Origin of the sequence: Streptomyces sp. NPDC056580 (assembly GCF_042793175.1) — a bacterium.
Taxonomy (GTDB): domain Bacteria; phylum Actinomycetota; class Actinomycetes; order Streptomycetales; family Streptomycetaceae; genus Streptomyces.
Genome location: NZ_JBHTVE010000001.1, coordinates 583,010 through 689,807, shown reverse-complemented (window position 1 = coordinate 689,807; position 106,798 = coordinate 583,010). Strand labels below are relative to the sequence as shown.

Annotated in this window: 110 protein-coding genes, 3 pseudogenes and 2 riboswitches (2 of these 115 cut by a window edge); of the genes and pseudogenes, 44 read left to right on the top strand and 69 right to left on the bottom strand. The window is 74.1% G+C overall.

The window, feature by feature from the left end:
• The 3 genes from ACFQ9Z_RS03275 to ACFQ9Z_RS03265 all read right to left on the bottom strand — a co-directional run.
• On the bottom strand, window positions 1-841 hold the 5' portion of the coding sequence (locus ACFQ9Z_RS03275) for an ROK family transcriptional regulator (protein WP_383010090.1). The gene continues 317 nt to the left of window position 1, outside the view; the window shows 841 of its 1,158 coding nt (coding positions 1-841); the start codon lies at window positions 839-841; its stop codon lies off the left edge, out of view.
• A 90-nt stretch (window positions 842-931) separates the two neighbouring features.
• The gene (locus ACFQ9Z_RS03270) at window positions 932-1,585 is read right to left on the bottom strand and encodes a response regulator (RefSeq protein ID WP_383010088.1); all 654 of its coding nucleotides are present in this window, start codon (window positions 1,583-1,585) and stop codon (window positions 932-934) included.
• Window positions 1,586-1,599: 14 nt separating this feature from the next.
• Complete coding sequence (locus ACFQ9Z_RS03265; RefSeq protein ID WP_383010086.1) at window positions 1,600-2,754, bottom strand: sensor histidine kinase; 1,155 nt, start codon at window positions 2,752-2,754, stop codon at window positions 1,600-1,602.
• A 106-nt stretch (window positions 2,755-2,860) separates the two neighbouring features.
• Here ACFQ9Z_RS03265 and ACFQ9Z_RS03260 point away from each other — a divergent pair, with 106 nt between their 5' ends.
• Genes ACFQ9Z_RS03260 through ACFQ9Z_RS03250 form a run of 3 tightly spaced genes read left to right on the top strand, consistent with a single transcriptional unit; the run spans window position 2,861 to window position 4,976 of the window.
• The gene (locus ACFQ9Z_RS03260) at window positions 2,861-3,781 is read left to right on the top strand and encodes an ATP-binding cassette domain-containing protein (RefSeq protein ID WP_383010084.1); all 921 of its coding nucleotides are present in this window, start codon (window positions 2,861-2,863) and stop codon (window positions 3,779-3,781) included.
• 2 nt (window positions 3,782-3,783) lie between these two features.
• Entirely contained in the window at window positions 3,784-4,494 is a 711-nt protein-coding gene (locus ACFQ9Z_RS03255; RefSeq protein ID WP_383010082.1) for an ABC transporter permease, read from the top strand.
• A gap of 41 nt (window positions 4,495-4,535) precedes the next feature.
• Entirely contained in the window at window positions 4,536-4,976 is a 441-nt protein-coding gene (locus ACFQ9Z_RS03250) for a hypothetical protein (RefSeq protein ID WP_383010080.1), read from the top strand.
• Window positions 4,977-4,989: 13 nt separating this feature from the next.
• Here the strand turns inward: ACFQ9Z_RS03250 and mug are convergent, their stop codons facing one another.
• The 13 genes from mug to bioB form a co-directional block, all read right to left on the bottom strand.
• A complete protein-coding gene (gene mug, locus ACFQ9Z_RS03245) occupies window positions 4,990-5,535 on the bottom strand; it encodes a G/U mismatch-specific DNA glycosylase (RefSeq protein WP_383010316.1) in 546 nt (181 codons plus the stop codon).
• Window positions 5,532-6,974 (bottom strand): adenylosuccinate lyase, encoded by a 1,443-nt coding sequence (gene purB / locus ACFQ9Z_RS03240; RefSeq protein WP_383010078.1) that lies wholly within the window; start codon window positions 6,972-6,974, stop codon window positions 5,532-5,534. The genes mug and purB overlap by 4 nt, the downstream gene beginning before the upstream one ends.
• A 128-nt stretch (window positions 6,975-7,102) precedes the next feature.
• Window positions 7,103-7,891 carry an SGNH/GDSL hydrolase family protein gene (locus ACFQ9Z_RS03235; protein WP_383010076.1) on the bottom strand — a complete coding sequence of 263 codons (789 nt, stop codon included), beginning with the start codon at window positions 7,889-7,891 and terminating at the stop codon, window positions 7,103-7,105.
• Between the two features lie 171 nt (window positions 7,892-8,062).
• Entirely contained in the window at window positions 8,063-9,076 is a 1,014-nt protein-coding gene (locus ACFQ9Z_RS03230; RefSeq protein ID WP_383010074.1) for a hemolysin family protein, read from the bottom strand.
• Window positions 9,073-10,416 carry a hemolysin family protein gene (locus ACFQ9Z_RS03225; RefSeq protein WP_383010072.1) on the bottom strand — a complete coding sequence of 448 codons (1,344 nt, stop codon included), beginning with the start codon at window positions 10,414-10,416 and terminating at the stop codon, window positions 9,073-9,075. Before ACFQ9Z_RS03225 ends, ACFQ9Z_RS03230 begins: the two co-directional genes overlap by 4 nt.
• A 217-nt stretch (window positions 10,417-10,633) precedes the next feature.
• Window positions 10,634-11,059 carry a GNAT family N-acetyltransferase gene (locus ACFQ9Z_RS03220; protein WP_383010070.1) on the bottom strand — a complete coding sequence of 142 codons (426 nt, stop codon included), beginning with the start codon at window positions 11,057-11,059 and terminating at the stop codon, window positions 10,634-10,636.
• 44 nt (window positions 11,060-11,103) lie between these two features.
• Complete coding sequence (locus tag ACFQ9Z_RS03215) at window positions 11,104-11,991, bottom strand: LLM class F420-dependent oxidoreductase (RefSeq protein ID WP_383010067.1); 888 nt, start codon at window positions 11,989-11,991, stop codon at window positions 11,104-11,106.
• A 47-nt stretch (window positions 11,992-12,038) separates the two neighbouring features.
• A complete protein-coding gene (locus ACFQ9Z_RS03210) occupies window positions 12,039-12,275 on the bottom strand; it encodes a hypothetical protein (protein WP_383010065.1) in 237 nt (78 codons plus the stop codon).
• A gap of 4 nt (window positions 12,276-12,279) precedes the next feature.
• Window positions 12,280-13,089, bottom strand: coding sequence for an ABC transporter ATP-binding protein (locus tag ACFQ9Z_RS03205; protein ID WP_383010063.1), 810 nt, complete (start codon window positions 13,087-13,089; stop codon window positions 12,280-12,282).
• Window positions 13,090-13,294: 205 nt separating this feature from the next.
• Complete coding sequence (locus ACFQ9Z_RS03200; protein ID WP_383010061.1) at window positions 13,295-13,987, bottom strand: class I SAM-dependent methyltransferase; 693 nt, start codon at window positions 13,985-13,987, stop codon at window positions 13,295-13,297.
• 106 nt (window positions 13,988-14,093) lie between these two features.
• Window positions 14,094-14,810, bottom strand: a complete 717-nt coding sequence (bioD, locus tag ACFQ9Z_RS03195) for a dethiobiotin synthase (protein WP_383010059.1) — start codon at window positions 14,808-14,810, stop codon at window positions 14,094-14,096.
• Between the two features lies 1 nt (window position 14,811).
• A complete protein-coding gene (locus tag ACFQ9Z_RS03190) occupies window positions 14,812-16,101 on the bottom strand; it encodes an adenosylmethionine--8-amino-7-oxononanoate transaminase (RefSeq protein WP_383010057.1) in 1,290 nt (429 codons plus the stop codon).
• On the bottom strand, window positions 16,094-17,317 hold the full coding sequence (gene bioB, locus ACFQ9Z_RS03185; protein WP_383010055.1) for a biotin synthase BioB: 1,224 nt from the start codon (window positions 17,315-17,317) through the stop codon (window positions 16,094-16,096). The genes ACFQ9Z_RS03190 and bioB overlap by 8 nt, the downstream gene beginning before the upstream one ends.
• A gap of 146 nt (window positions 17,318-17,463) precedes the next feature.
• Here bioB and ACFQ9Z_RS03180 point away from each other — a divergent pair, with 146 nt between their 5' ends.
• A complete protein-coding gene (locus ACFQ9Z_RS03180; RefSeq protein ID WP_383010053.1) occupies window positions 17,464-18,591 on the top strand; it encodes an 8-amino-7-oxononanoate synthase in 1,128 nt (375 codons plus the stop codon).
• A 96-nt stretch (window positions 18,592-18,687) separates the two neighbouring features.
• Here the strand turns inward: ACFQ9Z_RS03180 and ACFQ9Z_RS03175 are convergent, their stop codons facing one another.
• Window positions 18,688-18,912, bottom strand: coding sequence for a DUF397 domain-containing protein (locus ACFQ9Z_RS03175; RefSeq protein ID WP_360668089.1), 225 nt, complete (start codon window positions 18,910-18,912; stop codon window positions 18,688-18,690).
• Between the two features lie 9 nt (window positions 18,913-18,921).
• The gene (locus ACFQ9Z_RS03170) at window positions 18,922-19,782 is read right to left on the bottom strand and encodes a helix-turn-helix domain-containing protein (protein ID WP_383010051.1); all 861 of its coding nucleotides are present in this window, start codon (window positions 19,780-19,782) and stop codon (window positions 18,922-18,924) included.
• A gap of 211 nt (window positions 19,783-19,993) precedes the next feature.
• On the opposite strand from ACFQ9Z_RS03170, the gene ACFQ9Z_RS03165 reads away from it, so the two are divergent.
• Window positions 19,994-20,464, top strand: a complete 471-nt coding sequence (locus tag ACFQ9Z_RS03165) for an ATP-binding protein (protein WP_383010049.1) — start codon at window positions 19,994-19,996, stop codon at window positions 20,462-20,464.
• 226 nt (window positions 20,465-20,690) lie between these two features.
• Here ACFQ9Z_RS03165 and ACFQ9Z_RS03160 read toward each other — a convergent pair whose 3' ends face one another.
• The 3 genes from ACFQ9Z_RS03160 to ACFQ9Z_RS03150 all read right to left on the bottom strand — a co-directional run bounded on the left by ACFQ9Z_RS03160 (window position 20,691) and on the right by ACFQ9Z_RS03150 (window position 22,686).
• Window positions 20,691-21,164: a C40 family peptidase gene (locus ACFQ9Z_RS03160; protein ID WP_383010047.1), complete on the bottom strand. Its 474-nt coding sequence runs from the start codon at window positions 21,162-21,164 to the stop codon at window positions 20,691-20,693.
• 2 nt (window positions 21,165-21,166) lie between these two features.
• A riboswitch (cyclic di-AMP (ydaO/yuaA leader) is annotated at window positions 21,167-21,297 on the bottom strand.
• A gap of 434 nt (window positions 21,298-21,731) precedes the next feature.
• Window positions 21,732-22,040 carry a hypothetical protein gene (locus ACFQ9Z_RS03155; protein WP_383010045.1) on the bottom strand — a complete coding sequence of 103 codons (309 nt, stop codon included), beginning with the start codon at window positions 22,038-22,040 and terminating at the stop codon, window positions 21,732-21,734.
• 7 nt (window positions 22,041-22,047) lie between these two features.
• Window positions 22,048-22,686: an ATP-dependent Clp protease proteolytic subunit gene (locus tag ACFQ9Z_RS03150; protein ID WP_383010043.1), complete on the bottom strand. Its 639-nt coding sequence runs from the start codon at window positions 22,684-22,686 to the stop codon at window positions 22,048-22,050.
• An 88-nt stretch (window positions 22,687-22,774) separates the two neighbouring features.
• Between ACFQ9Z_RS03150 and ACFQ9Z_RS03145 the strand changes: the two genes are divergently transcribed.
• From ACFQ9Z_RS03145 to ACFQ9Z_RS03110, 8 genes are all read left to right on the top strand, one after another.
• Complete coding sequence (locus tag ACFQ9Z_RS03145) at window positions 22,775-23,056, top strand: type II toxin-antitoxin system Phd/YefM family antitoxin (RefSeq protein ID WP_383010041.1); 282 nt, start codon at window positions 22,775-22,777, stop codon at window positions 23,054-23,056.
• Window positions 23,057-23,313: 257 nt separating this feature from the next.
• Window positions 23,314-23,616 carry an urease subunit gamma gene (locus ACFQ9Z_RS03140; protein ID WP_383010039.1) on the top strand — a complete coding sequence of 101 codons (303 nt, stop codon included), beginning with the start codon at window positions 23,314-23,316 and terminating at the stop codon, window positions 23,614-23,616.
• Between the two features lie 10 nt (window positions 23,617-23,626).
• Window positions 23,627-23,938, top strand: coding sequence for an urease subunit beta (locus ACFQ9Z_RS03135; RefSeq protein ID WP_383010037.1), 312 nt, complete (start codon window positions 23,627-23,629; stop codon window positions 23,936-23,938).
• Complete coding sequence (locus tag ACFQ9Z_RS03130) at window positions 23,931-25,652, top strand: urease subunit alpha (protein ID WP_383010035.1); 1,722 nt, start codon at window positions 23,931-23,933, stop codon at window positions 25,650-25,652. The genes ACFQ9Z_RS03135 and ACFQ9Z_RS03130 overlap by 8 nt, the downstream gene beginning before the upstream one ends.
• Window positions 25,652-26,326, top strand: a complete 675-nt coding sequence (locus tag ACFQ9Z_RS03125) for an urease accessory protein UreF (protein ID WP_383010033.1) — start codon at window positions 25,652-25,654, stop codon at window positions 26,324-26,326. The genes ACFQ9Z_RS03130 and ACFQ9Z_RS03125 overlap by 1 nt, the downstream gene beginning before the upstream one ends.
• A 102-nt stretch (window positions 26,327-26,428) precedes the next feature.
• On the top strand, window positions 26,429-27,106 hold the full coding sequence (ureG, locus tag ACFQ9Z_RS03120; protein ID WP_383010031.1) for an urease accessory protein UreG: 678 nt from the start codon (window positions 26,429-26,431) through the stop codon (window positions 27,104-27,106).
• Window positions 27,103-27,861 (top strand): urease accessory protein UreD, encoded by a 759-nt coding sequence (locus ACFQ9Z_RS03115; RefSeq protein WP_383010314.1) that lies wholly within the window; start codon window positions 27,103-27,105, stop codon window positions 27,859-27,861. Before ureG ends, ACFQ9Z_RS03115 begins: the two co-directional genes overlap by 4 nt.
• A gap of 121 nt (window positions 27,862-27,982) precedes the next feature.
• Window positions 27,983-29,590 (top strand): alpha/beta hydrolase, encoded by a 1,608-nt coding sequence (locus ACFQ9Z_RS03110; protein WP_383010029.1) that lies wholly within the window; start codon window positions 27,983-27,985, stop codon window positions 29,588-29,590.
• Window positions 29,591-29,662: 72 nt separating this feature from the next.
• On the opposite strand, the gene ACFQ9Z_RS03105 is transcribed toward ACFQ9Z_RS03110, so the two are convergent.
• The 4 genes from ACFQ9Z_RS03105 to ACFQ9Z_RS03090 all read right to left on the bottom strand — a co-directional run bounded on the left by ACFQ9Z_RS03105 (window position 29,663) and on the right by ACFQ9Z_RS03090 (window position 33,473).
• Window positions 29,663-30,688 carry an NAD-dependent epimerase/dehydratase family protein gene (locus ACFQ9Z_RS03105; RefSeq protein ID WP_383010027.1) on the bottom strand — a complete coding sequence of 342 codons (1,026 nt, stop codon included), beginning with the start codon at window positions 30,686-30,688 and terminating at the stop codon, window positions 29,663-29,665.
• Window positions 30,689-30,765: 77 nt separating this feature from the next.
• Window positions 30,766-31,485: a lysophospholipid acyltransferase family protein gene (locus tag ACFQ9Z_RS03100; protein WP_383010025.1), complete on the bottom strand. Its 720-nt coding sequence runs from the start codon at window positions 31,483-31,485 to the stop codon at window positions 30,766-30,768.
• Window positions 31,486-31,722: 237 nt separating this feature from the next.
• Complete coding sequence (locus tag ACFQ9Z_RS03095; RefSeq protein ID WP_383010023.1) at window positions 31,723-32,823, bottom strand: sensor histidine kinase; 1,101 nt, start codon at window positions 32,821-32,823, stop codon at window positions 31,723-31,725.
• Window positions 32,820-33,473, bottom strand: a complete 654-nt coding sequence (locus tag ACFQ9Z_RS03090) for a response regulator (RefSeq protein ID WP_383010021.1) — start codon at window positions 33,471-33,473, stop codon at window positions 32,820-32,822. The genes ACFQ9Z_RS03095 and ACFQ9Z_RS03090 overlap by 4 nt, the downstream gene beginning before the upstream one ends.
• A 315-nt stretch (window positions 33,474-33,788) precedes the next feature.
• Here ACFQ9Z_RS03090 and ACFQ9Z_RS03085 point away from each other — a divergent pair, with 315 nt between their 5' ends.
• From ACFQ9Z_RS03085 to ACFQ9Z_RS03075, 3 genes are all read left to right on the top strand, one after another.
• Complete coding sequence (locus ACFQ9Z_RS03085; RefSeq protein WP_383010019.1) at window positions 33,789-34,505, top strand: histidine phosphatase family protein; 717 nt, start codon at window positions 33,789-33,791, stop codon at window positions 34,503-34,505.
• A gap of 463 nt (window positions 34,506-34,968) precedes the next feature.
• A complete protein-coding gene (locus tag ACFQ9Z_RS03080) occupies window positions 34,969-35,367 on the top strand; it encodes a DUF6153 family protein (protein ID WP_383010017.1) in 399 nt (132 codons plus the stop codon).
• Window positions 35,368-35,446: 79 nt separating this feature from the next.
• Window positions 35,447-36,082, top strand: coding sequence for a DUF305 domain-containing protein (locus ACFQ9Z_RS03075; protein WP_383010015.1), 636 nt, complete (start codon window positions 35,447-35,449; stop codon window positions 36,080-36,082).
• Between the two features lie 40 nt (window positions 36,083-36,122).
• Here ACFQ9Z_RS03075 and rocD read toward each other — a convergent pair whose 3' ends face one another.
• The 8 genes from rocD to ACFQ9Z_RS03035 all read right to left on the bottom strand — a co-directional run bounded on the left by rocD (window position 36,123) and on the right by ACFQ9Z_RS03035 (window position 43,341).
• Window positions 36,123-37,340: an ornithine--oxo-acid transaminase gene (gene rocD, locus ACFQ9Z_RS03070; RefSeq protein ID WP_383010013.1), complete on the bottom strand. Its 1,218-nt coding sequence runs from the start codon at window positions 37,338-37,340 to the stop codon at window positions 36,123-36,125.
• Window positions 37,340-38,149: a dimethylargininase gene (gene ddaH / locus ACFQ9Z_RS03065; protein ID WP_383010011.1), complete on the bottom strand. Its 810-nt coding sequence runs from the start codon at window positions 38,147-38,149 to the stop codon at window positions 37,340-37,342. The genes rocD and ddaH overlap by 1 nt, the downstream gene beginning before the upstream one ends.
• Window positions 38,150-38,313: 164 nt before the next feature.
• Window positions 38,314-38,799 carry an Lrp/AsnC family transcriptional regulator gene (locus ACFQ9Z_RS03060; protein ID WP_383010009.1) on the bottom strand — a complete coding sequence of 162 codons (486 nt, stop codon included), beginning with the start codon at window positions 38,797-38,799 and terminating at the stop codon, window positions 38,314-38,316.
• Between the two features lie 35 nt (window positions 38,800-38,834).
• Window positions 38,835-39,002: a hypothetical protein gene (locus ACFQ9Z_RS03055; protein WP_143629123.1), complete on the bottom strand. Its 168-nt coding sequence runs from the start codon at window positions 39,000-39,002 to the stop codon at window positions 38,835-38,837.
• A 71-nt stretch (window positions 39,003-39,073) separates the two neighbouring features.
• A complete protein-coding gene (locus ACFQ9Z_RS03050; protein WP_383010006.1) occupies window positions 39,074-40,021 on the bottom strand; it encodes a cytochrome c oxidase assembly protein in 948 nt (315 codons plus the stop codon).
• Between the two features lie 104 nt (window positions 40,022-40,125).
• Window positions 40,126-41,151 carry a 6-phosphofructokinase gene (locus ACFQ9Z_RS03045; protein ID WP_383010004.1) on the bottom strand — a complete coding sequence of 342 codons (1,026 nt, stop codon included), beginning with the start codon at window positions 41,149-41,151 and terminating at the stop codon, window positions 40,126-40,128.
• Window positions 41,152-41,352: 201 nt separating this feature from the next.
• Complete coding sequence (locus tag ACFQ9Z_RS03040) at window positions 41,353-42,081, bottom strand: type 1 glutamine amidotransferase (RefSeq protein WP_143629117.1); 729 nt, start codon at window positions 42,079-42,081, stop codon at window positions 41,353-41,355.
• 21 nt (window positions 42,082-42,102) lie between these two features.
• Complete coding sequence (locus tag ACFQ9Z_RS03035) at window positions 42,103-43,341, bottom strand: MurT ligase domain-containing protein (protein WP_383010002.1); 1,239 nt, start codon at window positions 43,339-43,341, stop codon at window positions 42,103-42,105.
• Window positions 43,342-43,491: 150 nt separating this feature from the next.
• On the opposite strand from ACFQ9Z_RS03035, the gene def reads away from it, so the two are divergent.
• Window positions 43,492-44,052 carry a peptide deformylase gene (gene def, locus ACFQ9Z_RS03030; RefSeq protein WP_383010000.1) on the top strand — a complete coding sequence of 187 codons (561 nt, stop codon included), beginning with the start codon at window positions 43,492-43,494 and terminating at the stop codon, window positions 44,050-44,052.
• Between the two features lie 172 nt (window positions 44,053-44,224).
• Here def and ACFQ9Z_RS03025 read toward each other — a convergent pair whose 3' ends face one another.
• On the bottom strand, window positions 44,225-44,869 hold the full coding sequence (locus ACFQ9Z_RS03025) for a TetR family transcriptional regulator (RefSeq protein WP_383009998.1): 645 nt from the start codon (window positions 44,867-44,869) through the stop codon (window positions 44,225-44,227).
• 183 nt (window positions 44,870-45,052) lie between these two features.
• Between ACFQ9Z_RS03025 and ACFQ9Z_RS03020 the strand changes: the two genes are divergently transcribed.
• The gene (locus ACFQ9Z_RS03020) at window positions 45,053-46,279 is read left to right on the top strand and encodes an acyl-CoA dehydrogenase family protein (protein ID WP_383009996.1); all 1,227 of its coding nucleotides are present in this window, start codon (window positions 45,053-45,055) and stop codon (window positions 46,277-46,279) included.
• A 95-nt stretch (window positions 46,280-46,374) separates the two neighbouring features.
• Here ACFQ9Z_RS03020 and ACFQ9Z_RS03015 read toward each other — a convergent pair whose 3' ends face one another.
• The 8 genes from ACFQ9Z_RS03015 to ACFQ9Z_RS02980 form a co-directional block, all read right to left on the bottom strand.
• The gene (locus ACFQ9Z_RS03015; RefSeq protein ID WP_383009994.1) at window positions 46,375-46,965 is read right to left on the bottom strand and encodes a cupin domain-containing protein; all 591 of its coding nucleotides are present in this window, start codon (window positions 46,963-46,965) and stop codon (window positions 46,375-46,377) included.
• A gap of 7 nt (window positions 46,966-46,972) precedes the next feature.
• On the bottom strand, window positions 46,973-48,196 hold the full coding sequence (locus ACFQ9Z_RS03010) for a cytochrome P450 (protein WP_383009992.1): 1,224 nt from the start codon (window positions 48,194-48,196) through the stop codon (window positions 46,973-46,975).
• Entirely contained in the window at window positions 48,193-49,257 is a 1,065-nt protein-coding gene (locus ACFQ9Z_RS03005; protein ID WP_383009990.1) for a type III polyketide synthase, read from the bottom strand. The genes ACFQ9Z_RS03010 and ACFQ9Z_RS03005 overlap by 4 nt, the downstream gene beginning before the upstream one ends.
• A gap of 157 nt (window positions 49,258-49,414) precedes the next feature.
• Window positions 49,415-49,645, bottom strand: coding sequence for a DUF6213 family protein (locus ACFQ9Z_RS03000; RefSeq protein ID WP_043477773.1), 231 nt, complete (start codon window positions 49,643-49,645; stop codon window positions 49,415-49,417).
• A gap of 25 nt (window positions 49,646-49,670) precedes the next feature.
• Window positions 49,671-51,056, bottom strand: coding sequence for an NADP-dependent succinic semialdehyde dehydrogenase (locus ACFQ9Z_RS02995; RefSeq protein ID WP_383009988.1), 1,386 nt, complete (start codon window positions 51,054-51,056; stop codon window positions 49,671-49,673).
• A gap of 75 nt (window positions 51,057-51,131) precedes the next feature.
• A complete protein-coding gene (locus ACFQ9Z_RS02990) occupies window positions 51,132-51,605 on the bottom strand; it encodes an NUDIX domain-containing protein (protein WP_383009986.1) in 474 nt (157 codons plus the stop codon).
• Window positions 51,602-53,140, bottom strand: coding sequence for an ATP-dependent DNA ligase (locus tag ACFQ9Z_RS02985; protein WP_383009984.1), 1,539 nt, complete (start codon window positions 53,138-53,140; stop codon window positions 51,602-51,604). The genes ACFQ9Z_RS02990 and ACFQ9Z_RS02985 overlap by 4 nt, the downstream gene beginning before the upstream one ends.
• A 29-nt stretch (window positions 53,141-53,169) precedes the next feature.
• A complete protein-coding gene (locus ACFQ9Z_RS02980; RefSeq protein WP_383009982.1) occupies window positions 53,170-54,114 on the bottom strand; it encodes an NAD(P)/FAD-dependent oxidoreductase in 945 nt (314 codons plus the stop codon).
• A gap of 77 nt (window positions 54,115-54,191) precedes the next feature.
• Here ACFQ9Z_RS02980 and ACFQ9Z_RS02975 point away from each other — a divergent pair, with 77 nt between their 5' ends.
• The 5 genes from ACFQ9Z_RS02975 (at window position 54,192) to ACFQ9Z_RS02955 (ending at window position 58,564) form a co-directional block, all read left to right on the top strand.
• Window positions 54,192-54,809 carry a helix-turn-helix domain-containing protein gene (locus tag ACFQ9Z_RS02975; protein ID WP_383009980.1) on the top strand — a complete coding sequence of 206 codons (618 nt, stop codon included), beginning with the start codon at window positions 54,192-54,194 and terminating at the stop codon, window positions 54,807-54,809.
• A 107-nt stretch (window positions 54,810-54,916) separates the two neighbouring features.
• A complete protein-coding gene (locus ACFQ9Z_RS02970; RefSeq protein ID WP_383009978.1) occupies window positions 54,917-55,888 on the top strand; it encodes an NADPH:quinone oxidoreductase family protein in 972 nt (323 codons plus the stop codon).
• The gene (locus ACFQ9Z_RS02965; RefSeq protein WP_383009976.1) at window positions 55,885-57,066 is read left to right on the top strand and encodes an acyl-CoA dehydrogenase family protein; all 1,182 of its coding nucleotides are present in this window, start codon (window positions 55,885-55,887) and stop codon (window positions 57,064-57,066) included. Before ACFQ9Z_RS02970 ends, ACFQ9Z_RS02965 begins: the two co-directional genes overlap by 4 nt.
• Window positions 57,063-58,145 (top strand): acyl-CoA dehydrogenase family protein, encoded by a 1,083-nt coding sequence (locus ACFQ9Z_RS02960; protein ID WP_383009974.1) that lies wholly within the window; start codon window positions 57,063-57,065, stop codon window positions 58,143-58,145. Before ACFQ9Z_RS02965 ends, ACFQ9Z_RS02960 begins: the two co-directional genes overlap by 4 nt.
• Before the next feature lie 224 nt (window positions 58,146-58,369).
• Window positions 58,370-58,564 (top strand): hypothetical protein, encoded by a 195-nt coding sequence (locus ACFQ9Z_RS02955; RefSeq protein WP_199209621.1) that lies wholly within the window; start codon window positions 58,370-58,372, stop codon window positions 58,562-58,564.
• A 71-nt stretch (window positions 58,565-58,635) separates the two neighbouring features.
• On the opposite strand, the gene ACFQ9Z_RS02950 is transcribed toward ACFQ9Z_RS02955, so the two are convergent.
• The 3 genes from ACFQ9Z_RS02950 to ACFQ9Z_RS02940 all read right to left on the bottom strand — a co-directional run bounded on the left by ACFQ9Z_RS02950 (window position 58,636) and on the right by ACFQ9Z_RS02940 (window position 60,998).
• Window positions 58,636-59,841 (bottom strand): phosphodiester glycosidase family protein, encoded by a 1,206-nt coding sequence (locus tag ACFQ9Z_RS02950; protein ID WP_383009971.1) that lies wholly within the window; start codon window positions 59,839-59,841, stop codon window positions 58,636-58,638.
• A 114-nt stretch (window positions 59,842-59,955) separates the two neighbouring features.
• The gene (locus ACFQ9Z_RS02945; protein ID WP_383009969.1) at window positions 59,956-60,315 is read right to left on the bottom strand and encodes a DUF779 domain-containing protein; all 360 of its coding nucleotides are present in this window, start codon (window positions 60,313-60,315) and stop codon (window positions 59,956-59,958) included.
• A gap of 80 nt (window positions 60,316-60,395) precedes the next feature.
• Entirely contained in the window at window positions 60,396-60,998 is a 603-nt protein-coding gene (locus ACFQ9Z_RS02940) for a histidine phosphatase family protein (protein ID WP_383009967.1), read from the bottom strand.
• Window positions 60,999-61,104: 106 nt separating this feature from the next.
• Window positions 61,105-61,247: riboswitch (cobalamin riboswitch) on the top strand.
• Window positions 61,248-61,282: 35 nt separating this feature from the next.
• On the opposite strand from ACFQ9Z_RS02940, the gene ACFQ9Z_RS02935 reads away from it, so the two are divergent.
• Together ACFQ9Z_RS02935 and ACFQ9Z_RS02930 are read left to right on the top strand one after the other, a co-directional pair.
• Window positions 61,283-61,504 carry a CbtB-domain containing protein gene (locus ACFQ9Z_RS02935; RefSeq protein WP_383009965.1) on the top strand — a complete coding sequence of 74 codons (222 nt, stop codon included), beginning with the start codon at window positions 61,283-61,285 and terminating at the stop codon, window positions 61,502-61,504.
• Window positions 61,505-61,528: 24 nt separating this feature from the next.
• Window positions 61,529-62,293 (top strand): CbtA family protein, encoded by a 765-nt coding sequence (locus ACFQ9Z_RS02930; protein ID WP_383009963.1) that lies wholly within the window; start codon window positions 61,529-61,531, stop codon window positions 62,291-62,293.
• Between the two features lie 82 nt (window positions 62,294-62,375).
• On the opposite strand, the pseudogene ACFQ9Z_RS02925 reads toward ACFQ9Z_RS02930, so the two are convergent.
• Both ACFQ9Z_RS02925 and ACFQ9Z_RS02920 read right to left on the bottom strand, forming a co-directional pair.
• A pseudogene (locus ACFQ9Z_RS02925) lies at window positions 62,376-62,792 on the bottom strand (spore photoproduct lyase family protein); the annotation flags it as partial.
• A 27-nt stretch (window positions 62,793-62,819) separates the two neighbouring features.
• A complete protein-coding gene (locus ACFQ9Z_RS02920) occupies window positions 62,820-63,251 on the bottom strand; it encodes an SsgA family sporulation/cell division regulator (protein ID WP_383009960.1) in 432 nt (143 codons plus the stop codon).
• Between the two features lie 252 nt (window positions 63,252-63,503).
• On the opposite strand from ACFQ9Z_RS02920, the gene ACFQ9Z_RS02915 reads away from it, so the two are divergent.
• Window positions 63,504-64,079: a DUF4383 domain-containing protein gene (locus tag ACFQ9Z_RS02915; RefSeq protein WP_383009958.1), complete on the top strand. Its 576-nt coding sequence runs from the start codon at window positions 63,504-63,506 to the stop codon at window positions 64,077-64,079.
• 126 nt (window positions 64,080-64,205) lie between these two features.
• Here ACFQ9Z_RS02915 and ACFQ9Z_RS02910 read toward each other — a convergent pair whose 3' ends face one another.
• From ACFQ9Z_RS02910 to ACFQ9Z_RS02895, 4 genes are all read right to left on the bottom strand, one after another.
• Entirely contained in the window at window positions 64,206-64,385 is a 180-nt protein-coding gene (locus tag ACFQ9Z_RS02910; protein WP_143629070.1) for a DUF6480 family protein, read from the bottom strand.
• Window positions 64,386-64,581: 196 nt separating this feature from the next.
• Window positions 64,582-66,150 carry an FAD-dependent oxidoreductase gene (locus ACFQ9Z_RS02905; RefSeq protein WP_383009956.1) on the bottom strand — a complete coding sequence of 523 codons (1,569 nt, stop codon included), beginning with the start codon at window positions 66,148-66,150 and terminating at the stop codon, window positions 64,582-64,584.
• The gene (locus ACFQ9Z_RS02900; protein WP_383009954.1) at window positions 66,147-66,881 is read right to left on the bottom strand and encodes a methyltransferase domain-containing protein; all 735 of its coding nucleotides are present in this window, start codon (window positions 66,879-66,881) and stop codon (window positions 66,147-66,149) included. Before ACFQ9Z_RS02900 ends, ACFQ9Z_RS02905 begins: the two co-directional genes overlap by 4 nt.
• Before the next feature lie 114 nt (window positions 66,882-66,995).
• Window positions 66,996-68,225, bottom strand: a complete 1,230-nt coding sequence (locus ACFQ9Z_RS02895) for a lycopene cyclase family protein (protein WP_383009952.1) — start codon at window positions 68,223-68,225, stop codon at window positions 66,996-66,998.
• A gap of 281 nt (window positions 68,226-68,506) precedes the next feature.
• Here ACFQ9Z_RS02895 and ACFQ9Z_RS02890 point away from each other — a divergent pair, with 281 nt between their 5' ends.
• The 4 genes from ACFQ9Z_RS02890 to ACFQ9Z_RS02875 are packed head-to-tail and all read left to right on the top strand — an operon-like array spanning window position 68,507 to window position 73,336.
• A complete protein-coding gene (locus tag ACFQ9Z_RS02890) occupies window positions 68,507-69,775 on the top strand; it encodes a polyprenyl synthetase family protein (protein ID WP_383009950.1) in 1,269 nt (422 codons plus the stop codon).
• Window positions 69,772-71,313, top strand: a complete 1,542-nt coding sequence (crtI, locus tag ACFQ9Z_RS02885; protein ID WP_383009948.1) for a phytoene desaturase family protein — start codon at window positions 69,772-69,774, stop codon at window positions 71,311-71,313. The genes ACFQ9Z_RS02890 and crtI overlap by 4 nt, the downstream gene beginning before the upstream one ends.
• Complete coding sequence (locus tag ACFQ9Z_RS02880) at window positions 71,310-72,329, top strand: phytoene/squalene synthase family protein (RefSeq protein ID WP_383009946.1); 1,020 nt, start codon at window positions 71,310-71,312, stop codon at window positions 72,327-72,329. Before crtI ends, ACFQ9Z_RS02880 begins: the two co-directional genes overlap by 4 nt.
• Window positions 72,326-73,336, top strand: a complete 1,011-nt coding sequence (locus tag ACFQ9Z_RS02875) for a DUF5914 domain-containing protein (RefSeq protein ID WP_383009944.1) — start codon at window positions 72,326-72,328, stop codon at window positions 73,334-73,336. Before ACFQ9Z_RS02880 ends, ACFQ9Z_RS02875 begins: the two co-directional genes overlap by 4 nt.
• A gap of 618 nt (window positions 73,337-73,954) precedes the next feature.
• Here ACFQ9Z_RS02875 and ACFQ9Z_RS02870 read toward each other — a convergent pair.
• Window positions 73,955-75,022, bottom strand: coding sequence for a MerR family transcriptional regulator (locus ACFQ9Z_RS02870; protein WP_383009942.1), 1,068 nt, complete (start codon window positions 75,020-75,022; stop codon window positions 73,955-73,957).
• A gap of 237 nt (window positions 75,023-75,259) precedes the next feature.
• Here ACFQ9Z_RS02870 and ACFQ9Z_RS02865 point away from each other — a divergent pair, with 237 nt between their 5' ends.
• The 3 genes from ACFQ9Z_RS02865 (at window position 75,260) to ACFQ9Z_RS02855 (ending at window position 78,676) form a co-directional block, all read left to right on the top strand.
• Window positions 75,260-75,895, top strand: a complete 636-nt coding sequence (locus ACFQ9Z_RS02865) for an RNA polymerase sigma factor (RefSeq protein ID WP_383009940.1) — start codon at window positions 75,260-75,262, stop codon at window positions 75,893-75,895.
• A gap of 377 nt (window positions 75,896-76,272) precedes the next feature.
• Complete coding sequence (locus ACFQ9Z_RS02860) at window positions 76,273-76,896, top strand: lasso peptide biosynthesis B2 protein (RefSeq protein WP_383009938.1); 624 nt, start codon at window positions 76,273-76,275, stop codon at window positions 76,894-76,896.
• 1 nt (window position 76,897) lies between these two features.
• Complete coding sequence (locus ACFQ9Z_RS02855) at window positions 76,898-78,676, top strand: asparagine synthase-related protein (protein WP_383009936.1); 1,779 nt, start codon at window positions 76,898-76,900, stop codon at window positions 78,674-78,676.
• On the opposite strand, the gene ACFQ9Z_RS02850 is transcribed toward ACFQ9Z_RS02855, so the two are convergent.
• Window positions 78,660-79,913 carry a hypothetical protein gene (locus ACFQ9Z_RS02850; protein WP_383009934.1) on the bottom strand — a complete coding sequence of 418 codons (1,254 nt, stop codon included), beginning with the start codon at window positions 79,911-79,913 and terminating at the stop codon, window positions 78,660-78,662. The genes ACFQ9Z_RS02855 and ACFQ9Z_RS02850 overlap by 17 nt on opposite strands.
• A gap of 397 nt (window positions 79,914-80,310) precedes the next feature.
• Window positions 80,311-80,718, bottom strand: coding sequence for an STAS domain-containing protein (locus ACFQ9Z_RS02845; RefSeq protein WP_383009932.1), 408 nt, complete (start codon window positions 80,716-80,718; stop codon window positions 80,311-80,313).
• A gap of 470 nt (window positions 80,719-81,188) precedes the next feature.
• Here ACFQ9Z_RS02845 and ACFQ9Z_RS02840 point away from each other — a divergent pair, with 470 nt between their 5' ends.
• Window positions 81,189-81,980 (top strand): hypothetical protein, encoded by a 792-nt coding sequence (locus tag ACFQ9Z_RS02840; RefSeq protein WP_383009930.1) that lies wholly within the window; start codon window positions 81,189-81,191, stop codon window positions 81,978-81,980.
• Window positions 81,981-82,080: 100 nt separating this feature from the next.
• On the opposite strand, the gene adh is transcribed toward ACFQ9Z_RS02840, so the two are convergent.
• The 6 genes and pseudogenes from adh to xylB form a co-directional block, all read right to left on the bottom strand.
• Window positions 82,081-83,604 carry an aldehyde dehydrogenase gene (gene adh / locus ACFQ9Z_RS02835; protein WP_383009928.1) on the bottom strand — a complete coding sequence of 508 codons (1,524 nt, stop codon included), beginning with the start codon at window positions 83,602-83,604 and terminating at the stop codon, window positions 82,081-82,083.
• Window positions 83,605-83,660: 56 nt separating this feature from the next.
• On the bottom strand, window positions 83,661-84,983 hold the full coding sequence (locus ACFQ9Z_RS02830) for a GAF domain-containing protein (RefSeq protein ID WP_383009926.1): 1,323 nt from the start codon (window positions 84,981-84,983) through the stop codon (window positions 83,661-83,663).
• Between the two features lie 78 nt (window positions 84,984-85,061).
• The gene (locus ACFQ9Z_RS02825) at window positions 85,062-85,664 is read right to left on the bottom strand and encodes an N-acetylmuramoyl-L-alanine amidase (RefSeq protein ID WP_383009924.1); all 603 of its coding nucleotides are present in this window, start codon (window positions 85,662-85,664) and stop codon (window positions 85,062-85,064) included.
• Between the two features lie 121 nt (window positions 85,665-85,785).
• Window positions 85,786-85,950, bottom strand: a pseudogene (locus ACFQ9Z_RS02820) (acetamidase); the annotation flags it as partial.
• Between the two features lie 363 nt (window positions 85,951-86,313).
• On the bottom strand, window positions 86,314-87,537 hold the full coding sequence (locus tag ACFQ9Z_RS02815) for an ROK family protein (RefSeq protein ID WP_383009922.1): 1,224 nt from the start codon (window positions 87,535-87,537) through the stop codon (window positions 86,314-86,316).
• A gap of 64 nt (window positions 87,538-87,601) precedes the next feature.
• Window positions 87,602-89,047 carry a xylulokinase gene (xylB, locus tag ACFQ9Z_RS02810; RefSeq protein WP_383009920.1) on the bottom strand — a complete coding sequence of 482 codons (1,446 nt, stop codon included), beginning with the start codon at window positions 89,045-89,047 and terminating at the stop codon, window positions 87,602-87,604.
• A gap of 185 nt (window positions 89,048-89,232) precedes the next feature.
• Between xylB and xylA the strand changes: the two genes are divergently transcribed.
• Window positions 89,233-90,399 carry a xylose isomerase gene (gene xylA, locus ACFQ9Z_RS02805; protein WP_383009918.1) on the top strand — a complete coding sequence of 389 codons (1,167 nt, stop codon included), beginning with the start codon at window positions 89,233-89,235 and terminating at the stop codon, window positions 90,397-90,399.
• A 292-nt stretch (window positions 90,400-90,691) separates the two neighbouring features.
• Here xylA and ACFQ9Z_RS02800 read toward each other — a convergent pair whose 3' ends face one another.
• Together ACFQ9Z_RS02800 and ACFQ9Z_RS02795 are read right to left on the bottom strand one after the other, a co-directional pair.
• On the bottom strand, window positions 90,692-92,005 hold the full coding sequence (locus ACFQ9Z_RS02800; protein ID WP_383009916.1) for an SWF or SNF family helicase: 1,314 nt from the start codon (window positions 92,003-92,005) through the stop codon (window positions 90,692-90,694).
• Window positions 92,002-94,764 carry a DEAD/DEAH box helicase gene (locus ACFQ9Z_RS02795; protein WP_383010312.1) on the bottom strand — a complete coding sequence of 921 codons (2,763 nt, stop codon included), beginning with the start codon at window positions 94,762-94,764 and terminating at the stop codon, window positions 92,002-92,004. The genes ACFQ9Z_RS02800 and ACFQ9Z_RS02795 overlap by 4 nt, the downstream gene beginning before the upstream one ends.
• Window positions 94,765-95,160: 396 nt before the next feature.
• Between ACFQ9Z_RS02795 and ACFQ9Z_RS02790 the strand changes: the two genes are divergently transcribed.
• Window positions 95,161-95,343 carry a hypothetical protein gene (locus tag ACFQ9Z_RS02790; protein ID WP_143629017.1) on the top strand — a complete coding sequence of 61 codons (183 nt, stop codon included), beginning with the start codon at window positions 95,161-95,163 and terminating at the stop codon, window positions 95,341-95,343.
• Window positions 95,344-95,396: 53 nt separating this feature from the next.
• On the opposite strand, the gene ACFQ9Z_RS02785 is transcribed toward ACFQ9Z_RS02790, so the two are convergent.
• The gene (locus ACFQ9Z_RS02785) at window positions 95,397-96,236 is read right to left on the bottom strand and encodes a hypothetical protein (RefSeq protein ID WP_383009914.1); all 840 of its coding nucleotides are present in this window, start codon (window positions 96,234-96,236) and stop codon (window positions 95,397-95,399) included.
• A gap of 158 nt (window positions 96,237-96,394) precedes the next feature.
• Window positions 96,395-96,691 (bottom strand): hypothetical protein, encoded by a 297-nt coding sequence (locus ACFQ9Z_RS02780; protein WP_383009912.1) that lies wholly within the window; start codon window positions 96,689-96,691, stop codon window positions 96,395-96,397.
• A gap of 131 nt (window positions 96,692-96,822) precedes the next feature.
• Between ACFQ9Z_RS02780 and ACFQ9Z_RS02775 the strand changes: the two genes are divergently transcribed.
• A complete protein-coding gene (locus ACFQ9Z_RS02775) occupies window positions 96,823-97,692 on the top strand; it encodes an oxygenase MpaB family protein (RefSeq protein WP_383010310.1) in 870 nt (289 codons plus the stop codon).
• Here ACFQ9Z_RS02775 and ACFQ9Z_RS02770 read toward each other — a convergent pair.
• Window positions 97,669-98,040: pseudogene (locus tag ACFQ9Z_RS02770) on the bottom strand (PadR family transcriptional regulator); the annotation flags it as partial. The gene ACFQ9Z_RS02775 and the pseudogene ACFQ9Z_RS02770 overlap by 24 nt on opposite strands.
• A gap of 32 nt (window positions 98,041-98,072) precedes the next feature.
• A complete protein-coding gene (locus ACFQ9Z_RS02765; protein ID WP_383009910.1) occupies window positions 98,073-98,672 on the bottom strand; it encodes a class I SAM-dependent methyltransferase in 600 nt (199 codons plus the stop codon).
• 152 nt (window positions 98,673-98,824) lie between these two features.
• Between ACFQ9Z_RS02765 and ACFQ9Z_RS02760 the strand changes: the two genes are divergently transcribed.
• Genes ACFQ9Z_RS02760 through ACFQ9Z_RS02740 form a run of 5 tightly spaced genes read left to right on the top strand, consistent with a single transcriptional unit; the run spans window position 98,825 to window position 103,775 of the window.
• A complete protein-coding gene (locus ACFQ9Z_RS02760; RefSeq protein WP_383009908.1) occupies window positions 98,825-99,598 on the top strand; it encodes an MHYT domain-containing protein in 774 nt (257 codons plus the stop codon).
• 48 nt (window positions 99,599-99,646) lie between these two features.
• Window positions 99,647-102,262, top strand: coding sequence for a nitrate- and nitrite sensing domain-containing protein (locus tag ACFQ9Z_RS02755; RefSeq protein WP_383009906.1), 2,616 nt, complete (start codon window positions 99,647-99,649; stop codon window positions 102,260-102,262).
• Window positions 102,259-102,696, top strand: a complete 438-nt coding sequence (locus ACFQ9Z_RS02750) for a roadblock/LC7 domain-containing protein (protein ID WP_383009904.1) — start codon at window positions 102,259-102,261, stop codon at window positions 102,694-102,696. The genes ACFQ9Z_RS02755 and ACFQ9Z_RS02750 overlap by 4 nt, the downstream gene beginning before the upstream one ends.
• An 18-nt stretch (window positions 102,697-102,714) precedes the next feature.
• Complete coding sequence (locus ACFQ9Z_RS02745; RefSeq protein WP_383009902.1) at window positions 102,715-103,128, top strand: DUF742 domain-containing protein; 414 nt, start codon at window positions 102,715-102,717, stop codon at window positions 103,126-103,128.
• A gap of 44 nt (window positions 103,129-103,172) precedes the next feature.
• Complete coding sequence (locus tag ACFQ9Z_RS02740; RefSeq protein ID WP_383009900.1) at window positions 103,173-103,775, top strand: ATP/GTP-binding protein; 603 nt, start codon at window positions 103,173-103,175, stop codon at window positions 103,773-103,775.
• A gap of 9 nt (window positions 103,776-103,784) precedes the next feature.
• Here the strand turns inward: ACFQ9Z_RS02740 and ACFQ9Z_RS02735 are convergent, their stop codons facing one another.
• Window positions 103,785-104,213: a PPOX class F420-dependent oxidoreductase gene (locus ACFQ9Z_RS02735; protein ID WP_383009898.1), complete on the bottom strand. Its 429-nt coding sequence runs from the start codon at window positions 104,211-104,213 to the stop codon at window positions 103,785-103,787.
• A gap of 92 nt (window positions 104,214-104,305) precedes the next feature.
• Here ACFQ9Z_RS02735 and ACFQ9Z_RS02730 point away from each other — a divergent pair, with 92 nt between their 5' ends.
• Together ACFQ9Z_RS02730 and ACFQ9Z_RS02725 are read left to right on the top strand one after the other, a co-directional pair.
• Window positions 104,306-104,716 carry a roadblock/LC7 domain-containing protein gene (locus tag ACFQ9Z_RS02730; RefSeq protein ID WP_383009896.1) on the top strand — a complete coding sequence of 137 codons (411 nt, stop codon included), beginning with the start codon at window positions 104,306-104,308 and terminating at the stop codon, window positions 104,714-104,716.
• 125 nt (window positions 104,717-104,841) lie between these two features.
• Complete coding sequence (locus ACFQ9Z_RS02725) at window positions 104,842-105,945, top strand: DUF6397 family protein (protein ID WP_383009894.1); 1,104 nt, start codon at window positions 104,842-104,844, stop codon at window positions 105,943-105,945.
• Here ACFQ9Z_RS02725 and ACFQ9Z_RS02720 read toward each other — a convergent pair.
• Window positions 105,882-106,787 (bottom strand): acyl-CoA thioesterase, encoded by a 906-nt coding sequence (locus tag ACFQ9Z_RS02720; RefSeq protein WP_383009892.1) that lies wholly within the window; start codon window positions 106,785-106,787, stop codon window positions 105,882-105,884. The two genes, ACFQ9Z_RS02725 and ACFQ9Z_RS02720, sit on opposite strands and share 64 nt — an antisense overlap.
• Window positions 106,771-106,798 carry the 3' end of a DEAD/DEAH box helicase gene (locus ACFQ9Z_RS02715; RefSeq protein ID WP_383009890.1) on the bottom strand. The gene runs 2,486 nt beyond the window's last position, so only the last 28 of its 2,514 coding nucleotides appear in the window; the start codon falls outside the window, past its right edge; its stop codon occupies window positions 106,771-106,773. Before ACFQ9Z_RS02715 ends, ACFQ9Z_RS02720 begins: the two co-directional genes overlap by 17 nt.

The following is a 106,798-nucleotide window of genomic DNA, read 5'->3' as shown; positions in this document are numbered from 1 at the left end:
ACACCTGGGCGACCGCCTGCTCGTCCAGCGGGTGCAGCGGCTCGTCGGTGGTGGACAGCAGGGTCTCCGGGGTCACCTCCCGGCCCAGCAGGTGCAGCGCGCCGATCTCCCCGGCCGCCCCGCCGTACCCCCGGTGCAGCCGGCCGCCGATCAGCGCGCCGGCGCCCGGGCTGAGCCCGGCCAGGACGAACACCAGGTCGTCGGTCTCGGCCGCCGCGCCCTTCCAGTGCTCGGCCACGGCCGCCGCGTTGGCGTCGTTCTCCACCAGCACCGGGCACTTGAAGGAGCGGCCGAGCCGGTCGCCGAGCCGCAGCCCCGTCCATCCCGGCAGCGCCGTGCCCAGCCGTACCGTCCCGTCCGCCTCCACGATGCCCGGTGAGGCCACGCCCACCGCCCGCAGCGAGCGGCGAGCCACCCCGGCCCGGCGCAGCAGTTCGGCGACCGCGCCGCGCAGCCGGTCCAGCCGCTCGTCCGCCGGGGCCGTCTCGGCCACCTCCTTGGCCTGCGTGCCCAGCACCCGGCCGTCCAGGTCGGACAGGAGCGCGGCGACCCGGTGCGGGCCGATCTCCAGACCCAGCAGATGCCCGGCCTCGGCCCGGAACCGGAACCGGCGGGCGGGCCGCCCCTGACGACGCGCGGTACCCTCGTCGGCCGCCTTCTCGACCACGAGCCCCGCCTCGATGAGCCCCTCCACGACGCCTTCGACGGTCGGCCGGGACAGGCCGGTGAGCCGGGTGATCTCGGTGAGCGTCGCGCAGTCCGTGGCCCGCAACGCGTGCAGCACCACCGCGGAGTTGATCCTTCGCAGCAGCGAGGGATCGCCACCGGTAAGCTGCCCCACCGTCCGTCCTCCCAGCTCGCGGGCGTGTTGGGCGGATCGTACTCGGCCCGGACCGCACCGGCGAACGCCGGGCCCCGCGGACCTGTGAGGTCAGCCGGGCGCGACGAACCCCGACTCGTAGGCGGCGATCACCGCCTGGGTGCGGTCCCGCGCGCCCAGCTTGGCCAGCACGGCGCTCACGTGCGACTTCACCGTCTCCGTGCCGACCACCAGTCCGGCGGCGATCTCCGCGTTCGACAGGCCCCGGGCCATCAGCCGCAGCACCTCGGCCTCCCGCTCCGTCAGCCCGGCCCCGGCCAGCGGGGGGCCGGCCGGGCGCCGGTCCCCGTACCGGGCGGCGAGGCGCCGCACCGACGCCGGGAACAGCAGCGACTCGCCGTCCGCCACCAGCCGCACCGCGTGCACGATCTCGGCCGGCCGGGAGCGCTTCAGCAGGAACCCGTCGGCGCCCGCGCGCAGCGCCTCGTACACGAACTCGTCGTCCTCGAAGGTGGTCACCACCAGGATCTTGGGCGGCTCGTCGACCGTGCGCAGCACCGCGCGCGTGGCCTCGATGCCGTCCATCAGCGGCATCCGCACGTCCATCGCCACCACGTCCGGCCGCAGCCGGCGCACCAGCGGGATGACGGCCGCCCCGTCGGCCGCCTCGCCGACCACCTCGATGTCGGGCTGGGCCTCCAGCACGGCGCGCAGACCCGCGCGCACCAGCGGCTCGTCGTCGACCAGGAGTACGGTGACCGGCATCCGGCCAGCGTAGATCAGCCCAGCGGAAGCTCCGCACGCACCTGCCAGTCGCCCTCGTACGGGCCGGTGCGGGCGCTGCCCCCGAGCAGCGCGGCCCGCTCCCGTATCCCGCGCAGCCCGCTGCCCCGCCCCGTCCCGGACGGCCCGGCCGGCAGCGGATTGCGGACCTCGAGGGCGAGCGCGCTCCCCTGCACGGACACCCGGACCCGTACCGGCACGGCTCCCGCGTGCCGCAGCACGTTGGTGAGCGCCTCCTGCAGGATCCGGTACCCCTCGCGGGAGACCGGTCCGGGCACGGCGGCCACCGGGCCGGTCACCTCGGCGTCGACCTCGGCGCCGGAGGCGCGGGCCGACTCCAGCAGCCGGTCGGCGTCGGCCAGGGTGGGCCGGGCGCTCGCCGGCCGCTCCGACTCGCGCAACACCCCGAGCACGCGCTCGAGGTCGGCGAGGGCATCCCGGCCCGTCTCCTCGATGGCCTCGAGCGCCCTCGCGGTGAACTCCGGGTCGCCCGCCGCCCGCGCCGCGCCGGCCTGCACCACGGCCACCGTCAGGGCGTGCCCGATGGAGTCGTGCAACTCCCGTGCGATGCGCGTGCGTTCGAGGAGCCGCTCGGTGCGCTCCTCCAGGGCGGCCAGCCGCTCGGCGGCGGACGGCCCGAGGAGCCGGCGGGCGCCCGCGGCGGCCGCTTCGCCGAGTCCGACGACAGTGCCGTACAGGACGAGCAGCGGGACCGGCGCGAGCAGGGCCCACGCCCTCCCCGGGGGCAGCAGGTCCAGCACAGGCACCCCGGAAGGCGCCCGCCCCCAGGCGCACGTCGCCAGTTCGTACGCCGCGATCGGCATCCACACCGAGCAGAACGACGTCACCCAGCCCAGGAGCATCCGCAGCTCCAGCCACAGCACCGTGCGGCCCCGGTCCCGCCAACTCGCCGACGGGGTCACGGAGATGCCGGACTCCTTCGCGCCGGGCGTCAGCAGCAGCCGGCCCTGGACGCCCTCACCCACGCGCACACCGGGCAGCAGGCCGACCGGGAGGAGCACGAGCGCCGGCACCCAGGGCTTCGACTCGTCGACCAGCATCCACACGCTCTGCAGCAGCATGGGAACCCACAGGTGCAGCAGACGCGTGTACGTCGCGGAGCGCGACAGCGGCCGCAGGAAACGGATCACCCGCACATCCTCGCAGCGCCCCCGGCGACGGACCTCCCCCGCGCGGGGGAGACAGCGCCCACCGGTGGGGGAGGATCCAGCGGCCGCCCCCCGCGAGGCTGTCACCATGACCAGCATCGACGTACGAGACCTCACCAAGGAGTACGGCGGCCGGCGCGCCGTGGACCGGCTCACCTTCAGCGTCCGTCCCGGCCGCGTCACCGGGTTCCTCGGCCCCAACGGCGCCGGCAAGTCCACCACCATGCGGCTAGTCCTCGGCCTCGACCGGCCGGCCTCCGGGACCGCCACCATCGGCGGCCGCGCCTACGCCGAACTCACCGACCCCCTGCGCCGGGTGGGCGCCCTGCTGGACGCCGGGGCCGCGCACGGCTCCCGCACCGCGCGGGACCACCTGCGGGCCCTGGCGGTCAGCAACCGCATCCCGGCCCACCGGGTGGACACCGTCCTGGAGCGCACCGGGCTGGCCGCGGTGGCCCGGCGCCGGGTGCGGACGTACTCCCTGGGCATGCGCCAGCGGCTCGGCATCGCCGCCGCCCTCCTCGGCGACCCGGAGGTGATCCTGCTGGACGAGCCCGCCAACGGCCTCGACCCGGAGGGCATCATCTGGATCCGCACCCTGCTGCGCGCTCTCGCCGCGGAGGGCCGTACGGTCCTCGTCTCCAGCCATCTGATGAACGAGACCGCCGCCTTCGCCGACCACCTGCTGATCCTCGGCCGGGGCCGGCTCCTCGCCGACACGCCGGTCCAGGAGTTCATCCACGCGCGCGTGCGGCCCCGGGTCAGGATCCGCACCGCCGACGACGCGGCCCTCGGCGGCCTGCTCGCCCGGCACGGCCACGACGCCTCCCGGGGCGAGGACGGCGCCTGGACCGTGCGGCACGCGCGTGTGGACGACCTCGGCCGCCTCATGGCGCAGGCGGGCGTGCCCGTGCTCGAACTGACCGCGCAGGAGGCCACGCTGGAAGAGGCCTACCTCGATCTGACGGCCGCCGAGGCCGAGTTCACCGCCCAGCCCCAGGAGGCCTGACCATGCCGTTCATCCCGGTCCTGCACGCCGAGTGGATCAAGATCCGCTCCCTGCGCTCGCTCGTCGGCGGCCTGGCCGCGGTCCTCGTGGCCACCGTCGCGTTCTCCGTGCTCGCCGCCGCCGACGCCGACGGCACGGACCCGCTGTTCTCGGTGTTCTTCGGTATCAGCTTCGGGCAGATCGCCGCCGTGGCCTTCGGTACGACGGCCGTCTCCTCCGAGTTCCGGGGCGGTGCGCTGCGGCTGACGCTGGCGGCCGTACCCGACCGGCGGCGGTGGTTCGCCGCGAAGGTGACGGCCATCGCCCTGCCGGTACTGGCGACGGGGCTGCTCACCGGCCTCGTGACCCTGCTGGCGGGCAAGGCCGTCCTCGGCGCCGACGGGCCGTCCTGGACCGAGGGGCTGCGCGGCGCCGTCGGCTGCGGTCTGCACCTCACGCTGATGGCGCTGCTCGCCGCCGGCCTCACCGCCGTCCTGCGCAGTGGCGTCGCGACGCTCTCCGTGCTGATCCCGTTCCTGCTGATCGTGTCCTTCGTCGTGGGCGACATGTCATCGGGCGTGGCCGACCTGCTGCCCGACCGGGCCGGCCAAGTCGCCCTGCACAGCGGCCCGTACGGTTCCGTCGGCCCGTGGACCGGCCTCGCCGTGGCCGCGCTGTGGTCGGCGGCGGCCCTGTGCGCGGGGGCGTGGAGCGTGCGCCGCAGGGACGCCTGACGGCACGCCAATTGTCAGTGGGGGCCGTTTTACTGGATCGCATGGACATCGCGAACTGTCTTGCCCTGATCGAGCGGCTGCGCGTACGGGAGTTCCCGGCGGAGCACGGCCGGACGGACGTGGGCACGGGCGGGCCCGGTTACCTCATAGCCGTGTTGGCGGCCGGCGGCGACCGCCATGAGGACGACGGTGCCGACCGGGAGACGGCGCGGGCGCAGTACGAGGCCGACCGGGACGCGCTGAGTGAGCGGCTCGCCGAGCGGTGGGGACCTGCGGACGTGTTCAGTCTGTTCAGCGTGTTCGTGCGGAGCGCGGAAGGGGAGGAGACGGCGCAGCCATGGGGCGCACTGGCCGCGCACGTGCCGGACCTGCACCTGTGGCGGGAGGAGTCGGGCCGCTGGGTTGCCCTCGGGGTGTCCCGGTGGGACGGCGAACCGCCGTTCCAGCTCCTGGCGGTGGTCACGGAGACGGACCCGCCCTGACCCGGCGGATCCGTCAGACCTCCGCCGCCTCCCGCAGCCGCGCGAACTCCTCCGCCATCGTCGCCGCCGTCCAGTGCGCGTTCAGCCCGCTGGGGTTGGGCAGCACCCACACCCGGGAGCCGCCGACGGCACGCTCCTGGGGCCCCACCCGCGCCCCGCGTTCCTGGAAGGCCGCCCGGTACGCGGTCACCCCGACCACGGCCAGCCACCTGGGCCTCAGCCGCGCCACCTTGGCCGTCAGCAGCCTGCCGCCCTCGGCGTACTCCTCGGCCGTCAGCTCGTCGGCCCGCGCGGTCGCCCGCGCCACCACGTTCGTGATGCCGAGCCCGTAGGTCAGCAGCTCGGCCTGCTCGGCGGGCGCCAGCCGCCTCGGCGTGAAGCCGGACAGGTGCAGCACCGGCCAGAAACGGTTGCCGGGACGGGCGAAGTGATGGCCCGTCGCGGCGGTCGTCAGGCCGGGGTTTATGCCGCAGAACAGCACCCGCAGGCCGTCCGCGACCACGTCCGGGACGAGACGGTCGCGGGCGGCCTCCAGCTCCGCGGGGGTGAGGCGGGTCAGAGGATCGCCCCCGGGGTGTAACCGGCGGCCTCGGGGTGCTGCTTGACGATCTCCTCGACGCGGCCGACGACCGCACCGACCTGGGCGGCGGCCGCGCCCGTGAAGGACAGCTTGTCGGCCATCAGCGCGGCGAGCTGCTCGCGGTCGAGCGGCAGCCGCTCGTCGGCGGCGAGCTTGTCGAGCAGGTCGTTGCGCTCGGCGCCCTGCTCGCGCATCGCGAGCGCGGTGGCGACGGCGTTCTCCTTGATGGCCTCGTGCCCGACCTCGCGGCCCACGCCCGCCCGCACGGCACCCATGAGCACCTTGGTGGTGGCGAGGAACGGCAGGTAGCGGTCCAGCTCGCGGGCGACGACGGCCGGGAAGGCGCCGAACTCGTCGAGCACGGTCAGGAAGGTCTCCAGCAGGCCGTCCAGGGCGAAGAAGGCGTCCGGGAGGGCCACCCGGCGCACCACCGAGCAGGAGACGTCGCCCTCGTTCCACTGGTCGCCGGCCAGCTCGCCGGTCATCGAGGCGTAGCCGCGCAGGATCACCATCAGGCCGTTGACGCGCTCGCAGGAGCGGGTGTTCATCTTGTGCGGCATCGCCGAGGAGCCCACCTGGCCCGGCTTGAAGCCCTCGGTGACCAGCTCGTGCCCGGCCATCAGCCGGATCGTCTTCGCCAGCGAGGAGGGCGCCGCCGCGAGCTGCACCAGCGCGGTGACGACCTCGTAGTCCAGCGAGCGCGGGTACACCTGGCCGACCGAGGTGAACGCCTGCGAGAAGCCCAGGTGCCGCGCGATGCGGTCCTCCAGCTCCGCGAGCTTGGCCGCGTCGCCGCCGAGCAGGTCCAGCATGTCCTGGGCGGTGCCGACCGGGCCCTTGATGCCGCGCAGCGGATAGCGGCCCAGCAGCTCCTCGACACGGCCGTGGGCGACCAGCAGCTCGTCGGCGGCGGTCGCGAACCGCTTGCCGAGGGTGGTGGCCTGGGCGGCCACGTTGTGCGAGCGGCCGGCCATGACCAGCTCCGCGTACTCGCCGGCCAGCTTGCCGAGCCGGGCCAGGACGGCCACGGTGCGGTCGCGCACCAGCTCGAGGGAGAGCCGGATCTGGAGCTGTTCGACGTTCTCGGTGAGGTCGCGCGAGGTCATGCCCTTGTGCACGTGCTCGTGCCCGGCGAGGTCGTTGAACTCCTCGATCCGTGCCTTCACGTCGTGCCGGGTGACCTTCTCGCGCTCGGCGATCGAGGCGAGGTCGACGGTGTCGAGGACGCGCTCGTAGTCGGCGATCGCCTCGTCCGGCACCTCGATGCCGAGGTCCTTCTGGGCCCGCAGCACGGCGAGCCAGAGCCGGCGCTCCAGCCTCACCTTCTGCTCGGGGGACCAGAGCGTGGCGAGCTCGGCGGAGGCGTAGCGTCCGGCGAGGACGTTGGGGATGCGGGGCTTGGCGGGCGCAGAAGTCACGTGTCCAGATTCTACTGGCGGTTCGTGCAGGCCAGCGCCACCCAGTCCTTCGGCGGAAGCTACGAGAGCCACGTCACGCCGGCCGGGGCGGCGCTGCGCGGACCCGGGGCCCGCCGCTCAGCGGGGGGCTACGCCCGCCCCTCGTACGGCAGCAGGTCCGGGCGCTTCGCCGGGCGGCCGTCGCCGGAGGAGCGGCCGGTCAGCCGGCGGCCTATCCAGGGCAGCAGGTGCTGCCGGGCGAAGCGCGCGTCCGCGATCCGCCGGTGCACCCAGCCGGGCGGCAGCGTGGCCGGCATCGGCACGTGCCACTCGGCGTCCTCGGCGTGGTAGCCGAGGGCCTGCCACACCGCCTCCGCGACCCGGCGGTGCCCCTCGGCCGTCAGGTGCAGCCGGTCCACGTCCCACAGCCGCGGGTCCGCCAGCGACGGCGCCCCGTACAGGTCGACCACCAGGGCGCCGTGTTTCGCGGCCAGCTCGTCGATGCAGGTGTACAACTCCTCCATGCGCGGCCGGAAGCGCTCCAGCACCGGACCCTGCCGGCCGGGGCTGCGCATCAGCACGAGCTGCTCGCAGCTCGGCGCCAGCCGCTCCACCGCCTCGGTCAGCAGGCCCCGCACCCGGCCCATGTCGCACTTGGGCCGCAGGGTGTCGTTGAGCCCGCCGACGAGGGTGATCACATCGGCGCCCATCGCGGCGGCCACGTCCACCTGTTCGGCGACGATCTGCCCGATCAGCTTCCCGCGCACGGCGAGGTTGGCGTACCGGAAACCGGGGGTGCGAGCGGCCATCCGCGTGGCGAGCAGATCGGCCCAGCCCCGGTAGGAGCCGTCGGGCAGCAGGTCCGACATGCCCTCGGTGAAGGAGTCGCCGAGGGCGACCAGGCTGGTGTGGGCGGGAGGTATGGAATCTGTCTGCATGGCGTCAGCGATGGTATCCCGGCTCCATACCCGTCGGTCGGTCGGCCGCCCCGGCCCCGGCCCGCTCGGGGCGGACCGGGGCCGGGGCGGGGCGGCGGCGTGGCCGGGGCGGCCGGTGCGGCCTGCCGGGACCGGCCCGGGCGGACCCGTCCCGGCACGGACGCCGCTGGCTCAGGCGGGCTGTCCGAACAGCTCCCGCAGGACGTCCTCCATGGTCACCAGACCCGCCAGCCGCCCGTCCTCGCCGAGCACGGCCGCCAGGTGTGTGCGGCTGCCGCGCATCGCGGTGAGCACGTCGTCCAGCGGGGTGCCTTCCCGGACGCGCGCGATGGGCCGCATGTCCCGCAGCCGGAACGGCAGGTCCCGGGGCACGGCGTCCAGCGCGTCCTTGACGTGCAGGTAGCCCACGATCCGGCGGCCCTCGTCGACCACGGGGAACCGGGAGAAACCGGACTCCGCCGACAGCCGCTCCAACTGCTCAGCGGTGACGCCCACGCGCGCGTAGACCACTCGCCGGAGCGGGACGACGACGTCCCGCACCGGACGGCGGCCCAGCTCCAGGGCGTCGTGCAGGCGCTCCTGCGCCCGGCCGTCGATCAGCCCGGCCTCGCTGGCGTCCTTGACGATCTCGGCGAGTTCGGTGTCCGTGAAGGTCGCCGAGACCTCGTCCTTGGCCTCCACCCTGAGCAGCTTCAGCAGCCCGTTCGCGAAGGCGTTGATCGCGAAGATCACCGGGCGCAGCGCGCGGGAGAGCGCGACCAGCGGCGGGCCGAGCAGCAGCGCGCTGCGCACGGGCTCGGCGAGCGAGATGTTCTTCGGCACCATCTCGCCGAGCAGCATGTGCAGATAGGTGGCCAGGGCCAGCGCGATCACGAAGGACACCGCGTGGCCCACGCCCGCGGACACGCCGGCCGCGTGGAACGCCGGCTCCAGCAGATGCGCGATCGCCGGCTCGGCGACCACACCGAGCACCAGCGTGCACAGCGTGATGCCGAGCTGGGCGGCGGCCAGCAGTGCGGACACGTGCTCCAGGCCCCACAGCACGCTCTTCGCGCGCCGGTCGCCCTCCTGCGCGAGCGGCTCGATCTGCGAGCGGCGCACCGAGATCAGCGCGAACTCGGCGCCCACGAAGAACGCGTTGACGACCAGTGTCGCCAGACCGATCAGCAGCTGTACGGCGGTCATCGGGCCCCCTCCGCGCGGCGGTCGCGCTCCTCGTCGTCCAGCGGCGCGTGCAGCAGCACCCGGGCGGCGCGGCGCCCCGAGGCGTCCACCACGTCCAGCCGCCAGCCGGCCACCTCGACGCTGTCCCCGACGCTCGGTATGCGGCCCAGCTCGGCGGCGACGAGGCCGGCCAGCGTCTCGTACGGCCCGTCGGGCGCCCGCAGACCCACCCGCGCGAGCTGGTCGGTGCGGGCGGCGCCGTCCGCCGAGTACAGGGCCCGGCCCTCGGTGTCCGCGCCGGCGGGCGCCAGGTCGGGCGTCTCGTGCGGGTCGTGCTCGTCGCGCACCTCGCCGACGACCTCCTCGACGATGTCCTCCAGCGTGGCCACGCCCGCCGTGCCGCCGTACTCGTCGATGACGACGGCCATGGTGCGCCGGCCGGACAGCCGGTCCAGCAGCCGGTCGACGGTGAGGGACTCGGGCACCATCAGGGGCTCGCGCATCACCTGGCCGACGGAGCGGCGGGTGCGCTGGTCGGCGGGCATGGCCAGGACGTCCTTGACGTGGGCGATGCCGACGACGGAGTCCAGGCTGCCCCGGTAGACCGGGAACCGGGACAGGCCCGTCGCCCGGGTGGCGTTCGCGACGTCCTCGCAGGTCGCCTGGGCGTCCAGGGCGACGACCTGGACGCGCGGGGTCATCACGTTCTCCGCGGTCAGGTCGGCGAGGTTCAGGGTCCGGACGAACAGTTCGGCGGTGTCCGCCTCGAGCGCGCCCGCCTTGGCGGAGTGCCGGGCGAGAGCCGCCAGTTCCTGCGGCCCGCGCGCGGAGGCCAGCTCCTCGGCGGGTTCGACGCCGATCCGGCGCACCACCCGGTTGGCCATGTTGTTCAGGTGCGTGATGAACGGACGGAAGGCGGCGCTGAACCAGCGCTGCGGGTTGCCCACCCGTTTGGCCACGGCCAGCGGCGAGGAGATCGCCCAGTTCTTCGGCACCAGCTCGCCGACCACCATCAGGAACACCGTGGACAGGGCGGTGCCCAGCACCAGCGCGACGGAGCTCGCCGTGGTGGCGGACAGGCCCAGCGCCTGGACGGGACCGGCGAGGAGTTTGGCGACGGAGGGCTCGGCGAGCATGCCGACCACCAGGTTGGTGACGGTGATGCCGAGCTGGGCGCCGGAGAGCTGGAAGGTCAGGTTCCGTACGGCTTTCAGGGCGCCTGGGGCGCCCCGCTCGCCGCGGGCGGCGGCGCGCTCGAGTTCTCCGCGCTCGACCGTGGTCAGCGAGAACTCGGCCGCCACGAAGGCGCCGCAGGCCAGGGCGAGGAGGATCGCCAGCAGGAGGAGGAGCACTTCGGTCATCGGGTCACCCCCGTCCCATGATCGGGCAGGGCGGGACGGAACGCGCGGTGTCGCGGACTGGGAGGATCGCCCATGGGCGGACTCTCACAACCTTTCATGGAGGGCCGAGTGCTCCCTCAATGGTAAAGGATGGGCAAAGAGTCCTGGGAATGCGGTCCGTGACCGGCCGGACGCGGGTCCGTGACCGGCCGGACGCCGGTGCGCGGGCGGCCGGAGATCAGCCCGCGAGCGGCTTCACCCAGCGGCGCCACCGCTCCTCGGGCCCGTACCCGGCGGCCCGCCACGCGTGGTGCGCGGTCTCGTTGCGGACGAGGACCATCGCGTCCGCGCGCCGGCCGCCGAGCGCCGCGAACCGCTCCTCGGCGGCGGCCAGCAGCGCCGAGCCGATGCCCTGCCGCCGCCGCCCGGGGTCCACCGCGAGCCGGTACAGATGGCAGCGCCAGCCGTCGAACCCCGCGATCACCGTGCCGGCCAGCTCGCCCTCCAGTTCGGCGAGGATCAGCGCCCCGGGGTCGCGGGCGATCAGCCGCTCCACCCCGGCGCGGTCGTCACTGATGCTGGTGCCCTCGGCGGCCGTCCGCCAGAACGCGAGGACGGCGTCCAGGTCGGCGGGAAGGGCGGGGCGCAGGCTGAGTCCGGTCATGCCGGAACCCCATCACACGACGGCGCTCGCTCCCGCGGATTCCATCATGCGGACTCCTCGCGCAGCCGGGCCAGCACGGGCGCGAACGCCTCCATCGACGGCTCCAGGACCGTCAGGTACGAGAACCCGAACCGCTCCCGCTGCGCCCGCACCCGTGCCACCAGGTGATCGAGCGGGCCGACCAGCACGATGGGCAGGGCCAGCGCCTCCTCCAGGGTGAGCTGCGGCTGCCGTTCCAGGAGGGGCCGCAGCACCGGCTCCGGGTCGTCGGTGACGGCCACGATCTGGATGAGCAGGTTCAGCTCGGCGTGCGCCGCCCGGTCCGCCGCGTGCGCCCGGTACCGGGCGACCCGCTCGTCCAGCTCCTGCGCCGTCAGCGGTTCCAGCGTGCCGGCGGTGCGTCCCGGCCGGGCTCCGGTGAACGCCGCGATGTCCGCGTGCTCGGCGGTCAGCCGCAGCATCCGGTCCCCGTTCGCGCCGATCAGCAGGGGCACCCGGCGCTGCGCGGGCCGCGGCAGGTGCTCCCCGGAGCCGAGCAGCCGGTCCAGCTCCCGGACCGTGCGCCGCAGGTGGTCCACCCGCTCGCGCGGGGACCCGTACGGCAGTCCGGCCGTCTCGTGCTCGGCCTCGACGTAGCCGGTGCCGAGGCCGAGTTCGAGCCGGCCGCCGGTGAGCGCGTCGGTGGTGGCGACCTCGCGGGCCAGCAGCGCGGGGTTCCAGAAGCCGGCGTTGAGCACGAAGGTGCCCAGGCGCGGCCGCTCGGTCGCCTCGGCGGCCGCCACCAGCGCCGGGAACGGCGCGACCATGCCGAGGTGGTCGGGGACCAGGATCACGTCGTACCCCAGCTCCTCGGCGCGGCGGCACGTCGCCCGCCAGTCGTCGGCGGGCGACGGTGTGAGCAGATTGACCCCGAACCGGAACGGGCGTGGCATGAACTCTCCTCCGCGGTAGCCGACTTAAGCCGGGCTCCTCGATTCCATCACGGCCCGGGCACGCCGGCGGAGGAAGGTCCGCGCCGCCCGTGGCCGGAGCCCGCGAGGCGCCCGGCGAGGGCGGCGGCGTCACTCGAGGGCGATCGCCGCGAGCAGAGGATCAGACTGCCCGCGACGAATGCCACGGACAGCACGACGAACGCCACGGACAGCACGACGGCCGGCGCGGACAGCGCCCGCCGGCCCTGGTGCGCGAGGAAGCCGCGCAGGGGCGCCCTGAGCACCAGGTCAGACCTCGGGGGCGATGTCGTCGCCCAGCCGCCCGCGCACCGCGTCGAACGCCTTCATGCGCTCCAGCACGGCGTCCGCGGTCGGCCGCTCCATCTCGTCCACGATCCGGCCGTCGGCGAGGAAGAGCACCAGGTCGGAGTGGGCGGCCGCGCCCGGGTCGTGGGTGACCATGACGACCGTCTGCCCGAGGTCGTCCACCGCGCCGCGCAGGAAGCCCAGCACCTCGAGCCCGGCCCGCGAGTCCAGGTTGCCCGTCGGCTCGTCGGCGAAGATCAGCTCGGGCCGGGAGGCCAGCGCCCGCGCGCACGCCACCCGCTGCTGCTGACCGCCCGAGAGCTGCGCCGGCCGGTGCGACAGGCGCCCGCGCAGCCCGAGGGTGTCGATGACCTGGTCCAGCCAGGCGCCGTCGGGCCTGCGGCCCGCGATGTCCATGGGCAGCGTGATGTTCTCGGCCGCGGTCAGCGTCGGGATCAGGTTGAACGACTGGAACATGAAGCCGACCCGGTCGCGCCGCAGCCGGGTCAGTTCCCGGTCCTTCATGCCGGTGATCTCCGTGTCGCCGAGCCAGACCTGACCGGCCGACACGTCGTCCAGGCCCGCCAGGCAGTGCATCAGTGTGGACTTCCCCGAGCCTGAGGGCCCCATGACGGCGGTGAAGCGGCCGCGGGTGATGTCCACGTCCACCGAGTCGAGGGCGAGCACCGCGGTCTCGCCCGCGCCGTACGCCTTGGTCAGCCCGCGCGCCCGGGCCGCGATCCCGCCGTCCGGGGTGCGGCCCGGCGCGTACTCCGCAGCAGGTGTGGACAAGACCGCCTCCCGGTCGTCGACTCCCTCGTCCCGACCGAGCCTAGTGTGACCGGCCCCACAGCCGGTATCCCTCCCCGGGCCGACGACACACACACGATGTAAGGGACACCGTTTCCGGGACGGCCCAGCGGAACGCAGGGTGGAGTCCGTCGGCGCGGGCGCCGGCCGTCCGGCGCCGGGCGGCCGCCGCGGTGCCGGCCGGCGGTCAGCGTCCGGCCGGTTCGGCGGGACGCCAGGCCGTGCCCAGCGCGCAGTAGGACGTGGGCAGCGCCGGACCCCGCTCCGGCACCATCACCCGCCGCTGGGGCCCGAGTTCGAACCCGGCGGCACGCAGCGCGGCCACCGGGTCGCGGGCCAGGTGGCAGCCGCCGTTCAGCACCGGCCAGAGCGTCGCGTCCAGGGTGCGCTGGGTCAGCACCATCGCCCGGCCCCCGCCCCGGCCGTGCTCGAAGAAGCGCACCTCGCCACCCGGCCTGAGCACCCGCCGCACCTCGGCCAGCGCCCGCGCCACGTCCCGCACGCTGCACAGCACCAGCGACAGCACGGCCGCGTCGAAGGCCTCGCTCTTCACCGGCAGCGCCTCCGCGACCCCGGGCACCACGTCGACCGGCACCGGGACGCGCAGGGCCGACTCCAGGGCCAGCTTCCGCAGCAGGGGCTCCGGTTCGATCGCGACGACCTCGGCGACGGCCCCCGGATAGTGCCCGAAGTTCAGCCCGTTCCCGGCGCCGATCTCGATCACCCGCCCGGACAGCCCGGCGAGCAGCCGTCCGCGTACCGAGGCCAGGCCGAGCCTGGAGTCGGCGCCGACGCTGAGCCGGGCGTAGTAACGGGCGAACAGCGGGTGGTGGACGGGGCTCCGCGCCACCGTGCCGGAACCGGCCGACGACAACCGCATGGCAACCTCCCGGACAGGGCCTACGGTGATTGTCCCCCGCCGGGCCCCGTCACATCCCGCCGCGCCCATGGTCATGCGCGGCGGGTGCGACGGACGAGCAAGCCGCTCAGGGCGCCTGCCGGATGCGGAACGCCTCCGCGTCCCACGTGCCGTCCAGCCGCGCCGCCAGCCAGCCCGGCGCGGCGGCGCGGAAGGCGGCGGCCGGCAGCGCCCCCGCCCCGGCGGGCAGCGCGCCGAGCAGCGGGGCGCCGGCGACCTCCGGCAGGTCCACCACGTTGCAGCGGCAGGCCAGGTCGGGATCGTCCGGCCAGCTCCCGATGACGATCCCGGCCGGCTCGAGCCCGCGGGTCCGCAGTTCACGGGCCGTCAGCTCGGTGGTGTTGAGCGTGCCGAGGCCGGCCGTGGCGACGACCAGCACCGGCGCGTTCAGCAGCCGGGCCGCGTCGGCGAGGGTGCCGCCCGCCGCGTCGAACCGGACGAGCAGCCCGCCCGCCCCCTCGACCAGCACCAGGTCGTGCTCGGTGGCGAGCTTGGCCGCGGCCTCGGCCACCTCGTGCGGGTGCACCGGCGCCATCCCGGCCCGCCGGGCCGCCGTACCCGGCGCCAACGGCTCCGGGAAGCGGGCCAGTTCGGTCGCGGTGACGGGGCCGGCCAGCCGGGCCACCTCGTCCGCGTCGCCGCGCTCGTCCGGCCGTACGCCCGTCTGCGCGGCCTTCAGCACGGCCACCGAACGCCCGGCAGCGAGCGCCGTGGCGGCGACGGCCGCGGTCGTGACGGTCTTGCCGACCTCCGTGCCCGTCCCCGTGATCACCAGTACCGGCATGTCATCCCTCCCGTGCCGCGGCGCACACCGCGCGTGCGATCCGCGCCACGTCCTCGTCCGAGGTGACGTACGGCGGCATCGTGTAGACCAGGTCGCGGAACGGACGCAGCCACACGCCCTCCCGCACGGCGGCCCCGGTGGCCGCGGCCATGTCGACCTCGTGGTCGAGCTGCACCACGCCGACGGCGCCCAGGACGCGGACGTCCTTCACACCCGGCAGCGCGGCGGCGGGCTCCAGACCCGCCCGCAGGCCCGCCTCGATCCGCCGGACCTCCGACCGCCAGTCCTGCCCGAGCAGGAGGCCGATCGAGGCGCAGGCCACGGCGGCCGCCAGCGGGTTGCCCATGAACGTCGGGCCGTGGGCCAGCACCGGCACCTCGCCCCGCGAGATGCCGTCCGCCACCCGCGCGGTGCACAGCGTGGCGGCCATGGTGAGGTAGCCGCCGGTCAGCGCCTTGCCCACGCACATCACGTCCGGAGCGACGCCCGCGTGCTCGGCCGCGAACAGCTCGCCCGTGCGCCCGAACCCGGTGGCGATCTCGTCGAACACCAGCAGCACGCCGTGCTCGTCGCACGCCTCGCGCAGCACCCGCAGGTACGCGGGGGAGTGGAACCGCATCCCGCCGGCGCCCTGCACCACCGGCTCCACGATCACGGCGGCCAGCTCGTCCGCGTGCCGCGCGACCAGCTCGCGCAGGTGCAGCGCGTAGGGCTCCTCGTACTCGGCCGGCGGCGCGTCCGCGAACACCTGGCGCGGCAGCACACCGGCCCACAGACCGTGCATCCCGCCCTCGGGGTCGCACACCGACATCGGCTGCCAGGTGTCGCCGTGGTAGCCGCCACGCCAGGTCAGCAGGCGCTGCTTGGCGGGCCGGCCGAGCGAGCGCCAGTACTGCAGGCACATCTTCACCGCGACCTCGACCGACACCGAGCCGGAGTCGGCGAGGAACACGTGCTCGAGTCCCTCCGGTGACATGTCGACAAGGAGCTTCGCCAGCCGGACGGCGGGCTCGTGCGTGAGCCCGCCGAACATGACGTGACTCATCCGCCCGAGCTGCTCCCGCGCCGCCTCGTTGAGGACGGGGTGGTTGTAGCCGTGGATCGCCGACCACCAGGAGGACATGCCGTCGACCAGCTCGCCCGAGCCGTCGGCCGGGCGCAGCCGGACCCCGCTCGCCGACTCCACGACGAGCGGTTCACCGCGCCCGGGCATCGGACCGTACGGATGCCACACGTGCCGCCGGTCCAGTTCCAGCAGCTCGGGCAGGCTCAGGCCGGGCAGGTCAGGCATTGGGCGCGAGGTCCGTTCCGGCGCCCCGGCGGCGCACGGCGACGAGGTCGGTGCGCGCCTCGTTCGCCGCGGGCTCCGGCGTGGACGCCGTGCCGCAGACACCGCCGCCCCCGTGCGAGCCGCAGCCGGCCGCCGCGTGCGAGCCGCAGCCCGCCTCGGCCTGCGGGCCGCACCCGGCGCCCTCGTGCGAGCCGCAGCCGCCCGCGGCGGACACCCGGTGCGCGGGCAGGGTCACCTGGTCGGCGCCCTCCACCTCGAAGCCGGCGTCCGCGATCATCTCCAGGTCGGCCCTGCCCGCCTGGCCCTCGCTGGTCAGGTAGTCGCCCAGGAAGATGGAGTTGGCCAGGTGCAGGGCGAGGGGCTGCATGGTGCGCAGGTGGACCTCGCGGCCGCCCGCGATGCGCACCTCCGCGTCCGGGCAGACGAAGCGGACCATCGCGAGGATGCGCAGGCAGCGCTGCGGGGTGAGGTTCCACTCCTTTGCGAGCGGGGTTCCCTCGAACGGGATCAGGAAGTTCACCGGAACGGAGTCCGGGTCGAGTTCCCGCAGCGAGAAGACGACGTCCACCAGGTCCTCGTCGCTCTCACCCATTCCGGCGATCAGCCCGGAGCAGGCGGACAGCCCGGCCGCGTGCGCCTTGTTCACCGTGTCCACCCGGTCGGCGTACGTGTGGGTGGTGGTGATGTCCCCGTACGTGGCCTCGGAGGTGTTCAGGTTGTGGTTGTAGGCGTCCGCGCCCGCCTCGCGCAGCCGCTCGGCCTGGCCGTCGGAGAGCAGGCCCAGGCAGGCGCACACCTCGACGTCCTCGTGCCGGTCCTTGATGGTCCGGATGGTCTCGGAGACCCGGTCCACGTCCCGGTCCGTGGGGCCGCGCCCGGACGCCACCAGGCAGACCCGCTTGGCGCCCCCGGCCAGGCCCGCGGCGGCGGCCTCGGAGGCCTCGTCGGGCTTGAGCCAGGTGTACTTGAGGATGCCGGCGGTGGAGCCGAGCCGCTGGGAGCAGTAGGAGCAGTCCTCGGGGCACAGGCCGGACTTGAGGTTGACAAGGTAGTTGAGTTTCACGCGCCGGCCGAACCAGTGCCGGCGCACCTTGCCGGCCGCGGCCACCACATCGAGCAGGTCGTCGTCGGAGGTGGCGAGCACGGCGAGTGCCTCGTCGCGGGTCGGCGACTCGCGCCGAAGCCCCTTTTCCACCAGCGTGTTCAGCAGGTCCATGAGGCACGATCCTGGCCTACGGGACCGTCCCGGGCCAAGGAGAGTTTGCACAACGGAGACGGTTCACCGTGTGGGTATTGCCACACCCTGGGTGGCAGGCCGTGCGGCTAGTGTCTGTCCGCTACCTACAAAAGCCCGGAGGACCCATGGCGTTCGGCTGGATCGACGAGCAGGCCGAGACGCGCCGCCGTGCCGGACTCGTGCGGACCCTGCGCCCGCGCCCGGCCGACTCACCCCTGCTGGACCTGGCGGGCAACGACTACCTGGGTCTCGCCCGCCATCCGGAGGTCGTCGAGGGGGCCGCCGGGGCCGTCCGTGCCTGGGGCGGCGGGGCCACCGGTTCCCGGCTGGTCACCGGCACCACCGAACTGCACACCGAGCTGGAGCGGGAACTGGCCGACTTCTGCGGCTTCGAGGCGGCCCTGGTCTTCTCCTCCGGTTACGCCGCCAACCTGGCCGCCGTCACCGCGCTCGGGCCGCACGGCTCGCTGATCGTGTCCGACGCGGGCAACCACGCCTCGCTCATCGACGGCTGCCGGCTCGCCCGGGGCGCCACCCAGGTGGTCGGGCACGCCGACCCGGAGGCCGTGGCCAAGGCGCTCGGCACCCACCAGGGGCCGGCGATCGCCGTCTCCGACACGGTGTTCTCCGTGGACGGCGACGCGGCACCGCTGGCCGCCCTGGCCGAGGCGTGCCGGGCGCACGGCGCCGGGCTGGTCGTGGACGACGCGCACGGGCTCGGGGTGCTGGGCGAGGGCGGCCGGGGCGCCCCGTTCGCGGCCGGGCTCGCGGGCTCAGGCGACGTGGTCGCCACGGCCACGCTGTCGAAGTCGCTGGGCAGTCAGGGCGGGGTGGTGCTCGGACCTGCCCGGGTCGTCGCCCATCTGGTCAACGCGGCCCGTACGTTCATCTTCGACACGGGCCTCGCCCCCGCCGCCGTGGGCGCCGCGCTGGCGGCGCTGCGGCTGCTGCGGCGCGAGCCGGCGCGGGCGGAACGGGCCCGCGCGGTCGCCGCCGAACTGCACGCACGGCTGACCGCCGCGGGTCTGGATGCGGTGCGTCCGGACGCCGCGGTGGTCTCCGTGCGGGCTCCGTCCCCGGAGCGGGCCGTGCGCTGGGCGGCCGACTGCCGTTCGGCAGGCCTGGCCGTGGGCTGCTTCCGTCCTCCTTCCGTGCCCGACGGCATCTCGCGGCTGCGGCTGACCGCCCGCGCGGACCTCTCCGGGGCCGAGATCGAACGCGCTGTACGTGTGATTCGCGAGGCGCGACCATGAGTCGGCGTGACACGGCCGCACAGCGAACGGAAGTGATCGAATCTGATCAGTAGGAGCCGGTCCGTCGGTCGATGACCGATCAGGGCCCGGCGGATGTCACCGGAGTGCGGCCACGAAGCCCGCCCAGCTCCCGGGGGAGAAGAGCAGCGCGGGTCCCGCGGGGGCCTTGGAGTCGCGTACGGCGAGCAGTCCGGCCCACGGGCCGGAGCACGGACGTGCCGCCTCCACGCAGTTGTTCGCTCCGGTGCTGTAGCTGCTGCGCAGCCACCGCACGTCGTGCAGGTCGGTACTGGCTGGGACGTTCCGAGGCAGTGCGGTCATGGTGCCTCCTTACGCGCCGTCACCTATCCCGGCGATGTAGTCCAACGAGTCCTCGGGTGAAAGGGCGTGGAACCGAAGGGAGTCGAAGGCCTCGGTGTAGGCCATGAGGTCTTCTTTCCGTTCCAGGTAAAGGCTACTCGTCAACTGGTCAAGAACAACCACGTCCAGATCAGAAGTGCGCGGAAATGAGAAGATAACGAAAGGCCCGGTGAGGCCGACGTGTGCCCCCGCCGAGAACGGCAGCACCTGGAGCCGTACTTGGGGCAGCCGTGCCGCCTCCACCAGCCGGTCCAGCTGCCGCGCCATCACCCCGGGACCGCCGACCTCGCGCCGGAGCACCGCCTCGTCCAGCACCGCGGTCAGCTCCAGCGGCGGCTCGGAGCGCAGCACGTCCTGCCTCGCCAGCCGCACCTCCACCAGGGCGTCCAGCCGCTCCTCGTCCACGCCCTCCACAGCCGCCCGGGTCACCGCGCGAGCGTATTCGGGCGTCTGCAGCAGGCCGGGAACCACCGTGGTCTCCAGGGTGCGCATCCCGCTCGCCTGCGACTCCAGGCTGATGAAGTCGCGGTAGGTGGGCGGCAGCACGCCGCGGTAGGCGTGCCACCAGCGGTTGCGGCCGCCCGCGTCGTCGGAGCCCGTCAGCGCCAGCAGCAGCTCCCGCAGCTGCCGGTCGTCCACCCCGTAGGCGTCGAGCAGCAGCCGCACGTCGGCCGGCCGCACCCCGCTGGCGCCGGTCTCGATGCGGCTCACCTTCGACTGGTGCCAGCCCACCAGCCGGGCCGCCTCGCCACTGGTGAGCCCGGCCCCGGTGCGCAGCGCGCGCAGTTCGGCGCCCAGCTTGCGGCGTCGCACCGCTGGACCGTTCTGCATGGGGACTCCTTACTCCTTCCGGGCCGCCCGGATACGGTCTCGAGTCGCAGAGTTCACCGCTTCGGGCGACAGATATATGCATATCTCGGTGGATGGCTCCCCCGGCCGGTCCGGTGATGGCAGTCTGGCGAAGAACCACCAGTCCGGGACCGTACTCGAACCATCCGCTCCTCGCCGGACCGCGGGCCCGTGGGAAAGGGATGACCTCGCCATGGCAGACCACCTGGAAGCATCCGTCACTCTGCCGAGCGATCCCGCCTCGGTCTCCGCGGCCCGCTCCTACGTCGTGGGCACCCTCGCGGAGTGGGGCCTGCCGTCGGACACCGACGTGGCCGACACGGTCCGGCTCATCGTCTCCGAACTCGCCACCAACGCCGTGCAGCACACCTTCGGCCAGTCACCCACCTTCACGGTCGACATCGCGCTGTACCGTGACGAGCACCTGCGCATCGGCGTCACGGACAGCCATCCACGCTTCCCGAAGAGACTGCCCGCCGCCGTCCAGCAGGACAACGGGCGCGGCATGGTCATCATCCGCTGGCTCACCGCCGAGTGCGGCGGCAGACTCCGCGTCCGCCCCACCCGCGAGGGCGGCAAGACGGTGTCGATCGAGCTGCCGTGGACGCTCCGGAGGGAGCACCTGACGACGGCCGCGCAGCAGGAACCCCTTGGGCCTGTCTGACGATTCGCGTCGCGGGCCCGGCGGGAATCGTCAGACAGGCCTGGGCGTCCCCCGGGAGTCCGGAGGACCGGCGCGCGGCCGGGCGGGCGCCTGGGCGGCCCGTCACGGCCCGGGACGCGACCGCGCCGTCCCGGGCCCGCCCGCGTGCTTCAGGCGAGCGCCGGGACGGCGCCGGTGGTCAGGGGGAGCGGCCCTGCTGCTGGAGCCGCTCCGGGGGTGGACGGGGTCAGCTCACCCGGCCGTACCAGACGCTCCGGGTCCAGATCTTCTCGAGACGCACCACGGCCCCGGTCTTCGGGGCGTGCCAGATCTTGCCCTTCCCGGCGTAGATGCCGACGTGGTAGACGCTGGAACCTGAGTGGAAGAAGACCAGGTCACCGGCCCGGCGGTGACTGGCGGAGATATGGCGGGTCTTGTTGTACTGCTGGGCCGCCGTGCGCGGCAGCTTCTTGCCCACCTTCTTGAACGAGTAGAGCGTCAGACCCGAGCAGTCGAACCGGCGCGGACCGGTTGCCCCGTACTGGTAAGGCGAGCCCTTCTTTGAAGCGGCGACGTGCAGAGCCTTCGTCGCCAAAGTGGCGGCCGAGGCCTCACCGGCCAGGCCCGGCACGGCGACGGAGCCGCCCACCGCGGCAAGCGTAAGAGCCGAGGCCGTGCCGGCCCGGGCCATCATCGACGGGACACGATTCAGCGCAGTCATGCGCAACCCTTCGTCAGCCGCCTGTGAAGGATGACCTGTCGGATTCGGGCTGGCGAAGTGGCCCGGCCGCGTTGCCGCGGCTTCACCCCAAGGGCTGCTCGGCACGACCGTCCGTCTGCGACGAACGTCCGTCCCGGCGACCCGTCTTGCCTGGGTCCTCCACTCCTGCCGATCCACTCCTGTCGACCGGTCACCCGGGCGGCGGCAGGACTCGGCGTCCGCCCGGATCGCCCCGCCGCGGTGGCGGGGTCTTGTCGTCAGACAGGGATCTTCACTCACAGGTGTCCGAAAATCCCAACGGAACCGGGGATTTGTGGCGTTACTCACCACTCACCCGTTCGGGTGGACACTGCTCTGTTCGAGGCACCGTCAACTCCGGTGTGTAGCCCCGGACCTGGGGCTTCGCATCCGTGACCGGCTCGGCTGGGCGTGAAATGCGCAAGTCGGAGGGTCAGAAAAAAGGCCCGGAGATAAGCCGGTCGGGGGTCCGTCGTTCGGGTCGTTTCGACTCCGTGCCGGGCGGGCCGTCGACGGCGAGGTCCACCCGGCACGCAACCGGTGTCCGGGTCAGCCCACGCGGTCGGGCGGGAGCACGACGCGCGCGGTCCGGCGCTCGCCGTCGAGCACCCGCAGGGCCCGTGCCAGCGTGTCCCCGTGCAGCTCCGTCTCGCCCCGCCGGTGCATCAGGGCGAGCGCGTCGCGCAGTTCGGCCGCCTTGCGCACCAGGGCCTGCGCCGCGCGCAGCCCGCCGTAGGTGTCGCCCGGGCGCGCCGGGTTGATCCGGCCGAGCAGGTCGACCGCCTCCAGGTAACGGTCGATCAGCTCGCCCTCGGCCCTGGTCAGCGCGGGCAGCGGGGGAAGCTCAGCGGGCGGCATCGGCGGCTCACTCCGCCCGCTCGGCGCGCGGGCCGGCGCCGCGGCTCGGCACGACGCCGTCGACCAGGCCGTACTCCAGTGCGCCCGGCGCGTCGAGGATCAGGTCGCGCTCCAGGTCCAGGCCGACCTGCTCCGCCGTGCGCCCGGTGTGCCGGGCCAGCATCTCCTCCGTCAGCGCGCGCATCCGCGTCAGCTCCCCGGCCTGGATGAGCAGGTCGCTCGGCTGCCCCTGGGCCGGCTCGGACAGCGCGGGCTGCTCCAGCACCACACGCGCTCCCGGCAGCATGAACCGCTTGCCCGGGGCCCCGGCCGCGAGCAGGACCGCGGCGGCGGAGGCGGCCTGGCCGAGGCAGTAGGTCTCCACGTCGCAGTGGACGTAGCGCATCGTGTCGTAGACGGCCGTCATGGCGCTGAAGGAGCCGCCCGGGCAGTTGAGGTACAGCGTGATGTCCCGGTCGGGCGCGGTGTGTTCGAGGTGCATGAACTGGGTGATCACATCGGTGGCCGCGGTGTCGTCGAGCGGCGTCCCGAGGAAGACGATCCGGCTTTCGAACAGCTTCGAATAGGGATCGAGCGTGCGGTGCGACCCCGTGTCCGTGCGTTCGGTGAACTCGGGCAGGACGTGGCGGGCGGACGGTCGTGCCATGGGCGAACCCCCTCCTCACAACGGGACCTCTCTTGGGCCCCGCGTCTGTAAAAAATGTACAGGATGTACGTGACGTTAAGATGGGGGCATGGCCTACGAGATTCCGGTGACGCAAGCCAGGGCTGAGCTCGCCGACCTGATCAACCGGGTGGTGTACGGCGGCGAGCGCGTCGTCGTGACGCGGCACGGCAAGCCGCTCGTCGCGCTGGTCTCGGCCGCCGACCTGGAGCGTCTGGACGCCCTCGACGAGCCGGCCGGGGAGGAGATCGTCAGCTCGGTGTCCAAGGTGCGCGAGGCCGGGCCCGCGGGTTCGCGGGAGCGGCACCGGTTCGGCGTCGCCGCCGAGCACCGGGGGCCCGGCGGCTCGTAGCGGCCGGTTCCGCGGGCCGGGGGGCCGTCGACGCGTGCGTATGCGGGAGTCCATCGGGTGGCCATGGGTGGATCAAGGGCTGGTTAACGTCGTTGAAACTCCGGCCAACTAGCCTGCCGATCCACGCCACCAGGGGTTTTCTCTGCACAGGTTGATCACCATCGGGGCAATTTGTCTGTGTGTTACATCTGTCCCCGTCGCGGTGGCTGCGGCAACCGGACCCCGCACGGTCCGGAGCAAGGACTGTGAGGTGGGACGTGCAACTGACCCCGCACGAGCAAGAGCGGCTGCTGATCCATGTGGCCGCCGACGTGGCCGAGAGGCGTAGGGCCCGCGGACTGAGGCTCAACCACCCCGAGGCGGTCGCCCTCATCACGTCGCACGTCCTCGAGGGCGCCCGGGACGGCCGTACCGTCGCCGAGCTGATGTCGTCCGGCCGCAAGCTCCTCACCAGGGACGACGTCATGGACGGCATTCCGGAGATGATCCACGACGTCCAGGTCGAGGCCACCTTCCCGGACGGCACCAAGCTCGTCACCGTGCACGAGCCGATCGTCTGAGGGGCCCGCGATGATTCCCGGAGAAGTCCTGTTCGCGGACGGCCCCGTCGTCTTCAACGAAGGCCGCGAGGTCACCCGTCTCACCGTCCTCAACGCCGCCGACCGGCCGGTCCAGGTCGGCTCCCACTACCACTTCGCCGAGGCCAACCCCGGTCTGGAGTTCGACCGCGCCGCCGCGCACGGCAAGCGGCTCGACATCGCCGCCGGCACCGCCGTGCGCTTCGAGCCCGGCATCCCCGTGGACGTGGCGCTCGTGCCCCTGGCCGGCGCCCGGATCGTGCCCGGGCTGCGCGGCGCGACCGGAGGTGCCCTGGATGCCTGAGATCTCCCGCGCCGCCTACGCCGACCTGTTCGGCCCCACCACCGGCGACCGCGTCCGCCTCGCCGACACCGATCTGCTGATCGAGATCGAGGAGGACCGCTGCGGCGGGCCCGGACTCGCCGGGGACGAGGCGGTCTTCGGCGGCGGCAAGGTCATCCGCGAGTCCATGGGCCAGTCCCGGGCCACCCGCGCCGAGGGCGCCCCCGACACCGTCATCACCGGGGTGGTCGTCGTCGACCACTGGGGCGTCGTCAAGGCCGACGTCGGCATCCGCGACGGCCGGATCACCGGCATCGGCAAGGCCGGCAACCCGGACACCATGGACGGTGTCCACCCCGACCTGGTGATCGGCCCGGAGACCGAGATCATCGCCGGGAACGGGCGGATCCTCACCGCCGGCGCGATCGACGCCCATGTGCACTTCATCTGCCCGCAGGTCGCCGACGAGGCGCTGGCCGCCGGCATCACCACCCTGGTCGGCGGCGGCACCGGCCCCGCCGAGGGCTCCAAGGCGACCACCGTGACGCCCGGCCCCTGGCACCTGGCCGGGATGCTGGCCGCGATGGAGCAGTACCCCCTCAACATCGGCCTGCTGGGCAAGGGAAACACCGTCTCGCACGAGGCGATGCTCTCCCAGATCCGCGGCGGCGCCCTCGGGCTCAAACTGCACGAGGACTGGGGCTGCACCCCGGCCGTCATCGACGCCGCGCTGACCGTGGCGGACCGGACCGGCATCCAGGTCGCGATCCACACCGACACCCTGAACGAGGCCGGATTCGTCGGCGACACGCTCGCCGCGATCGCCGGGCGGGGCATCCATGCGTACCACACCGAGGGCGCGGGCGGCGGGCACGCGCCGGACATCATGACGGTCGTCTCCGAGCCGCACGTGCTGCCGAGTTCGACCAACCCGACCCGGCCCTTCACCGTCAACACCGCCGAGGAACACCTCGACATGCTGATGGTCTGCCACCACCTGAACCCGGCGGTCCCGGAGGACCTGGCCTTCGCCGAGTCCCGCATCCGGCCGTCCACCATCGGCGCCGAGGACGTGCTGCACGACCTGGGCGCGATCTCCATCATCTCCTCGGACTCGCAGGCCATGGGCCGGGTCGGCGAGGTCGTGCTGCGCACCTGGCAGACCGCCCACGTCATGAAGCGGCGGCGCGGCGCGCTGCCCGGCGACGGCCGGGCGGACAACCACCGGGTGCGGCGCTACGTCGCCAAGTACACGATCAACCCGGCGCTCGCCCAGGGCCTGGCCCGGGAGATCGGGTCGGTGGAGACCGGCAAGCTCGCCGACCTGGTGCTCTGGGAGCCGGCGTTCTTCGGCGTCAAGCCGCTCCTCGTCATCAAGGGCGGCCAGATCGCGTACGCGCAGATGGGCGACGCCAACGCCTCCATCCCCACCCCGCAGCCCATCCTGCCGCGCCCGATGTACGGGGCGATCGGCCGGGCGCCGGCCGGCAACTCTGTCAACTTCGTGGCGCCGCTCGCGGTCGAGGACGGGCTGCCGGAGCGGCTCGGGCTCGGCAAGCGGTTCGCCGCCATCGACTCGACGCGGTCGGTCACCAAGGCCGACATGCGCGAGAACGACGCGCGGCCGAGCGTGCGGATCGACCCCGACAGCTTCGCCGTGCACATCGACGGGGAGCTGGTCGAGGCGACGCCCGCCGCCGAACTGCCCATGGCCCAGCGTTACTTCCTCTTCTGATGTCCAGGGCAGCACTGCTCGTCCTGGCCGACGGCCGGTTCCCCGCCGGAGGGCACGCGCACTCCGGCGGGGCGGAGGCCGCCGTCAAGGCGGGCCGGATCACCTCGGCCGCGAGCCTGGAGGACTTCTGCCGGGGCCGGCTGCACACCGCCGGGCTCCTCGCGGGCGCCCTCGCGGCGGCCGCCGTCCTGGGCGCCGAGCCGCGGGAGCTGGACGCGGCCGCGGACGCCCGCACGCCCTCACCCGCGCTGCGAGCGGCCGCGCGGCGGCTCGGGCGGCAGTTGCTGCGGGCCGCCCGGGCCTGCTGGCCGTCCGGGGAACTCGACGCGCTGGCACAGGAGTTCCCCAAAGGAGCGCATCAGCCGGTGGTGCTCGGCCTGGCCGCCCGCGCGGCCGGTCTCGCACCTGGGGACGCGGCGTACTGCGCGGCGTACGAGAGCGTGAGCGGACCGGCCACGGCGACCGTACGGCTGCTCGGCCTCGACCCGTTCGACGCGACCGGTGTGCTGGCGCGGCTGGCGCCGGAGCTGGACCGTGTCGTGGACCGGGCGGTGGCGGCCGCGCGGCAGGTTTCCGACGAGGGGACCGACGCCCTGCCGGCCGGGTCCGGGCCGCTGCTGGAGACCGGCGCCGAGTGGCACGCGGCCTGGCCCGTGCGGCTGTTCGCATCCTGACGCGCCCCACCCTCGTTCCCTCCGGGTCACCCCCCCAACACACACCTGCCGTCCGCCAGGGGAGCCACCCCCCGGGCAAGGCAGCCGAGACAGGAGCCGTACATGCACCTCGACCACGCCCACCCCGGCGCCGCCGCCGTGAGCGCCGACGCCCGCCGTCCCGACGGGACCCGGCGCGCCCTGCGCATCGGGCTCGGCGGCCCCGTGGGATCCGGGAAGACCGCCACCGTCGCCGCGCTGTGCCGCGCCCTGCGCGACGAACTCTCCCTGGCCGTCGTCACCAACGACATCTACACCCGCGAGGACGCCGAGTTCCTGCTCAGGGAGGCCGTGCTGCCGCCCGAGCGGATCGCGGCCGTGGAGACCGGCGCCTGCCCGCACACCGCGATCCGCGACGACATCTCCGCCAACCTCGAGGCGGTGGAGGATCTGGAGGACACGGTGGGGCCCCTGGACCTCGTCCTCGTGGAGTCCGGCGGGGACAACCTCACCGCGACCTTCTCCAAGGGGCTCGTGGACGCTCAGGTCTTCGTGATCGACGTCGCCGGCGGCGACGACATCCCGCGCAAGGGCGGCCCCGGCGTCACCACCGCCGACCTGCTCGTCGTCAACAAGACCGACCTCGCGCCGTACGTCGGCTCCGACCTCGCCCGGATGGCCGCCGACGCCAAGGCGCAACGGGGCGAACTCCCGGTGGTCCTGCAGTCGTTGCGCGGTGACGCGGGCGTGGCGGAGGTCGCCGCGTGGGTGCGGGGGCGGCTCGCCGCGTGGACCGCGTGACGGCGACCGGGGTCCGGGCGGACGCGCGGATCGTCGCCCGCGGCGACGGGCGGGGCGGCACCGTCCTGCCCGTGCTGGACGGCGAGGGCCCGCTCGCGCTGCGTCGCGTCCGGGCGAGCGGTGACGAGGCCCGGGTGATGGTCGTCGGCGCGATGAGCGGCCCGCTCGGCGGCGACCGCTTCCGGGTGCGGGCCCGGGCGGCCGCGGGCGCCCGGCTGCACGTCGGTTCGGCCGCCGCCACCATCGCGCTGCCGGGACAGCACAAGGGTGAGGCACGATACGACGTACGGCTCGACGTGGCCGACGGCGCGGAGCTTAACTGGCTGCCGGAGCAGCTCATCTCGGCCGGCGGAAGCGACCTGCGCGTCACCACCCGGGCCGAACTCGCCGCCGGCGCACGGCTCGTGCTGCGCGAGGAGCAGGTGCTCGGGCGGGCCGGGGAGGAGCCCGGACGGCTCACCAGCCGGCTCACCGTGCGGGTCGCCGGCCGGACCCTGCTGGACCAGGAGCTGAGCTGCGGGCCCGGAGCGCCGGGCGGCTGGGACGGGCCCGCCATGCTCGGCGGTCACCGGTCCGTCGGGCAACTGGTCGTGGTCCGGCCCGAGTTCGCGGAGCGGCCGGCCGCCGCACGGGTGCTGGGGGAGTGCGCCGCGCTGATGCCGCTCGCCGGGCCCGCGGTGCTCGTCAGCGCCGTCGCCCCCGACGCGCTGAGATTGCGGCGGCTGCTCGACGAGGCGCTCGCCCTGCTCACCTGACTGTTCCGCTCAGGAGACGCGTCGATCCGTTTATCGGATTGGTAAAGAAGGTCCGCGCCCCCTGTTCCCAGGTGGCTCACAGCCGGGAGGATCCCCGTCTGACCACTCGCAGCGATGTGCAATGGGAGCCCACTTGAGGGACAACAGACCGAAGAGCCGCCTGCTGGCGCTCGGTTCGGCCGGAGCGCTCGTCACGGCGACCCTGATAGCCGGCGCGGTGTCGGCACCCGCGGCCAGCGCCGACAGCCGCCAGGGGCGGGACCGGGAGGCCGTCGGCGCCGAGATCGCCGCCGCCGGCGCCGCCAAGGCCGGCGTCGACTGGCGTGACTGCCCCGCCGACTGGGGACTGGAGAAGCCCATCCAGTGCGGCTGGGTCTCCGTGCCGCTCGACTACAGCAAGCCCAACGGCAAGCAGATCCAGCTCGCCGTCGACCGCATCGGCAACACGGGCACGCCGCAGGAGCGCCAGGGCGCCCTCGTCTACAACCCGGGCGGTCCCGGTGGCTCCGGTCTGCGCTTCCCGCGCCGGGTCACCACCAAGAACGCCGTCTGGGCGAACGTCGCGAAGGCCTACGACTTCGTCGGCTTCGACCCGCGCGGCGTCGGCCACTCGGCGCCCATCTCCTGCGTCGACCCGCAGGAGTACGTCAAGGCGCCCAAGGCCGACCCGGTGCCGGACACCGAGGCCGACAAGACCGCCCAGCGCAAGCTGGCACGCGAGTACGCGGAGGGCTGCGGCGAGCGCAGCGGCGCGATGCTGCCGCACATGACCACGCCGAACACCGCTCGCGACCTGGACGTCATCCGCGCCGCGCTCGGCGAGCGCAAGCTCAACTACCTCGGCGTCTCCTACGGCACCTACCTCGGCGCCGTCTACGGCACCCTCTTCCCGGGCCACCTGCGCCGCATGGTCGTGGACAGCGTGGTGAACCCGTCGAAGCAGAGCATCTGGTACCAGGCCAACCTGGACCAGGACGTCGCCTTCGAGGGCCGCTGGAAGGACTGGGAGGACTGGGTCGCCGCCAACGACGCCGCCTTCCACCTGGGCACCACCCGCGACGCGGTCCAGGCCAAGTGGCTCGAACTGCGCGCCACCGCCAAGAAGAGCCCCCTCGGCGGGGTCGTCGGCCCGGCCGAGCTGATCTCCTTCTTCCAGAGCGCCCCGTACTACGACTCCTCGTGGGTGCCGGTCGCCTCGGTGTTCAGCAAGTACGTCGCCGGTGACACCCAGGCCCTCGTGGACGCCGCCGCCCCCGACATGTCGGACGAGGCCGGCAACGCCGCCTCGGAGAACAGCAACGCCGTCTACACCGCAGTCGAGTGCGCCGACGCCAAGTGGCCCACGAGCTGGAGCAAGTGGGACCGGGACAACACCCGGCTGCACCGGGACCACCCGTTCATGACCTGGGCCAACGCCTGGATGAACCTGCCCTGCGCCACCTGGCCGGCCAAGCAACACACGCCCGTCGAGGTGGGCACCCACAAGGGTCTGCCGCAGGTGCTGATCGTCCAGTCCACGCGTGACGCCGCGACGCCGTACCAGGGCGCCGTCGAACTGCACAAGCGCTTCAAGGGCTCGCGGCTCATCACCGAGCGGGACGCGGGCTCCCACGGCGTGACCGGCCTGGTCAACCCCTGCGTCAACGACCGGGTCGACGCCTATCTCCTCGGCGGCAAGCTGGACTCCGCCGACGTGACCTGCGCGCCGCACGCCACGCCCAAGCCGTAACCAGCGGCACGGAGGGCGTACGGACGGCGTACGGACCACAGGGGGCGGCCGGACTTCCCGGCCGCCCCTTCGTCATGCCCGCGTCCGCCAGGCGTCCTCGGCCGCGTAGTCGAAGAGAGCGGGATACGCCCGCGCCAGCACCGGGAAGCGCTCCCGCCAGTCCTGCTCGCGCAGCGCGCGGGTCAGCCACTCCACCGTCTCCGCGAGGCCCTCCGCGTACGGCGCCGGGCGGTGGCCCAGCTCCCGCTCGGCCGCGGACACGTCGAAGACCACCGGCCGCGGGACCGACCACGGGGTCTGGCCCACGGTCCCGCCGGGCGGCGGACCGTCCACCGGCGTCGTCCGGGTCCGCACCCCCATGACCGCGTCGACCGCCGCCCCGATCTCAGCGGCCGTCGGGGCGTCGCCGTCACCGGCGTTGAGCACCCGGGACCCCGGCCGGGCCGCCGCCAGTCGCACCAGTTCGGCGATGTTCCGGGCGCTCGCCGGATGGAAGCGGCTCTCCCCGCGGTACGCGAGCACCCGCTCGCGCCTGCCGTCCAGGTTCCGCTTCACGAAGTACAGCTCGCGGGGGAGCCGGCTGTACGGGCCGTGCACCGCGCCCGCCCGCAGCACGGTCGTCGGCAGCTTCTCGCCCGCGAGCCCGAGTTCGTGCTCCAGGGCCGCCTTCCGGGTGGCGTAGGTCGCCGTGCCCGGCGCCACCACCGGCTGGGACTCGGGCACCGGCACCGGGTAGACCGGGAAGCCGTCCGGCTCGCCCATGGTGTCGAAGCCGCGTCCGGCGCCGTCCTCGTACACCTCCACGCTGGAGACGACCACCGCCGAACCGATCCGGTCCGCGAGCGACGTCAACTGCCGTGCGTGCGAGGCGTCGTAGGCCACCACGTCCACCACGAGATCGCAGCCGTCGCCCACCGCGGCGGCCACCGCGCCGTCGTCGGACCGGTCCAGCCGCACCACCCGTACACCGGCGTCCCACGACGCGTCCCGGCCACCGCCCCGCGAGGCGGCCGTCACCTCCCAGCCGTCCCGTGCCAGCGCCGCCACCACCGGACGGCCGATCTGCCCGCTCGCCCCGATCACCACTGCCCTCTTCATGCGGCGAGCCTAGGCACGGGACGCGCCCGGGCCCGAGCGGTTCTGCCGAGGGCAGAGGTCAGCCGTGGGGGAGGAGGTCAGCCGAGCGGCGCCCGGGGGAACCTGCGCTCCTTCTTCGCCTCCGCCTGCTCGGCCTTGACGTCGGCCGCGTACCGGTCGACGTACTCCTGCTCGGAGAGCGAGAGGATCGCGTACATGATCTCGTCGGTGACGGCCCGCAGGACGGTCTTCTCCCTCTCCATGCCGGCATAGCGCGAGAAGTCGAGCGGCTCGCCGAAGCGGATCACCACGGGGCGGATCCGGGGGACGACCTTGCCCGGCGGCTGCGCCTCGAAGGTGCCGATCATCGCGCAGGGCACCACGGGCACCCCGGCCCGCAGCGCCATGACCGCGACCCCTACCTTCCCCTTGTACAGTCGGCCGTCGTGCGACCGGGTCCCCTCCGGGTAGATGCCCAGCAGTTCGCCCCTGCCGAGCACCCCGAGACCCTCGCGGATCGCGGCCTGCCCCGCCTCCTTGCCCGAGCGATCCACCGGGATCTGTCCGGCGCTGCGGAAGAAGAACGCGGTCAGCCGCCCCTTGACGCCCGGCCCGGTGAAGTACTCGGCCTTGGCGAGGAAGGTGATCCGCCGCCGCAGGATCGCCGGCATCAGGAAGTGGTCCGAGAAGGACAGGTGGTTCCCCGCGACGATCGCCGGGCCCGTCGCCGGAACGTGGTCAAGCCCCTCGATCCGGGGCCGGAAGACCAGTCTGAGCAGGGGGCCCAGCAGGACGTACTTGAGCAGGTAGTAGAACAAGGGGTCGCTCCTCACTCCTGGCGGATTGGCTCAACCACCGCGTTCTTCCAGGTCGTTCGGGCTCTCGTGGGACGTCAGTGTAGGTGCGGCGCGGCCGTCGGGCACCGGTGCGGACCGTGTCGGATCCGGCTCCGTACGGCTGCCCCGAACGGGCGCTGCCCATGGCCGGCCCGCGTGCGTCCGGCTCGGGGAACCGGCGGACGCGGGCGGCGCGGCGAGCGCCGGCCCGCCCGGTGCTCACGGCGCGCCGGTCGCGGGCAGCTCGAGGCACAGCTCGTAGCCGCCGTCCGTCGTCGGTCCCGAGGTGATGGTGCCGCCGAGGAGCGAGGCGCGCTGCCCCAGGCTGACGAGGCCGTAGTGCGAGCTGGGCAGCGGGAGCCCGGGGCGGGTCGGCGCCGAGTTGGTGACCGTGACGCGGACGGTGCCGTCCCGGTGCCCGAGGCAGACGGCCGCGGCGGCGCCGGGGGAGTGCTTGCGTATGTTGGTCAGCGCCTCCTGGACGGTGCGGTAGACGGCGCGCTGCACGGTCGGCGGCAGATCCTCGGGCAGCTCCATGCGCAGCTTGGTCTCGATGCCGCTGCCCGCGACGAGCTGCTCCAGGTCGGCCAGGGACGGCTGCGGGGTCAGCTCGGTCGGGCGGCCGCCGGAGGCCCGCAGGACGTTGACCATGTGCCGCAGCTCGTCCAGGGTCTGGACGCTCAGCCGCCGGATCGTGGCCGCCGCCTCCTTGACCTCCGGATCCCGGCTGCCGACCTGCAGTGCGCCCGCCCGCACCGCGATCAGGCTGACCTGGTGGGAGACCACGTCGTGCATCTCGCGGGCGAGCTGCGCGCGTTCCTTGGACAGCGCCGCCTGGGCGGTCAGCAGCTGTTCGTGGTCGCGCGCCTCGGAGATCTCGGTGAGCCGCAACGACAGGTCGCGCCGGGTCTGGACGAGCTGGCCGAGGAACACGGGGGCGGCGGCCATCGCCGCGGTGTACGTCAGGGTGATCAGGGTCGAGGCGCCCAGCATGTTGTCGGGCGACGGCCATCGGGTGACGTCGCTGAACGTGAACGCCAGCGCGCACAGCGCCAGCATGACACGGCGGCGGGTGAGCGAGGCGAGGGTGTACAGCGCGGCGAGTGCGGCGAAGACCGCGTCGGAGAGCAGCACCGAGGGCAGGGTCAGCAGGAACGTCAGCAGCGGCAGGCGCCGGCGCAGCAGCAGCGCGGAGGCGGCCACCAGTGCGAAGCCCATGCGCAGCGGCTCCTCGGAGTCGAAGTGCACCCAGACGTCGAAGAGCGAGCAGACGACGAAGGCGGCGTCCCGCAGCGGGGGCGGCAGGCGGCGGGGGGTCATCCCTCCTCCTCCGTGAGGAGCCCCGCCCGTTGGGCGAGCAGGGCGGCCTGCACCCGGCCGCCCACCTCCAGCTTGGTCAGGATGGCGCTCACGTGGTCCTTGACCGTCCCGGTGCTCAGATGCATCCGCGCGGCGATGTCGCCGTTGGACAGCCCCTCCGCGACCAGGAGCAGCACATGGCGCTCACGCTCGGTCAGCCGGTCCAGGGCGCGGCCGGCGGCCTCCTGCGAACCGGCGCCCAGGAAGCCGTCCACGACCGTCCGGGTCACCTTGGACGACAGGACGGTCCCGCCGTCGGCCAGGGCCCGCACCAGGAACGGCAGCTCCTCCGGATCGGTGTCCTTGAGCAGGAAGCCGGCGGCGCCCGAGCGCAGGGCCGTCTCCACGTACTCGTCCATGTCGAACGTGGTGAGCATGGCGACGACCGGCGGGCGCGGCAGCCGGCGGGCCTCCGCGAGGACCGCCAGGCCGTCCACGTCGGGCATGCGGATGTCCAGCAGCACCACGTCGGGGACCGTCTCCCGCACGGCGGTGAGGGCCTGGCCGCCGGCCACCGCCGCCACGACCTCGATGTCCTCCGCCGCGTCGAGGATGTGCCGGAAGCCCGTGCGGATGAGGGCCTCGTCGTCGACCACCAGTACCCGGATCACCTGTGCTCCGCTCGCTGCCCGTTGTCCAGTCTCATCCGTACCGCGCCGAGTGGCGCGTCATGGGCCGCCGGCAGCGGAACCATCCGGGCGGCGGGGCCGTCCCAGCCGGTCGGCGGGGCGGCTTCGGACACCCGCCGGATGGTCCCGGCCGGTGGCGGCCGTGGAACCTGTACGCATGAGCCGGCACGTGCCGTCGGCCGTGTCATCCGCGGTGCCACCCGCCGGGACGGACCACCGCCCACCGGGCTCCACCGACGACCCGCGCACGGACTCCTCCCACCGGGAGCCGGCCGGTTCACGAAGGAGGTCAGCCGCATGACGATCCGCCTCACGTTCCTGAGCACCAGCGGCGGGGACCCCGCCCCCGGGACCCGGTTCGGCGACGCGTCACCGGGCGAACGCGACCTGGCCGGGGCACGGGCGGCCCGAGCGGGCCTGCCCGCCCACACGCGGTCCGTGCGCGCGCCCTCCCTGCGCTGCCGGGCGACCGCCGAAGCCCTGGGCCTGGCGGCGGCGTGCGAGCCGGCGCTGCGCGACCTCGACCTCGGCGCCTGGTGCGGCCGCACGGCCGACGAGGTCGCCGCGGCGGAGCCCCACGCCTTCTCCGCCTGGCTGACCGACCCGGACGCCGCACCGCACGGCGGCGAGTCGGTGCGCCGGTTCTGCCGGCGCACCGCGGACTGGCTCGACGCCGTCGCCGACGAGCCGGGCCACGTGCTGGCCGTCACCGAACCTGCGGTCGTCCGGGCCGCGCTCGTGCACGCCCTGACCGCTCCGGCGCGGGCGTTCTGGCGCTTCGAGGTGCCGCCCCTGACGCCGGTGTCCCTCACCTGGCAGTACGGTCACTGGGACGTCGGCATGAGTCCCGCCGCCTCCGGGGCGACCCGGCGGTTCACCGTGATCCACCGGGACCCGCACCGGCAGGGGGGCCGGGACGGCGCCCACGCCTTCGTCCCGTCCGCCGGGGCCTGGGCGCATCCGCTGCGGTACCCCCGGGCGGACTGGGCCGGCCTCGCTTTCACGCGCCCCTAGCGACGCCTCCGCCTTCACGTCCCTCTGGCGGCCCGCGGCGTCCCGCGCCCGGGTGGCGCTCCCGCCCGGGGCGGTGTCGCGACCGCTGCGCGGGTCCCGGCGCGGCTCGGGCCGGCCCCGCCGGGGCTGGCCTTGCCTTCGCTCGGCTTCTGGCGCCTCCGCCGTCATACGCCCCTGGCGGCGTCTTGGGCACCTCGCCCCGGGCCGCGGTCGTGCGGGTCCCGGGGCGGCTCGCGGTCGGGGCCGGCGTCGCTCTCATCCGCCCCTGGCGCGCCTCCGCCTTCTCAGGCCCTGACGACATCTCCACCTCACGCGCTCCTGGCGGCCCCTCTGGCGCCACTGCCCCGAGCGGCGCCATGCGCCCCGAGCGGCGCCCGGGTTCCGCCCTCCCCCCGCCCGCCGTCGCGGTCGTCGGGCGGGTCGCGGTGCGGTTCGTGCCGCCCGCCCCCGTACGATGTCCGCGATGACCGGCAACCAGCAGCGCACCGCGCGACCGCCTCGACGGCGGCGTCGTGCGCTGCTCGTGCTCGTGGTGCTGGCCGGTCTGCTGGGCATGCACGCCCTGGGGCCAGGCGGCGGCACCGGGCACCCGGCACGGGCCCACACCGGGCACCGGACGGCCGTCGCGGTCATGGCGGGGGACGCCTGCCCTGACGGTCACCGCGACGGCGGCCACCTGCACCACGCCGACCCGTCCTGTGCGTCCGCCGCCGTCAAGGACGGCCCCCGGCCGCCCGCTCTGGTCCCCGACCCGGTGACCACCCCGGTGCGGGCCGAAGCCCCCCGCTCCCGCGCCGTCGCCGCGCCGGACGGCGCCCGCGCCCCGCCCACCCTGGCCGAACTGCAACTCCTGCGGATCTAGAGGCACCGACGGCCGCTGCCCCCGGCGGCCGTCCACCACGCGTGCCCGCAAGACCCTTCCGACAACAGGAGTTCGAAGCATGACCACCCGTACCCTGACGCGCCGCGCCGCCCTCCTCGCGGTCACCGTGACCGCCTCGCTGGCCCTCGCCGCCTGCGGCGGCAGCGACGACGGCGCGGCCCACGCGGAACACGGCGGCCCGGCGCGCACCACCGCGTCCGCCACCGCCGGCGCCCACAACGCCCAGGACGTCTCCTTCGCCCAGGGCATGATCCCGCACCACCGGCAGGCCCTGGAGATGGCGAAGCTCGCCGCCGGCCGGGCCTCCTCGGCCCGGGTGAAGGACCTCGCCGCCCGGATCGAGAAGGCGCAGGACCCGGAGATCCGCACCATGACCGGCTGGCTGACCGCGTGGGGCGAGGACGTGCCGAAGGCCGGCACGGACCACTCGGGACACGCCGGCATGTCCGGCATGGCCGGGATGGACGGGATGATGAGCGGCGACGACATGGCGGCCCTGAAGAAGGCCGGCGGCGCGGACTTCGACAGGAGGTTCCTCTCCCTGATGGCCGAGCACCACCGGGGCGCCGTCGAGATGGCCGGCACCGAGAAGGCCGAGGGCGCCTACGGCCCGGCCAGGACCATGGCCGGTGACATCGTCCGGTCGCAGAACGCCGAGATCAAGGAGATGGAGCGGCTCCTCGGCGGGAGCTGACGCCGAGCGGGGGGCCGGCGCAGGTCCGGCCCCCCGTCCCTCAGCCGAGCACCTTCTCCAGGGAGCCGAGCGCCGAGCGCAGCTCCTCGGCCGTGATGGTCAGCGGGGGCGCCAGCCGGATGGTGGAGCCGTGGGTGTCCTTGACCAGGACGCCCTCCCGCATGAGCCGCTCGCTGATCTCACGGCCGGTGCCGATCGCCGGATCGACGTCGACGCCCGCCCACAGCCCGCGCGCCCGGAACCCGGTCACGCCCCGGCCGGTCAGCTCGGTCAGGCCGTCGCGCAGGACCAGGCCCAGCTCGGCCGCCCGGCGCTGGTACTCGCCCGTCTCCAGCAGCCCGACGACCGCCGTGCCGACCGCCGCGGCCAGCGGATTGCCGCCGAACGTGGAGCCGTGCTCACCCGGGTGCAGCACGCCCAGCACCTCGCGCCGGGCCAGCACCGCCGACACCGGCACGATGCCGCCGCCCAGCGCCTTGCCCAGCAGCAGCACGTCGGGGACGACGTCCTCGTGCTCGACGGCGAGGGTGCGGCCGGTGCGGCCGAGACCCGACTGGATCTCGTCGGCGATGAACAGGCAGCCCTTGCGCCGGGTCAGCTCGCGGACGCCGGTCAGGTAGCCCTGGTCCGGCACGACCACGCCTGCCTCGCCCTGGATCGGCTCGAGCAGCACCGCGGCCGTCGTCTCGTCGACGGCCGCCTCCAGCGCGGCCAGGTCGTTGTACGGCACGACCTTGAAACCGGGCGTGAAGGGACCGAAGCCCGCCCGGGCCGTCTCGTCCGTGGAGAAGCTGACGATGGTCGTCGTACGGCCGTGGAAGTTCTCGGCCGCCACCACGATCGTCGCCCGGTCGGCGGGGACGCCCTTGACGTCGTACGCCCACTTGCGGGCCACCTTGATGCCGCTCTCCACGGCCTCGGCGCCGGTGTTCATGGGCAGCACCATGTCGAGCCCGGTCAGCGCGGCGAGCCGCTCGGCGAACTCGGCCAGCCGGTCGTTGTGGAAGGCGCGGGAGGTCAGGGTCAGCCGGTCGAGCTGCCGGTGCGCGGCCTCGATCAGCTCCGGGTGCCGGTGACCGAAGTTGAGGGCCGAGTAGCCGGCCAGCATGTCGAGGTAGCGGCGGCCCTCGACGTCCTCCACCCAGGCGCCCTCGGCCCTGGCGACGACCACGGGCAGGGGGTGGTAGTTGTGCGCGAGGACCGGCTCCTCGGCCCGGATCAGGTCCTCGGACGTACGGGTGCGCGCGGGTGCGGTCATCAGCGGATCTCCTGGGTGCAGCACTTGATGCCGCCGCCGGCCTTGTGGAACTCCGAAAGGTCGACGGGGACGGGGACGTAGCCGTGGCCGTCCAGGCGCTCGGCCAGCGCCTCGGCCTGGGGGGCGATGAAGACGTGCTTGCCGTCGGACACGGAGTTCAGGCCGAACGCCATGGCGTCGTCGCGGGTGGCGAGCACGGCGTCCGGGTACAGGCGCCGCAGCACCTCCCGGCTGCCCGGGGAGAACGCCTCCGGGTAGTAGACGATGTTGTCGTCGTCCAGGACGAACAGCGCCGTGTCCAGGTGGTAGAAGTACGGATCGACCAGCGTCAGGCCGATCACGGGGTGGCCGAGGAACTCCTGGGCCTCGCGGTGCGCCTCGCGGGTGGTGCGGAAGCCGGTGCCGGCCAGCACGTACCGGCCCGTCCACACCAGGTCGCCCTCGCCCTCGGTGACCGACTCGGGGCGGTGGACGTCGAACCCGGCGGCCTTGAACCAGGTGTCGTAGTGGACCGACTCGGGGCGCCGCTCCGGCGCGTGGAACAGGGAGCCGAAGACCCGGCCGCCGACCACGAACGCCGCGTTGGCGGAGAAGACCATGTCGGGCAGACCGGGGACCGGTTCGACCGCGTCCACGGTGTGCCCGTGCGTGCGGTAGGCGCCGATCAGGGCCTGCCACTGCTCCCGGGCCAGGTCCACGTCGACCGGCCGGTCGGGGTGCATCCACGGATTGATCGCGTACTGCACGGCGAAGTGTCTGGGTTCGCAGACGAGGAAGCGCCGAAGGCGCGGCACACGGCTCTCGGGCACAGAGGGTTCCCTCCGCTTTCCTGTGTGTCACTGAAGGATGACACCACGGTAGAAAGCAGCGGGAACGGACGACAAGAAACAAAGGCTGCGCGCTGGTGCAGCATCGCTGCGTTCGCGGCGGCTGAAACGCAGCACCGCTGCGCCGAATCGGGTTTGCCGCGCGCCTAGTCCGGTGCCGCCTGGGTCGCGCCCGCCTCGGGGCTCTCGGGGAGCAGGTGGGAGAGCACCATCACGCTGATCGTCTTCCGGATGAAGGGCTCGGCGCGGATGCGCTCCAGCACCTCCTCGAAGTGCTCCACGTCCCGCGCCCGCACGTGCAGCAGCGCGTCCGCCCCGCCGGTCACCGTCATGGCCGCCGCGATCTCCGGGTGGTTGCGCACCACCTCCGCCAGGCGCCGCGGCGGGGCCGCGCCCTCGCAGTACACCTCGACGTACGCCTCCGTGCGCCAGCCCAGCGCGGAGGGCCGCACGGTCGCCGTGAACCCGGTGATCACCCCGGTGTCGCGCAGCCGGTCCACGCGCCGCTTGACCGCCGTGGACGACAGCCCGACCGCCGCGCCGATCTCGGCGAAGCTGGTCCTGGCGTTCGCCATCAGCGCGGTGATGATCTTCCGGTCGAGGTCGTCGAACGACGCGGCCCTGCTGTTCATGCGGGCACTGTAGTCAGCCGCGTCCGCGGCCGGGCCTACGACTGGGTGACGACCATCGCGAGTGTCAGCAGCCCGAGGACCACCCAGCCGAACCACAGCCAGCCGTTGCTGCCGAGCGCGACCGTGTAGGCCGTGACGACGACGAGCCCGCCGACGGTCATCGCCCCCATCGCTCTGGTGGAACCGTTGGTGGAACCGGGCATCGCGACACCCTCCTCGTGGTCCGTCCACCACCATGGTGCCCCGGTTTCCGCCCGGAAGGCATAGCGCGTACTCAGCCCTCGCGCGCGCTGAGGGAGGCCAGGTAGGCGTTGTACGCCTCCAGCTCCTTGTCGCCGTCCCGGTCGGCGGCCCGGTCCTTGCGCCTGGCCTGCCGCTGCTCGGAGCGGTACCACTGGAACAGCAGGGCGATCAGCACCAGCACGGAGGGGATCTCGCTGAACGCCCAGGCGATGCCGCCGGCCGCGCTCTGGTCGGAGAGCGCGTCGATGCCGAGCGAGGCGGGCGGGTTCTGGAACGTCTTCACCATCGGGGTGGACCCCATCATCAGCGCGATGCCGAAGAAGGCGTGGAACGGCATGCCCGCGAACAGCTCCAGCATCCGCATCAGGTACCCCGGCCGGTGCGGTCCGGGGTCCACGCCGATGATCGGCCAGAAGAACACCACGCCCACGGCGAGGAAGTGCACCATCATCGCCGCGTGCCCGGCCCGTGAGCCCATGAGGAAGTCGAACAGCGGGGTGAAGTACAGGGCGTACAGGCTCGCGATGAACAGCGGGATGGTGAACGCCGGGTGCGTGACCACCCGCATGTAGCGGCTGTGCAGCAGCATCAGCAGCAGCTCGCGCGGGCCCTTGCGGCGGCCGGCGGCCGGCAGCGCGCGCAGCGCCAGGGTCACCGGGGCGCCCAGCAGGACCAGGATCGGCGAGAGCATGCTGATCACCATGTGCTGCACCATGTGCACGCTGAACATGACCATGCCGTAGTCGTTGAGCCTGGTGCACATCATCAGGCCGATGGTGAGGACACCGAGGACGTACGACACGGTCCGGGAGGCCGGCCAGGAGTCCCCGCGCCGCCGCAGCCGCACGACACCCCATCCGTACAGGGCCAGGCCGGCCAGGCAGGCGACGAGGAAGAACGGGTCCGCCGACCAGTGCAGCCCCCGCCCCAGCGTGAACGGCGGCAGGTCCATCGTCATGCCGTGGCCGCTGTGATCCATCCGCCGGCTCCTGATTCGTGGGGGTTGTACGCGTCTGTCCGCCCACAAGAGTAGAGCCGCCCCCGGTCAGCGCCGTTACCGGGGGCGGGTAGTTCCGGGGCGGACTACAGGACGCACTCCGCCTCGTCGTACCGCTCGACGGGCACCGTCTTCAGGGTCTCCACGGCCTCCGCCAGCGACACCATCACGATGTCCGTGCCGCGCAGCGCGGTCATCCGGCCGAACTCGCCCCGGTGCACGGCCTCCACCGCGTGCCATCCGAAGCGGGTGGCCAGCACGCGGTCGTACGCCGTCGGCGTGCCGCCGCGCTGCACGTGCCCGAGGATGACCGGCCGCGCCTCCTTGCCGAGCCGGTGCTCCAGCTCGACCGAGAGCTGCCGCGCGATGCCCGCGAAGCGCTCGTGGCCGTAGACGTCCTTGCCGCCCTCGTCGAACTCCATGGTGCCGGGGCGCGGCTTGGCGCCCTCCGCGGCGACCACGATGGCGAACCGCTTGCCCGCCTCGAACCGCGCGCCGACCTTCCTGGTCAGCTCGTCGACGTCGAAGGGCCGTTCCGGGACGACGATGGCGTGGGCGCCGGCCGCCATGCCCGAGTGCAGCGCGATCCAGCCGGTGTGACGGCCCATGACCTCGACGATCAGCACCCGCTGGTGGGACTCGGCGGTGGTCTTCAGCCGGTCCAGCGCCTCGGTGGCGACCCCGACCGCCGTGTCGAAGCCGAAGGTGACGTCCGTGACGGCGATGTCGTTGTCGATGGTCTTGGGCACGCCCACGATGGGCAGGCCGTTGTCCGACAGCAGGCGGGCCGCCTTCAGCGTGCCCTCACCGCCGATCGGGATGATCGCGTCAAGACCGAGTTCCGCGACATGGCCCCTGGCCCGTTCGACGCCGTCGCGCAGGTGCTCGGGGCGGACCCGTGAGGAGCCGAGGATGGTGCCGCCGCGGGCCAGGATGCCGCCCACGGCGTCGAGGTCGAGCTTCGTGTAGTCGCATTCCAGGAGGCCCTTCCAGCCGTCCCGGAAACCGATGACCTCGTCGCCGTGGTCGGCCACGGCACGGTGCACGACGGACCGGATGACGGCGTTCAGGCCGGGGCAGTCGCCGCCGGACGTGAGGACACCAATGCGCATAGCCCGAAATACCTTCTCAACGTGGGCCGGGATACCGGACCACGTCGTCCGGCGGGTTCCCGGCCACCCTACCGGCGTGAGGGGGTGGCTCCGTAGCGGGCGTCCGCCTGCTGGACGCGCCCGCACATGTGAGCGGACGGGCCGTCAGGCGGGCCCACCAGGAGCTTGCCGGAATGCGCTGAGAGACCCCTGACGCGGGCCTTACGCGGGCGTCTGCGCGGCCGCGATGCGCTCGCCCCGCAGCGCCTCGTACCAGTGGTCGTCCACCGGCGGCAGCGCGTTGACGTCGAGCGCCAGCTTCAGCAGCAGGTCGGCGATCTGCGGGTTGCGGGCGAGCACCGGGCCGTGCATGTACGTGCCGAAGACGGTGCCGTTGTACGCGCCCTCGGTGCCGTCCCCGGTGCCGTTGCCCTTGCCGATACGGGTCCGGGCGAAGGGCCGGGCGGCGGGGCCGAGGTGGGTGACGCCCTGGTGGTTCTCGAAACCCGTCAGCGGGGGCAGGCCGAGCTGCGGGTCGATGTCCCCGAGGACGTCGCCGACGCACCGCTCGCCCTCGCCGCGCACCGACGTCACGTCGAGCAGGCCGAGGCCGGGCTCCCGCTGGCCGAGGTCGTTGATGAACTCGTGGCCGAGGATCTGGTAGCCGGCGCAGACCGAGAACACGATCGCGCCGTTCTCCACGGCCCGGTGCAGATGGCCGTCGCGGCGCAGCCGCTCGGCCGCGAGGCGCTGCGGCCGGTCCTCGCCGCCGCCGATCAGGTAGATGTCGCCGGACGTCGGGATCGGCTGGTCGCTGCGCACGTCCAGCCGGGCCACGTCCAGGCCGCGCTGGCGCGCCCGGCGCTCCACGACGAGCGCGTTGCCCTGGTCGCCGTAGGTGCTCAGCAGGTCCGGGTAGATCCACACCAGCCGCAGTTGGTTGTCGCTCATGAGGTGATCGCCCTTCGAAGATCAGTTGCCGACGCGGCGGCGCAGGTCCTGGAACGCGGTGTAGTTCGCGATGACCTCGATACGGCCCGGCGGGGCGGCCTGGACGGCCTGGTCGAGGTTGTCACACACCTGGAACTGCTGGTTCGCGACCTCGAGGCGGACCGCGAGGTCCAGCTTGCGGTCGCCGATCACGAAGATCGGGTGGCCGGTCAGCCGCGTGTAGTCCACGTCCCACAGCCAGGAGGTGTCGGTGCCGTCGGCTCCGCGCGCGTTCACGGACAGGATCACCGGGGTGGGCGGCGGGTCGATCAGGGAGAACGTCTCCAGCCAGCCGGCCGGGTTCTTGGCCAGCAGCAGCCTGAGGTCGCGGTTCATGAACTGGACGACGTCGTACCGGCCGGCCACGGCCTGCACCTGGTACATCCGCTCCAGGGCCACCTGCGGCGGCACGCCGAAGACGGCGGCGACGGCCGCGGAGCTGGCCGCGTTCGCCTTGTTGGCCCGGCCCGGAAGCTGCAGGTGGATCGGCCAGGCGGAGCCGTGCGGGTCGAGGACGTGGTCCCCGGACAGCGCCCAGCTCGGGGTGGGCCGCCGGAAGCCGCACTCGCCGCAGAACCAGTCGTCGCCCGGGCGCTGCATCACGCCGCCGCAGGACGGGCAGGACCAGGCGTCGTCCTTCCACATCTGGCCCGCCGCGACCCAGATCACATTGGGGGAGGAGGACGCGGCCCAGACCACCAGCGGGTCGTCGCAGTTGGCGACGACGACCGCCTTGGAGCCGGCCAGGCCCTCACGCCAGTTCTCCGCCAGCATGCGGGTCTCGGCGGCGCGGTCGAGCTGGTCCCGGGACAGGTTCAGCAGGGCGATGCACTTGGGCCCGGTGTCCCGGGCCACCCCGGCCAGGTACTTCTCGTCGACCTCGATGACGCCGAACTTCGCGTCCGAGCCGCCGGCCAGCGCCGACGTGATGCCGGCGGGCATGTTGGCGCCGAGCGCGTTCGACACCACCGGGCCGGCGGCGCGCAGCGCCTCCGCGATCAGCCGGGTGGTCGTGGTCTTGCCGTTGGTGGCGGACACCAGGATGACGTCCAGGTTCTGGGCGAGCCGTCCGAGGAGGTCGGGGTCGAGTTTCAGCGCGACCCGGCCACCGATCACCGACCCGCTGCCGCGTCCGGCGGCGCGCGATGCCGCAGCGACCGCCTTGCCCGCGGTCACGGCCAGCTTGGCCCGCGGCGAGAGCGGGTCCGAGTTGCCTGCCATCAGTTCTCGATCCTCCTTGCGTACGCGCCGCGCCTGGGGCCATCCGGCAGCGTGGTGTGGACCTCAGCCTATCGAGATCCATTCGCACACCCGAATCGCGGTCCACGCCTCGCGGCCGGCATGGGCCGAACGAACCGTACCCTTGCCGCCATGCGACACCGCCCGATCCCGGGCGCCCACGGGCGCGTCCGGCCCCTTTCCCTGCTCGGGGACCCCGTTCTGCACGGGCCCTGCGCGGACGTCACCGACTTCGGCCCAGAACTCGCCGCACTCGTGGAGGACTTGTTCGCGACCATGTACGCGGCCCAGGGGGTGGGCCTGGCCGCGAACCAGATCGGGGTGCCTGTGCGGGTGTTCGTGTACGACTGTCCCGACGACGAGGACGTCCGCCACCTCGGCCACGTGGTCAACCCGCGTCTGGTGGAGGCGGACGGCGTGGTGATCCGGGGCCCGGAGGGCTGTCTGTCGCTGCCGGGCCTGGAGGCGGGGACGGAGCGCCACGACCACGCGGTGGTCGAGGGCTTCACGGCGGCCGGGGAGCCGGTCACCGTCCACGGCACCGGGTTCTTCGCCAGGTGCCTGCAGCACGAGTGCGACCACCTGGCGGGCACGGTCTACGCCGACCGCGTGGCGGGCCTGCGCGGCCGCCGGCTGCGGCGGCGGATCGACCGGGCTCCCTGGCGCCGCGCGGGCGGCCGCACCGAGGGCTAGGGCCTGTCTGACGATTCGCGTCGGATCGGCCCGTGGCGTCCGGTGCCGTGCATCGCAGGGCGGAGGGTCGCCCTCGTACTGGATGTACCCGGGCGTACCCGACGCCGCGGCGAGTTGCGGTGCCAGGCGTCGCGGGCCCGGCGGGAACTGTCAGACAGGCGCCGGGGCCCCGTCAGAACCCCGGGCCGCCGACCCGGTCGCCGGCCGCGGCGAGGCGGCCCCACAGCAGGTCGGCGAGCGAGCGGACCAACTCCGCCCGGGAGCAGGGCCGCTCGCCGAGCCACCAGTCGCCGGCCGCGTGCATCATCCCGACGATCCCGTGTCCCCAGACCCGGGCGAGCTGCTGGCTGCCCGGGCCGAGGTCCAGCCGGTCCTCGATGACCTGGGCCAGCTCCTCGCCCATCCGGCGAAGCAGCGGAGCGCTGTGCTTGCCGACGTCGAACCCCTGGTCGCCGCCGGTGCTGCCCTCCGCCGGGTGCATGAGGAATCGGTACACCTGGGGCCGGGCCTCGATCGCCGCGAGATAGGTGTCGAGGGTGGACTCCACCCGTTCGCGCCGGTCGGCGGGCGCGTCGAGGGCGGCGCGCAGCGAGTCCAGCAGCGCGTCGGTGTGCCGCTTGGCCAGGGCGGCGTAGAGGCCGCCCTTGTCGCCGAAGTGGCGGTAGAGGATCGGCTTCGTGATGCCGGCCTCCGCGGCGATCGCGTTCATCGAGGCCTGCGGGCCGTCGCGGAGCACCACCCGGTCGGCGGCCTCCAGCAGCTCGCGCCGTCGGCGGTCGGCGGACCGCTGCTGATCGGTCCGCTGCGTGGTGTCCATGTGCTCTCCCCACCCGTGCTGATTCGGTGACGCCTGCGCAAACTAACACTGCCCGGGCCCGTGACATCGAACGGGCTGCCGAGGCGCCCTCAGGAGTTGACTTTTCCTACTGGTCGGTAACACACTCGTGTTACCGCTAGTAACATCGCTGGTAGGACCGCACGTACCGCCGCTGGAGGGGACATGGCCGAGTTCACCATGGAGCTCAACGACGAACAGAAGGAGGTCAGGGAGTGGCTGCACGGCTTCGCGGCCGACGTCATCCGCCCCGCGGCCGCCGAATGGGACGAGCGTGAGGAGACTCCCTGGCCGGTCATCCAGGAGGCCGCGAAGGTCGGCATCTACTCCCTCGACTTCTACGCGCAACAGTATTTCGACCCCACCGGTCTCGGCATCCCGATGGCCATGGAGGAGCTGTTCTGGGGCGACGCGGGCATCGCCCTGTCCATTGTGGGCACCGGTCTGGCCGCCGTGGGCGTTCTCGCCAACGGAACCGAGGAGCAGATCGGCACCTGGATCCCGCAGATGTACGGCGACCAGAACGACGTGAAGGTCGCCGCCTTCTGCTCCTCCGAGCCGGACGCGGGCTCCGACGTGGCCTCCATGCGCACGCGCGCGGTCTACGACGAGGCCAAGGACGAGTGGGTGATCAACGGCACCAAGACCTGGGCGACCAACGGCGGCATCGCCAACGTCCACGTCGTCGTCGCCGTCGTCGACCCGGACCTCGGCTCCAAGGGCCACGCCTCCTTCATCGTCCCGCCAGGCACCCCGGGGCTCACCCAGGGCCAGAAGTTCAAGAAGCACGGCATCCGCGCCTCGCACACCGCCGAGGTCGTGCTCGACGGCGTCCGGGTCCCCGGCTCCTGCCTGCTCGGCGGCAAGGAGAAGCTGGACGAGCGGCTCGCCCGTGCCCGGGAGCGGGCGAAGGCGGGCGGCGAGCGGGTGAAGAACGCGGCCATGGCCACCTTCGAGGCCTCGCGGCCCGCCGTGGGCGCGATGGCTGTCGGCACCGCCCGCGCCGCGTACGAGGTCGCCCTCGACTACGCGAAGACCCGCGAGCAGTTCGGCCGGCCCATCATCGACAACCAGGGCGTGGCCTTCCAGCTCGCGGACATGCGGACGCAGATCGACGCCGCGCGGCTGCTGGTGTGGCGGGCGTCCTGGATGGCCGTCAACGGCAAGCCGTTCACGGCGGCCGAGGGCTCCATGTCCAAGCTGTTCGCCAGTGAGACCGCGAAGAAGGTGAGCGCGCAGGCCGTCCAGATCCTGGGCGGCAACGGCTACACCCGCGAGTACCCGGTGGAGCGGATGCACCGCGACAGCGCGATCTACACCATCTTCGAGGGCACGAGCGAGATCCAGCGCCTGGTCATCGCCCGCACCCTCTCCGGGATGCCGATCCGGTAGCGCCGGGGCCGGCCCGGACACCGGTCCGAGAGCGGCGGGGGGCGCGGGGCCGTAGCGGCACCCGCGCCCCGGCGTTCGTCGGCGGTGTCCTGCGGTCACCTGTGCCGCAGTGGTGTGAGCTGCTCGATGTCGTAGCGCCGGCGGAGCCGCTCGATGGCCTCGCGGTCCGGCGGTCCGCCGTCGCGCAGGATCTCCAGCAGCTCCTCGAAGTAGCGCTCGTGGTCCGGCGGCGGGGACGCCTGGAAGAACATCCTCGCCGGCGTGTCCGTCGGATTGGCGAACGCGTGGGGGCAGCCGGGCGGTACGACGATCACCGTGCCCGGCGTCGCCCGGACCACGCGGCTGCCCGAATTCGACTCCCAGCACTGCCAGTTGTCGGGGGTGCGGATGCGCGGCTCGAAGGCCAGCACGTCCAGTTCGCCCTCGAGGACGTAGAACAGCTCCTCGCTGCGCGTGTGCACATGGGCGCCGACGTCGAACCCCGGCGGGACCTCCACCTCGAAGGTGGAGGCCGTCCGCGAGTGGGTGCCGGTGACCTTGAACGTCACCCGCTGGGCCGGTGTCTCGACGACCCGGCCGTGGCCCGGCGGCACCAGCAGCCCCTCGGCCGGCGACGTCTCCCCGGCCTGCGCGGCTGCCCGCGCCGCGGGCCCTTCGGGTACCGCCAGCCCCTCCGTCGTGGTCATCGGCCGCTCACCACCTCACCGGCAGGGCCGCGGGCCCGCGGATCAGCGCGCCCTTGCGGAAGGGCACCTGGGCCGGGTCCACGGCCAGCCGGAGACCCGGCACCCGGTCCAGCAGGGCGTCCACCAGGAGCTCCGACTCCAGCCTGGCCAGCATGCCGCCGGGGCAGTAGTGCGGGCCGAAGCCGAACGCCACGTGCGGGTTGGGACTGCGGGTGACGTCGATGGTCTCCGGGTCGGGGAAGACCTCCGGGTCGCGGTTGGCGGCCAGGTAGGAGACGTAGACCGCGTCCCCGGCCCGGATGCGGACGCCGTGGATCTCCACGTCCTCCAGGGCTATCCGGGACAGCCCGACGGCGTTGCGGTGCGGGATGAAGCGCAGCAGCTCGTCGATCGCCCTCCGCCTGATCCCGGGATCCGAGCGCAGCCGCTCGGCCAGTTCGGGGCGGGTGAGCAGCAGGTAGAACATCTGCCCGCTGTTGTTGGTGACCGCCTCGCCGCCGATCTGGAGCAGGACGGCCAGGCCCACGGCCTCCTCCAGGCTGACCTCCTGCCGGCCCAGGGCGGCGCCGAGCAGGGAGGTCACGTCCTCGCCCGTGCTGTTCTCGCGCAGTGCGATGAGATCGGAGAAGTAGGCGCTCATCTCGCGCTTGGCCTTCTCGCTGAGCTCCTTGCCGTGCGCGGAGGACAGGATGAGCTGGGTCCAGGTGTGCATGCTGGGCCGGTCGGCGGCCGGCACGCCCATCAGCTCGCAGATCACCGCGATGGGGAACGGGCTGAGCACCGCGCCGGTGAGGTCGGCGGGCGGCCCGTCCTGGAGCAGCTCGTCCACCAGCTCGTCGAGCACGGCGCGCGCCCTGTGGCGGATCCGCTCCACGCCCTTGGCGGTGAACGCGGCGGCCACCGAGCGGCGCAGCCGGGTGTGGTCGGGCGGGTCGAGGAAGCCGACCGCGCCCCGGTCCGGGATGAAGTGCGGGGCGAGCCGGGTGACCTGCTTGTCCATGACGGCCTGGCGGCCGAAGCGCGGGTCGTTGGCCACCATGCGCACGTCGTCGTACCGGGTGACCAGCCAGGCCCAGCCCTCGCCGTTGGCGAGCTGGATGCGGGTGACCGGGCCCTCGGTCATCAGCTCGGCCAGCACCGGGTCGAAGTCCGTCCCGGTGAGGTCGGCCGCCGGCCAGTGCCGGACCGGGGGCAGGGGCAGTGGCTCGGTGAGGGTCTCTTCGATCGTCATCGTGTCTTCTCGCCGTCCTGGACCCAGCGGCCCACGGTCATCTCGGCGGTGATGCCGGGCCCGAACCCGGCCAGCAGCCCGCGCGCCCGGTGCTCGGCACCGCCCTCGTCGAAGAGCCGGCGCAGCGCGTCCAGGACGACGGCGCTGGCGATGTTGCCGTACTCGGTGAGCGTCGCCCGGCTGAACCGGAACGCGTGCGGGTCGACCTCCAGGAACTTGCTGAGGTCGTCGAGTATTCGGGGCCCGCCCGCGTGGATGATGTAGAAGTCCAGGTCGGACGCGTCCCAGCCGTGGTTGCCCGCGAGGTCCTGGAGCGCCGGGGCGAGGGGCTCCATGGTGGTGGGGACCCGCTTGTCCAGCAGGAAGTGGAAGCCGGTCGCCCGGACGTCGTAGGCGATCCACTCCTCGGTCTTCGGGATCAGGTACGAGCCGTTGCGCTCGAGCTGGACGCCCGTGCCGCCGCGGCCCCGCACCACGGCGGCGGCGATGCCGTCGCCGAACAGCCCGTTGGACAGCAGCGAGCCGACGCCCAGGTCGGTGGGCTGGTAGCACAGCGAGCAGAACTCGCAGGCCACGATGAGGGCGTTGGCCTCGGGGTAGGCCGAACAGAAGTCGTGGGCCCGGTTGACGGCCGCACCGCCGGCCGCGCAGCCGAGCTGGGCGATGGGGAGCTGCCGGGTGTTGCTCGGGAAGTCCATCTCGTTGATCAGCCACGCGGTGAGCGAGGGCATCATGAAGCCCGTGCACGACACGTAGATGATGACATCGATGTCGTCCGTCAGGAGCTCGGCGTCGTCGAGCGCCCGCTGGATCACCGCGGGGACGCGAGCCTTCGCCTCCGCCTCGTAGAGCTTGTTGCGGTCCTCGAACCCCGGGTGCTTCAGGGTTTCCTCGATGGGCTGCACGATGTGCCGGGTGCGGACGCCCGTGTTCTCGATCAGCCGGAGGGCCAGCGGGAGCTGGGGGTGGTCCGCGTGGTGCAGGCGCGCCAGCTCCAGCGTCTCCTCCATCGTGATCACATGCTCTGGTACGGACACCGAGGGTCTGCACAAAGTCGCCATGAGCCGTCCCTGCTTTCGCCGTCCGGCAGGCCTTCGCCCGCCGGTCAGAAAGGTGGTCCACCCAGGTTCACCCGACGGGGCGACGATCTCGCGCCGGACTACTCCGAACCGGTGACAAGGGGTCAGGGACGGCCACGCTGCGAAACCCCCTCGAGGGCTACGGCGCCCCGCTGCTGTGGGCGATGCACGCCACGTCGATGCGGTCCGCGAGCTTCGCCAGTTCGATGGTCAGGGCGGCCACCGTGTCCTCGTCGAGCTGCTCCCCGGCCTCGACGAGATGCAGCCACCGCCCCCCCACGGTCCGCAACAACTTGCTCACGTCGGCCGCTGCCACCTGCAAGGTACCGCGGTCGTCGACGATCAGAGGCAGGGTCACTTCGCGGTTCACAATCGGGATGTTAGCCGCGCGGTCCTCACGCACCCTGCCAAACCGTGGTGATGTTGCAGAACTCCCGGATTCCGTGCCCGGACAGCTCACGTCCGTACCCGGAGCGCTTCACCCCGCCGAACGGGAACGCCGGGTGCGAGGCCGTCATCCCGTTCACGTACACGCCGCCCGCCTCCAGGTCCCGGGCGAACCGCTCCACCTCGTCGTCGTCGCGGGTCCACACGTTCGAACTCAGGCCGAACGGCGAGTCGTTGGCGATGAGCACCGCCTCGTCCAGGTCGTCGGCCCGGTACAGCGTGGCGACCGGCCCGAAGGCCTCCTCGCGGTGGATGCGCATCTCCCGGGTGATGCCCGCCAGCACGGTCGGCGGGTAGTACCAGCCCGGCCCGTCGGGACGCTCGCCGCCGCAGAGCACCTGGGCCCCGTTCCGCCGGGCGTCGTCGACCAGCTCCTCCAGGTCCTTGCGCCCCTGCTCGCTGGCGAGCGGCCCGACCTCCGTCTCCTCCTCCAGCGGGTCGCCCGTCCGCAGCGCCCGCATGCCCGCGACGAACCTCTCCGTGAAGGCGTCGTACACGTCGGTGTGCACGATGAACCGCTTGGCCGCGATGCACGACTGCCCGTTGTTCTGCACCCGTGCGGTCACCGCCACCCGGGCCGCGTGGTCGAGGTCGGCGGAGGGCATGACGACGTACGGGTCGCTGCCGCCGAGCTCCAGCACCGTCTTCTTGATCATCTCGCCGGCGGTGGAGGCCACGGCCCGCCCGGCCGGTTCGCTGCCGGTCAGCGTCGCGGCCCTGACCCGCTCGTCGCGCAGTACGTCGTCCACCGCGGCCGAGCCGATCAGCAGGGTCTGGAAGCAGCCCTCCGTGAAGCCCGCCCGGTGGAACAGGTCCTCCAGGTACAGCGCCGTCTGCGGGACGTTCGAGGCGTGCTTGAGCAGGCCGACGTTGCCGGCCATCAGCGCGGGCGCGGCGAACCGGATCACCTGCCACAGGGGGAAGTTCCAGGGCATCACGGCGAGGACGGGACCGAGCGGCCGGTAGCGGACCCGGACCCGGGAGGCGCCGGAGTCCCGCACGTCCCGCTCGGGCGGCTCCTCGTCGGCCAGCAGGCCCTCGGCGCGGTCGGCGTACCAGCGCATCGCCTTGGCGCACTTGGCGGCCTCCGCGCGGGCCTGCTTGACCGGCTTGCCCATCTCGGTGGTCATGATCCGGCCGATCTCCTCCTGGTCCTCGTCCAGCAGGTCGGCGGCCCTGTTCATCATCCGCGCGCGTTCGGCGAACGTGGTCGTCCGGTACGTGCGGAACGTGGCCTCGGCGAGCTGGAGCCGGCGTTCCAGCTCCTCCTCGCCCAGGGCCTCGTACGTCTTGAGCGTCTCGCCGTTCGCCGGGTTCACCGTCGCGATGGGCATGGCTGACCTCCCTGGGAGCGGGCCTGCTTCGACCTTCGCGCGCGACGCCGCCCGTCGCAACGCGTAGGCCGCTGTTCAGTCCGAGTGCTCCGCCAGCCGGTCGAGAAACGCCGTCTGCGCCGAGATGATCACCTCGCGGGCCCGGTCCAGACCGAACCACGCCACCCGGTCCAGCTCCGGGAACTCCTGGGTGCGGCCGGACCTCGGCGGCCACTCCATCGTGAAGGTGCCCGGCCGGATCGTCCCCGGGTCCAGGTCCGCCTCCACCGCCCACGCCGTGACGACCTTGCCGCCCCGCTGCGCCACCTCGCCCAGCGGCACGGCCTCCCCCTCGGGCGGCGCCAGCCCCAGCTCCTCCCGGAACTCACGCCGGGCCGCCTCCCAGGCGGGCTCCCCGGCGTCGTACTCGCCCTTGGGCACGGTCCACGCCCCGGCGTCCTTCTTCGCGAAGAACGGCCCGCCCATGTGGCCGAGCAGCACCTGCAGCCCGTCGTCGGCGCGCCGGAACAGCAGCAGTCCGGCACTGCGCCTGGTCGCCCTGACCGTCATGGCGCGACCTCCGGGTGGGCCGCCAGCAGGGCCTCGACGGTGTCGGCCTCCTCGGGCCGCTTGTCCTCGCGGTAGCGGAGCACGCGGGCGAAGCGCAGGGTGACGCCGGCCGGGTAGCGGGAGGAGCGCTGCAGGCCGTCGTAGGCGATCTCCACGACGAGTTCGGGGCGCACCCTGACCCCCCAGCCGCCGTCCTCGACGGCCAGTTCCCGCAGCCGCTCCGTCTGCCAGGCGAGCATCGCGTCGGTCATGCCCTTGAAGGTCTTGCCGAGCATCGCGAAGCCGCCGTCCGCCGTCCGGGCGCCGAGGTGGAGGTTGGAGAGCCTGCCGGTGCGGCGGCCGTGGCCCCACTCGGCGGCCAGCACCACCAGGTCGAGGGTGTGCACCGGCTTGACCTTCAGCCAGGACGCGCCGCGCCGGCCCGCGCTGTAGGCGGCGTCCAGCGCCTTGACCACCACGCCCTCGTGGCCGCGGGCGAGCGTGTCCGCGAGGAACCGTTCCGCCGCGGCGGCCTCCGCCGGTCCGGACACCACGGTCCGGCGCACCCGCATGGGCTCGGGGACCAGCCGGGCCAGCTCCGCGTGCCGTTCGGCGAACGGCAGGTCCAGCAGGTCGCGTCCGTCGACGGACAGGGCGTCGAAGAAGACCGGGGAGACCGGGACCTCGCCGGCCGCCCGGGCCACGTCCGTGCGGGAGCCGACCCGGCCGGCCGTCTCCTGGAAGGAGCGGGGCCGTCCGTCCGCGCCGAAGGAGATCACCTCGCCGTCCAGGACGAACCTCTCGCCCGCGAGGCCGAGCGCGGCGGCGGTCACCTCGGGCAGCCGGTCGGTGATGTCGTCCAGGGTGCGGGTGTGGATCCGGACGGCGCCGCCGTCGCGGTGGACCTGGACGCGGATGCCGTCCAGCTTCTCCTCCACCGCGCACGCACCCAGCTTCTCCACCGCCTCGGCGACCGACGAGGCGCTGTGCGCGAGCATCGGGTGCACCGGCCGGCCGACGGTCAGCCGGAACCGCTCCAGCGAGCCGGGCCCCTCGGCGAGCAGCGCCTGCGCGACCGTCTGCAGCGATCCGGCGAGCATCACCGCCCGCCGGACGTCCGCCGGGTCCGCGCCGGTCGCCCGGGCGAGCCCCTCCACCGCCACCGCGTCCAGCGCGCCCTGGCGCACCTCGCCGGTGAGCAGACCGCGCAGGAACCGCTGCTCGGCCTCGGTGGCCGCGCCCATCAGCTCGCCGACGAGCCGGGCCCGTTCCGCCTGGGAGCCGGGCCCGGACACCTTGCCCAGCTCGCCGAGCCGGGCGTCGACCTCGCGCACCGTGAGGGACGGTCCGGCGGCCGGCGGGACCGGACGGCTCAGCACCTTCCAGCCGACGCCGAGCCGGCCCTGCGGGATCCGCCCGGCCAGGTACGGGATGACGATCGGCACGTCGTCCGCCTCCGCCTCCCGGAACAGCTCCGCGAGCAGGGCGGTCTTGCGGGACCTGGCCGCCGTCGCGGCGACCTCCCAGGACACCTCGGCCAGCCGGGACAGCAGCATGCAGTCATGGTGCACCGCTGGGGCGGGGTCTACACCTGCGCGCCGGCGTCCAGGTCGGCGAAGAGCAGTTCCCCGTTGATCGCGGCCCCGGCCCGGTAGCCACGGCTGGCCGCGTTCACCACCTGCTCGGCGAAGCCCGTTGCGTTGCCCGCCGCCCACAGGCCGGGCACACTCGTCAGACCCCGCTCGTCGGTCACCGGGTAGCTGCCGAACGGCGTCTGACGCAGCTCCGCGCCCAGCCGCACGAACAACTCGTTGCGCGGCACCGGGCGCGGGGCGACGTAGAGGACCTCGCGCTCGTGGACCGCGCCCTCCCCGGGCGCCTCACCGGCGAGCCGGACGCCGGTCAGGCGGTCGTCCTCGGCCAGCACCTCGGCCACCTCGCCCGGCACCACCTCGACCCCGGCCGTGGCCAGCCGGCGCCGGTCGTCGTCCGTCAGCTCCGCCTCCGGCACCTGGTGCAGGAAGAGCCGCACGTCCTTGGACCACTGGGTGACCATCAGCGCCTGGTGCACGCTGAGCGCGCTCGCGGCGAGCACACCGGTCGCCCGGTCGCGCACCTCCCAGCCGTGGCAGTACGGGCAGTGGACCACGTCCCGGCCGAACCGTTCGGCGAGGCCCGGCAGGGGCGGGAGCTCGTCCCTGAGCCCGGTCGCGACGACCAGGTGCCGGGCCAGGACGGCGCCGCCGCCCGCCAGCCGCACGGTGAAGGCCCCGTCCCGTGTGGCGTCCACCACCCGGTCCCGGACCAGCTCAACGCCGTACCGGGCGACCTCCTCGCGGCCGGCCGCCAGGAACTCCGCTGGGGACATCCCGTCCCGCGACAGATAGCCGTGCATGTGCGCGGACGGCGCGTTGCGCGGCTCGCCGGCGTCGACGACCAGCGTGCGCCGCCGGGCCCGGCCCAGCACCAGTGCCGCGGACAGCCCGGCCGCGCCGCCGCCGACCACGACGGCCTCGTACCTCTCGGTCATGTGACCACCTCCGCCGCCGACGGTCGCGCGGCGGGTGCCGCGTTGACAAACGTCTTTGCCGATCCTGCAATGAGGACATGAACGGCGAACACGACGAGGCCGCCGGCGGCGACGCGGGCCCCGAGGACACCGACGGCGTGCTGGCGGGCGTGGGACCCAGGCTGCGGCGGATCCGCAAGGACCGGGGGGTGACCCTGGCGGCGCTGTCCGGGGCCACCGGCATCTCCGTCAGCACCCTGTCCCGGCTGGAGTCAGGCCTGCGCCGGCCCAGTCTCGAGCTGCTGCTGCCCATCGCCCGGGCCCACCGGGTGGCGCTGGACGAACTGGTCGGCGCCCCGCCGGTCGGCGACCCCGTGGTGCGGGCGAAGCCCGTCGAGCGCAACGGCCAGGTCTTCTGGCCGCTGACCCGCCGGCCCGGCGGACTGCAGGCCTTCAAGATCCTGGAACCGCAGCGCCGGCAGGAGCCCGACCAGCGCACCCACGAGGGCTACGAGTGGCTGTACGTGCTCTCGGGGCGGCTGCGGCTGGTGCTCGGCGAGCACGACGTGGTGCTCTCGGCCGGGGAGGCGGCGGAGTTCGACACCAGGGTCCCGCACTGGTTCGGCTCGACGGGGGAGGGGCCGGTGGAGTTCCTGAGCCTGTTCGGGCCGCAGGGTGAGCGGATGCACGTACGGGCGCGGCCCGCCCGCAAGTGACGCGGCCCGCCCGCAAGTGACGCGGCCCGCTGTTCCCTGATCGGCAAGCGACCGCTTAGTATGCCGTCGGAACCCGGTCAGACGAAGCAGTCCCGTGGAGGCCCCGCATGCAGGCATGGCAAGTGCACGAGAACGGTGAGCCGCGCGAGGTGATGCGCCTGGCGGAGGTGGAGCCGCCCACGCCCGGTGACGGTCAGGTGCTGCTGCGCGTGCGTGCCGCCAACATCAACTTCCCGGACGCCCTGCTCTGCCGGGGCCAGTACCAGGTGCGGCCCCCGCTGCCGTTCACCCCCGGTGTGGAGATCTGCGCCGAGACCGAGGACGGCCGCCGGGTGATCGCCAACCCCGCGCTGCCGCACGGCGGTCTCGCCGAGTACGCCGTCGCCGACGCCCGCGCGCTGCTGCCCGCGCCCGACTCGCTGGACGACGCCGAGGCCGCCGCGCTGCACATCGGCTACCAGACCGGCTGGTTCGGCCTGCACCGCCGGGCTCGTCTGGAGGCGGGCGAGACCCTGCTGGTGCACGCCGCCGCCGGCGGGGTCGGCAGCGCGGCCGTGCAGCTCGGAAAGGCCGCCGGAGCCACCGTGATCGGCGTGGTCGGCGGGGCGGAGAAGGCCGCCGTCGCCCGGGACCTTGGCTGTGACGTGGTCGTCGACCGGCGCGCCGAGGACGTGGTCGCGGCCGTGAAGGAGGCCACCGGCGGCCGGGGCGCGGACGTGGTCTACGACCCCGTCGGCGGTGCCGCCTACGCCCAGTCCGCCAAGCTCGTCGCCTTCGAGGGACGGATCGTGGTCGTCGGCTTCGCCAGCGGCACCATCCCGAGCCCCGCCCTCAACCACGCCCTGGTGAAGAACTACGCGATCCTCGGCCTGCACTGGGGCCTGTACAACACGAAGAACCCCGGGCTGGTCCTGCACTGCCACGAGCGGCTCACCGAACTGGCCGCGCAGGGTGCGATCAGGCCGCTGGTGAGCGAGCGGGTGCCGCTGGACGGCGCCGCCGACGCCGTGCAGCGGGTCGCCGACGGGGTGACCACCGGCCGGGTGGCCGTGGTCCTGGACAAGGGAGCCGCCGCATGACCGACGCAGCGGAACTGCGCCGCCTCGCACAGGAGTTCCTGGCCGCACACCCGCCGGCCGGCACCGGCCGCCTGGAGTTCCTGCGGGCCCGGTTCGACGCGGGCCTGGCCTGGGTGCACTTCCCGCGGGGCCTCGGCGGACTGGACGCCCCGCGGTCCCTGCAGGCCGTGGTGGACGCCGAACTGGAGGCCGCCGGCGCACCCGACAACGACCCCCGGCGCATCGGCATCGGCCTCGGCATGGCCGCCCCGACGATCCTGAAGTACGGCACGCAGGAGCAGAAGCAACGCTTCCTGCGGCCCCTGTGGACCGGCGAGGAGGTCTGGTGCCAGCTCTTCAGCGAGCCCGGCGCCGGCTCCGACCTGGCCGCGCTCGGCACCCGGGCCGTACGCGAGGGCGACGAGTGGGTGGTCAACGGGCAGAAGGTGTGGACGTCCAGCGCCCACCTCGCCCGCTGGGCCATCCTCATCGCCCGCACCGACCCGGACGTGCCCAAGCACCGGGGCATCACCTACTTCCTCTGCGACATGACCGACCCGGGCGTCGAGGTGCGGCCGCTGCGCCAGATCACCGGTGAGGCCGAGTTCAACGAGGTCTTCCTGACGGACGTCCGCATCCCCGACAGCCGCCGCCTCGGTGAGACCGGCGACGGCTGGCGGGTCGCGCAGACCACGCTGAACAACGAGCGCGTCGCTATCGGCGGCATGCGGCTGCCCCGCGAGGGCGGCATGATCGGCCCGGTGTCGAAGACGTGGCGCGAGCGGCCCGAGCTGCGCACCCACGACCTGCACCAGCGGCTGCTGAAGCTCTGGGTCGAGGCCGAGGTCGCCCGGCTCACCGGCGAACGCCTGCGCCAGCAGCTCGTCGCGGGCCAGCCCGGCCCGGAGGGCGCGGGCATGAAGCTCGCCTTCGCCCGCCTCAACCAGGAGATCAGCGGCCTGGAGGTCGAACTCCGCGGCGAGGAGGGGCTGCTGTACGACGACTGGACCATGCGCCGTCCGGAACTGGTGGACTTCACCGGCCGCGACGCCGGCTACCGCTACCTGCGCTCCAAGGGCAACAGCATCGAGGGCGGGACCAGCGAGGTCCTGCTGAACATCGTCGCCGAGCGCGTGCTGGGCCTGCCCGCCGAGCCGCGCACCGACAAGGACGTCGCATGGAAGGACCTGGCCCGATGAGCACCCAGCCGGATCTCCTCTACTCCGAGGAGGAGGAGGCGCTGCGCTCCGCCGTCCGCGACCTGCTCACGGACCACTGCGACGCGGCCGGTGTGATAGCCCGCACCGAGTCCGACGCCCCGCACGACCTCGCGTTGTGGAAGTCCCTCGCCGACGGCATGGGCCTGGCCGGGCTGCTGGTGCCGGAGGCGCTGGGCGGCCAGGGCGCCGGCCACCGCGAGGCCGCCGTCGTCCTGGAGGAGCTGGGGCGCGCCGTCGCCCCGGTGCCGTACCTGACCAGCGCGGTCGTGGCCACCGAGGCCCTGCTGGCCTGCGGCGACGAGGAACTGCTGGGCCGCCTGGCCTCCGGCCGGACCATCGGCGTCCTCGCGGTGGGCCTGCACACGGCCCCGGAGGCCGGCCACCGCACCGCGCGGCTGGCGGACGGCTCGCTGCACGGTGAGCTGACCGGCGTGGCGGACGCGGCCGCCGCCGACGTGCTGCTGGTCCCGGCCGACGACGGCGGGCTGTACGCCGTGGCCGCCGAGGCGGCGACCGTCACCCCGCAGGTCTCCCTCGACCTGACCCGCCCGCTCGCCACCGTCACCCTCGACGCGGCGCCCGCCCGCCGCCTCGGTGACGCGGAACCGGCCGTGCGGCGGGCCCTTCGGGCCGGCGCCGGCCTGCTCGCCTCCGAACAACTGGGGGTCGCCGACTGGGCGTTGACCGAGACCGTGCGGTACCTGAAGGAGCGCAAGCAGTTCAACCGGCCGGTCGGCGGCTTCCAGGCGCTCAAGCACCGGCTCGCCCAGTCATGGCTCGAGGTCGTCAGCCTGCGCGCCGCCGCCCGCGCCGCCGCCGACGCCCTCACGACCGGCGCGGACACCGACGTCACGGTGACCGTCGCACAGGCCTACGCCGGCCCGGTGGCCGTACGCGCCACCGAGGAGGCGGTGCAGTTGCACGGCGGGATCGGAATGACCTGGGAGCACCCCGCGCACCTGCACCTCAAGCGGGCCAAGGCGGACTCGATCACCTACGGCACCGCGGGCGCCCACCGGGAGGCGCTGGCCGCTCTGGTCGGCCTCCAGGCGCCCTGACGGCCGGCCAGGCCCGCGACGCCCCGCGGGTGCGGCCCCTCTCCGGCCGGCGCCGGCCGTCCCGGTACCGACGGTCTCGCCGGCCCGGAGGGGCCCTCCCGGGCGTACACCCGTCCGTCTGACACCACACGATCGGAGGACACGTCAGCCACCCGGACAAACCCTCCGCTACGCCACACTTACGGCCGAACGCCGCCGAAGGGGCGTGGCGGAGGAGGTTGACGATGGCCATTTCCATCTCTGTGGTGCTGCTGCTCCTGATCCTGGCGGTGGTGTTCATCCGCAACGGCGCGCTGAAGATGTCGCACGCCCTGGTCTGCATGCTGCTCGGGTTCTACCTGGCCAGCACCAGCATGGCGCCCACCATCCACAGCGGGCTCACCGCGACCGCCGACCTGGTGAGCAGCCTGCGGCCGTGAGCCGTGAGCCGTGAGCCGTGAGCCGTGAGCCGTGAGCCGTGAGCCGTGAGCCGTGAGCCGTGAGCCGTGGGTCAGCGGGAGAAGACCCCGATGCCGTTCGGCACCGGGCGTTCGGCGCCGCCGCTCGGATGGTTGCGGACCGTCACCCCGCGCGCGCCCCCGGCGCGGGTGACCATCTCGCTCGACCCGCCGCCGTCGAGGTTGAACGCGTCCGACGCGCCCAGGCCGCGCATGGCGGCCGCCTCCTCGGCGATCGTCATGCCGGTGCGGGAGTCGTCGGCCCCGTCCAGCGCGAGCAGCAGCAGCTGCCGCCCGCCGCCCCGCAGACCCGCGACGGTGCGCACGGCGGAGGCCCTGTCGTCGAGCCCCGCGAGCGGCCTGCCGTGCCGCAGCACCGGGTAGCCGCCGACCGCGAACGCGTAGGGCACCCTGGCCCTGGCCGCCACCAGGCCGTGGGTGACGGTCACCGCGTCTCCCACGGTCAGCTCGCGCAGCTCCCGCGCCCCCCGTTCGCGGCCCACCAGGACCGTGGTGCCCGCGGGGACGGGGCCCCGGCCCGGAGTGCCGGCGGCGCCGACCACCCGGCCGCGGCGCACCTCCACCTCGTAGGTCTCGGTGCTGCAGGGCGCCGCCCGGTCGGTGTCCGTGCCGCAGACGGCCCGCTCCCGGGAGGCGGCGCCCCACCGGGAGGTGAAGGCCCCCACGGAGTTCTGCGGCAGCGCGTACTGGTCGAGGCCGCCGAGCGGGAGCCTGCCGTGCGGTGTGGTCACCGAGCCGGTGAGGGAGAGGCGGTCCAGACGGGCCCGCCGGTCGGCGCCCACCCCGAGCACGTCCCGCGTGGTGGCGCCAGGAGGCAGCGGCGGCCCGAACCGCTGGCCCCTGGGCACCGCCGCCTTGAGCACCCGGCCGCCCGCGACCGCCGGGCCCACGCTTGCGCCGGTGGCCTCGACACCCGGGTGCTGGGTCTCGGTGATGTCGAAGAAGTCGCCGTTGACACCCGCGACCGCGCCGGCCGAGTCGGCCAGCCGGGACACGGTGGCCCGGGCGGCCACCGCCCCGGGGTGCAGCAGGTCCACCCGGACGTGCGGGTCGCCCAGGTCGACGGTGAGCAGGTGGGCGCGGGTGCGCCCGGCCGCCGCCGTGATGTCGAACTCCCGGTACACGACCCCCGGAGCGATCCGCTCGCCCCGGCCGCCGGCCGGCACGGCAGCGGCCGGCGCCGCCCCGGCCAGGGCCGCGCCGGCCAGCAGGCCGAGCGCCGTGAGAACCGTGAGCACCGGCCTGCCCGCCGCCGTTCGCCGCCGACCTCTCGTCACCGCGCCCCCTGATGCCTCGTCAACCGCCACAGGACTCAAGGGAAGTGCAGCAGACGACGGAGACGTACGGGACTCCTAGGCGTCGACTACGCGAGAACGGGTGAGAAAACGCACTCCCTCGGGTGCTTCCAGCGAGAAACCGCTCCCTCGTCCGGGTACCACGTCCACGATCAGCCGGGTGTGGCTCCAGGCCTCGTACTGGCTCCGCGACATCCAGAACGTCACGGGCTCCTCGACGCCGTCCACCGCCAGTTCCGCCAGCAGCACGTCCGAGCCGCCGGTCCGGAACTCGCCGTCCGGATAGCACATGGGCGCGCTGCCGTCGCAGCAGCCGCCGGACTGGTGGAACATCAACGGCCCGTGCTCGGCCCGCAGCCGGCGCACCAGCTCGGCGGCCCGTGGGGTGAGTTCGACGCGGGGGACTTCCTCTTGCATGGTCACCGTCCTGGAGCACCGGGGGCGTCGGACCCGGCCCAGTCTCACGGCTGGTCACCACGGCGTCCAGAGGGCGTCCTTCAGCGGCCGGGGCGCTCCTGCGGCGTGCCGCCCGTCCGGCCCAGCGCCGTCCCGGGCGCCAGGTTCCAGCGCCCGGCCCGGCCGGTGAAGGCGGTTGCGGTCAGGGGCGGTACGTCGATCCGCCAGAAGGCGTCCTCCGGCGCGCCGAGCACTCGTACGGTCACGGCCCGCACGACCTCCGGCTCGACCACCGCCACCAGGCGGCCGGAGGCACCGGCGGCCTCGTCCAGCCAGCCACCGACCCGGGCGCACAGCAGGTGCACCGACTCCCCGCCGTGCGGGCGCGCCGCCGGGTCGGCCAGCCACCGGGCCAGCGCCACCGGCTCCCGGGCGGCGGCCTCGTCGAGCGTCAGCCCCCGCCAGCGGCCCATGTCCAGCCCGGCCAGGGCGGGTTCGTCGCGGGCGTCCAGGCCCAGCGCGGCCGCCGTCTCCCGGCAGCGGACGACCGGGGAGACGAGTGCCGCGGCGGCCGGCCGCACCTCGTCCGCGGCCGACCGGGCGCGCGCCGCGCCCGCCGCGTCGAGCGAGCACCCGTCGTCGAAGCGGGCCTCCCGCACGGCTGGGTTCATAGCCGGTGAGATCAACGTCACTCGGGTCGTCATGAGATCGCTTCCATGGTCAACGGCCCTTCGGGCGCAAGGCATCCACAGCGTACGGGGCCTGCGGGGCGGCGCCGTCCCGCACCCGTGCGCCCTTGGCCGCGACCGCGCTTCGCGGTACCTTCTCGGCGACAGCGACGACGGAATGCGGAAGCCGGTGGGAATCCGGCACGGTCGCGCCACTGTGAGCCCGTTCGCACCGATCCCGGTGCGGGCCGGCGAGTCAGACCCGCCCGTCGTCCCGTGCACCACCGAGCCGGGACGCGAGTTCCCCAGGAGGTCCTGCCATGGCGCAGTCCGCCGTTCAGCCCAGCACCACCCCCGACGTCCTCCCCGCCAAGCTGCCGATCGGCGCCGTCGCCCCCTGGGCCGTCTTCTTCGGCGTCCTGATGCTGGTCCTGCTCTACTTCGTCGGCGCCGAACAGGGCGCGACCTCCGTGATGTCCGGCGAGAACGTGCACGAGTGGCTGCACGACGCCCGGCACCTGCTCGGTTTCCCCTGCCACTGACCGGGCGGGGGAACAAGCGCGCCCATGAACTCGGCAACCGTCCGGAACCTGTTGGTGCGTGGCATGCTCGCGGGACTCGCCGCGGGCCTGCTCGCCCTCGTCGTCGCCTACTTCCTCGGTGAACCGAGCGTCGACTCGGCCATCGCCTACGAGGAGGCGCACGCCCACGAACACGGCGTGGAGGCGGTCTCCCGCACCATGCAGTCGACCGCCGGCCTGTCCACCGGTGTGCTCGTCTACGGCGTCGCGTTCGGCGGCATCGCCGCCCTCGCGTACTGCTTCGCCCTCGGCCGCGTCGGCCGCTTCGGGCCGCGTGCGAGCGCGCTGCTGCTGGCGGCAGCGGGCCTCGTCGCCGTCTACGTCGTGCCGTTCCTGAAGTACCCGGCCAACCCCCCGTCGGTCGGCGAACCCGACACGATCGGCAAGCGCACGACCCTGTACTTCCTGATGATGGTCCTGAGCGTGCTGCTGGCGGTCGTCACGGTGATCCTCGGCAAGCGTCTCGCCCCCCGCCTCGGCAACTGGAACGCGACGGTGGCCGCTGGGGCCTTCTTCGTCCTGGCCGCCGGGCTCGCCTACGCGTTCCTGCCGGCCGTCGACGAGGTCCCCAAGGACTTCTCCCCGACCTTGCTGTGGCAGTTCCGCCTGGCCGCACTGGCCGTCCAGGCGACCCTGTGGACGGCGTTCGGGCTCGTCTTCGGCGTCCTCGCGGAACGGGTGCTCACCGCGGAGCGCACGGCCGGCAGGCGGCCGGCCTCCGGTGCGCGCGCCCCTGCCGGGCACCGCTGAGGCGCCCGAGGCTCCGGCTCCCGGCCCGCTCGCGGGCCGGTGCCGTGGGCGTCCGGCCGGGCCGGAAGCGGCGCCGCCCCGGTCAGAAGGCGTACCGGATCCGCAGCCACGGAGCGTGCGCCGCGACCAGGCCCCAAAGCTCCTCCACCCCCCTCGCCTTGACCGCGTGGTCGTAGCGCACGTTCAGCGCCCCGTTCTCGGAGCGTTTGCCCTGCTGGATTCCGGGCTGCCAGAGCACGTCCTCGGCGCGCGGGTGCCAGCCGAGGTGCACCTCGTGCAGCTCCCGGTTGTGGGTCAGCATGATCACTTCGGCGGCCGCCTGCCGTCTGACCCGCTCGGGCAGCACGTCGCCGAGCTGCCGCAGCAACTCGGCCCAGGCCTGCTGCCAGCCGGGACGCAGGACCACGGGGGAGAGGTTGAAGTGCACCTCGTACCCCGCGTCCAGGAAGTCGGCCGCGGCGGCGATGCGCTCGGCCACCGGGGACGCGGTCCTCACGTCTTCCCGGGCGCCGCCCGTCCTCACCGGTCACCCGCGGCGCAGCAGTTCCGCCAGGACGGCGTCCCAGTCGAGGTGGGAGCTCTCCGTACCGGCGGGCACCGCCCGGAACGTCTCGGTCAGCCAGTCCCCCAACGGACCGGCCGGTATGTACAGCACGGCGGCACCGCCCACGCCGCGCAGCAGCACGCGCACCGTGGTGGACCCGTGGCAGCGGCACGGCGGCCAGACCCGCACGGTGCCCTGGCCGGACGGGACGCCCAGGCCCGCGTACAGCAGGTCCCGGGAGAACAGCCAGGGCGCGGCGCCCACGGGGTTGCCGGGGAAGTCCAGGCGTACGGCGAACGGATCGGCCGAGTCGTAGCTGAAGCGGACCTCGAGCCGGAGGGCTTCCACGTCGCTGATGACCAGCTCGATGGTCAGGTCGGTGTGCAGACGCCTGGTCCGGTCGGTGGAGTCCATGGCGCCTCCCGGATGAGGTGGATCGTGGGCCCCGCCCTGCGCGAAGCCCCGCACCGACCACTTCCGGGCGGGGGCGGGCGGTGGATGCGGCCGGCCGGCAGGTGTCGCGGGACGCGGGCCGGCGGGGAAAGCCGCGGCGCGGGGTGCAACCGTTCCGCGGGCGCCGCCGGAAGAGGGGGGTGACGCGGGCGGGGAGGCGATCCGCGCCCGCCCGACCCTGGGGGGCCTGGCACGCATCGGAAGGGATGTGTCATGAGGCTTCGCGACGAATGGCCGGTGGATCACGGGCTGGCGACGGTCTACCGGTACGGCGCCGGACTCTGCGGCGGCATTCTGCTGCTGTTCGGCTGTCTCGGTTTCGCCGACGAACTCAGCCCCTTCGGCACGGACGGCACCCGCATCGCGGGCATGTCGACGAACGGACTGCTGAGCCTGATCTCCGTGCTCTTCGGTCTGCTTCTGGTCTGCGGCGCGGTGGTCGGCGGGAACTTCGCCTCGACGCTCAACACGGCCGTCGGCACGCTGTTCCTGCTCAGCGGTTTCGGCCACGTCTTCGTACTGGACCGCAGCGCCAACATCCTCGACTTCGGCATGACCAACGTCATCTTCACGTTCGTGATGGGCCTGCTCATCCTGACCTTCGGGATGTACGGCCGGGTCACGGGCGGGCTCGCGCACGACAACCCGTACTGGCGCCGCCGTCACCCGCGGCAGGCGGCGCGGGAGTCCCTGGCCGCCCGGCGCCGGGAGCGGGCCCGCGCGGCCCTGGCCACGGCGCGGGACGCCTCGGCCGGGCCCCGGACCACCGGGCCGCGTCCGGGCGGCTGAACGGGCGTACGGCCCGGCGGGGCGTTGCGGCGCTGTTGCGCGCTTGAGACGGCGTCCGGGCACGACCGGGGCGGCACCGCCGGCCGGCGGTGCCGCCCCGCGCTGCCGGGGCTCGGCCCCGGCAGCTCACAGATCGATCATCCGCACCACGAAGAACGCGGCGACGAGCAGGCAGCCGATCACGATCAGGGACATCCAGATACCGGGATGTTCCCAGATGCCGCCGTCCGGGCGCTCGTAGTGGGCCTCCGCCGTCGATCCCTCGACGGGCGGCGTCTCTCCGGGAGGGCGCAGCGAGTCGGTCATCGTTTCCACCTCCGGGCTTCGGGCGGTGGGAGCCGTTCGCCGGGGCCGTACGGCGCACCTCGGCGAACCGGTTCCCCTCGACCTCTTCCAGGCCGGCCGGACGACCGGATGCAGGAGGCGAACGCGGTGGCCGCGCCGCGCCGGGACACCCGGCGGGTCCCCGGAAACGGCGGCGCTCACGGCCCCGGCCGCCGCCTCACGCCCGCGCCGCCGCCCGGCGCAGGACGGCGACGCGGCCCCGGTCGGGGACGGTCCACACGTCGTGGCCGCGCAGGCCCCAGCGGCCCAGCAGTTCGTTGGCGGCCAGGAAACCGCTGGTGGCGGCCCGTTCCATCAGGGCCACCGGCAGGCCGGTGCGGACCGTGTCGCCGGCGACCACCAGGCCGGGGGAGGGGGTGGTGACCGTGGGCCGGTCCGCGTGGCCGCCCACCGCGAACAGGGGGCAGTCGGCCCGCCACTCGTGACGGGCGTCGACCACCCGCGCCCGGGTCGTCTCCGGGTAGAGCCGGTGCAGCTGGCCGAGCAGCTCCTTCTCCGTGGCCTCCCGGCCGGCGTCCCCGGGCACCGCGTAGGCGTGCAGCTCGACGACCGAGCCGCCGGTGCGGGCCGCCCACCGGGCCGCCTCGCCCTCCCAGCCGCTGAGCACGCTGACGTTGTCCAGGGCCCCGTAGCCGCTGGTGCCGAGGAAGCCCGGCCGGTCCGCGCGCACGGGCCGGTCCAGCCACAGGCGGGACACCAGGAAGGGCGGGGCGGTGCGCAGCCGCGCCAGGCGCTCGCGCCACTCGGCGTCCCCGAGATCGCCGCAGCGGCCCACCAGGGCGCGCAGCCCAGCCGGGTCGAGGGCGAGCACGACGCCGTCGTAGGGCTCCTCGCCGCTCGCGGTGGTCACGGCGTAGCCGCCCGACGGCAGGACGCGGACGCCCTCCACCGCGGTGTCCGTGCGCACGCGCGCGCCGAGCCGTTCCAGACGCGCGGCTTTCGGGTCCCACAGCGCCTGCGGGAACGGTTCCCCGGGCACGTCGAACAGCAGGCCCTCGGCCGAGCCGAGGAAGTAGATGTGGAACATCAGCGCCATCTCCGCCGCCGACAGCTCCCGGGGATCGGCGAAGAAGCTGCGGGAGAACACCTCGAAGGCCAGGTGCCGGGCCGCCGGCGGGAAGCGGATGTCCTCCAGGAAGTCGTACGCGCTGACGTGGTCCAGCCGCTCGTACACCCCGGGCACCCGCACGTCGAGCAGCGGCAGGGCAGCGCGCGGGCGCATCCGGACCAGGTCGCGCACGGAGAACGACTCGCTCAGCGCCACGAACCCGAGCGCGCTCAGCGGAGGTGTGCGCGGCACGTGGCGGAAGCTGTCCTGCCGGCCGCTGCCGTGCCGCAGCGGGTAGTCGGGCAGCCGGGTCAGGCGGGCCAGGACCGGATCGGTGCGGCGCAGCAGGGCCCGCAGGTTGTAGTACTGCCGGAAGAACGCGTGGAAGCCCCGGCTCATCGTCACCGTCGTGCCGTCGGCCAGCCGCGTGGACCAGCCGGCCAGCCTGCCGCCGAGCTGCGCGTCGCGCTCGTGGACGGTGACCCGCACCCCGCGCTCGGCCAGCGCGGTGGCCGCCGTCAGCCCGGCGATGCCGCCGCCCACGACCGCCACGCGCGGCGCGGCGGACTCCTGCGCGCGGGCGGCGCCGGGCGACGCGGGGAGCAGCCGGGCCAGCCGGTCCCGGCCGGGGCGGGGGCCGCGGGCGGCGGACGCGGAGGGACGGCGCGGCCCGGTCATCGTCCCGCCTCCCCGCCGGCGTCGAACGGGCGGCGGGCGACGACGGTGTGCGTGATGCCGGTCTGCCAGCCGGGCAGCGGAAGCACCCGCACCCGTTCGAAGCCGGCCCGCTCCACCCGCCGCGCGAGCTGCCCGGCGGTGTCGAACGAGACGACACTGTGCCGCAGGTGCCGGTAGAGCGCTCCGTCGCCCAGCAGCACGGCGACCGGCAGGACGAACCCGCCGCACACCACGTTCCACACCGCCCGGTGGACGGCCCGCCCGCTCAGCGCGTACTCGTGCACCGCCAGCCGCCCGCCCGGCGCCAGCAGCCGGTGGGCCTGGGCGAGCACCGCGTCCGGGTCGGAGGTGTTGCGCAGCAGGTACGCGGCGAAGACCGCGTCGAACGGGCCGCGCACCCCGGCCGCGGCCAGCCGCTCAACCGGCGACTGCACGAAGCGCACCGGCGTCGGCCAGGGACGCAGGGCCGCGCGCCGCAGCATGCCCGCCGACGCGTCGACGGCGGTGATGTCGGCGCCGGGCAGGGCCGCGGCCAGGGCCGCCGTCGAGGCGCCGGTGCCGCAGCCGAGGTCGAGCACCCTCGGTGCCGGACCGCCGCCGGGCAGTCCGAGGCGCCGGGCGGAGCGGCGCAGGTGGGCGTGGTAACCGGGATTCGCCGCCACGAGCGTGTCGTAGCTCCGGGCGGCGTGGTCGAACGCGGTCGCCAGCTCGGCGTCGCGCAGCACGGGCATGCCATCTCCGTAGGAGGTAGTCGGGTGGGGAGGCCGGGACAGGGGGGCGGTTGGTGACGGGAGCCGGGGCCGGAGGGAGGGGGGCAGGTGGGGACGGGGGCCGGAGGCAAGAGGTCAGGTGGTGACGGGCGGGGGAGCGGCGGGAGCACTGCGGCGCGGGGCGAACGGCAGGGCCAGCGCCGAGCCGAGCATCGCGGGGACGGGCACGTGCAGCCCGATGGACAGGTCCTCCGCCCAACCGGTGCGCCCGTCCAGGAACCGCAGCAGGCGCGGCGCGGGCACCCGGGTGAACAGGCGGGTGAAGAAGGCCGGGCCGTCCACCCGGCCGTGGTCGAGGGCGTGCAGCAGCACCGCGTCCATGTACCGGGAGCGGGCGGAGTGGACGCGCGGCGGGACGGGACGGCGCCCCGCGTGCAGGGCGGCGGCCACCGCACCGGTCTGCCGCTGCACGGCGCTGAAGGTGTAGCCGGTCGCCGGACGGGTGGCCCCGGCCGCGGCCCCGATCCGGAACACCGAAGCGGCGGTCCGCCGCGGGAAGTCCGCGTCCGTCATCGGGATCACACCCTGCTCGCACTCCAGCACCTCGTGGTCGCCGGCGCCCAGGACACCGCAGAGGTAGTGCCGCAGCGCACGGTCGTAGGCGTCCCGGCCGAGCGGGCCGCGGGAGAACTCGGTGTACTCCACCAGCGCCTCGCGCGGACCCGTCGGCAGCACGTAGCCGAAGGACAGTCCGTGCGCGGGCTGCGGGGTGCGGAAGTCCATCAGCTCCACGACGCCGGGATCGAACACCGGACGGCGGGTGCGCACGAACCAGCCGCGGAAGTGCTGCAGCAGCGTCGTGCGCGCAGGGGGCAGCCGCTCGGGCGGCCGTGAGTCGAACACCCAGCGGGCGCGCACCGTCACCCGGCCGCCGTCGGCCCGGCGGGCGTGCACCACCGCCCCGCCGGACGCGGACTCCACCCGCTCGGCGACGGCCTGAACGGTCGTCACCCACGGGCTCCCAGCGAGGATCTGGCCGGCCAGGTCCTCCAGCGCGTCGGAACGCAGCATCTTGTAGCGCAGCGGCTCGATCACCGCGTCCACCGCCCGCCCGTCGCCGGAACGCACCCGCAGCCGCCGCCAGGAGGCCGTCAGCGCACTGTCGTACGGTCCCGCGCCCGCCTCCCAGAAGCACCAGGTGCGCCGCGCCGCGCGGAACGGCCCCGGCGGCGCCGCCAGCAGCACCGCCGTCACCCGGCGCCCGCCCGCGGGCGGGCGGGCCAGCCGCAGCGCGAGCGACAGGCCCGCGGCCCCGGCGCCCACGACGGCGACGTCCGACTCCACCTCCACGGCGGCTCCCTCCACGGCGGCTCCCTCTCCGGACCGGCGGATCCGGCCAGTCTTCCCGCGCGCCGGTCCCGGCGGATGCACCGGGGAGCGTGTCGTGCGGGTGGGTGTCCAGGGCGCCGTCATGTCCACCGAATGGCGCATCCGGCGGGGCGGTCCGTGCGGAATGTGTGACGACGAGGTACCAGCCGTGTCCGGTGCCGGCACCGGACACCACGGCCGGTACGCCGCACCGACAGCGCGACTTGTCCGGCCTGCCGACAGGCGGTCCGGCTCACCGACCGGCGAGAGGATCCGCGATGCGTTCCACCCAGGCGATCGGCCGTCTCACGGCAGACCCGCCGCGCAGGCCGCCCGCCGAGGCCGGCTCCCACGACCCCGGGGAGCCGGCCGCCTCCGGCGGCGCGCGCGCCGTGGACGAGGACGTGCCGGGCGCCGTCGGCCGGGAACTGCGCGAACTGCTCGACGACCGTCTCGCGGGCTGCCACGGCCTGGACCCGGTGTTCGCGCGGGACGTCGCCGAGCGGACCGCCCGTTTCACCCGGCGCGGCGGCCGCCGCATCCGGCCCCGGCTGCTGTGGTGGTCGCTGCGGGCGTGCGGCGGCGGGGACCCGGCCCAGGTGCGCGTGGCACTGCGGACGGCGGCCGCGCTGGAACTGCTCCAGACCTGCGCCCTCGTCCACGACGACCTGATGGACCAGGCCGCCACCCGCCGCGGCGCGCCGGCGCTGCACGCCGACGTGACCGAGCAGTACGCCGGCACCGCCCCGGGCCCCGCCGCGCAGCGGCTCGGCGCGTCCACCGCGGTGCTCGCCGGCGACCTCGCCCTGGCCTGGGCGGACGACGTCCTTGCCGGACTGCTGCTGGACCCCGGGCTGTCGCGCGACACGGCGCACCGGCTGCACGAGGTGTGGCGGGTGCTGCGCACCGAGATGGTTGCGGGCCAGTACCTCGACGTGCGCGGCCAGGCCCTGTCCTCCGGCACCCCGGCCCGGTCGATCCGGGCCGCCTGCCTCAAGAGCGCCCTGTACACGGTGGAACGGCCCCTGCAACTGGGCGCGGTGCTCGCCGGGGCGGACGACGCCACCACCGGGACGCTGCGCCGCGCGGGACGCTGCGCGGGCCTCGCCTTCCAGCTCAGGGACGACCTCGACGACCTGTTCGCGGACCCCCGGACCACCGGCAAGCCGTCCGGCGGCGACGTGCGCGAGGGCACCCCGACCTATCCGCTGGCCGTGGCCCGGGCCCTCGCCACCGCCGCCGGCGACCGCCACGCGCTCGGCGTGCTCGACCACGCGATGGGCCGCGCCGGCCTCACCGACGGCGAACTGGCCGGGGTGCGGGAGACCGTCGTCGGCACCGGGGCCCGCGACCACGTGGAGGCGCGGATCGCCCGGCTCAACCGGCGCTGCCTGCGCCACCTCGGCGAAGCCGCCCTGGAACCCGGTGCGGCCCGCCGGCTGCGCGGCCTGCTGGCGGAGATCACCGGCACGGCCGGCCAGGTGCCCGAGCCGGCCGCTCCCCGCGCCGCCGCCCTCGCCGCCGCGGGAACGGAGGCGGGCCGGTGACCCGGACCATCGCGGGACCCACCGACCACGTGGTCGTGGTGGGCGCTGGACTGGCCGGCCTCTCCGCCGCCCTGCACCTGCTCGGCGCCGGCCGCCGCGTCACCGTCGTCGAACGCGACGGCCTGCCCGGCGGGCGCGCCGGCCGCAGGGAGCTCGGCGGCTATCTGATCGACACCGGGCCCACCGTGCTCACCATGCCGGAGATCGCCGACGAGGCGTTCTCGGCGGTCGGCGCCTCGCTGCGCGACCGCGTCGACCTGATCGAGCTGCACCCCGCCTACCGGGCGCGCTTCGCCGACGGCAGCACCCTCGACGTGCACACCGACGCGGAGGCGATGGAGGCGGAGATCGAACGGTTCGCCGGCGGCGCCGAAGCGGCCGGCTACCGCAGGCTGCGGCACTGGCTGGGGCAGCTCTACCAGGCCGAGCGCGGCCGTTTCCTCGACGCCGACTTCGACTCGCCGCTGCAACTGCTCGGCCCCGACCTCGTCCGGCTCGCCGCGCTCGGCGGCTTCGGCCGCTGGGAGGCGCGGGTCGCCCGCCACCTGCGCGACGAACGGCTGCGCCGCGTCTTCTCCTTCCAGGCCCTGTACGCCGGCGTCCCGCCCGAGCGGGCGATGGCCGCCTACGCGGTGATCGCCTACATGGACACCGTCGCCGGGGTGTACTTCCCGCGCGGCGGCATGCACGCCCTGCCCCGGGCCATGGCCGAAGCCGCGGCCGAGGCGGGGGCGGCGTTCCACTACGGGCAGCGGGTGACCCGTCTGGAGCGCTCCGGTGAGCGCGTCACCGCCGTGGTGACCGACGACCTGCGCATCCCCTGCGACGCGGTCGTCCTCACCCCCGAACTGCCGGTGACCTACCGCCTGCTGGGCCGCTCCCCGCGCCGCCCGGCGCGACTCAGGCACGCCCCGTCGGCGGTGGTCCTGCACGCCGGCTGCGATCGCACCTGGCCCGAACTGGCCCACCACACACTGTCCTTCGGCGCCGCCTGGCGGCGCACCTTCCGCGAACTCACGCGGACCGGCGAGCTGATGAGCGACCCCTCCCTGCTGATCACCCGGCCCACCGCCACCGACCCCGGCCTGGCCCCGCCGGGCCGCCACCTGCACTACGTCCTCGCCCCGTGCCCCAACACCGACATCGGGCCGGGCAGCGCCGACTGGTCCGGGCTCGGCGCCCGTTACCGCGACGGCCTGCTGCGCGAGCTCGACCGCCGCGGCCTCGCGGGCATCGCCTCCGCCATCGAGGAGGAGTGCCTGGTGACGCCCGCCGACTGGACCGCGCAGGGACACGCGGCGGGCACGCCCTTCTCCGCCGCGCACACCTTCGCCCAGACCGGCCCGTTCCGCCCGCGCAACCTGGTGCGCGGCACGGCCAACGCCGTCCTGGCCGGCTGCGGCACCACCCCAGGGGTGGGCGTACCGCCCGTACTGCTGTCCGGGAAGCTGGCCGCGGCCCGTGTCACCGGCGGCACCCGCGCCCGCACCACCGCCCGCCGGACCGCCCGGCAGACCACCGAAGGAGTACGTCCATGACCGCCCGCGAGCTGGACGCCGCTCGCATCACCGACCCGCGACTGCGTGCCGCCTACACCCACTGCCGCGAACTGAACGCCCGGCACGGCCGGACCTACTTCCTCGCCACCCGGCTGCTGCCCCCCGAACGGCGCCCCGCCGTGCACGCCCTGTACGGCTTCGCCCGCTGGGCGGACGACATCGTCGACTCGCTGGAGGACGGCCCCGGCGCCCTCACCGGTGACGAGGCGGCACGGCGGGCCGCCGCCCTGGACCGCCTGACCGAGGACCTGACCCGCGGGCTTGCGGGCGGCCGGGCGGGCGCACGGGACGCCGCGCCGGTGGTCACCGCCCTCGCCGACACCAGCAGCCGCTACGCCATCGACCGGCGCCACTTCACCGACTTCCTCGCCTCCATGCGCAGCGACCTGACGGTCACCGAGTACGCCGACTACGCGGCGCTGCGCGGGTACATGCACGGCTCGGCGGCGGTGATCGGCCTGCAGATGCTGCCCGTCCTCGGCACCGTGGTGCCGCGTGAGGAGGCCGCGCCGTACGCGGCCGAACTGGGCGTCGCCTTCCAGCTCACCAACTTCCTCCGGGACGTCGGCGAGGACCTCGACCGCGGCCGTGTGTACCTCCCGCAGGACCTGCTCGCCGCGCACGGCGTCGACACCGGACTGCTGCGCCGCTGCCGGCGGGACGGGCGCTCCGACCGCCGGGTCACCGAGGCCCTGCGCGCCTTCGCCGGCCTCACCCGCGCCGCGTACCGCCGTGCCGCGCCCGGCGTGCCGATGCTCGACCCCGTCGCCCGGCCCTGCATCCGCACGGCGTTCGTGCTCTACGGCGGCATCCTGGACGCCGTCGCCGACGACGGCTGGGCGGTGCTGCACCGCCGCGCCGTGGTCCCCCGCAGACGCCGCGCGCTGGTCGCCGCCGACGGCCTGCTCCGGCTCGCCGCGGCCCGCCTGGCCGCCCGCCGCGAACCCGCCGCCGCGCCCACCCCCACCCCGTACCCCTGCGAGGAGGCCGCGTGACGTCCGACCGTCCGCCCCGGCGAGCCCGACTGCCCCTGCGCCTGCGCCGTGACCCGGTTGCCTGGGAACGCCAGAGCCCGACCTGGCGCGAGGCGCGGCCCGCGCTCATCGCCGACGCCCTCAAGCGGGCGCAGCAGCGGCCCAGCGGCAACTGGTACGTCGTAGGGGCCGCCCGCGACCTCGCCGTGGACCGCCCGCTGGGCCGGACCGTCGCGGGACAGGAGGTGGTGCTCTGGCGTGACGGCCGGGGCGGCGTCGTCGCCGGCCCCGGCGTCTGCCCGCACCTGGGCGCTCCGCTGCGGGACAGCCCGGTGCGGTGCGGCACCCTCGTCTGCCACTGGCACGGACTCGCCCTGGACGGCGGGCCGTTCGGCGGCTGGGAGCCCTGGCCCGCCTACGACGACGGGGTACTGCTGTGGGTGCGGCTGGACGACGCCGGGGGCGAGCGGCCCACCCCCCGGCCACCGGTGCCGGAACGGCCCGCCGCGGCCGGCGCGCTGACCGCCGTCTACACCGGTCAGGGCGTCTGCGAGCCCGCCGACGTGGTCGCCAACCGCCTCGATCCCTGGCACGGAGCCTGGTTCCACCCGTACTCCTTCGTGGACCTCACCGTCGTGGACTCCCCGGGACGGGACGACGTCGAGGACGCGTTCACGGTCGACGTCTCCTTCAAGCTCGCCGGCCGGCTCGTCGTCCCGGTCCGCGCCGAGTTCACCGCGCCGGGCCCGCGCACCGTCGTCATGCGCATCATCGGCGGCGAGGGCGAGGGCTCCGTGGTGGAGACCCACGCCACCCCGCTGGGCCCGGGCCGCCTGGGCAGGCCGCGCACCGCGGTGGTGGAGGCGGTCGTCGCCACCTCCGAACGCCCCGGCTTCGCCGTGGCCCGCCGTAGCGCGCCCCTGCTCCGCCCCGTCATGCGCTACGCGGCGGGCCGCCTGTGGCGCGACGACCTGGCCTACGCCGAACGGCGCTGGGAACTGCGCTCCACGGGTCGCTTCCCCGGGTGAGCGCCCGCCCGCGGCCCTGGTGGCGGCTCGGGCGGAGGGTCGGTGGCCCGGAGTCGGCTGCGGCGGAGGGTCGCGACGGCCCGCAGCCGGCTCCGGCGGACGGCAGACGTTCCGCGCGCCGCGCCGGGCCTGAGCGGTCCGGCGTCCGCGTGGCGCCTGGCGGCCGTGACTGCGCCCAACGGCTGTGAAGCCCGGGGTCCGGGCGGGGCTGTAGGGGGCGTGCAGGGGCCGCCTACCCCGGCCGCCCCGTGAGCTCTTCTCGCGGTTCGGCGTGGCGCGTGCCCTGCACGCGAGTGACGCCCCCTGGGCATCCGGTGTGTGACGGTGACGGCCGTGTTCCCCGGCCGACCGGGGCGGGGAGGAGGAGGCCGTCAGGGCGGATGCGCGGCTCGCGAACGGCATTGGGCCGTCGGCCCGTCCATCCGTCGAGCCCTGCCGGCAGCCCCGCGCCGCCCGCGGCGGCCTGACACCCGGGTCGGAGCCGTGTCGTGGTCCGTGGGCCGAACGGCGCGGATCAGGGCGGCAGGGGGCGTGCGCACACCGTGAACCGTTTCCCCGCCCGCCCGGCGGAACGCGGGAGCGCGTCCGTACCCGTCTTGCGTGAGGGCACCGCCGGGCTCACCCCCGCACCGAGGAGCGCCCCGCGCCCTGCGTGCCGTAGAGGCCGCTCAGGGTGCGTACCGCGTCGCGCAGGCCCGTGCAGCGCGGGAAGTCTCCGGCCGCCCTGCGGTCCCAGCCCGGTCCCGCGGGCAGGACGAGTGGCCGCCTGCGGGCGCCCGCGGGCCCCCACTGCAGACCCGCGACGTGCCGGGCCAGCGGGCCGGAGGCCGTGGACCGGGTCTGGGCCCACAGCACGACGGCGACCGGACCGGTGCGCCGGACACAGGCGAGCAGCGCCTCCACCGGCACGGCGGCGCCCAGCATGCGCGTCGGCACACCGAGTTCGGCCAGCACCGCGTCGAGCGCCTCCAGCGGCAGCGAGTGCTGTTCACCGGGCGCGCAGGCCAGCACCACCGGCTCGGCGCCGAGGGCTTGCGCCGGAGGCGGCAGCACCATCGGCGCGCGGCGTAGCGCCGTGGAGATCTGCCAGGACAGCAGATGCTCCACCTCCACGTAACGGTCGCCGGAGGACTCCCACTTGCGGCCCACCGCGCGCAGTGTCGGCACCATCACCTCCTCCCACGCCGTCGTCAGCCCGTGCTGCCTGACCGCGTCCAGCAGCCGGCTCTCCAGCTCCGGCGCGTCCAGCCGCACCGCTGCCCGGGCCAGTCCCCGGCACTCCTGGCGCACGTCGCCGAGCGGGAGCCCGCCGCCGGCGCCGCCACGGGCGGCCGTCCCGGGCGGCTGGACCGCCGCCGGCCCCGCGGGGGGACCGGCCGGGGCCGGTACGGACGCAGGCCCCGCGCCGTGCGCGGTCCGGACCGAGCGGGACCCTTCGCCGTGGGTGGCGCGGGCCACGCGGGCCGCTTCGGCCGGGGCGACGCCCGCCGCCGCCAGCCGGCACATCTCCTCCACCATCGCCACGTCCCGAGGGCTCCAGCGCCGGTGCCGCCCCTGCGACCGCGAGGCCGGGCCGAGCCCGTAGCGGCGGTCCCAGGAACGCAGCGTGGTGGGCGAGACGCCCAGGCGGCGGGCCACAGCACCCGTGGTCAGCCCGGCCGCCTCCGTCACGTCCAGATCGCTCATGACCGCCGCCCCGCCGCTCCGTGGGCCCGTGGACCCGTCCTTCTCGCTTCCCCGCCGGTTTCCCAGACTACTCGATGCGATATCGATGCGACTTGTCCCACCAGGTGTCCGCGGCACAGGCTGGAGACACGGACAGCGGCGAAGCGGGCGCGGTACGAACCGGGACCGTGCCGCTCACCGGACGGGCGCCGCGGGACACCTGCGACGCACCCCGGGCTCACGAGGAGAGACGTGGTCATGGACCGTATCGCGGGTGTATCGGGCTCCGCCGTCACCGCCGGGGACGGCTCCACCCGGGCGTCCGCGTCCGCCGGGGACGGCCTCACGCCGGCCGCGGGCGACGCCGCCTGGTCCGAGATCCACCGCCGGTGGGGCGGCCTGGTGCACGGACTCGCCCAGCAGGCGCTCGGCGACGCCCGGGACGCCGAGGACGTGGCGCAGCAGGTGTTCGCCGACGCCTGGCGCGGCCGGCACGGATACGCGCCCGAACGGGGGACGCCGGCCGCCTGGCTCGTGGGGATCACCCGTCGCAAGGTGGCCGACGCGCTGGCCGCCCGTGCCCGTCGCGCGCGCATCGTCGCGGCGGCGGCCGAACAGCCCCCGGCCCGGACCCGCGACGACAGCTGCGAGCCCGAGGCCGCGCTGGACCGGATGGTGGTGGACCGGGCCCTGCGGCGGCTCAGCACCCCGCAGCGCCAGGTGCTGCACCTGGCGTACTACGAGGATCTGACGCAGACGCAGATCGCCCGCGTCACCGGCTGGCCGCTCGGCACGGTCAAGAGCCACACCCGCCGGGGCCTGGACCGCCTCCGCCACTGCCTGGAGGACGAGGGCGTCACCGACGCGGGGCGCGCAGAATCGATGCAAGTTTGACTCGCGCGTTCGCGTGACCGTCGGTCAGACTGTGGAAACCACACGGACGTTCCGCGGGCGGTCCTCCGACTGGCCCTACTGTGCCCAGGTTGACGACATGTCACCCACCTCCGCGACGGACGCGCCGGGCGTGATCCGGTTGCGGTGCATTCCGGGCGGAGTAGCCTGAAATTTGATCGGTCCTGCCTGGTTCTCTGATCGGTCCTGCCTGGTTCTGGAGGTGGGCGATGTTTCTCCGATTGCTGTGGCGTCACAGGCCGCACCGGCTGGTCCTGCTCGGCAACGGCCGTCTGATACGGGGTTTCAGCGGCGGAATGTACGACGGTCACGGATACCAGCCCTGAAACCGTTCGCGGTTGAATCCTGGAGGAAGTGCGGTGACAGAGGACGCCCGCGCCCTGGCAGCCATGGCAAGGCTCCTGTCACCGCACTGCCGTGTCACCGGTACGTCCGACGGAGCGCTGATCGCGGACTGGAAGCGGACGCGCTTCATCGGCATGGCGGCGGCGGACGTCCGGAAGCTGACCGGGGGCAGCCCCGAGGAACGCGCCGAGCTGGTCGGCGTTCTGACACGTGCCGGGTGCGCGTCGGGCCGCCGGAAGCCGCCGGCGGACGTGGTCGTCGCGCGCTGGCTGCGTGGGGTGCACCTGCTGATCCGGACCGCCGGATTCGGACGCGTGCTGCGGCTGCTGGCCCTCGCCGCGCCGGGTTACGCCCGCGCGGACGTGCCCACACGCGACGAGGTCGCACGGCTCAAACGGGTGGTGCAGACACGCGGTCGCGGCAGCTGGGTCGTCAACGGCGACTGCAAGTCACAGGCGGTGACGGCCTTCGTCCTGCTGCGGCGGCTCGGTCTGGCGGCCGTCCTGCACGTGGGTGTGCGTGAGCACCCGTTCGCCATGCACGCCTGGACGGAGTCCGCGGGCCTGTGCATCCCCGACGCCGATCCACGGGGGCACGCCTTCACCTCGGTGCTCTCGGTCGGCTCCTGGGGCCGCTGACATGGAGGCGCTTCGCCTCGAATGGGCCGGTGGCGCACCGGTCCTGCGGACCGCCGACGGCATGGTGCGCCAGGGCCTCGTGACGACGGTCCGCTCGCCGGCCGGCACCGCGGCCGTCGTGGGCTGGGCCGGCTCGGCCCGCCACCGGGAGGCCGGCGCGCTGGGCCTCCTCGCCGCCTTCGCCCGGCCGGGGCCCGCCCCGCCGCTGCCGGCCGGCGACTACGCGGCCGTACTGGTGTACCGGGACCGCGTACTCCTGATGCGCGACGAGCAGGCACGCGTCCCCCTGTTCTTCCGCGGGTCCGCCGACCGGGTGAACGCCGTGAGCACCTCCGCGAGCGGCCTGGGGAGCGCCACCGGGCTGGACCCCCGCTACTTCTGCCGGTACCTCACCGGGAACACGGCGCAACCGCACACGGAAGTCACCCCGTTCACCGGAGTCCACCGCGTCCTCGGCGGCCAGGTGGTGGAGCTCTCCCGCACCGGCCGGGTGCGCGGCCTCACGCCGCCGCCCGTCCGCCGGGTGACCGGCCCGCCCGTGCGGCCGGCCGACGGACCGACCCGCGCCGACGCGGCGCGGGAACTCCGCACGGTCCTGGAGAACGCCGTCCGGTGTCGCATGGGCGCCGCGACGGCCTGCCACGTCTCGGGCGGCACCGACTCCACCAGCGTCGCACTGCTCGCCGCACGCGCGCTGGCCGGCGGACGCGACGGCCCGGAGCGACTGGTCCTGCTCGCCGGGCGCTTCTCCCGCGGCGAGCTGGCCGCTGAGCGGCCCTATCTGGACATCGCGGTGGAGGAGATCCGCCGGCACGCGCCCGCCGCCCGGACCCTGATCGTCGACGCCGACGACGTGGCCGACTTCGACGACTTCGAGCAGCACGCGGGAGAAGCGGACGAACCCCATCCGCACGCCTTCCGCGCACCGTTCTGGAGCAGGCTCCACACCGCGGCCGCCGAGCTGGGCTGCGACACCCTCCTGACCGGCTGCGGGGCCGATCCGGTCGCCGACGCCAACCCGTTCCTCCTGCACAGGCTCGCCCGCACGGGCCGGCTCCGGGAGATGACCCGGCAGGCACGGGCCTGGGCCGTGGGAAGCGAGCGGGGACTGCGGGACGTCGTCCACGCCTACGTGGTCCAGCCGGCGCTTCCGCTCGCGACCGAGCGGGTCACCGCCCTCCTCCGCGGCGGCACGGTGCTCGGCGGACTCGGCACCTTCAGCCGCCCCCCGTGGCTGAGGCCCGGGTTCGCGCGGGCTCACGGCTACCGGGAGGCCGGCATCGCGGAGAGCCGCTTCGCGTTCGGGAGCAGACCGGAACGGTCGCTGTACGACGCCGCCAACTACCTCGCCGCTCCCGACCCGTTGTCCTGGCAGCGGGCGCAGCGGGACGGTTTCCTCCTCTCGCACCCCTTCCTCGACCCGGAAGTGATCGCCACCATGAGACGACTCCCCGCCGCGGTCACATTCGAGCCGGGCCGCCCCAAGGCCGTCCTGCGCGCGGCCATGACGGACCTGCTGCCCGCTCCGATCGCCGGCAGGGCGGTCAAGGTGCCCTTCGACGACCTCTACGCCCGTGGCCTGCGGGCGCACGGCGACGAACTCGTCGCCCTGTGCCGTTCCGCCCGGCATCCGCTGGTCGAGGAGATGTTCGACGTGGAGACGCTGTGCCGGGCGGTGCTGGAGGCCCGTCTCGGGACGGGGGACTCGTACTCCTGGGACCGGGTGAACAGGTCGCTCGCCCTGGTGGCCTGGCTGGAGCGGCTCAACGCTGGCTCTTGACGTCCCACAGGGTCCGCAGCTGCGGGCCCGCGATGAGGTCGACGAGGCCGTAGCGGCTCACCAGCTCGCGCTGCTCCGCCCCGCTCAGGACGCGGTCCTGCTCCCCCTGGCGCGCTATGGACGTGATCACGTCCGCGCCCTGCGGGCCGAACTTCCAGTAGACGGTGACGAAACGCGGGTCCCTCGTGTACTCGTCGAGCGCGTTGTTCTCGTGCACCCGGGCGCGGTAGATGAGGGAGTCGACGCCCCTTTTCTGATCCTCCTTCAGCAGCCCGGTGGCCTGGTGCCCGTCCCAGGAGTTGGCCACGAAGTTCAGCGGCGGCTGCAGCACGAGCCGGTCCTTGCGCGCTAGGCTCGCGGTGGCGTAGAACGCCACCTGGTCGTACGGCGTGTCCATGGGCAGTTGCACCACCAGCCGCGTGGCGAAGGTGTCGCTCGCCTCGATCCACTGGCCCTGCGGCATCCACGGCTCCGCCTCCACCAGTTCCCCCGGCTGGTGGACCTCCCGGCGGGAGAGCGGGTTCACCTCGGAGGACCTGCTCCACTGCTCGGCGTCGTCGCGCCACTGCTGGCGGAGCCGGTCCCGCGGGCTGAGCGGCACCCGTAACCCCATGGCGTGGAACTCGGTGCCGAGGACGTAGAACCCCACGGAACCGCTGTTCCGGAGCGTGATGTCGACCGGTACGGAGAAGGCCTTGCGGTCCTTGCTGAGCACCGCCTTCCCCATGGACAGCGTGATGAGCGGCCTGGTCTCCCGCTGGTACGGCACATAGAGGTTCTGGTAGCCGAAGTTGGCGACCGCGATGACCGAGGAGACGATCACCGCGGCGGCCACCCGCTTGGGAGCGGGAATCACGACCGACGTCCGCCACACCGTGACGACTGCCCACGCGGAACCCGCCGAGAGCGCGGCGAACAGCGTCGGAAACCACTTGGAATCCCCGTCCCTCACCATCTCCACCAGGATCAGGACGTTGGTCAGCAGAGCCGCGAAGGAACCGATCAGCGCGACCAGGCCGGAGTAGGCGAAGGAGTGCCGCACCCAGTGGTCCAGTACCCCGGCGGCGCCCAGCAGGGTCGTCAGCGCGACCACGAGCAGGACGGCGCCGGTGATCCGGCCGGGGAAGGTCAGCGCGTGGGCGAAGTCCTCGGTGCCGAACCGGGCCAGCAGCGCCGTCGTCGCGATCAGGGTCAGCAGCATCACCGCGAGCGACACCCGTGACTGCCAGGTCTGCACCGAGGGCCGTACCGCTTTCGGGCGCAAGCCGGCGCGGGGCCTGGGGGGAGTCCGCACCCGATCACCTCCTGGGACCGTGGGTCGCGCACCTGCCCGTGCGGGAGCGGGCGCCCATGTGCGCGAGGCGGAGACTGACCTGTGCCGTGCGGGGACGCAGGTGTGCGACGCGGCAGCGGTCGGCCCGCCGCCGTGCCGGGGGTTCGCCCTCATCGTCCGTCGTGACCGGCCGGGCCGCCATCCGGCGCCCCCGGACGTGGGACCTGGCGGCGCTCCCACGGCTTCGCTCCCGCGGTCGGCGGGCCCCGCAGGTCCCCGGCCGCGCTCTCCCGCGCCCGGCACGGTGAGCTGCGGGCGACCGGCCGCCGCCCCGCCACCCGGCCGAGGAGCGGCGCGCTCCTCAGCCGGGGGAGGGGTGCGGCCAGTACGCGAGGCTGTCGGGCGAAGGGGCGGACTGCGTCGCGTCCGCTGCCGAGGCGTAGATCTCGTAGCTCTCGCGCATGCCGCTGATCTCGAACAGCCGGAGCACCCGGCCCGAGGAGCACGCGATGCGCAACGAGCCCTCGTGCTCCCGGATGCGCTTCGTGATCGCGACGATCACGCCCAGCCCCATGGAGTCCATGAACCCGACAAAGCCCAGGTCCAGCACGAAGTGGCGATGTCCTTCGTCGAGGAGCCTGATCATCGCTTCGCGGATCATGGGGGCGGTGTGGGCGTCCGGCTCACCGTCGACCTCGACGACGGTCCAGTCGCCGACCACGTCGTAGCTCACCATCATTTTCTCGTGCCGGATGATGTTCGTGCGCATGGCCGCTCCCTCGTCCGTGCCGCTCACCGGCCCTCGGCCGGCCGCTCGGCGAGCCCGGCGGCCCGCAACCGCGTGATCCTTCAGTGGGCCTGCCGGGTCACGGAGGTGTGCGGCCGCCTCGCGACGCCCGGGGCCGGGGCCTGGCACGTGCGGCTGGGCGGAGTGTCGTGAGGACAGGATATATCGGCAGGAAGAGCGTGTATCGTCGCCCGGCCCGGCCGCGGGCCGAGAAGGGGCGTCCGGCGGCGAGCTGCAGGGAGCGACCGGGGAGCCGCTGCTCCTCGGCCGCAACGCCGACCTCGGGTGGTCGCGGATATCACCGGTCGCGCGCCGCTGACCAGCTCGCCGGCCATCGTGTTCAGGATGTGTTCAGGCCCGGACGGGTCTCGGGCAACGTGAGCACCAGAGGCGCCAAAGCTCTGGCAAAGGGGTCTGGGGCAACGGCTGCCGGGCGTGTCATCGTGCCTGCCATGACGACAGATCACCTCATCGGGAAGCGGCCGCTGCGCCACGTACGACAAGCGGCGAGCAAGGTGCCGGAGGTGACCGTCTACTTCTGGATCATCAAGGTGCTGACGACCGGCATGGGGGAGACGGCCTCCGACTTCCTGGCGCAGGTGCTCGGGCCGGTCCCCGCTGTCGGCCTCGGCGGCATCGGCCTGGTGGCCGCCCTGACGGTGCAGTTCGCCGTCCGCCGGTACGTGGCCTGGATCTACTGGACGGCGATCGTCATGGTCAGCGTGTTCGGCACCATGGCAGCCGACGTCCTGCACGTCGGCCTCGGCGTGCCGTACACGCTCTCCACCCCGTTCTTCCTGGCCGGCCTGGCAGCCGTCTTCGCCCTCTGGTACCGCAGCGAGGGCACCCTGTCCATCCACAGCATCCACACCCGGCGCCGGGAGGCCTTCTACTGGGCCGCCGTGCTCGCCACGTTCGCACTGGGCACCGCCGCGGGCGACCTCACCGCCACGATCGGCCTGGGCTACCTGGGCTCCGCCGTCCTGTACGCCGCCGCGATCGCGGTGCCGGCCGTCGCTCACCGGTGGGGGAACCTGAACGCGGTGGCCGCGTTCTGGGCCGCTTACGTCATCACACGCCCGCTCGGCGCCTCTGTCGCCGACTGGATGGCCGTCGGCCACGGCAGGGGCGGACTCGGCCTGGGTCTGGGGCCGGTCACCCTGTCCTGGACGGTGGCGATCCTCGGCTTCGTCGGCTACCTGGCCGCCTCCCGCAAGGACGTCCAGCGCGACGTCGTGCGGTGACGGGACGCTGAACGGGGGCGTGCTCCGACTCGCCGCCCCGGACGCGCGCGGAAGGGCGCCCGGCCGGACACCTGCCCGGCCGGGCGCCCCTTTCCCGGGCCTAGAAGAAGCCCAGCTTCTGCGGCGAGTACGACACGAGCAGGTTCTTCGTCTGCTGGTAGTGGTCCAGCATCATCCGGTGCGTCTCCCGGCCGATGCCGGACTGCTTGTAGCCGCCGAACGCGGCGTGTGCCGGGTAGGCGTGGTAGCAGTTCGTCCACACGCGGCCCGCCTGGATCGCGCGGCCCGCGCGGTAGGCGGTGTTGACGTCGCGGGACCACACACCCGCGCCGAGGCCGTACAGCGTGTCGTTCGCGATCTTGATGGCGTCGTCGAAGTCGTCGAAGGAGGCCACCGAGACGACCGGTCCGAAGATCTCCTCCTGGAAGATCCGCATGCGGTTGTCACCCTCGAAGATGGTCGGCTGGACGTAGTAGCCGCCCTTCAGCTCCCCGTCGTACTCGATGCGTTCGCCGCCGGTGAGCACCTTGGCGCCCTCCTGCCGGCCGATGTCCAGGTAGGAGAGGATCTTCTCCAGCTGGTCGTTGGAGGCCTGCGCGCCGATCATCGTGTCGGTGTCGAGCGGGTGCCCCGTCTTGATCTGCCGGGTACGGGCCACCGCCGCCTCCAGGAACTCGGCGTAGTGGCCGCGCTGGACGAGCGCCCGGGAGGGGCAGGTGCACACCTCGCCCTGGTTGAGCGCGAACATCGTGAAGCCTTCGAGCGCCTTGTCCCGGAAGTCGTCGTCGTGCGCCCAGACGTCGTCGAAGAAGATGTTCGGCGACTTGCCGCCCAGTTCCAGCGTGACGGGCTTGATGTTCTCCGAGGCGTACTGCATGATCAGCCGCCCGGTCGTGGTCTCCCCGGTGAACGCCACCTTCGCCACCCGCGGGCTGGAGGCCAGCGGCTTGCCCGCCTCCACGCCGAAGCCGTTCACGATGTTGAGCACGCCCGGCGGCAGCAGGTCGGCGATCAGGCTCACCCAGTAGTGGATGGACGCCGGGGTCTGCTCGGCCGGCTTGAGGACGACCGCGTTGCCCGCGGCGAGCGCCGGCGCGAGCTTCCAGGTGGCCATCAGGATCGGGAAGTTCCACGGGATGATCTGCGCGACCACACCGAGCGGCTCGTGGAAGTGGTACGCCACCGTGTCGTCGTCGATCTCGCTCAGCGAGCCCTCCTGCGCGCGGATGGCGCCCGCGAAGTAGCGGAAGTGGTCGATGGCGAGCGGGATGTCGGCCGCCAGCGTCTCACGCACCGGCTTGCCGTTCTCCCAGCTCTCGGCCACCGCGAGAGCCTCGAGGTTCGCCTGCATGCGGTCGGCGATCCGCAGCAGGATGTCGGAACGCTCCGTCACCGAGGTGCGGCCCCAGCCGGGCGCGGCCTCGTGCGCGGCGTCCAGCGCCCGCTCGACGTCCTCCGCGGTGCCGCGCGCGACCTCGGTGAACGGCTGCCCGTTGACCGGTGACGGATTCTCGAAGTACTGCCCGCGCACCGGCGGAACGTACTCACCGCCGATGAAGTGGTCGTAGCGCGCCTGGTAGGAGACGATCGCGCCCTCGGTGCCGGGCGCCGCGTAACGGGTCATGCTGGTCTGCCTCCCGGTGAAGCGCTGCCCGCCGTTGGGCAGCTCTCGCCGCGAGGCTAGGCGCGCGGACGTTGCGAGTACGTTGCGCCGCGGCCCGGAGACGGCGCGGGCACCCGGCCCGGCGGCGGTGCCGGCAGGGCCAGCTCGCCCTCCAGCGCCGCCAGCCGCGCCCGTACCGAAGCCGACGGCCGCACCGCCGCCAGGGCCCGCCACACCTCCAGGTCGTCCTCGCCCCACGGGGTGCGCGCCCAGCCGGCCAGCAGGTCGGGGTCGCGGTGGGCGACGAGCGCCGACCGCATCCCGTCGGCGAGGCGCCGCCGGAGCCGTACCACCGCCGGGGCCTGGGAACCCGGCAGCAGCGGACCGGTGTACGCCGTCACCGCCCCGGTCAGCGCGCCCGCCTCCAGTCGCCGCTCCACCACGGTGACGTCGCACTCCACCGCCACCGTCAGCCGGTACGGCCGGGAAGCGAGCAGCCCCGGCCCGATCAGGCGCCGCAGCCGCGCCAGCTCGGCCCGCAGCGTCACCGGGGTCACCGCCTCGTCCTCGTACAGCGCGCAGAGCAGTTCGTCACCCGTCAGCCCCTCGGGGTGGCGGGCCAGCAGCACGAGGATCTCGCTGTGCCGGCGGCCGAGCCGGACGCGCCGTCCGCGCAGCCGGAGTTCGGCCTCGTCCCGGCCCAGCGCGCTGAGCAGGGCCGTCTCCTCGGCGTGCCGGGGCGGCGCGAGCAGCGCGAGCTGCGACTCGGCGGCCCGGGCCACCGCCTGCACGAAGCCCAGGCTGTGCGGGTGCGCCAGCCCGTCGCCACCGGTGATGTCGACAGCGCCCAGCACCCGCCCGGTGTGCGGGTCGTGGACCGGCGCGGCAGCGCAGGTCCACGGCTGCACCTGCCGTATGAAGTGCTCCGCCGCGAACACCTGCACCGGCCGGTCCAGCGCGACCGCCGTACCCGGCGCGTTGGTGCCCACCGCCGCCTCGGACCAGAGCGCGCCCGGCACGAAGTTCATCCGGTCGGCCCGGCGCCGGGTCGCCGGGTGCCCCTCCACCCACAGCAGTCTGCCGTGCGCGTCGCACACCGCCAGCAGATGCTCGCCGTCGGCGGCGAACGAGCCCATCAGCTCCCGGAACAGGGGCATCACCCTGGCCAGCGGGTGCTCGGCCCGGTGGGCGCCGAGGTCGCCGTCGGTCAGCTCCACGTTGGCGGTGCAGTCCGGCCCGACACCGGCCCGCGCGCTGCGCCGCCACGACTCGGCCACCACCGAGCGCACCGGGCGGGGCACCGTGCCCGCCGTCGTGAACGTCTCGTGCGCCCGGCGCAGCGCCAGGACGCGCTCGGCGGGGTCGGCCCCCGGTTCCAGGGCCACCCAGGGATCGGTCAATTGGCCCTCCCGGACGGTGAAACGGCTGGCTCCATCGTCACGCGGCGGGTCGGCGGGGACAACCGGTTCGACAGCCGCCTAGGCGAAATTGACCAGTCTGATGTAGCGAACCCAGTCCCACAGCGGCCCGGGATCGGTGTGGTTGCTGCCGGGTACCTCGTAGTGGCCGATGATGTGCTGTCTGTCCCTGGGAATGCCGTAGTGGGCGCAGACGGCGGCCGTCAGTTTCGCGGACTGCTCGTAGAGGGCGTCGGTGAGGTACGCCGGCTGGTCCACCCAGCCCTCGTGCTCGATGCCGATGCTGCGCGTGTTGTAGTCCCAGTTGCCCGCGTGCCAGGCGACGTTCGCCTCGCGCACGCACTGGGCCACGTGACCGTCCGCCGAACGGACCACGTAGTGGGCGGACACCTTCTTGTCGGGATTGCGGAAGATGGCGAGCGTGTCGTTGTACGTCTCCTGGGTGATGTGGATGATGACCCGGTCGATGGTGTAGCTGGCGGGCCGGTTCGACGCCGTGTAGTTGGTGGAGACCGCCGGCTGCCACTCGGCCGCGGGGTAGTCGACGGCTGCCAGAGCTCCCGCGGGGGCGTCGGGGAGCAGCGCGCCCGGGACCGCGGCGAGCGCCGCGCCCATCAGGATCCGTCTTCTGCTGAGCTGGAGTCGGGGCCGGTTCGTGTCCATCGTCGGCTGCCTTTCGGGAGCGGGTGGGGGGACGGGGGACGTGCCGTGGACGGCTGACGCGACGTCAGTGGGGGGAGCTACGGTTCCGCGCGGGTCGCGCGTGCGTGTCGTGCGTCAGTCACCGCACCAGGTCAAGCTGCGGTATCGGGAACGCGTCCTCCAGCGGACGCGCCGAGCCGGTCGAGATCGGCCGCGTGTCTGACTCCAACCGGGGCCAAGGGGCGGTGCCACCCCCGAGGCGGCCGACTGTCACCACCGTGCTCGTCTCGCACTCCACGCTCACTCCTCCCCGTGCGTGTCGGCGCCTTTCCCCCCGAGGGGCGGCAGCCGGCCTCACTCGATGTGTGTGTTCCGTGCCGCGAGAGGCACCGCCGCGCAGACACGGCTGCGATGGGGTGGCGGATGCTTCGCGTGCGAATCACGGTACGGCGTGGGGAAGTTGGGCAGAAGAGTGCGCCGTGGATCGGTGGACAGGGCGCGCGTTGTGAACAACTCGGCCGCCCGATCGGGTGAGGGCGGTCCGCCGGCTCGGTCCGTCAGGCCCGCTGCTCCGTGGTGGGCCGGGCCCGTTCCCCGGTGGAGGCCCACTGCCGGTGCCCGGGCCCGGCCTCCACCCCGGCTCCCGGGCCCGGCCGTGAGCCGCGGTGCGTCAGCCGCGCGCCGCCGCGGGCCGTTCCGCGACCGTCGCCGGATCGTCGAGCACCGCGCGGACGACATAGTGGGCCGCGCCGAGCAGCGGACCCTCGGGGCCCAGTCCTGACACGGACACCGGGCAGACCGGTCCCGCCGTACGGTCCGCCAACTCCGCCTCCAGCGAGGGCAGCAGCCAGGGGGACAGGCCCGCGAGCGCGCCGCCCAGGACCACCGTCTCGGGGTCGAGCAGATTGACGGCCCCGGTCAGGGCTATGCCGAGGGCCGAGCCGGCGTCCCGCAGGGCCCGGCGTACGGCCTCGTCGCCCTCCTCGGCGCGCTCCGCGAGCAGACCGGCCAGGTTCTCGCGCGGCTCGAGGCCGGCCGCGCGCAGCACCGCCTCCTCGCCGGCGTACTGCTCCAGGCAGCCGCGCCCTCCGCACGGGCAGGCGGGTCCGTCGGGACGGACCGGCACATGGCCCAGCTCGCCCGCGAAACCGCGGGTTCCGCGCAGCGGCCGCCCGTCCACGACCACCGCGGCGCCGATGCCGATCTCGGCCGACACGTGCAGGAAGTCGCGCGGTGTGCCGGCGCCGAGCCACAGCTCCGCCATGGCGCCGAAGTTGGCCTCGTTGTCCACGGTCAGCGGCGGCCCGCCGGGCAGCAGCGAACCGAGGTCCACATCGTGCCAGTCGAGGTTCGGGGCGCGTACGACGGTGCGGCCGTCGCGCGCCACGAGTCCCGGCACGGCGACCGCGAGCCCGGCGGGCCACAGGCCTTCCCGCCCCGCCTCCGCCACGACCCGGCCCACCAGCTCCGTCAGCTCCTCGAGCACCGGCTCCGGGGCCCGGCCCCGGTTCGCGCCGTACCGCACGGCGCGTGTGCGGACCGTGCCGCGCAGGTCGACCGCGCACACCGCGAGATGGTCCACGCCGATCTCCGCCCCGATGCCGGCCGGGCCGCGTCCGCTCACCGCGAGCGCCGAACCGGGACGGCCCACCCGGCCGGGCCGCTCCGGGCCCAGCTCCTCCAGCAGACCCCAGCGGATCAGCTCGTCCACGAGGGTCGACACCGCAGCCCGGGTCAGCCCGATGTGTGAGGCGACCGCGGCCCGGGACAGCGGACCGGCCGCGCTGACGGCGTGCATCACCCGGGCGAGGTTGCGCCGGCGCATGCCCTGCTGAGTGTCAGGCAGGGAGCGTCCGGTACCGCGCGAGCGGTCCTCGTGCAGCGGTGCGGTCATGCCCTTCGTCAGTCCTCGGTGTGTGCGGCCGGCCCAGGACTCCCGCTCGGGGCGGGTCCCGGCCTCAGCGCGGTTCCGTCCCCCGCTCGAGCAGCGGGGCCGCGTCGGAGAGTACCCCGCTGATCCGGGCCAGCGTCGCCTCGTCCCGCTGCACGGCCTCCAGCACCGGGCCGGCGGCCGTGTTCCAGCGGCGGGCGACCGCGCCGGGATCCTCCCCGGTCAGCAGGCCCGCGGCCTGTGCGGCGGCACCCAGGGCCACCAGTTCCCCGGCCCGGGGGACCTGCACCGGCCGCCCCGACAGCCGCCGTACCGTCTGCTGCCAGGCGGCGCCCCGGGCTCCACCGCCGATCAGCAGCAGCGGCGTGGTGCGGTCCGCGTCCTCCTCCAGGACCAGTTCGAGCGCGCCGAGCAGTGCGTGCACCGCCCCGTCGTAGGCCGCCTGCAGCAACTGGCCGGCCGTCGTGTCGTGACGCAGCCCGTGCAGCAGACCGGAGGCGTGGGGGAGGTTCGGGGTCCGCTCGCCGTCCAGGTACGGCAGCAGGGTGACGGAGGCGCCGGGCTCCACGGCCTCCCGGTCCAGGCCCAGCAGCGCCGCGACACGGTCCACGGCGAGGGTGCAGTTCAGTGTGCACGCGAGGGGCAGCCAGTCCCCGTGCGCGTCCGCGAAACCGGCCACCGTGCCCGTCGGATCGGCGGGGCGGCGCCGGGCGACCGCGTACACCGTGCCCGACGTGCCGAGGCTCAGCACCGGCGTGCCAGGCCTGAGCCCGAGGCCCAGCGCGGCTGCGGCGTTGTCACCGGTGCCCGGGGCCACCAGCGTGCCCTTGGAGAACGGCAGGTCGTGACTGTCGCGCACGGTGCCGGCCACCTCGCCGGGCCGCACCACCCGGGGCAGCAGCGCCGGGTCGAGCCCCACATGGGCCAGCGTCTCCTCGTCGTACGCCTCCGTGCCCGCGGCCCACCAGCCGGTGCCGGACGCGTCGCCGCGGTCGGTCGTGCCCTGCCCGGTCAGCCGCTCGGTGAGGTAGTCGTGCGGGAGCCGCACCGCCCTGGTGGCGCGGACGGCCTCCGGCTCGTGCTCGGCCAGCCAGGCCCACTTCGTCACCGTGAACGACGCACCGGGCACGCTGCCGGTCCGCTCCGCCCACGCCTTCGGGCCGCCCAGCTCCTCGACGAGCCGACGGGCCTGCGGAGCCGAGCGGACGTCGTTCCACAGCAGTGCCGGGCGCACCGGCTCGCCGTGCCCGTCCAGCGTGACCAGGCCGTGCTGCTGGCCGCCGATCGACACCGCGGCGGCCTCGTGCGCCGGCTCGCCGCACTGGCGCAGCGCCTCGCACAGGGCGTCCCACCACTGGCGCGGGTCACTCTCCCGGCCCGCCCCCGAGGACACGGTGTGCGGCGCCTGGCCGCTCGCCACCACCTCGCCGGTGGCCGCGTCGACGACCAGTGCCTTCGTGGACTGGGTGGAGGTGTCCACGCCCACGACGAGCGGACCCTCGGCTGCTGACATCGGGCTCTCCCTCTTTCCGCGGCTCCGCGGGATGTGCCGTGACCCGGCAGGACATAGGTCCGCGGCGGCGGTGGAACGGATCCCCCGCCGGCGAGGACACACCTTGTCTCTTCCCAGAGGTGCGTGCGCATACTAATTTGTAAACGGCCATGACGAAATAGTCGTACCAAGCAAGGAGCCGCGGCATGAACTACCAGCCCACCCCCGATGACAGGTTCACCTTCGGCCTGTGGACCGTTGGCTGGCAGGGCAGGGACCCGTTCGGCGACGCCACCCGCCGCGCCCTCGACCCGGTCGAGACGGTGCAGCGCCTGGCGGAGCTCGGCGCCCACGGAGTGACCTTCCACGACGACGACCTGATCCCCTTCGGGTCCTCGGACACCGAGCGCGAGTCCCACATCAAGCGCTTCCGGCAGGCCCTGGACGCCACCGGCATGACCGTGCCGATGGCCACCACCAACCTCTTCACGCACCCCGTCTTCAAGGACGGCGCGTTCACCGCCAACGACCGCGACGTCCGCCGCTACGCCCTGCGCAAGACGATCCGCAACATCGACCTGGCCGCCGAGCTGGGCGCGAAGACGTACGTCGCCTGGGGCGGCCGCGAGGGCGCCGAGTCCGGCGGCGCCAAGGACGTCCGCGCGGCGCTCGACCGCATGAAGGAGGCCTTCGACCTCCTCGGCGAGTACGTCACCTCGCAGGGGTACGACCTCCGGTTCGCCATCGAGCCCAAGCCCAACGAGCCGCGTGGCGACATCCTGCTGCCCACCGTCGGCCACGCGCTGGCCTTCATCGAGCGCCTGGAGCGCCCCGAGCTGTACGGCGTCAACCCCGAAGTGGGCCACGAGCAGATGGCCGGGCTGAACTTCCCGCACGGCATCGCGCAGGCCCTGTGGGCGGGCAAGCTCTTCCACATCGACCTCAACGGCCAGTCCGGCATCAAGTACGACCAGGACCTGCGGTTCGGCGCCGGCGACCTGCGGGCCGCGTTCTGGCTGGTCGACCTGCTGGAGAGCGCCGGTTACGAGGGGCCCCGCCACTTCGACTTCAAGCCGCCGCGGACCGAGGACCTCGACGGCGTCTGGGCGTCGGCGGCCGGCTGCATGCGCAACTACCTCATCCTGAAGGAGCGCGCGGCGGCGTTCCGCGCCGACCCGGAGGTCCAGGAGGCGCTGCGCGCCTCGCGGCTGGACGGACTCGCCCAGCCCACCGCGTCGGACGGCCTGCGGGCACTGCTCGCCGACCGCGCGGCCTTCGAGGACTTCGACGTGGCGGCGGCCGCCGCGCGCGGCATGGCCTTCGAGCGGCTCGACCAGCTCGCCATGGACCACCTGCTGGGCGCCCGGGGCTGAGACCGGCAAGCCCGCCGGGCGGCTGGGGTCCTGAGCCGCGATCCGGGGGGCGGCCGGCGTCCGGAACGGTGATCCGGTGGGCGGTTCGGGTCCGGCACGGTGATCCGCGGGGCGGCCCAGGTCGGACGCCGTGATCCGGCGGGCGGCTGGGGTCGATTCGGCGGCGGACGCCGGCCGGGTTCGGCGTCCGCCCGGGCGCCTGTTGCTGCCGTCCGGCGGCGGGGTCGGCGGGCATCGCCCAGCGGGCCCCGGTCCCGCCGCCGGTGTCCCGCCGGTGTGGAAGTGACGGCCGTCAGCCGCCCGCGGGCGTACCGGCCTCCGGGCCGAGTCGCGCCGCGGCCAGCGCTGTCGCCGGGTTCCGGTCCGGGGCGCCGGCCGGAAGCCAGTGTCCGTCCTCCTTCCGGTACGGCCACCAGCGGCCGTCCCGCCCGAGGCGGAGCTGTACCTCTTCGTCCGGGACCGTCCACCGGTTGCCGACCGACAGGAACGACGGCCGATCGTCCGCCTCCCAGGCCGCGTCCAGTGCCGCACGCGCGCGTGCGAGCGCCACGTCCCGGACCTGCCACTCCTCGTCGAGCACGGCCAGGGCCGCGGCGCCTCCCAGGCGCCAGGCACGAACGGCCCTCGCCAGCCCCTCGCGGCCCCGCCCCGATCCATGCGCGAGCCGCTCGGCCACGGCGTCGGGAACGGCGCCGTCGGCGTCGGCGAGCCGTACGACGTCCACGGCCGCCGCCGGCTCGCGGTGGTCCGGCGCCTCGGGACCACCGCTGCCGCGGGCCTGTGCCAGCAGCCGGTGGGCCTGCTGGGCCGTCCTCCCGGCCAGGTACCGCAGCACCTCGGGATCGAGTGCCGGCACCGGTGCGGTGCCCGCCTCGTAGGACGGCGGACCGCCGGGCGCCTCCGGGAGGGCGGGCAGCGCGGGGAGCGCGGGGAGGATGTCCGCGGCCGCCCACGCCTCCGCCGCGTCCACGCCCTCGCTCGCGTCCGCCTCGCCCGGCTCCGCCGGATCGTCCGGGGGCTTGTTGCTCCGCTGGTGCAGTTCGCGCAGGAACCTGCTCTCCGCCCGGCCGCGCACGAGCAGCAGCACGAACGGATCCTCGTCCAGCAGCCGTGCCACCTGATGGCACAGGGCCGCGGTGTGACCGCAGTGGTCCCACTCGCCGCAGTCGCACTCGGGTTCCAGGTCGCCGAGCCCGGGCAGCAGCTCGATCCCCCTGACCGCGGCGTCCTCGATCAGGTGCGACGGCAGGTCCCCGTCGAGGAGCGCCGCCAGATGTCCGGCCTGCTCCACGGCCAGGTCGAGGAACCGGGCCCACTCCAGCTCGGACAACTCGGGCACCAGGACGTCGGCCCGGTGCGCCGTGCCCTTCGGCTCCCGGACGACGGCGGTGATCCGTCCCGGCCGCACGGTCACCGCGCCCACCTCGCCCGCGCGCGCGAGCCGGCGCCCCGCCTTCACCGCGGTGGCGTCCAGTGCCGCGTCCTCCAGTGCCGCCAGCCATGCGCGGCCCCACCAGGTCCGCGCGAACGCCCGCCCGCGCGCGGGCGGCAACGCGGCGAACTGGCGCTCCACGCCGCTGTCCTGCTCCTGGCCGTGACTGCTCATCGCGCCTCCCCGCGCAGTTCCACCAGTGCGGCGAGTTCCGCGTCCGTCAGTTCCGTCGGTTCCACCGGCGCGGCCCCGCCGGCGCCGAGCACTGCGTCCGCGAGCGCGCGCTTGCGCCCGAGCATCTCCGCGATGCGGTCCTCGACGGTTCCCTCGGCGATCAGCCGGTGCACCTGCACGGGCCGGGTCTGCCCGATGCGGTACGCCCGGTCGGTGGCCTGCGCCTCGACCGCGGGGTTCCACCAGCGGTCGTAGTGCACCACGTGCTCGGCCCTGGTGAGGTTCAGGCCCGTTCCCGCGGCCTTGAGTGACAGCAGGAAGACGGGTACCGCACCGTCCTGGAAGCGGCGCACCAGCGTCTCGCGCTCGGCGACCGGGGTGCCCCCGTGCAGCAGTTGCGAAGGGACCCCGCGGGCCTTCAGATGCCGTTCGAGCAGCCCGGCCATGCGCACGTACTGCGTGAAGACCAGCACCCCCGAACCCTCGGCGAGGATGGTGTCGAGCAGCTCGTCGAGCAGTTCCAGCTTGCCGGAGCGTCCCGCGAGTTCCGGATCTTCCTCCTTGAGGAACTGCGCCGGGTGGTTGCAGATCTGCTTCAACCCGGTCAGCAGCTTCACGACGAGGCCCCGGCGGGCCATGTCGCCGGCGTCCGCGATCTGGCCGAGGGTCTCGCGCACGAACGCCTCGTACAGGCCGGTCTGCTCGTGCGTCAGGGCCACGGGATGGTCGGTCTCGGTCTTCGGCGGCAGTTCCGGCGCGATGCCAGGGTCCGACTTCCGGCGCCGCAGCAGGAACGGACGCACGAGCCGCGCCAGACGCTCCGCGGCGGCCGGGTCCCCGCCGCCCTCGACGGGCCGCGCGTACCGCATGCGGAAGTCGCCCAGGCGGCCGAGCAGCCCCGGCGTGGTCCAGTCGAGGATCGCCCACAGCTCCGTGAGGTCGTTCTCGACCGGTGTGCCGGTGAGCGCCACGCGCGCGCGTGCGTCGATGGAGCGCAGTGCGCCCGCGGTCGCCGCGTAGGGGTTCTTCACGTGCTGTGCCTCGTCGGCGACGACCATCCCCCAGGGCACTCCGGCGAGCCGCTCGGCGTCCATGCGCATGGTGCCGTAGGTGGTGAGGACGAACTCGCCCTCGGAGAGGGAGTCGAGGCCGCGCCCGGGGCCGTGGAACCTGCGCACCGGGACGCCGGGCGCGAACCTGCCGATCTCGCGCTGCCAGTTGCCGAGCAGGGACGCCGGGCAGACCACCAGCGTGGGGCCGGCCGACTCGGGGTCCGCCTGCCGGTGCAGATGGAGCGCGATCAGGGTGACCGTCTTCCCAAGGCCCATGTCGTCGGCCAGGCAGCAGCCCAGCCCGAGGGCCGTCGTCCTGGCCAGCCAGCCCAGGCCGCGCGACTGGTAGTCCCGCAGGGTGGCCGCGAGACCGGGAGGCGGTCCCACGGGCTCGGCCGCCTCCGGGTCCGCGAGCCGTTCCCTGAGCTGCGCCGGCCACCCCGTGGGCCGCACGTCGACCCGGTGGCCGTCGACCTCGGTGGAGCCCGTCAGGGCGGCGGCCAAGGCCTCCACCGGGGTGATGGAACGGTCCTCGCGGCCGCGCGCGCGAGCCGCCTCGCTGGGATCGACGAGCACCCACCGGTCGCGCAACCGGACCAGGGGTCGCTTGGCCTCGGCCAGCAGGTCCAGTTCCGCGCGCGACAGGTCCTTCCCGCCCAGTGCGAACGACCACCGGAGCACCGGCCGGTCATGCGCGGAGCGGAACGCCGGCCGTGCCGGGGCCTGCCCGTCCGGCGGGCCGACGGACGCGTGCGCGGTCAGCCCGCGGGACAGCTCCTTCGGCCAGTGCACGTCGACGCCGGCGGCTGCCAGGGCCTGGGCGCCCTCGCCCAGGAGGTCGGCGATCTCCTCGTCGGCGAGGTGCACCACGTCGGGCACGGCGGCGGTGAGCAGGGGAGTCAGCGGCGCCCATGCCCGGACCGCGCGCCGCAGGGCCAGCAGCGTGTCGGCCCGCGCGCGCGGGCCGAACGCCTCACGCGTGGCTGTCGGGCCGGACCAGAGCCCGGCGGCGTCCACGACGTCCACCGTCCCGCTCGTAGCGTGCACCTGGAGCACCGCGCGGAACCGCACGGCGTCGTGAACCTCGCGGGTGCCGTCGCGGAGCCCGTGCGCCTCCACACGCAACGACAGCCGTACGCCCGTGTCGTGGCCGGCGGCGACGTCGTCGGCCCACCCGCGCAGGCCGGGCAGGTGCTGGGGCTCGGGCGCGGCGAACGCGGCGCCGCCCGCCACGAGCTGGGCGGCGGGGGAGCGGGGCAGGGCGTCGGCGACGGCGTCCAGGAAGGAGCGCACCAGCCGCTCCGGGTCCGGCAGGCGGGGCCGGCCGTCCAGCGTGAGAGGCGTGGCGTGCGCCTCCGGGGGCATGGCGGCGGCGAGCTCACGGACCAGCTCGGCGTCGCGCGCGGACAGCGGTCCGACCCGCCACATGTCGTGGTCGGCCGGCGAGAGGCCGGGCAGCAGCAGACCGCGCGCCAGTAACCGCAGGGCGAGCAGGCCGGCCGTGCCCCAGAACGCGGTCGCCCGGTGCCGGCCGTCCGGCTCCGGCCGGGTGAGCACCGGGAGGGCCGCGCGGACCGGCAGCAGCAGGGCGGGCAGCCGCACCCGCTCCACGGCGCCGTCCGGCGCGGGCAGCACCAGGTCGAGCTCCGCGACGGAGCCCTCGGCGGCGGCAGGCGGTGCTTCGCCGTCGGGCCGCCAGAAGGCCATCGTGCCCGCGCGGGGCGGATCGGACGGGAGGAAGACCGCGCAGCAGCGGTTCAGCTCCGAGGGCCCGGGCGGGCCGCACGGCTCGGGTGGCTCGGACGGTTCGGGGAGTTCGGCGAGTTCGGACGGCTCGCACAGGTCAGGGAGTTCGGACGGCTCGGACGGTTCGCTGGTGATCCTCTGCACGACTCTGCCCGCACTCCTCAAATTTGACTACCGGCTCGGAGCGGCCGAGGGTACAGCACGCCGCGGGGCCGGCTCGAACGGCCGGACTGTGACGCGGGCCACTAGGGGATGTGTCTCGGGGATGTCTCAGGGTCAGGTCCCGGAACCGCGGGGAGCGTGCGGCCGTTCTCAAGGCAGAGAGCGGCAAGAGCTGCCGCGGAGGAGGCGACGCTCATGTCCAAGAACGCGAAGATCGCCGCAGGGGGCGTGGCGGTCGGTCTGCTCCTGCTGATCTGGCTGCCCTGGTGGGTGTCGTTCCTCATCGTGGTGGGGGTCCCGGTCGCCGCCTACCTGGCCCTGGACCCCTCGCAACGGCGAAGGCTCCGCCGCGTCTCGAGAAAGGAGCTCGGCCGCTGAGGGGCCGGCCGGCAGGAGCCGTGCCACCACGGGGGCGGCACGGCTCCACCGGCTCACAGAGGCCGAACGGCGATCTTGTCGAGCGCCTCCAGAAGGCCGGGCAGTTCGGGGCCCCGGCCCACCGGCAGCACCTCGCCCGGCTCCTCGTCCAGCAGGACGAACGCGATGTCGTCGGTGCGGGCCACGATCGACCAGCCGGGGCCGTCGGCCCGCAGCGTGCGGGCGTCGCCCGGGGCGAACGAGGAGCGGACCCGGCCGAGCGGCGGCGGCGAGTCGATGTAGGCGCGCGCCTCGGCCAGTACGCGCCGGATGCCCTGGTGGCCGGGCTTGGGACCGCTCTCGCCGCCGTCCGCCGGGGACTGAGCCGCCTGGGACCGCCTGTCGGAGGGCGCGTAGTCGTCGCCGAGCTGCTCCCGCCAGACCGCCCACTGAAGCGCGATCTCGTCGGCGCCCAGGCGTCGCTGGGCCGGCCCCCAGGAGCTGGTGTCCGGCGGGGCCAGCGCGGGCCCGTCCGCGGCGTCCGGAGTGGGGTCATGGGGTGCGGGCACCCCCGGTGCGGCGACGGCGAGCGCCAGTGGCCAGCCCGGCAGGGCGGCCACCACCGTGTTCTCGTCCGGCGACAGTTCGTACTCCATGCCGCAGTCCCAGGACGCGATCGCCACGGCGACCAGCGAGACGTCGTCGATGGCGACCGTCCAGCGGGCGCCGTCACCGTCCTGCCCCAGCACCAGGCCGTACCCGTCGGCGCGCGGCGCCAGACCCAGTGCCGCGCAGGCCTCCGGGTAGTCGTCGCCCAGCACGCTCGGGAACTGTGCGGGCGTCAGCAGCACCGCCGTGAGCACATACAGCGCCTCGTCCGCGGCGGCGACGGCCTGCTCGTCCGTCCCGGCCATCACAGCCCTCCCAGTGGTTCGTCCATCGGCGCGCACCCTAGTGTGCGGGGGAGGTGCTTGTCACGACTCCCCACACCACGCGGAGCTGCAGGTTTCCGCCTGGACAGGGGCGAAACGGCTCTCCGGCGGGAGGCCCTGACCCGCGGCCGGCACCAGGCTCAGGCGGCCGGCAGGCCCAGGAGGTCACGGGCGACCGCCCGGGGTGACTCGTTGCGTTCCAGGGCCAGCGCGACGACCGCCCGGCACGCCAGCTCGCTCACCCCGAAGGACAGCGCCTCCGGCGACACCCACGCCGCCGCGTCGTCGATGCCGTCCTGGTCGTCCGCCGTGCGGGCCGCCACGTAGGCCGCCGCGGCCTCGAACAAGTTGTGCGGAGGCCGTTCCCGGCCCTCCGCCGCCTCCGCACGCGGGGAGGTGCGGAGCCTGGCGGCGTACTTGCGCATCGTGTCGAACACGGGGACCCGCCTTCCTCTGAACGGGGTCGTCATCGACCACCCATCCGGCTCTGTTCAACGTAGAGTTGAAGCTCCAGCGGTAGAAGGGGGCAGTGACGGTGCGCTTCGACCGGCTCAGGCGGATCCGGCGGATGGACCCGGTGGCGGACGCTCACGAGATCTACCGGCTCAGCACGGCGTTCGAATTCCCGTGGGACTACACCCGGGCCCTCGAACTCGCTCTGTACCGCACCTACGCCGTACCCTCCATCGGGCGGCTGCTCGCACGGACGGGAGAGCTGACCGAGCGGGCGCAGAAGCGCTACGACGACACAGCGCTGCTCCTGGACACCGTCGTCGAACACGGCTTCGCAGCCCCCGAGGGCCGCACCGCGATCCGCCGCATCAACCAGATGCACCGCAGCTACGACATCAGCGACGACGACATGCGGTACGTGCTGTCAACCTTCGTGGTGGTGCCCCGGCGCTGGATCGACGCCTACGGCTGGCGCCGTCTGTCCCGGCACGAGGTCGTCGCCGCCACCGAGTACTACCGCACCCTCGGCCGGCACCTGGGCATCCCCGGCGTCCCGGAGACCTACGAGGAGTTCGAGGCGCTGCTCGACGGCTACGAGCAGGCGCACTTCGCCTGGGACGAGCAGGCCCGGCGGGTCTCCGACGCCACGCTCGAGCTGATGGCGTCCTGGTATCCGCGCCCGCTGGCGCCCCTGTTGCGCACGGCCACGCTCGCCCTCCTCGACGAACCCCTGCTGCGCGCCTTCCGCTACGAGCCGCCGGGCCCTGTCTCCTCCGCGCTCGTGCGCCGCGCGGTCCGGACGCGCAGCCGGCTGGTCCGGCTGCTCCCGCCCCGCCGCGCACCGCACTTCGCGCGGCAGAACCGGGAGATCAAGAGCTACCCGAACGGCTACCGTCCGGCCGACCTGGGCACCCGCCCGGTTCCGGGGATGGGCGGCTGCCCGGTGCGGCACCTGGGCGCCTCAGCGGGTGACGTCCCCGAGTGAGGCAAGGGTGTCGCTCAGCCAGGCGAGTTCGGCCCGGCTCGTGGCCCGTGCGATGGTGAGGACGCCGCGCCGGAACGGATCGTCCAGTTCCTCCGCGCTCAGCGGCCGGTCGCCGTCATAGAAGAAGCTCGCCGGCTCCTCCAGGAAGGCGAGCCGGCGGCGCAGCACGGTCGCCTGAGCGGCCGGATCGCCGAGGCGCCGGAGGAACGCGAGCAGGGTGAACCAGTGGTTCTCGTCGGTGATCTCGCGCTGTCCGGGCTCCGCCAGGCGACGGCGCAGCTCCCGCCTGCCCTCCTCGGTGAGCGTCATGACGCGCCGCGGCGCGGCGACGGCGCCCGGCGTGGCGGCCGTGGCCGGACAGCGCTGACGCGCCCCCGCGGTCAGTCCTCCCGCGCCGCCAGCGCGAGGAAGCGGGCGTCCTCGTCGACGTAGGAGGTCATGCGCCACCCGGCGCGTTCCAGCAGCGGGCCGAGGTTGGCCTCGGCCCGCAGGTCGTCCGGGGTGATCTGCCGCCCCTGACGCGCCGCCAGGGCGGCCCGGCCGATGGGGTGGAACAGCGCCAGCGTGCCGCCCGGACGCACCACACGGGCCAGTTCCCGCAGATTCTCCACGGGCCGGGGGAGGTGCGCGATCAGGCCGGCGGCGAAGACCGCGTCCAGGACACCGCCGCGCAGCGGCAGCGCGGCGACGTCCGCGAGCAGCAGTCCCCCTTCTTGATCCCGGCCTGCCCGGCGGGCGGCCTGGAGCATCGCCGGGGTCAGATCGATACCGGCGACCACCCCGGCCGGCCCGACCGCGGCGCGCAGGGGCGGCAGCGCGCGGCCCGTACCGCAGCCGGCGTCGAGCACGCGGTCGCCCGGACGCAGTCCGAGCGCCGCCACGGCGGCCGCGTAGGCGGGGCCGTCGTCGGGGAACCTGCTGTCCCATCCGGCGGCGCGGGCGGTGAAGAACTCCTGGACGTGTGTGTGGTCGTCGCTCATGTTCCGCATGATCCCTCACCGACACGGGGGACACTCGGGCGCACACGTTCGGGCGAGACCCGATCGTTCCGCCGCCTCTCTGCGTCATATTCCAACACCTTTCGAAATGCGCCCCCTTTGTGCGCCCCTGCCCCGGCTAGCGTCCCGGGGCCATGGGACACCTGGACCACGCCGCCTTCGGCTGGCTGACCCCCGTGCTGTCGTACCTGATGGCCTGCACGGGCGCCGCACTGGGACTGCGCTGCACCGTCCGCGCGCTCGCCGCCACCGGCCGGTCGCGCCGCAACTGGCTCCTCACCGGGGCCTCCGCGATCGGCACGGGCATCTGGACCATGCACTTCGTGGCCATGCTGGGCTTCCGCGTCAGCGGCACCGGCATCCGCTACGACATACCCCTGACCATCCTCAGCCTGGTCGTCGCCATGGCGGTCGTCTGCGCCGGCGTCTTCGCCGTCGGCTACAGCCGGGACCGCAACCGCGCGCTCCTGCTCGGCGGGCTCACCACCGGGCTGGGCGTCGCCAGCATGCACTACCTGGGCATGGCAGCCGTACGCCTGCACGGCGGCGTGACGTACCAGCCCGTCCTCGTCGGCATCTCGGTGCTGATCGCCGTCGTCGCGGCGACCGTGGCCCTGTGGGCGGGGCTCAACATCAAGTCGCCCCTCGCGGTCGCCCTGGCCTCCCTCGTCATGGGAGCGGCCGTCAGCAGCATGCACTACACCGGAATGTTCGCGGTGCGGGTGCGCGTCACCCCCTCCGGCGACCCCCTGCCCGGGGCCACGGCGATGCAGTTCATCTTCCCCCTCGCCGTCGGCCTCGGGTCCTATCTGTTCCTCACCTCGGCCTTCGTCGCCCTCTCGCCCACGGCAGGCGAGCGCGAGGCGTCCGCCTCCGCACAGCGCCCCGTGCAGAGCCCGGCCCGCTAGCCGGAGCCCGGCCCCGGACCCCCGTCCCACCCACCGAGCGAGGAGGCCATGCGCCCACCCCGTGACACCCCGCAGGCCGGCTCACCCGGCCGGCCCCCGTCCCCGCCGCGCGGACGCCGCGCGCACGCCGGACCACCGGCCGACGAGGGCAGCGACCGGCCCCTCGGCCTTCCGCTGAACGCCGCGCCCGCGCGCGTGGGACGCCGGCGGCTCCGCCCCCGCACGGTGCGCGCCAAGGTGATCTGCCTGCTGATGGTGCCCGTCGTCTCCCTGCTCGCCCTGTGGGCCTACGCCACCGTCAGCACCGCGCAGGACATCGCCCGGTTGCGCCAGTCCCAGCGTGTCGACACCGAACTGCGCGCCCCGGTGGCCGCGGCCGTCGCGGCGCTGCAGAACGAACGGGCGGCGGCCGTGCGCTACGCCGCCGATCCCGGCCCGGCCCGCGCCGACGACCTGCGGAGCCAGGCCGCGCGCACCGACCGCGCGCTGACCGGGCTGCGCCTCGGCGACGACAGCACGGTCGCCGACGGCCAGGAACTCCCCGGCCGGGTCTCCGGGCGGCTCGAGGCGTTCGTCTCCGGCGCCGAGCGGCTGCACGCGCTGCGGAGCGCCGTGCTCGACCGCAGAGCCGGCTGGAGCCAGGCGTACGACCAGTACACGAGGACCATCGGCACGGCTTTCACGGTGGACGGCGCCCTCACCGGCATCCAGCAGGCCGACGTCGGCTCCGACGCGCGCGTGCTGCTCGAGTTCTCCCGCGCCGCCGAGGCACTGGCCCAGGAGGACGCCGTCCTCGGCGGCACGCGTCCGGACGGCCGGCTCCAGGGCGAGCGGCAGCGGCTGTTCGCCGCCGCCGTCGCCACCCGCCGCACGCTCACCGAGGCCGCAGTCGCCGACCTGCCCGGCCCCCAGCGCGCCGCCTGGCGCCGCCTGGCCGGCAACGGCGCGCATACCGCTCTCACCGCCACCGAGGACAGGATCCTCGCCGCCGGATCAGGCGGCAGGGCCGTCGGCACGGCCCCGGGCACCACCTGGAACAGCGCCCACGCGCGCGTACGGGACGACATGCGGACCCTGGCGGCGGACACCGGGCGGGCCGTCGCCGGGCGGTCGGACCCCTACCGGCGCGGACTGCTGAGTCCGGCGGGCGCCGCGGTGCTCTTCGGTCTGGCCGCCGTCGCCGCCTCACTCGTCATCTCCGTCCGCATCGGCCGGGCCCTCGTGGTCGAGCTGGTCAGCCTGCGCAACGACGCACTGGAGATCGCCCGCCGCAAACTTCCCGCGGCGATGCGGAGACTGCGCACCGGTGAGGAGATCGACGTCGAGGCCGAGGCACCCGCCGGCCCGGCCGCGGAGGACGAGACGGGCCAGGTCGCAGAGGCCCTGACCATCGTGCACCGCGCCGCCCTGCGCGCGGCCGCGGAGCGCGCCGAACTCGCCGGGGGCATCTCCGGGGTCTTCGTCAACCTGGCCCGGCGCAGCCAGGTGCTGGTCCACCGCCAGCTCAGCCTCCTGGACAGCATGGAGCGGCGCTCCGACGACCCGGACGAGCTGAGCGACCTGTTCCGGCTCGACCACCTCACCACCCGGATGCGGCGTCACGCCGAGAGCCTGATCATCCTCTCCGGAGCGGCACCCGGCCGGGCCTGGCGCACACCGGTGCTCCTCACCGACGTCGTACGCGCCGCGGTGTCCGAGATCGAGGACTACGCGCGTGTGGAGGTGCGCGGACTCCCGGCGGCCTCCGTCGTCGGAGCGGCGGTCGCCGACCTCACCCACCTGCTGGCCGAACTGGTCGAGAACGCCGCCCAGTTCTCGCCGCCCCACACGCGCGTGCGGATCACCGGGGAGCCCGTCGGCAACGGCTACGTCCTGGAGGTCGAGGACCGGGGTCTCGGGATGGGGGCCGAGCTGCTCGCGGAGGCGAACCGGCGGATCGAGCAGTCCGAGGCCCTCGATCTGTTCGACAGCGACCGCCTCGGACTCTTCGTGGTCAGCAGACTCGCCTCCCGGCACGGCATCAAGGTGCGCCTGCGCACGTCTCCCTACGGAGGCACGACCGCCGTCGTCCTGCTGCCCACCGTCCTTCTGCACACCGGACCCCCGGAACGCCCAGCGGAGGAGCCGCCGCCGGCCACCCAGCGGCGCGCCGGGCACGCGCGCGTACCGGAGAACTCTCCGGCCGCCTCCGAGGTCACCGCCCGGACCGGCCCGGCCGCCCTCACCGCCCCGGCACACCGGTCCCCGGCCACTCGAGCCCCGGCTCCGCCTTCCGCCCCCCAGCCCTCGGCTCCCGCGCACCAGGACCCGCCCCCCGCACCCCAGCCCCCCGCGTACCGGCCCTCGACGCCGGCACACGAACCGCCTCCCCGCAAAGTCACCGCCTTGAGGCCGCACCGTCCGCCACGGGACGACGGACCCTGCGACGACCTCCCGCGCCGCGTGCGCCAGGCGAACCTCGTCCCCCAGCTCCGCCGGCAACGTGCCGAGGAGCCGGCTTTGGAACCCGCCCCGCGCGGTGACGACGCGCGCACCCCCGAGCTCGTACGGGACCGCATGGCGGCCTACCGCGACGGCTGGGTCCGGGGCGGCGGACAAGCCGGCCGTGGCGTCGTCCGCGGAACCGGAACGGGCAGTGAGAGCAGTGAAGGAGACCCGGCATGATCCACGAACCGAACACGACGGCCGCCCAGCGATCCGGCGAACTCGACTGGCTGCTGGACGACCTGGTGATGCGGGTGAGCGAGGTGCGGCACGCCGTCGTGCTGTCCAACGACGGCCTCGCCGTGGGCGCCTCCACCGGCCTGCGGCGGGACGACGCGGAACACCTGGCCGCCGTGGCCTCCGGCTTCAACAGCCTCGCCAAGGGCGCCGGTCGTCACTTCGGGGCGGGCGGCGTACGCCAGACCATGGTGGAGATGGACGACGCCTTCCTCTTCGTGGCGGCCGCCGGAGAAGGCTCATGCCTCACCGTGCTCACCGCCGTCACCGCTGACATCGGCCTGGTCGCCTACGAGATGGCACGGCTGGTCAGACGCGTCGGCGAGCATCTGTACACCGCGCCGCGCACCACCGCCCGGCCGCCCGCCGCCGGATGATCCGGGAGGGCGGCGGCGATGACCCACACCCCGACCGGCGGCCCGCGCGAGCCGGGCAGCCAGTGGTACGACGGCGAGGCCGGACCTCTCGTCCGCCCCTACGCCATGACCGGCGGACGCACCCAGCCCGGACCCACCGGAGTGCGCTTCGACCTGATCGCCCTCGTCACCCTCGACCCGGCCGCACCTGCGGACGACGACGACACCGAGCTCGGGCCCGAACACCGGGCCCTGATCGACCTGTGCCGCCTCGAGACGCAGTCAGTCGCCGAACTCGCGGCCGGTGCGGACCTGCCGGTGGGCGTGGTCAGAGTCCTCCTCGGCGACCTGCTCGAACTGGGCCGTGTCACCGTCAGCCGCCCGGTGCCCCCGGCCCGCCTGCCGGACGAGCGCGTGCTGCGCGAAGTCATCGAGGGCCTGCGGGCGCTGTAGACGACGAACCCTGTGGAACCCAACTCACGCCGAGAGAAGTGATCATGGTCTCCGAGCACTCCGACGCAGCGGCCGACAGCTCCGCCCTGGCCCTGAAGATCCTGGTCGCCGGCGGCTTCGGGGTCGGCAAGACGACCCTCGTCGGCGCCGTCAGCGAGATCCGTCCGCTGCGTACCGAGGAACTGCTCAGCGAAGCCGGTCAGTCGGTGGACGACACCGACGGAGTGGACCACAAGGTCACCACGACCGTCGCCATGGACTTCGGGCGCATCACCATACGCTCGGGCCTGTCCCTGTACCTCTTCGGGACACCGGGGCAGGACCGTTTCTGGTTCCTGTGGGACGAACTCTCCCAGGGAGCGCTCGGCGCCGTGGTCCTCGCCGACACCCGGCGCCTGGAGGACTGCTTCCCCGCGGTCGACTACTTCGAGCACCGGCGCATCCCGTTCGTGGTGGCCGTCAACTGCTTTCCCGGAGCGCGCGGCTACGGCGCCCGCGAGGTCTCCCGGGCGCTCGACCTGGACCGCGGAACACCCGTCGTCCTGTGCGACGCGCGCGACCGGAACTCCGGCAAGGAAGTACTCATCCAGCTCGTCGAGTACGCCGGGCGGATGCACACCGCCCGGCTCCTCGACTCCGTCGGCTGAACCGCCTGTTCAGGCGGCCAGGTCCTTCACCGCCACCACCTTGTCGACGGTGACCCTGACGAGCAACTCGCCCGGGACACCGTTGCGGGCGCCGTACTCCTCGGCGCGCTCCTCGCCCATGTACCGGGCGGCGATGCGGGTGGCCCACAGCCGCACGTCGTCCAGTTCCTCCGACAGCCGGGCCCGGCCGGTAAGCACCACGAAGTGGAACGGCGGCCGGTCGTCGTCCACGCACAGGGCGATACGCTCGTCACGGGCGAGATTGCGCCCTTTCACGGTCCCCTTGCCGGTGTTGAAGACCAGTTCGTCCCCGTCCAGCAGGAACCAGATGGGGGCCACGTGCGGGCTCCCATCGGCACTGACGGTGGACAGCTTGCCGGTTCGGGTGCCGTTCGAGACGAACGCCCGCCATTCCTCATCGGTCATCTTCTGTGCCATACGCCCATCCTGCTTGCCCGGACGCCGGTCGTGGGGAAGGCTGGCGGACAGGTCCTCCGGCCAGGAGGAGACGCCACACGGGGAGGCGGAACATGGCGCAGAACCAGGGACTCGGCTGGCTCCTGGACGATCTGACCGAGCGAGTGGACCATGTGCGGCACGCGCTGGTGCTGTCCAACGACGGGCTGGTCACCGGGGCGAGCACCGGACTCCGCCGGGAGGACGCCGAGCACCTGGCCGCGGTCGCCTCCGGGCTGCACAGCCTGGCGAAGGGATCCGGACGCCACTTCGGCGCGGGCACGGTCCGCCAGACGATGATCGAATACGACGACGCCGTGCTGTTCGTGACCGCGGCCGGTGCCGGAAGCTGCCTGTGCGTGCTCAGCGGCGCGGAAGCGGACATCGGCCAGATCGGCTACGAGATGACCCTGCTCGTCAACCGCGTCGGCGAGCACCTCGGCGTGGACCCCCGGCAGCCGGATCGCCCCCTGACGGACCTCTGACCAGCGTGCTCCGCTGAGCCGCGGAGTTTTCCACAGGCTCACCGCACCCCGCACCGATCCGGCTACGGTGTGTGCACGGGCAACGCACAGTGCGTGAGCCACCTGCTCCACGGGGGAGTACCACCATGCCGGACAGCACTCTTGTCCCCGCCGTCCCCGCCACCTGTTCGCCGAGCCGGGCCGCTCGCGAACTGGGGCTCAGGCGGGGGGAATTCGACCTCGCCGTCCATCTCGGCCGGATCCGGACGGCGCCCGCCGAAGGCGGCGGCGGAGGCCGCGTGGTCGAGCGGGCCGAGATCGTCCGCCTCCTCGCCCGGCACGGCTTTCCCAGCACCCTCCGTGAACGCCTACGGGTGGTGGGCACGGCGGAGGGCGCGGCGCTCATGGGGATTCCCGCGGGCAGGTTCACCCGGCTCGCCCGTCTGGGCCTTTTGGTGCCGGTCCGCTTTTATCTGAACCGCTACCGGGCCGTGGTCTGGCTGTATCTGGCCGAGGAACTCGAGCAGTTCGCGACCGGCGCGGGGAACACGTGCCTGCTCAAGGGGCGCATGCCCGAGACCCTCAGGGGACAACTGGCGGCCGGGGTCGATCTGCGGCCCCGCAACTGGCGGGGACGGCACTTCGGGTTCCTGCTCCGGCAGGCTGCGGACCCCTGGGCCCGGGCGGCGGCCGCGGCGGCGTTCCTGGCCCCCGCCGAGATCGAGGACGTCGTCCGCGACCCCGGTGAACGCGCTCTGCTGGAGCGGCTCCGTCCCGCTCCACCCGCCCACGGAGCACCGGGTTCCTCCTTCGCCCACCTCGCCGAGCACCTCATGACCGCGCAGGACTTCGACGAAGTCGGCTGGCTGCGCAGCGATCTGGCCCAGGCGATGCGGGAGGCTCGGACCGCTTCCGCCGCCCCGCGGACGCCGGCACGGAGCCCGCAGGCCGCAGAGCGTGCTCCGGTGCGGTGCGCCGAGGCCGGCCCACGTCTGCCAGCGAGGCCCAGCGTCACCCCGGGAGACAGGCCTGCCCGCAACCGCCGGGCGGTGGCGCACACCGTGGTCACGGCGCCGCCGGCCCCGAGCCAGGCCCCCGATGCCCGGCCGGAGGTGCCCTCCGCCGCCCGTGGCCTGCGAGCCTGGCTGTTCCGCGCGAGCGACCGGCCGGCGCAGGGCCGACCGGGCTACAGGGCCCGGAACAGACCCTCCTGCACGACGGAGACGAGCAGCCGGCCGCGCACGTCGTAGATGCGGCCGCGGGCCAGCCCGCGCCCGCCTGTCGCGACCGGGGACTCCTGGTCGTACAGGAACCACTCGTCCGCGCGGAACGGCCGGTGGAACCACATGGCGTGATCCAGCGAGGCCATGTCGAAGTTCCGCGGACCCCACAGCGGTTCCACCGGGATGCGGACCGCGTCCAGCAGCGTCATGTCGCTGGCGTAGGTCAATGCGCAGGTGTGCACCAGCGGGTCGTCCCCGAGCGGGCCGACCGCACGCATCCACACGGCGCTGCGCGGCTCGGCCCCCTGGATCTCCTCGGCGTTCCAGCGCAGCCGGTCCACGTACCGGATGTCGAACGGCTGGCGGCGCGCCATCCGCTCCAACTGCTCCGGAAGCGCGCCCAGATGCTTGCGGATCTCCTCGGCCACCGTCGGCAGGGACTCCGGGTCCGGCACCTCGCGGGCGGGCGGCAACTGGTGCTCGAAGGAACCTTCTTCGGGCTTGTGAAAGGAGGCGGTGAGATTGAAGATCGTGCGGCCCTGCTGCACGGCCGTGACCCGTCGGGTGGTGAACGACCGGCCGTCGCGCACCCGCTCCACCTGGTACACGATGGGCACACCCGGCCTGCCCGGGCGGAGGAAGTACGCGTGCAGCGAGTGCACCGGGCGCTCGCCGTCCGTGGTGCGCCCGGCGGCGACCAGCGCCTGGCCCGCCACCTGGCCGCCGAAGACCCGCTGCAGGGACTCCTGCGGGCTCCGGCCGCGGAAGATGTTGACCTCGATCTGCTCCAGGTCGAGCAGGTCGACCAGCCTCTCGGCGGGATTCGTCGTCACCGGTGGAGTTCTCCCGTGCTCAGAGCTGGCCGACATCGCTGACGCGG

What these genes read in the sequence shown, in the direction of transcription:
- ACFQ9Z_RS03270 (WP_383010088.1), bottom strand. Translation starts at nt 1,585, where the DNA reads ATGCCGGTCACCGTACTCCTGGTCGACGACGAGCCGCTGGTGCGCGCG.
- ACFQ9Z_RS03260 (WP_383010084.1), top strand. Translation starts at nt 2,861, where the DNA reads ATGACCAGCATCGACGTACGAGACCTCACCAAGGAGTACGGCGGCCGG.
- ACFQ9Z_RS03255 (WP_383010082.1), top strand. Translation starts at nt 3,784, where the DNA reads ATGCCGTTCATCCCGGTCCTGCACGCCGAGTGGATCAAGATCCGCTCC.
- ACFQ9Z_RS03250 (WP_383010080.1), top strand. Translation starts at nt 4,536, where the DNA reads ATGGACATCGCGAACTGTCTTGCCCTGATCGAGCGGCTGCGCGTACGG.
- ACFQ9Z_RS03235 (WP_383010076.1), bottom strand. Translation starts at nt 7,891, where the DNA reads ATGCAGACAGATTCCATACCTCCCGCCCACACCAGCCTGGTCGCCCTC.
- ACFQ9Z_RS03230 (WP_383010074.1), bottom strand. Translation starts at nt 9,076, where the DNA reads ATGACCGCCGTACAGCTGCTGATCGGTCTGGCGACACTGGTCGTCAAC.
- ACFQ9Z_RS03225 (WP_383010072.1), bottom strand. Translation starts at nt 10,416, where the DNA reads ATGACCGAAGTGCTCCTCCTCCTGCTGGCGATCCTCCTCGCCCTGGCC.
- ACFQ9Z_RS03220 (WP_383010070.1), bottom strand. Translation starts at nt 11,059, where the DNA reads ATGACCGGACTCAGCCTGCGCCCCGCCCTTCCCGCCGACCTGGACGCC.
- ACFQ9Z_RS03215 (WP_383010067.1), bottom strand. Translation starts at nt 11,991, where the DNA reads ATGCCACGCCCGTTCCGGTTCGGGGTCAATCTGCTCACACCGTCGCCC.
- ACFQ9Z_RS03200 (WP_383010061.1), bottom strand. Translation starts at nt 13,987, where the DNA reads ATGCGGTTGTCGTCGGCCGGTTCCGGCACGGTGGCGCGGAGCCCCGTC.
- bioD (WP_383010059.1), bottom strand. Translation starts at nt 14,810, where the DNA reads ATGCCGGTACTGGTGATCACGGGGACGGGCACGGAGGTCGGCAAGACC.
- ACFQ9Z_RS03190 (WP_383010057.1), bottom strand. Translation starts at nt 16,101, where the DNA reads ATGCCTGACCTGCCCGGCCTGAGCCTGCCCGAGCTGCTGGAACTGGAC.
- bioB (WP_383010055.1), bottom strand. Translation starts at nt 17,317, where the DNA reads ATGGACCTGCTGAACACGCTGGTGGAAAAGGGGCTTCGGCGCGAGTCG.
- ACFQ9Z_RS03180 (WP_383010053.1), top strand. Translation starts at nt 17,464, where the DNA reads ATGGCGTTCGGCTGGATCGACGAGCAGGCCGAGACGCGCCGCCGTGCC.
- ACFQ9Z_RS03175 (WP_360668089.1), bottom strand. Translation starts at nt 18,912, where the DNA reads ATGACCGCACTGCCTCGGAACGTCCCAGCCAGTACCGACCTGCACGAC.
- ACFQ9Z_RS03170 (WP_383010051.1), bottom strand. Translation starts at nt 19,782, where the DNA reads ATGCAGAACGGTCCAGCGGTGCGACGCCGCAAGCTGGGCGCCGAACTG.
- ACFQ9Z_RS03165 (WP_383010049.1), top strand. Translation starts at nt 19,994, where the DNA reads ATGGCAGACCACCTGGAAGCATCCGTCACTCTGCCGAGCGATCCCGCC.
- ACFQ9Z_RS03160 (WP_383010047.1), bottom strand. Translation starts at nt 21,164, where the DNA reads ATGACTGCGCTGAATCGTGTCCCGTCGATGATGGCCCGGGCCGGCACG.
- ACFQ9Z_RS03155 (WP_383010045.1), bottom strand. Translation starts at nt 22,040, where the DNA reads ATGCCGCCCGCTGAGCTTCCCCCGCTGCCCGCGCTGACCAGGGCCGAG.
- ACFQ9Z_RS03150 (WP_383010043.1), bottom strand. Translation starts at nt 22,686, where the DNA reads ATGGCACGACCGTCCGCCCGCCACGTCCTGCCCGAGTTCACCGAACGC.
- ACFQ9Z_RS03145 (WP_383010041.1), top strand. Translation starts at nt 22,775, where the DNA reads ATGGCCTACGAGATTCCGGTGACGCAAGCCAGGGCTGAGCTCGCCGAC.
- ACFQ9Z_RS03135 (WP_383010037.1), top strand. Translation starts at nt 23,627, where the DNA reads ATGATTCCCGGAGAAGTCCTGTTCGCGGACGGCCCCGTCGTCTTCAAC.
- ACFQ9Z_RS03130 (WP_383010035.1), top strand. Translation starts at nt 23,931, where the DNA reads ATGCCTGAGATCTCCCGCGCCGCCTACGCCGACCTGTTCGGCCCCACC.
- ACFQ9Z_RS03125 (WP_383010033.1), top strand. Translation starts at nt 25,652, where the DNA reads ATGTCCAGGGCAGCACTGCTCGTCCTGGCCGACGGCCGGTTCCCCGCC.
- ureG (WP_383010031.1), top strand. Translation starts at nt 26,429, where the DNA reads ATGCACCTCGACCACGCCCACCCCGGCGCCGCCGCCGTGAGCGCCGAC.
- ACFQ9Z_RS03110 (WP_383010029.1), top strand. Translation starts at nt 27,983, where the DNA reads ATGGGAGCCCACTTGAGGGACAACAGACCGAAGAGCCGCCTGCTGGCG.
- ACFQ9Z_RS03105 (WP_383010027.1), bottom strand. Translation starts at nt 30,688, where the DNA reads ATGAAGAGGGCAGTGGTGATCGGGGCGAGCGGGCAGATCGGCCGTCCG.
- ACFQ9Z_RS03095 (WP_383010023.1), bottom strand. Translation starts at nt 32,823, where the DNA reads ATGACCCCCCGCCGCCTGCCGCCCCCGCTGCGGGACGCCGCCTTCGTC.
- ACFQ9Z_RS03085 (WP_383010019.1), top strand. Translation starts at nt 33,789, where the DNA reads ATGACGATCCGCCTCACGTTCCTGAGCACCAGCGGCGGGGACCCCGCC.
- ACFQ9Z_RS03080 (WP_383010017.1), top strand. Translation starts at nt 34,969, where the DNA reads ATGACCGGCAACCAGCAGCGCACCGCGCGACCGCCTCGACGGCGGCGT.
- ACFQ9Z_RS03075 (WP_383010015.1), top strand. Translation starts at nt 35,447, where the DNA reads ATGACCACCCGTACCCTGACGCGCCGCGCCGCCCTCCTCGCGGTCACC.
- rocD (WP_383010013.1), bottom strand. Translation starts at nt 37,340, where the DNA reads ATGACCGCACCCGCGCGCACCCGTACGTCCGAGGACCTGATCCGGGCC.
- ACFQ9Z_RS03060 (WP_383010009.1), bottom strand. Translation starts at nt 38,799, where the DNA reads ATGAACAGCAGGGCCGCGTCGTTCGACGACCTCGACCGGAAGATCATC.
- ACFQ9Z_RS03055 (WP_143629123.1), bottom strand. Translation starts at nt 39,002, where the DNA reads ATGCCCGGTTCCACCAACGGTTCCACCAGAGCGATGGGGGCGATGACC.
- ACFQ9Z_RS03050 (WP_383010006.1), bottom strand. Translation starts at nt 40,021, where the DNA reads ATGGATCACAGCGGCCACGGCATGACGATGGACCTGCCGCCGTTCACG.
- ACFQ9Z_RS03045 (WP_383010004.1), bottom strand. Translation starts at nt 41,151, where the DNA reads ATGCGCATTGGTGTCCTCACGTCCGGCGGCGACTGCCCCGGCCTGAAC.
- ACFQ9Z_RS03040 (WP_143629117.1), bottom strand. Translation starts at nt 42,081, where the DNA reads ATGAGCGACAACCAACTGCGGCTGGTGTGGATCTACCCGGACCTGCTG.
- ACFQ9Z_RS03035 (WP_383010002.1), bottom strand. Translation starts at nt 43,341, where the DNA reads ATGGCAGGCAACTCGGACCCGCTCTCGCCGCGGGCCAAGCTGGCCGTG.
- def (WP_383010000.1), top strand. Translation starts at nt 43,492, where the DNA reads ATGCGACACCGCCCGATCCCGGGCGCCCACGGGCGCGTCCGGCCCCTT.
- ACFQ9Z_RS03025 (WP_383009998.1), bottom strand. Translation starts at nt 44,869, where the DNA reads ATGGACACCACGCAGCGGACCGATCAGCAGCGGTCCGCCGACCGCCGA.
- ACFQ9Z_RS03020 (WP_383009996.1), top strand. Translation starts at nt 45,053, where the DNA reads ATGGCCGAGTTCACCATGGAGCTCAACGACGAACAGAAGGAGGTCAGG.
- ACFQ9Z_RS03015 (WP_383009994.1), bottom strand. Translation starts at nt 46,965, where the DNA reads ATGACCACGACGGAGGGGCTGGCGGTACCCGAAGGGCCCGCGGCGCGG.
- ACFQ9Z_RS03010 (WP_383009992.1), bottom strand. Translation starts at nt 48,196, where the DNA reads ATGACGATCGAAGAGACCCTCACCGAGCCACTGCCCCTGCCCCCGGTC.
- ACFQ9Z_RS03005 (WP_383009990.1), bottom strand. Translation starts at nt 49,257, where the DNA reads ATGGCGACTTTGTGCAGACCCTCGGTGTCCGTACCAGAGCATGTGATC.
- ACFQ9Z_RS02995 (WP_383009988.1), bottom strand. Translation starts at nt 51,056, where the DNA reads ATGCCCATCGCGACGGTGAACCCGGCGAACGGCGAGACGCTCAAGACG.
- ACFQ9Z_RS02990 (WP_383009986.1), bottom strand. Translation starts at nt 51,605, where the DNA reads ATGACGGTCAGGGCGACCAGGCGCAGTGCCGGACTGCTGCTGTTCCGG.
- ACFQ9Z_RS02985 (WP_383009984.1), bottom strand. Translation starts at nt 53,140, where the DNA reads ATGCTGCTGTCCCGGCTGGCCGAGGTGTCCTGGGAGGTCGCCGCGACG.
- ACFQ9Z_RS02980 (WP_383009982.1), bottom strand. Translation starts at nt 54,114, where the DNA reads ATGACCGAGAGGTACGAGGCCGTCGTGGTCGGCGGCGGCGCGGCCGGG.
- ACFQ9Z_RS02975 (WP_383009980.1), top strand. Translation starts at nt 54,192, where the DNA reads ATGAACGGCGAACACGACGAGGCCGCCGGCGGCGACGCGGGCCCCGAG.
- ACFQ9Z_RS02970 (WP_383009978.1), top strand. Translation starts at nt 54,917, where the DNA reads ATGCAGGCATGGCAAGTGCACGAGAACGGTGAGCCGCGCGAGGTGATG.
- ACFQ9Z_RS02965 (WP_383009976.1), top strand. Translation starts at nt 55,885, where the DNA reads ATGACCGACGCAGCGGAACTGCGCCGCCTCGCACAGGAGTTCCTGGCC.
- ACFQ9Z_RS02960 (WP_383009974.1), top strand. Translation starts at nt 57,063, where the DNA reads ATGAGCACCCAGCCGGATCTCCTCTACTCCGAGGAGGAGGAGGCGCTG.
- ACFQ9Z_RS02955 (WP_199209621.1), top strand. Translation starts at nt 58,370, where the DNA reads ATGGCCATTTCCATCTCTGTGGTGCTGCTGCTCCTGATCCTGGCGGTG.
- ACFQ9Z_RS02945 (WP_383009969.1), bottom strand. Translation starts at nt 60,315, where the DNA reads ATGCAAGAGGAAGTCCCCCGCGTCGAACTCACCCCACGGGCCGCCGAG.
- ACFQ9Z_RS02940 (WP_383009967.1), bottom strand. Translation starts at nt 60,998, where the DNA reads ATGACGACCCGAGTGACGTTGATCTCACCGGCTATGAACCCAGCCGTG.
- ACFQ9Z_RS02935 (WP_383009965.1), top strand. Translation starts at nt 61,283, where the DNA reads ATGGCGCAGTCCGCCGTTCAGCCCAGCACCACCCCCGACGTCCTCCCC.
- ACFQ9Z_RS02930 (WP_383009963.1), top strand. Translation starts at nt 61,529, where the DNA reads ATGAACTCGGCAACCGTCCGGAACCTGTTGGTGCGTGGCATGCTCGCG.
- ACFQ9Z_RS02920 (WP_383009960.1), bottom strand. Translation starts at nt 63,251, where the DNA reads ATGGACTCCACCGACCGGACCAGGCGTCTGCACACCGACCTGACCATC.
- ACFQ9Z_RS02915 (WP_383009958.1), top strand. Translation starts at nt 63,504, where the DNA reads ATGAGGCTTCGCGACGAATGGCCGGTGGATCACGGGCTGGCGACGGTC.
- ACFQ9Z_RS02910 (WP_143629070.1), bottom strand. Translation starts at nt 64,385, where the DNA reads ATGACCGACTCGCTGCGCCCTCCCGGAGAGACGCCGCCCGTCGAGGGA.
- ACFQ9Z_RS02905 (WP_383009956.1), bottom strand. Translation starts at nt 66,150, where the DNA reads ATGACCGGGCCGCGCCGTCCCTCCGCGTCCGCCGCCCGCGGCCCCCGC.
- ACFQ9Z_RS02900 (WP_383009954.1), bottom strand. Translation starts at nt 66,881, where the DNA reads ATGCCCGTGCTGCGCGACGCCGAGCTGGCGACCGCGTTCGACCACGCC.
- ACFQ9Z_RS02890 (WP_383009950.1), top strand. Translation starts at nt 68,507, where the DNA reads ATGCGTTCCACCCAGGCGATCGGCCGTCTCACGGCAGACCCGCCGCGC.
- ACFQ9Z_RS02880 (WP_383009946.1), top strand. Translation starts at nt 71,310, where the DNA reads ATGACCGCCCGCGAGCTGGACGCCGCTCGCATCACCGACCCGCGACTG.
- ACFQ9Z_RS02870 (WP_383009942.1), bottom strand. Translation starts at nt 75,022, where the DNA reads ATGAGCGATCTGGACGTGACGGAGGCGGCCGGGCTGACCACGGGTGCT.
- ACFQ9Z_RS02865 (WP_383009940.1), top strand. Translation starts at nt 75,260, where the DNA reads ATGGACCGTATCGCGGGTGTATCGGGCTCCGCCGTCACCGCCGGGGAC.
- ACFQ9Z_RS02855 (WP_383009936.1), top strand. Translation starts at nt 76,898, where the DNA reads ATGGAGGCGCTTCGCCTCGAATGGGCCGGTGGCGCACCGGTCCTGCGG.
- ACFQ9Z_RS02845 (WP_383009932.1), bottom strand. Translation starts at nt 80,718, where the DNA reads ATGCGCACGAACATCATCCGGCACGAGAAAATGATGGTGAGCTACGAC.
- ACFQ9Z_RS02840 (WP_383009930.1), top strand. Translation starts at nt 81,189, where the DNA reads ATGACGACAGATCACCTCATCGGGAAGCGGCCGCTGCGCCACGTACGA.
- adh (WP_383009928.1), bottom strand. Translation starts at nt 83,604, where the DNA reads ATGACCCGTTACGCGGCGCCCGGCACCGAGGGCGCGATCGTCTCCTAC.
- ACFQ9Z_RS02825 (WP_383009924.1), bottom strand. Translation starts at nt 85,664, where the DNA reads ATGGACACGAACCGGCCCCGACTCCAGCTCAGCAGAAGACGGATCCTG.
- ACFQ9Z_RS02815 (WP_383009922.1), bottom strand. Translation starts at nt 87,537, where the DNA reads ATGACCGCACCGCTGCACGAGGACCGCTCGCGCGGTACCGGACGCTCC.
- xylB (WP_383009920.1), bottom strand. Translation starts at nt 89,047, where the DNA reads ATGTCAGCAGCCGAGGGTCCGCTCGTCGTGGGCGTGGACACCTCCACC.
- xylA (WP_383009918.1), top strand. Translation starts at nt 89,233, where the DNA reads ATGAACTACCAGCCCACCCCCGATGACAGGTTCACCTTCGGCCTGTGG.
- ACFQ9Z_RS02800 (WP_383009916.1), bottom strand. Translation starts at nt 92,005, where the DNA reads ATGAGCAGTCACGGCCAGGAGCAGGACAGCGGCGTGGAGCGCCAGTTC.
- ACFQ9Z_RS02795 (WP_383010312.1), bottom strand. Translation starts at nt 94,764, where the DNA reads ATGGCCTTCTGGCGGCCCGACGGCGAAGCACCGCCTGCCGCCGCCGAG.
- ACFQ9Z_RS02790 (WP_143629017.1), top strand. Translation starts at nt 95,161, where the DNA reads ATGTCCAAGAACGCGAAGATCGCCGCAGGGGGCGTGGCGGTCGGTCTG.
- ACFQ9Z_RS02785 (WP_383009914.1), bottom strand. Translation starts at nt 96,236, where the DNA reads ATGGCCGGGACGGACGAGCAGGCCGTCGCCGCCGCGGACGAGGCGCTG.
- ACFQ9Z_RS02775 (WP_383010310.1), top strand. Translation starts at nt 96,823, where the DNA reads ATGGACCCGGTGGCGGACGCTCACGAGATCTACCGGCTCAGCACGGCG.
- ACFQ9Z_RS02765 (WP_383009910.1), bottom strand. Translation starts at nt 98,672, where the DNA reads ATGAGCGACGACCACACACACGTCCAGGAGTTCTTCACCGCCCGCGCC.
- ACFQ9Z_RS02760 (WP_383009908.1), top strand. Translation starts at nt 98,825, where the DNA reads ATGGGACACCTGGACCACGCCGCCTTCGGCTGGCTGACCCCCGTGCTG.
- ACFQ9Z_RS02755 (WP_383009906.1), top strand. Translation starts at nt 99,647, where the DNA reads ATGCGCCCACCCCGTGACACCCCGCAGGCCGGCTCACCCGGCCGGCCC.
- ACFQ9Z_RS02750 (WP_383009904.1), top strand. Translation starts at nt 102,259, where the DNA reads ATGATCCACGAACCGAACACGACGGCCGCCCAGCGATCCGGCGAACTC.
- ACFQ9Z_RS02745 (WP_383009902.1), top strand. Translation starts at nt 102,715, where the DNA reads ATGACCCACACCCCGACCGGCGGCCCGCGCGAGCCGGGCAGCCAGTGG.
- ACFQ9Z_RS02740 (WP_383009900.1), top strand. Translation starts at nt 103,173, where the DNA reads ATGGTCTCCGAGCACTCCGACGCAGCGGCCGACAGCTCCGCCCTGGCC.
- ACFQ9Z_RS02735 (WP_383009898.1), bottom strand. Translation starts at nt 104,213, where the DNA reads ATGGCACAGAAGATGACCGATGAGGAATGGCGGGCGTTCGTCTCGAAC.
- ACFQ9Z_RS02730 (WP_383009896.1), top strand. Translation starts at nt 104,306, where the DNA reads ATGGCGCAGAACCAGGGACTCGGCTGGCTCCTGGACGATCTGACCGAG.
- ACFQ9Z_RS02725 (WP_383009894.1), top strand. Translation starts at nt 104,842, where the DNA reads ATGCCGGACAGCACTCTTGTCCCCGCCGTCCCCGCCACCTGTTCGCCG.
- ACFQ9Z_RS02720 (WP_383009892.1), bottom strand. Translation starts at nt 106,787, where the DNA reads ATGTCGGCCAGCTCTGAGCACGGGAGAACTCCACCGGTGACGACGAAT.